At 72.8% G+C, this 112,632-nt stretch carries 102 protein-coding genes, 3 tRNA genes, 3 pseudogenes and 1 riboswitch (1 of these 109 only partly in view); of the genes and pseudogenes, 50 read left to right on the top strand and 58 right to left on the bottom strand.

Annotation, left to right across the window (positions count from 1 at the left end; genetic code table 11):
- Positions 1–343: 343 nt before the first annotated feature.
- Positions 344–417: transfer RNA gene (locus FHS34_RS24260), tRNA-Pro, on the bottom strand.
- A gap of 45 nt (positions 418–462) precedes the next feature.
- On the bottom strand, positions 463–1,893 hold the full coding sequence (locus FHS34_RS24265) for an MFS transporter (RefSeq protein WP_184968955.1): 1,431 nt from the start codon (positions 1,891–1,893) through the stop codon (positions 463–465).
- A 203-nt stretch (positions 1,894–2,096) separates the two neighbouring features.
- Here FHS34_RS24265 and FHS34_RS24270 point away from each other — a divergent pair, with 203 nt between their 5' ends.
- Positions 2,097–2,675, top strand: a complete 579-nt coding sequence (locus tag FHS34_RS24270) for a TetR/AcrR family transcriptional regulator (RefSeq protein WP_184968956.1) — start codon at positions 2,097–2,099, stop codon at positions 2,673–2,675.
- Between the two features lie 243 nt (positions 2,676–2,918).
- Here the strand turns inward: FHS34_RS24270 and FHS34_RS24275 are convergent, their stop codons facing one another.
- Complete coding sequence (locus tag FHS34_RS24275) at positions 2,919–3,431, bottom strand: hypothetical protein (protein WP_184968959.1); 513 nt, start codon at positions 3,429–3,431, stop codon at positions 2,919–2,921.
- A gap of 142 nt (positions 3,432–3,573) precedes the next feature.
- On the opposite strand from FHS34_RS24275, the gene FHS34_RS24280 reads away from it, so the two are divergent.
- The gene (locus tag FHS34_RS24280; protein WP_184968961.1) at positions 3,574–3,918 is read left to right on the top strand and encodes a cupin domain-containing protein; all 345 of its coding nucleotides are present in this window, start codon (positions 3,574–3,576) and stop codon (positions 3,916–3,918) included.
- Positions 3,919–3,942: 24 nt separating this feature from the next.
- Here FHS34_RS24280 and FHS34_RS24285 read toward each other — a convergent pair whose 3' ends face one another.
- Positions 3,943–4,965: a LacI family DNA-binding transcriptional regulator gene (locus FHS34_RS24285; RefSeq protein ID WP_184968964.1), complete on the bottom strand. Its 1,023-nt coding sequence runs from the start codon at positions 4,963–4,965 to the stop codon at positions 3,943–3,945.
- A gap of 111 nt (positions 4,966–5,076) precedes the next feature.
- Here FHS34_RS24285 and FHS34_RS24290 point away from each other — a divergent pair, with 111 nt between their 5' ends.
- The 3 genes from FHS34_RS24290 (at position 5,077) to FHS34_RS24300 (ending at position 8,310) form a co-directional block, all read left to right on the top strand.
- Entirely contained in the window at positions 5,077–6,228 is a 1,152-nt protein-coding gene (locus tag FHS34_RS24290; protein ID WP_184968966.1) for a Gfo/Idh/MocA family protein, read from the top strand.
- Between the two features lie 177 nt (positions 6,229–6,405).
- Entirely contained in the window at positions 6,406–7,182 is a 777-nt protein-coding gene (locus tag FHS34_RS24295; RefSeq protein ID WP_184968967.1) for an SDR family oxidoreductase, read from the top strand.
- A 111-nt stretch (positions 7,183–7,293) separates the two neighbouring features.
- Complete coding sequence (locus FHS34_RS24300) at positions 7,294–8,310, top strand: Gfo/Idh/MocA family protein (RefSeq protein WP_184968969.1); 1,017 nt, start codon at positions 7,294–7,296, stop codon at positions 8,308–8,310.
- A 51-nt stretch (positions 8,311–8,361) separates the two neighbouring features.
- Here the strand turns inward: FHS34_RS24300 and FHS34_RS24305 are convergent, their stop codons facing one another.
- From FHS34_RS24305 to FHS34_RS24325, 5 genes are all read right to left on the bottom strand, one after another.
- Positions 8,362–8,559 (bottom strand): hypothetical protein, encoded by a 198-nt coding sequence (locus FHS34_RS24305; RefSeq protein WP_184968971.1) that lies wholly within the window; start codon positions 8,557–8,559, stop codon positions 8,362–8,364.
- 172 nt (positions 8,560–8,731) lie between these two features.
- A complete protein-coding gene (locus FHS34_RS24310; RefSeq protein WP_184968973.1) occupies positions 8,732–9,640 on the bottom strand; it encodes a sugar phosphate isomerase/epimerase family protein in 909 nt (302 codons plus the stop codon).
- A 1-nt stretch (position 9,641) separates the two neighbouring features.
- Positions 9,642–10,553, bottom strand: coding sequence for an ATP-binding cassette domain-containing protein (locus FHS34_RS24315; RefSeq protein WP_184968976.1), 912 nt, complete (start codon positions 10,551–10,553; stop codon positions 9,642–9,644).
- A 3-nt stretch (positions 10,554–10,556) separates the two neighbouring features.
- Entirely contained in the window at positions 10,557–11,633 is a 1,077-nt protein-coding gene (locus tag FHS34_RS24320; RefSeq protein ID WP_184968978.1) for an ABC transporter permease, read from the bottom strand.
- Entirely contained in the window at positions 11,633–12,652 is a 1,020-nt protein-coding gene (locus FHS34_RS24325; protein WP_184968980.1) for a sugar ABC transporter substrate-binding protein, read from the bottom strand. The genes FHS34_RS24320 and FHS34_RS24325 overlap by 1 nt, the downstream gene beginning before the upstream one ends.
- A 572-nt stretch (positions 12,653–13,224) precedes the next feature.
- On the opposite strand from FHS34_RS24325, the gene FHS34_RS24330 reads away from it, so the two are divergent.
- Genes FHS34_RS24330 through FHS34_RS24340 form a run of 3 tightly spaced genes read left to right on the top strand, consistent with a single transcriptional unit; the run spans position 13,225 to position 16,411 of the window.
- Entirely contained in the window at positions 13,225–14,538 is a 1,314-nt protein-coding gene (locus FHS34_RS24330; protein ID WP_184968982.1) for an ABC transporter substrate-binding protein, read from the top strand.
- Between the two features lie 8 nt (positions 14,539–14,546).
- On the top strand, positions 14,547–15,527 hold the full coding sequence (locus FHS34_RS24335) for a carbohydrate ABC transporter permease (protein ID WP_184968984.1): 981 nt from the start codon (positions 14,547–14,549) through the stop codon (positions 15,525–15,527).
- Entirely contained in the window at positions 15,524–16,411 is an 888-nt protein-coding gene (locus FHS34_RS24340; protein WP_184968986.1) for a carbohydrate ABC transporter permease, read from the top strand. The genes FHS34_RS24335 and FHS34_RS24340 overlap by 4 nt, the downstream gene beginning before the upstream one ends.
- Before the next feature lie 12 nt (positions 16,412–16,423).
- Here the strand turns inward: FHS34_RS24340 and FHS34_RS24345 are convergent.
- Positions 16,424–17,126, bottom strand: a pseudogene (locus FHS34_RS24345) (aldo/keto reductase).
- A gap of 83 nt (positions 17,127–17,209) precedes the next feature.
- On the opposite strand from FHS34_RS24345, the gene FHS34_RS24350 reads away from it, so the two are divergent.
- Together FHS34_RS24350 and FHS34_RS24355 are read left to right on the top strand one after the other, a co-directional pair.
- Positions 17,210–18,595, top strand: coding sequence for a cellulase family glycosylhydrolase (locus FHS34_RS24350; RefSeq protein WP_184968988.1), 1,386 nt, complete (start codon positions 17,210–17,212; stop codon positions 18,593–18,595).
- Between the two features lie 112 nt (positions 18,596–18,707).
- Positions 18,708–19,133, top strand: coding sequence for an SgcJ/EcaC family oxidoreductase (locus FHS34_RS24355; protein WP_184969610.1), 426 nt, complete (start codon positions 18,708–18,710; stop codon positions 19,131–19,133).
- Between the two features lie 108 nt (positions 19,134–19,241).
- On the opposite strand, the gene FHS34_RS24360 is transcribed toward FHS34_RS24355, so the two are convergent.
- A tRNA-Pro gene (locus FHS34_RS24360) sits at positions 19,242–19,318 on the bottom strand.
- 105 nt (positions 19,319–19,423) lie between these two features.
- On the opposite strand from FHS34_RS24360, the gene FHS34_RS24365 reads away from it, so the two are divergent.
- A complete protein-coding gene (locus FHS34_RS24365) occupies positions 19,424–19,930 on the top strand; it encodes a DUF309 domain-containing protein (RefSeq protein WP_184968990.1) in 507 nt (168 codons plus the stop codon).
- A gap of 70 nt (positions 19,931–20,000) precedes the next feature.
- The gene (gene cobF / locus FHS34_RS24370) at positions 20,001–20,774 is read left to right on the top strand and encodes a precorrin-6A synthase (deacetylating) (protein WP_184968992.1); all 774 of its coding nucleotides are present in this window, start codon (positions 20,001–20,003) and stop codon (positions 20,772–20,774) included.
- 118 nt (positions 20,775–20,892) lie between these two features.
- On the opposite strand, the gene FHS34_RS24375 is transcribed toward cobF, so the two are convergent.
- The gene (locus FHS34_RS24375) at positions 20,893–21,639 is read right to left on the bottom strand and encodes a cobalt-precorrin-6A reductase (RefSeq protein WP_184968994.1); all 747 of its coding nucleotides are present in this window, start codon (positions 21,637–21,639) and stop codon (positions 20,893–20,895) included.
- A gap of 339 nt (positions 21,640–21,978) precedes the next feature.
- Here FHS34_RS24375 and FHS34_RS24380 point away from each other — a divergent pair, with 339 nt between their 5' ends.
- Positions 21,979–22,758 (top strand): HAD-IIA family hydrolase, encoded by a 780-nt coding sequence (locus FHS34_RS24380; RefSeq protein WP_184969612.1) that lies wholly within the window; start codon positions 21,979–21,981, stop codon positions 22,756–22,758.
- Here FHS34_RS24380 and FHS34_RS24385 read toward each other — a convergent pair.
- From FHS34_RS24385 to FHS34_RS24395, 3 genes are all read right to left on the bottom strand, one after another.
- A complete protein-coding gene (locus FHS34_RS24385) occupies positions 22,747–23,520 on the bottom strand; it encodes a sulfite exporter TauE/SafE family protein (protein ID WP_184968996.1) in 774 nt (257 codons plus the stop codon). The genes FHS34_RS24380 and FHS34_RS24385 overlap by 12 nt on opposite strands.
- A 72-nt stretch (positions 23,521–23,592) precedes the next feature.
- Complete coding sequence (locus FHS34_RS24390) at positions 23,593–25,107, bottom strand: long-chain-fatty-acid--CoA ligase (protein WP_184968998.1); 1,515 nt, start codon at positions 25,105–25,107, stop codon at positions 23,593–23,595.
- Between the two features lie 88 nt (positions 25,108–25,195).
- Entirely contained in the window at positions 25,196–26,383 is a 1,188-nt protein-coding gene (locus tag FHS34_RS24395) for a thiolase family protein (RefSeq protein ID WP_184968999.1), read from the bottom strand.
- 146 nt (positions 26,384–26,529) lie between these two features.
- Here FHS34_RS24395 and FHS34_RS24400 point away from each other — a divergent pair, with 146 nt between their 5' ends.
- The 5 genes from FHS34_RS24400 (at position 26,530) to FHS34_RS24420 (ending at position 29,804) form a co-directional block, all read left to right on the top strand.
- Positions 26,530–27,339 (top strand): alpha/beta hydrolase, encoded by an 810-nt coding sequence (locus FHS34_RS24400; protein WP_184969001.1) that lies wholly within the window; start codon positions 26,530–26,532, stop codon positions 27,337–27,339.
- Positions 27,340–27,423: 84 nt separating this feature from the next.
- Positions 27,424–27,915: a Dps family protein gene (locus FHS34_RS24405; protein ID WP_184969003.1), complete on the top strand. Its 492-nt coding sequence runs from the start codon at positions 27,424–27,426 to the stop codon at positions 27,913–27,915.
- A gap of 31 nt (positions 27,916–27,946) precedes the next feature.
- Positions 27,947–28,291 (top strand): DUF3140 domain-containing protein, encoded by a 345-nt coding sequence (locus FHS34_RS24410; RefSeq protein WP_184969004.1) that lies wholly within the window; start codon positions 27,947–27,949, stop codon positions 28,289–28,291.
- A 3-nt stretch (positions 28,292–28,294) separates the two neighbouring features.
- Positions 28,295–28,942: an endonuclease gene (locus tag FHS34_RS24415; protein WP_184969006.1), complete on the top strand. Its 648-nt coding sequence runs from the start codon at positions 28,295–28,297 to the stop codon at positions 28,940–28,942.
- 67 nt (positions 28,943–29,009) lie between these two features.
- Positions 29,010–29,804 (top strand): SAM-dependent methyltransferase, encoded by a 795-nt coding sequence (locus tag FHS34_RS24420; RefSeq protein ID WP_184969008.1) that lies wholly within the window; start codon positions 29,010–29,012, stop codon positions 29,802–29,804.
- Between the two features lie 3 nt (positions 29,805–29,807).
- Here FHS34_RS24420 and FHS34_RS24425 read toward each other — a convergent pair whose 3' ends face one another.
- Positions 29,808–30,677, bottom strand: coding sequence for a Cof-type HAD-IIB family hydrolase (locus tag FHS34_RS24425; RefSeq protein ID WP_184969010.1), 870 nt, complete (start codon positions 30,675–30,677; stop codon positions 29,808–29,810).
- Positions 30,678–30,861: 184 nt separating this feature from the next.
- Between FHS34_RS24425 and FHS34_RS24430 the strand changes: the two genes are divergently transcribed.
- From FHS34_RS24430 to FHS34_RS24455, 6 genes are all read left to right on the top strand, one after another.
- Positions 30,862–31,671 carry an SAM-dependent methyltransferase gene (locus FHS34_RS24430; protein ID WP_184969012.1) on the top strand — a complete coding sequence of 270 codons (810 nt, stop codon included), beginning with the start codon at positions 30,862–30,864 and terminating at the stop codon, positions 31,669–31,671.
- Positions 31,672–31,722: 51 nt separating this feature from the next.
- Positions 31,723–33,126, top strand: coding sequence for a type I glutamate--ammonia ligase (locus FHS34_RS24435; RefSeq protein ID WP_184969014.1), 1,404 nt, complete (start codon positions 31,723–31,725; stop codon positions 33,124–33,126).
- Positions 33,127–33,128: 2 nt separating this feature from the next.
- The gene (locus FHS34_RS24440) at positions 33,129–34,304 is read left to right on the top strand and encodes an amidohydrolase family protein (protein WP_184969016.1); all 1,176 of its coding nucleotides are present in this window, start codon (positions 33,129–33,131) and stop codon (positions 34,302–34,304) included.
- A 16-nt stretch (positions 34,305–34,320) separates the two neighbouring features.
- Entirely contained in the window at positions 34,321–34,848 is a 528-nt protein-coding gene (locus FHS34_RS24445) for an NUDIX hydrolase family protein (protein WP_184969614.1), read from the top strand.
- A 181-nt stretch (positions 34,849–35,029) separates the two neighbouring features.
- Positions 35,030–36,361 (top strand): PP2C family protein-serine/threonine phosphatase, encoded by a 1,332-nt coding sequence (locus FHS34_RS24450; RefSeq protein ID WP_184969019.1) that lies wholly within the window; start codon positions 35,030–35,032, stop codon positions 36,359–36,361.
- A 162-nt stretch (positions 36,362–36,523) separates the two neighbouring features.
- Positions 36,524–37,543, top strand: coding sequence for an MASE1 domain-containing protein (locus tag FHS34_RS24455; protein ID WP_184969021.1), 1,020 nt, complete (start codon positions 36,524–36,526; stop codon positions 37,541–37,543).
- A 136-nt stretch (positions 37,544–37,679) separates the two neighbouring features.
- Here the strand turns inward: FHS34_RS24455 and FHS34_RS24460 are convergent, their stop codons facing one another.
- Positions 37,680–40,499: a LuxR C-terminal-related transcriptional regulator gene (locus tag FHS34_RS24460; protein WP_184969023.1), complete on the bottom strand. Its 2,820-nt coding sequence runs from the start codon at positions 40,497–40,499 to the stop codon at positions 37,680–37,682.
- A 283-nt stretch (positions 40,500–40,782) separates the two neighbouring features.
- Between FHS34_RS24460 and FHS34_RS24465 the strand changes: the two genes are divergently transcribed.
- From FHS34_RS24465 to FHS34_RS24475, 3 genes are all read left to right on the top strand, one after another.
- A complete protein-coding gene (locus tag FHS34_RS24465; protein WP_184969616.1) occupies positions 40,783–41,427 on the top strand; it encodes a response regulator transcription factor in 645 nt (214 codons plus the stop codon).
- 140 nt (positions 41,428–41,567) lie between these two features.
- Positions 41,568–42,251, top strand: a complete 684-nt coding sequence (locus tag FHS34_RS24470; RefSeq protein ID WP_184969025.1) for a Pvc16 family protein — start codon at positions 41,568–41,570, stop codon at positions 42,249–42,251.
- Positions 42,252–42,283: 32 nt separating this feature from the next.
- Positions 42,284–44,335, top strand: coding sequence for an ATP-binding protein (locus FHS34_RS24475; protein WP_184969027.1), 2,052 nt, complete (start codon positions 42,284–42,286; stop codon positions 44,333–44,335).
- Between the two features lie 16 nt (positions 44,336–44,351).
- Here the strand turns inward: FHS34_RS24475 and FHS34_RS24480 are convergent, their stop codons facing one another.
- Both FHS34_RS24480 and FHS34_RS42690 read right to left on the bottom strand, forming a co-directional pair.
- Positions 44,352–45,779, bottom strand: coding sequence for a hydrolase (locus tag FHS34_RS24480; RefSeq protein WP_184969029.1), 1,428 nt, complete (start codon positions 45,777–45,779; stop codon positions 44,352–44,354).
- Between the two features lie 114 nt (positions 45,780–45,893).
- On the bottom strand, positions 45,894–47,597 hold the full coding sequence (locus FHS34_RS42690) for an eCIS core domain-containing protein (RefSeq protein WP_225817725.1): 1,704 nt from the start codon (positions 47,595–47,597) through the stop codon (positions 45,894–45,896).
- A gap of 283 nt (positions 47,598–47,880) precedes the next feature.
- Between FHS34_RS42690 and FHS34_RS24490 the strand changes: the two genes are divergently transcribed.
- The 4 genes from FHS34_RS24490 to FHS34_RS24505 all read left to right on the top strand — a co-directional run bounded on the left by FHS34_RS24490 (position 47,881) and on the right by FHS34_RS24505 (position 50,689).
- Positions 47,881–49,494, top strand: coding sequence for a phage tail sheath family protein (locus FHS34_RS24490; protein WP_184969030.1), 1,614 nt, complete (start codon positions 47,881–47,883; stop codon positions 49,492–49,494).
- 72 nt (positions 49,495–49,566) lie between these two features.
- Entirely contained in the window at positions 49,567–50,010 is a 444-nt protein-coding gene (locus FHS34_RS24495; protein ID WP_184969032.1) for a contractile injection system inner tube protein, read from the top strand.
- Positions 50,010–50,534, top strand: coding sequence for a hypothetical protein (locus FHS34_RS24500; protein ID WP_184969034.1), 525 nt, complete (start codon positions 50,010–50,012; stop codon positions 50,532–50,534). Before FHS34_RS24495 ends, FHS34_RS24500 begins: the two co-directional genes overlap by 1 nt.
- On the top strand, positions 50,531–50,689 hold the full coding sequence (locus FHS34_RS24505) for a DUF6760 family protein (protein ID WP_184969035.1): 159 nt from the start codon (positions 50,531–50,533) through the stop codon (positions 50,687–50,689). Before FHS34_RS24500 ends, FHS34_RS24505 begins: the two co-directional genes overlap by 4 nt.
- Positions 50,690–51,966: 1,277 nt before the next feature.
- Here FHS34_RS24505 and FHS34_RS24510 read toward each other — a convergent pair.
- The gene (locus FHS34_RS24510; protein WP_184969038.1) at positions 51,967–52,392 is read right to left on the bottom strand and encodes a hypothetical protein; all 426 of its coding nucleotides are present in this window, start codon (positions 52,390–52,392) and stop codon (positions 51,967–51,969) included.
- A gap of 1,333 nt (positions 52,393–53,725) precedes the next feature.
- Here FHS34_RS24510 and FHS34_RS24515 point away from each other — a divergent pair.
- The 8 genes from FHS34_RS24515 to FHS34_RS24550 are packed head-to-tail and all read left to right on the top strand — an operon-like array spanning position 53,726 to position 62,233.
- Positions 53,726–54,544, top strand: a complete 819-nt coding sequence (locus FHS34_RS24515; RefSeq protein WP_184969040.1) for a hypothetical protein — start codon at positions 53,726–53,728, stop codon at positions 54,542–54,544.
- 37 nt (positions 54,545–54,581) lie between these two features.
- Positions 54,582–55,004, top strand: coding sequence for a phage tail protein (locus FHS34_RS24520; protein WP_184969042.1), 423 nt, complete (start codon positions 54,582–54,584; stop codon positions 55,002–55,004).
- A 14-nt stretch (positions 55,005–55,018) separates the two neighbouring features.
- Positions 55,019–55,744 (top strand): CIS tube protein, encoded by a 726-nt coding sequence (locus FHS34_RS24525; RefSeq protein ID WP_184969044.1) that lies wholly within the window; start codon positions 55,019–55,021, stop codon positions 55,742–55,744.
- Positions 55,744–57,651: a VgrG-related protein gene (locus FHS34_RS24530; protein ID WP_184969046.1), complete on the top strand. Its 1,908-nt coding sequence runs from the start codon at positions 55,744–55,746 to the stop codon at positions 57,649–57,651. Before FHS34_RS24525 ends, FHS34_RS24530 begins: the two co-directional genes overlap by 1 nt.
- A 40-nt stretch (positions 57,652–57,691) precedes the next feature.
- Positions 57,692–58,126, top strand: a complete 435-nt coding sequence (locus FHS34_RS24535) for a gp25 family contractile injection system sheath assembly initiator (protein WP_184969048.1) — start codon at positions 57,692–57,694, stop codon at positions 58,124–58,126.
- Positions 58,126–60,087, top strand: coding sequence for a putative baseplate assembly protein (locus FHS34_RS24540; protein ID WP_184969050.1), 1,962 nt, complete (start codon positions 58,126–58,128; stop codon positions 60,085–60,087). The genes FHS34_RS24535 and FHS34_RS24540 overlap by 1 nt, the downstream gene beginning before the upstream one ends.
- On the top strand, positions 60,087–60,686 hold the full coding sequence (locus FHS34_RS24545; protein ID WP_184969052.1) for a phage tail protein: 600 nt from the start codon (positions 60,087–60,089) through the stop codon (positions 60,684–60,686). Before FHS34_RS24540 ends, FHS34_RS24545 begins: the two co-directional genes overlap by 1 nt.
- Positions 60,683–62,233 (top strand): NADase-type glycan-binding domain-containing protein, encoded by a 1,551-nt coding sequence (locus FHS34_RS24550; RefSeq protein WP_184969054.1) that lies wholly within the window; start codon positions 60,683–60,685, stop codon positions 62,231–62,233. The genes FHS34_RS24545 and FHS34_RS24550 overlap by 4 nt, the downstream gene beginning before the upstream one ends.
- 150 nt (positions 62,234–62,383) lie before the next feature.
- On the opposite strand, the gene FHS34_RS24555 is transcribed toward FHS34_RS24550, so the two are convergent.
- Positions 62,384–62,457, bottom strand: a tRNA-Pro gene (locus tag FHS34_RS24555).
- 125 nt (positions 62,458–62,582) lie between these two features.
- Between FHS34_RS24555 and FHS34_RS24560 the strand changes: the two genes are divergently transcribed.
- Positions 62,583–63,302, top strand: coding sequence for a thiamine pyrophosphate-binding protein (locus FHS34_RS24560; RefSeq protein ID WP_184969056.1), 720 nt, complete (start codon positions 62,583–62,585; stop codon positions 63,300–63,302).
- Positions 63,303–63,334: 32 nt separating this feature from the next.
- Entirely contained in the window at positions 63,335–64,255 is a 921-nt protein-coding gene (locus FHS34_RS24565; RefSeq protein ID WP_184969058.1) for a transketolase family protein, read from the top strand.
- Positions 64,256–64,265: 10 nt separating this feature from the next.
- Here the strand turns inward: FHS34_RS24565 and FHS34_RS24570 are convergent, their stop codons facing one another.
- The 13 genes and pseudogenes from FHS34_RS24570 to FHS34_RS24630 form a co-directional block, all read right to left on the bottom strand.
- Positions 64,266–65,558, bottom strand: coding sequence for an MFS transporter (locus FHS34_RS24570; protein ID WP_184969060.1), 1,293 nt, complete (start codon positions 65,556–65,558; stop codon positions 64,266–64,268).
- Between the two features lie 123 nt (positions 65,559–65,681).
- Positions 65,682–66,041: an MmcQ/YjbR family DNA-binding protein gene (locus FHS34_RS24575; RefSeq protein WP_184969062.1), complete on the bottom strand. Its 360-nt coding sequence runs from the start codon at positions 66,039–66,041 to the stop codon at positions 65,682–65,684.
- A gap of 286 nt (positions 66,042–66,327) precedes the next feature.
- On the bottom strand, positions 66,328–66,891 hold the full coding sequence (locus FHS34_RS24580; protein WP_184969064.1) for a GNAT family N-acetyltransferase: 564 nt from the start codon (positions 66,889–66,891) through the stop codon (positions 66,328–66,330).
- Positions 66,888–67,454 carry a helix-turn-helix domain-containing protein gene (locus FHS34_RS24585; RefSeq protein WP_184969066.1) on the bottom strand — a complete coding sequence of 189 codons (567 nt, stop codon included), beginning with the start codon at positions 67,452–67,454 and terminating at the stop codon, positions 66,888–66,890. Before FHS34_RS24585 ends, FHS34_RS24580 begins: the two co-directional genes overlap by 4 nt.
- A 46-nt stretch (positions 67,455–67,500) precedes the next feature.
- The gene (locus tag FHS34_RS24590) at positions 67,501–68,403 is read right to left on the bottom strand and encodes a LysR family transcriptional regulator (RefSeq protein WP_184969068.1); all 903 of its coding nucleotides are present in this window, start codon (positions 68,401–68,403) and stop codon (positions 67,501–67,503) included.
- A 31-nt stretch (positions 68,404–68,434) separates the two neighbouring features.
- Positions 68,435–69,628 carry a glycine C-acetyltransferase gene (locus FHS34_RS24595; protein ID WP_184969070.1) on the bottom strand — a complete coding sequence of 398 codons (1,194 nt, stop codon included), beginning with the start codon at positions 69,626–69,628 and terminating at the stop codon, positions 68,435–68,437.
- 68 nt (positions 69,629–69,696) lie between these two features.
- Positions 69,697–70,725 (bottom strand): L-threonine 3-dehydrogenase, encoded by a 1,029-nt coding sequence (tdh, locus tag FHS34_RS24600; RefSeq protein ID WP_184969072.1) that lies wholly within the window; start codon positions 70,723–70,725, stop codon positions 69,697–69,699.
- Between the two features lie 224 nt (positions 70,726–70,949).
- On the bottom strand, positions 70,950–71,525 hold the full coding sequence (locus FHS34_RS24605) for a GAF domain-containing protein (protein WP_184969074.1): 576 nt from the start codon (positions 71,523–71,525) through the stop codon (positions 70,950–70,952).
- 61 nt (positions 71,526–71,586) lie between these two features.
- A complete protein-coding gene (locus FHS34_RS24610; protein WP_184969076.1) occupies positions 71,587–72,186 on the bottom strand; it encodes a GTP-binding protein in 600 nt (199 codons plus the stop codon).
- Entirely contained in the window at positions 72,164–72,535 is a 372-nt protein-coding gene (locus FHS34_RS24615) for a DUF742 domain-containing protein (protein ID WP_184969078.1), read from the bottom strand. Before FHS34_RS24615 ends, FHS34_RS24610 begins: the two co-directional genes overlap by 23 nt.
- A 2-nt stretch (positions 72,536–72,537) precedes the next feature.
- The gene (locus tag FHS34_RS24620; protein ID WP_184969080.1) at positions 72,538–72,972 is read right to left on the bottom strand and encodes a roadblock/LC7 domain-containing protein; all 435 of its coding nucleotides are present in this window, start codon (positions 72,970–72,972) and stop codon (positions 72,538–72,540) included.
- Between the two features lie 77 nt (positions 72,973–73,049).
- Positions 73,050–75,617, bottom strand: coding sequence for an ATP-binding protein (locus FHS34_RS24625; protein ID WP_372478614.1), 2,568 nt, complete (start codon positions 75,615–75,617; stop codon positions 73,050–73,052).
- 1,088 nt (positions 75,618–76,705) lie between these two features.
- Positions 76,706–76,912 (bottom strand): annotated as a pseudogene (locus FHS34_RS24630) (transposase family protein); the annotation flags it as partial.
- A gap of 86 nt (positions 76,913–76,998) precedes the next feature.
- On the opposite strand from FHS34_RS24630, the gene FHS34_RS24635 reads away from it, so the two are divergent.
- The 5 genes and pseudogenes from FHS34_RS24635 to FHS34_RS24660 all read left to right on the top strand — a co-directional run bounded on the left by FHS34_RS24635 (position 76,999) and on the right by FHS34_RS24660 (position 81,493).
- Positions 76,999–77,523: a hypothetical protein gene (locus tag FHS34_RS24635; RefSeq protein WP_221509410.1), complete on the top strand. Its 525-nt coding sequence runs from the start codon at positions 76,999–77,001 to the stop codon at positions 77,521–77,523.
- Positions 77,524–77,535: 12 nt separating this feature from the next.
- Positions 77,536–77,802 (top strand): VOC family protein, encoded by a 267-nt coding sequence (locus FHS34_RS24640; protein WP_184969083.1) that lies wholly within the window; start codon positions 77,536–77,538, stop codon positions 77,800–77,802.
- Between the two features lie 140 nt (positions 77,803–77,942).
- Positions 77,943–78,309: pseudogene (locus FHS34_RS24645) on the top strand (helix-turn-helix domain-containing protein); the annotation flags it as partial.
- A 1,666-nt stretch (positions 78,310–79,975) separates the two neighbouring features.
- A complete protein-coding gene (locus tag FHS34_RS24655) occupies positions 79,976–80,533 on the top strand; it encodes a DUF4145 domain-containing protein (protein WP_184969085.1) in 558 nt (185 codons plus the stop codon).
- 240 nt (positions 80,534–80,773) lie between these two features.
- Entirely contained in the window at positions 80,774–81,493 is a 720-nt protein-coding gene (locus tag FHS34_RS24660; RefSeq protein WP_184969087.1) for a hypothetical protein, read from the top strand.
- Positions 81,494–82,170: 677 nt separating this feature from the next.
- Here the strand turns inward: FHS34_RS24660 and FHS34_RS24665 are convergent.
- Complete coding sequence (locus tag FHS34_RS24665) at positions 82,171–83,355, bottom strand: MBL fold metallo-hydrolase (protein ID WP_184969089.1); 1,185 nt, start codon at positions 83,353–83,355, stop codon at positions 82,171–82,173.
- Between the two features lie 187 nt (positions 83,356–83,542).
- Here FHS34_RS24665 and FHS34_RS24670 point away from each other — a divergent pair, with 187 nt between their 5' ends.
- The gene (locus FHS34_RS24670; RefSeq protein WP_184969091.1) at positions 83,543–84,721 is read left to right on the top strand and encodes a Glu/Leu/Phe/Val dehydrogenase dimerization domain-containing protein; all 1,179 of its coding nucleotides are present in this window, start codon (positions 83,543–83,545) and stop codon (positions 84,719–84,721) included.
- Between the two features lie 49 nt (positions 84,722–84,770).
- The gene (locus FHS34_RS24675) at positions 84,771–85,391 is read left to right on the top strand and encodes a TetR/AcrR family transcriptional regulator (protein WP_184969093.1); all 621 of its coding nucleotides are present in this window, start codon (positions 84,771–84,773) and stop codon (positions 85,389–85,391) included.
- A gap of 61 nt (positions 85,392–85,452) precedes the next feature.
- Here FHS34_RS24675 and FHS34_RS24680 read toward each other — a convergent pair whose 3' ends face one another.
- The 3 genes from FHS34_RS24680 to FHS34_RS24690 all read right to left on the bottom strand — a co-directional run bounded on the left by FHS34_RS24680 (position 85,453) and on the right by FHS34_RS24690 (position 89,968).
- Entirely contained in the window at positions 85,453–86,271 is an 819-nt protein-coding gene (locus FHS34_RS24680; protein ID WP_225817724.1) for an SGNH/GDSL hydrolase family protein, read from the bottom strand.
- A 210-nt stretch (positions 86,272–86,481) separates the two neighbouring features.
- Positions 86,482–87,426 carry a M23 family metallopeptidase gene (locus tag FHS34_RS24685; protein ID WP_184969095.1) on the bottom strand — a complete coding sequence of 315 codons (945 nt, stop codon included), beginning with the start codon at positions 87,424–87,426 and terminating at the stop codon, positions 86,482–86,484.
- A gap of 5 nt (positions 87,427–87,431) precedes the next feature.
- Positions 87,432–87,584, bottom strand: a riboswitch (cyclic di-AMP (ydaO/yuaA leader).
- 311 nt (positions 87,585–87,895) lie between these two features.
- The gene (locus tag FHS34_RS24690) at positions 87,896–89,968 is read right to left on the bottom strand and encodes an alpha-galactosidase (protein WP_184969623.1); all 2,073 of its coding nucleotides are present in this window, start codon (positions 89,966–89,968) and stop codon (positions 87,896–87,898) included.
- Between the two features lie 171 nt (positions 89,969–90,139).
- Between FHS34_RS24690 and FHS34_RS24695 the strand changes: the two genes are divergently transcribed.
- Positions 90,140–90,937 (top strand): tyrosine-protein phosphatase, encoded by a 798-nt coding sequence (locus FHS34_RS24695; RefSeq protein WP_184969098.1) that lies wholly within the window; start codon positions 90,140–90,142, stop codon positions 90,935–90,937.
- Positions 90,938–90,967: 30 nt separating this feature from the next.
- On the opposite strand, the gene FHS34_RS24700 is transcribed toward FHS34_RS24695, so the two are convergent.
- The 20 genes from FHS34_RS24700 to FHS34_RS24790 form a co-directional block, all read right to left on the bottom strand.
- Entirely contained in the window at positions 90,968–91,090 is a 123-nt protein-coding gene (locus FHS34_RS24700; protein WP_184969100.1) for a DUF6126 family protein, read from the bottom strand.
- On the bottom strand, positions 91,087–91,710 hold the full coding sequence (locus tag FHS34_RS24705; protein ID WP_184969102.1) for a helix-turn-helix domain-containing protein: 624 nt from the start codon (positions 91,708–91,710) through the stop codon (positions 91,087–91,089). Before FHS34_RS24705 ends, FHS34_RS24700 begins: the two co-directional genes overlap by 4 nt.
- Before the next feature lie 81 nt (positions 91,711–91,791).
- Positions 91,792–93,177: an aspartate aminotransferase family protein gene (locus tag FHS34_RS24710; RefSeq protein ID WP_184969104.1), complete on the bottom strand. Its 1,386-nt coding sequence runs from the start codon at positions 93,175–93,177 to the stop codon at positions 91,792–91,794.
- Positions 93,178–93,231: 54 nt separating this feature from the next.
- Positions 93,232–95,184, bottom strand: coding sequence for a 1-deoxy-D-xylulose-5-phosphate synthase (dxs, locus tag FHS34_RS24715; RefSeq protein ID WP_225817723.1), 1,953 nt, complete (start codon positions 95,182–95,184; stop codon positions 93,232–93,234).
- A gap of 31 nt (positions 95,185–95,215) precedes the next feature.
- The gene (gene ispG, locus FHS34_RS24720; protein WP_184969106.1) at positions 95,216–96,349 is read right to left on the bottom strand and encodes a flavodoxin-dependent (E)-4-hydroxy-3-methylbut-2-enyl-diphosphate synthase; all 1,134 of its coding nucleotides are present in this window, start codon (positions 96,347–96,349) and stop codon (positions 95,216–95,218) included.
- A gap of 4 nt (positions 96,350–96,353) precedes the next feature.
- Positions 96,354–97,376 carry an adenosyl-hopene transferase HpnH gene (gene hpnH / locus FHS34_RS24725; RefSeq protein WP_184969108.1) on the bottom strand — a complete coding sequence of 341 codons (1,023 nt, stop codon included), beginning with the start codon at positions 97,374–97,376 and terminating at the stop codon, positions 96,354–96,356.
- A 5-nt stretch (positions 97,377–97,381) separates the two neighbouring features.
- Positions 97,382–98,023 carry a phosphorylase family protein gene (locus FHS34_RS24730; protein WP_184969110.1) on the bottom strand — a complete coding sequence of 214 codons (642 nt, stop codon included), beginning with the start codon at positions 98,021–98,023 and terminating at the stop codon, positions 97,382–97,384.
- 1 nt (position 98,024) lies between these two features.
- The gene (gene shc / locus FHS34_RS24735; RefSeq protein WP_184969112.1) at positions 98,025–100,055 is read right to left on the bottom strand and encodes a squalene--hopene cyclase; all 2,031 of its coding nucleotides are present in this window, start codon (positions 100,053–100,055) and stop codon (positions 98,025–98,027) included.
- A 116-nt stretch (positions 100,056–100,171) separates the two neighbouring features.
- Positions 100,172–101,308, bottom strand: coding sequence for a polyprenyl synthetase family protein (locus FHS34_RS24740; protein WP_184969114.1), 1,137 nt, complete (start codon positions 101,306–101,308; stop codon positions 100,172–100,174).
- Positions 101,308–102,732: a hydroxysqualene dehydroxylase HpnE gene (gene hpnE, locus FHS34_RS24745; RefSeq protein ID WP_184969116.1), complete on the bottom strand. Its 1,425-nt coding sequence runs from the start codon at positions 102,730–102,732 to the stop codon at positions 101,308–101,310. The genes FHS34_RS24740 and hpnE overlap by 1 nt, the downstream gene beginning before the upstream one ends.
- Positions 102,729–102,857, bottom strand: a complete 129-nt coding sequence (locus FHS34_RS44195; RefSeq protein WP_372478613.1) for a DUF6380 family protein — start codon at positions 102,855–102,857, stop codon at positions 102,729–102,731. Before FHS34_RS44195 ends, hpnE begins: the two co-directional genes overlap by 4 nt.
- Positions 102,857–103,819, bottom strand: a complete 963-nt coding sequence (hpnD, locus tag FHS34_RS24750) for a presqualene diphosphate synthase HpnD (protein ID WP_184969118.1) — start codon at positions 103,817–103,819, stop codon at positions 102,857–102,859. The genes FHS34_RS44195 and hpnD overlap by 1 nt, the downstream gene beginning before the upstream one ends.
- Positions 103,816–104,712, bottom strand: coding sequence for a squalene synthase HpnC (gene hpnC / locus FHS34_RS24755; protein ID WP_184969129.1), 897 nt, complete (start codon positions 104,710–104,712; stop codon positions 103,816–103,818). The genes hpnD and hpnC overlap by 4 nt, the downstream gene beginning before the upstream one ends.
- A gap of 370 nt (positions 104,713–105,082) precedes the next feature.
- Positions 105,083–105,871: an ABC transporter ATP-binding protein gene (locus FHS34_RS24760; RefSeq protein WP_184969132.1), complete on the bottom strand. Its 789-nt coding sequence runs from the start codon at positions 105,869–105,871 to the stop codon at positions 105,083–105,085.
- The gene (locus tag FHS34_RS24765) at positions 105,864–106,793 is read right to left on the bottom strand and encodes an ABC transporter permease (protein ID WP_184969134.1); all 930 of its coding nucleotides are present in this window, start codon (positions 106,791–106,793) and stop codon (positions 105,864–105,866) included. The genes FHS34_RS24760 and FHS34_RS24765 overlap by 8 nt, the downstream gene beginning before the upstream one ends.
- 105 nt (positions 106,794–106,898) lie before the next feature.
- Positions 106,899–107,783: a glycosyltransferase family 2 protein gene (locus FHS34_RS24770; protein ID WP_184969136.1), complete on the bottom strand. Its 885-nt coding sequence runs from the start codon at positions 107,781–107,783 to the stop codon at positions 106,899–106,901.
- A complete protein-coding gene (locus FHS34_RS24775) occupies positions 107,780–108,559 on the bottom strand; it encodes a CDP-alcohol phosphatidyltransferase family protein (RefSeq protein ID WP_184969138.1) in 780 nt (259 codons plus the stop codon). Before FHS34_RS24775 ends, FHS34_RS24770 begins: the two co-directional genes overlap by 4 nt.
- Complete coding sequence (locus tag FHS34_RS24780; RefSeq protein WP_184969140.1) at positions 108,537–109,598, bottom strand: iron-containing alcohol dehydrogenase family protein; 1,062 nt, start codon at positions 109,596–109,598, stop codon at positions 108,537–108,539. Before FHS34_RS24780 ends, FHS34_RS24775 begins: the two co-directional genes overlap by 23 nt.
- A complete protein-coding gene (locus tag FHS34_RS24785; protein WP_184969142.1) occupies positions 109,586–110,338 on the bottom strand; it encodes a phosphocholine cytidylyltransferase family protein in 753 nt (250 codons plus the stop codon). Before FHS34_RS24785 ends, FHS34_RS24780 begins: the two co-directional genes overlap by 13 nt.
- Positions 110,335–112,182 (bottom strand): DUF5941 domain-containing protein, encoded by a 1,848-nt coding sequence (locus FHS34_RS24790; protein ID WP_184969144.1) that lies wholly within the window; start codon positions 112,180–112,182, stop codon positions 110,335–110,337. Before FHS34_RS24790 ends, FHS34_RS24785 begins: the two co-directional genes overlap by 4 nt.
- Before the next feature lie 265 nt (positions 112,183–112,447).
- On the opposite strand from FHS34_RS24790, the gene galE reads away from it, so the two are divergent.
- Positions 112,448–112,632, top strand: partial view of a UDP-glucose 4-epimerase GalE gene (gene galE, locus FHS34_RS24795; protein ID WP_184969146.1) — the beginning only. 787 nt of this gene lie beyond the right edge of the window; the window shows 185 of its 972 coding nt (coding positions 1–185); it begins with the start codon at positions 112,448–112,450; its stop codon lies off the right edge, out of view.

The following is a 112,632-nucleotide window of genomic DNA, read 5'->3' on the forward strand; positions in this document are numbered from 1 at the left end:
GAAGGCGTCGGGGACGCGCGCCAACTCGAACAGCTCGTCGCCCGGGCCGTGGCGAACTGGGCGTTCCGCACCTACCGCCGCCAGCCCCTCATCATCCCGGTCATCATCGACGCCTGAGCCACACCCGGGCAGCACCGTCCCCGTTCCGGCCACGGATCCGCCAACACCGAGGCCGGACGGGGGAGTCGGCACATGGAACGCGCTGTTGCGCGGACGGCGGCACGGCGCGTCCAGGTGCGCATCGGACCGGCACGAGTGGGCGGTCCCCGACCGGTCCCCAGGAATGATCGAAGGGCCGTTCCAGATTCCTCTGAAACGGCCCTTGACCTGCGACTCTCACAAGTCGGGACGACAGGATTTGAACCTGCGACCCCTTGACCCCCAGTCAAGTGCGCTACCAAGCTGCGCCACGTCCCGTTGCGGTCTCACGCGGGACGTTCCGTGTGATCACGCAGGTCAACCCTACCGCACGCGCGCGGGTGCCGGTGTCTGCCCCGGCACGGGCCGTGGCTCGGCCGGGCGGCCGGGGCGGCGGGCCGGGACGAGCAGGGCCGCCCCCGTCGCGGCCAGGCAGAGCAGGGCGAGCAGGGCCCAGCCGTGGGTGTACCCGGAGGCGTACGGCAGGCCCGAGGGCTGGAGCCGGCCGGTGACCAGGACGCTGGTGAGCGCGGCGCCGATGGAGCCGCCGATGGTGCGGATGTTGGCGTTCATCCCGGTCGCGGCGCCGGTCTGTTCCGGCGGCACACTGCCCACGATGAGGTTGGCCATCGAGGCGAAGGCCAGTCCGATGCCGAGCCCGAACAGCCCGGCGACGACGGCGATCTGCCACTGGGCGTCATGCCAGAGGGTGAGGAAGCCACAGGCCAGCGCGCCGAACGCGGCTCCCGTGGTGAGCAGCGCCTTGGCGCCGACGCGTGGCTCCAGGCGGCCCGACAGGACGCCGGAGAGGAACATCGCGACGAGCATCGGCAGCATGAGCAGGCCGGACGCGGTCACGCCGGCACCGAAGCCGTAGCCCGCCACGGTGGGCGTCTGGACGAACCCGGGCAGGAACGACCAGATGGAGTACATGCCGGCGCCGAACAGCAGGGCGGCGGTGTTGGTCGTCCAGACCGCGGGCAGCCGCAGCACCCGCAGATCGATGAGCGGGCTGCGTGAACGGGCCTCGGCCGCCAGCCACACCGCGAACAGCAGGACGGCGAGGGCGAACAGGCCGAGCACCTTCGCCGAGCCCCAGCCCCACCGCCCGGCCTGACTGAGGGGCAGCAGCAGGGCCACCAGCCAGCCGGAGAGCAGCACGGCGCCACCCCAACTGACCCTGCCCTGCGCCCTCTTGGGCGACTCGGGAACATGACGCAGGGCGATCAGGACGGTCAGGGCGACGATCCCCACCGGGATCCAGAACAGCCAGCGGTAGTCGAGCGCGGACACGATCGGCCCCGCGGCCACCATGCCGACACCGCCGCCGGCCGCGATCACGGCGGAGAGGTTGCTGATGCTGCCGCTGACCTCGGCCGGGGCGAACTCGTCCCGGATGATGCCGAAGGAGAGCGGGAACAGGGCGCCGCCGACGCCCTGGACGACCCGGGCGACGATGAGCACGCCGATGCTCGGGGCGAGCGCGGCGATGAGACAGCCCGCGAGGACGGTGACCAGGACGGCGACCAGGGTCCGCTTCTTGCCGGCGAGGTCGCCGATTCGGCCGAGGATCGGGGTGAAGACCGAGGCGGACAGCAGATAGGCCGTCATCACCCAGGTCGCGGTGGACTGGGAGGTGTGCAGGGCGTGCTGGACGGTCGGCAGGGCCGGTGCGATCAGCGACTGCAGCATGGAGAACACGCCGGCACCGGTCGCGAGGACCGCGAAGGTGAGGCGCGTCGACGGGCGGGACATGAGGAAGCCTCTCCGAGGACAGGGATGCGGAGGGTCGAGCGGTCGGGGCACGGCTGTACGGGCCGCGCGAGAGATGCGGAGGCCGGCTCGCGGGCCGCGTCCGGCCACGGCGGAGCCACCCCGCACTGGTAAAGTGGAGGTACCCCTCCACTGTAGCGGAGGTACCCCTCCGGTTCAATCGGCCCTCTTCCCGGGAGGCAGCAGTGACGGCCACGCCGTTCCCCGTCAGCGAGATCGTGGCGACCCGCCGCCCGCACCGTAAGGACGCCGCCCGCAACTACGACGCCCTGCTCGACGCCGCCCGCGAGGCGTTCGCCGAGCACGGGGCCGAGGCCTCCCTGGAGGACATCGCCCGCCGCGCCGGCGTCGGCATCGGCACGCTGTACCGGAACTTCCCCACCCGCCGCGATCTCTTCGAGACCGTCTACGCGGACGAGGTCAACACCCTGTGCCGGGCGGCCGCCGAACTCGCGGACCGGGAGCCCTGGGAGGCCCTGACGGCCTGGCTGGACCGGTTCGCCGGATACATGGTCACCAAGCGGGCGGTGCGCGAGGCCCTCGACGGCGAGTCCGGCATCTTCCAGGCCTGCCGCGAGTCCATGTACGCGGCCGGCGGCCCGCTGCTGGAGCGCGCGCAGCGGACCGGCGCCGCCCGGGCGGACATGGACTTCGGGGACCTGCTGCGGATGGTCGCCGGGATCACGGCGACCGTCTTCGACGACGACGCCCAGCGGAACCGGGTCCTGGCCATCGCCCTGGACGGAGTCCGCGCCGGCCGCTGACACCGCCCCGCCGCCCCACACACCCGGCACCCGGTCTCCGGAAGCTCCGCATCCGGTCCCTCCGCGCCCCGGTGCGGTACGGCCGATGCCCGGCCGCGCTCCGGCCACCGCCCCCACGAGGTCGGCGGCCTCCCGGCGGACGCCCGCCGCCGGCCGCCGGTCCCGGACCGGTGCCCCACGGACGCCCTCCGCTGCCCGCCGTTGCCCGCCGGGCCCGACTCGGGTGCCCACGGTCTCCGGCGGCTACTTGATGAGCGCGTTCGCCGCCACCACGATCAGCCCGAGCATCGCGTCCCCCAGCCCCATGAGGACGGCGACCGGCCAGCGCCGTGCCGACCAGCGGGCCGTGAGGAGGCCGAGCACGAACAGGATCACGATGTTGAGGGCGAAGGCCGTGTACTCGACGCCCTTCGCGGCCCACCACCCCCACCGCGCGCCCGCGAGCAGGAACACCGTCGGCAGCACGGCCGTGACCAGCGGCCACTCGTCGCGCACCGCGAGGAACACGTCCCACCGGCGGTGCGGAGTCCGCTCGGCGATGTAGTGGGCGTAGCCGTGGGCCAGGGCCGAGGCGCACGCGGTCACCAGCACCCACGCGGCGTCATAGCCACGGACCTCGGCGGACGTGTGCCCGTACCGGGTGAGCGCCGCGACCATCGAGCTGGCGAGGACGGCCCCGTACACCCCGCCGAACAGGACCATCTCGCGCATGCTGTGCCGCCCGGGTGGTGGACCGGCCGCCGTGGAGTCAGCCATGTCCCCACGATCACCCGGCCCCGGCGCCCCCGCCAGTGCGCGCCCCACCCGTCCGCGCCCGACGAAGTGTCCTCCGACCAGGCCCGATGCCGCACACTCTGTCCACGCCGCCACGGCTCACCCGGCGGCTAGGGTCGGGCTCATGACGCACAGCTTCGCGCTCCATGTCCCCGACGCCGACCTCGAACCCGAGCCCCTGGACCCGGAACAGATCGTCTCCGGCAGCCCCGAGGTCACCGGAAAGGTGGTCTGGGAGTCGCCGGACGGGCGGCAGGTCCGGGGCGTCTGGCAGATCACCCCCGGGGTGGTCACGGACACGGAGGCGGACGAGCTGTTCGTCGTGATCAGCGGCTCGGCGACGATCGAGGTGGAGGACGGGCCGACGCTTCGGGTGGGGCCCGGCGACATGGCGGTGCTGCGCGCGGGCGACCGTACGACATGGACCGTGCACGAGACGCTGCGCAAGGCGTACGCGATCAGTCTCTGACGCCCGGGGCCGCCCACCGCCCGGCTACGACGCCGGGGTGCCGGCCGCCTCCGGACCGTCCGGCGGTCCCGTCGTCCCCCGTACCTGGAGCGTCGGCGGGGCCAGCTCGACGCCGCCGTCGCCGCCGTGACCGGCCAGGCGGTCCAGCAGGAGGCCGGCGGCGCGCCGGCCGGTCTCGTACGGAGCGGTGTCCACGGTGGTCAGCCAGACGTGCCGCAACCGGGAGATGGCGGTGTTGTCGTACCCCGCCACCGACAGGTCCCGGGGCACGCGCAGCCCCAGCTCCACGGCCGCCGACAGCGCGCCCACCGCGGCCATGTCGTTGACGGCGAAGAGCGCCGTGGGCCGCTCCGGGCGGCCGAGCAGCCGTACGGTCCCGCGGTAGCCGCCCTCCTCGGTCAGGTCGCCCGGTTCGACCAGCGGCTCGGCGCCGTGCGCCCGCATCGCCGTCTCGAAGCCGCGCCGGCGCAGTGCGCCGACGGCACCGTGGCCCGCCAGGTGCGCGATCCGGCGGTGGCCGAGCCCGAGCAGGTGCTCGGTGACGAGCCGGGCGCCCCGCTCGTCGTCCCCGGCCACGACGTCCACGCCCGGCGGCTGCGCCTCGCGGGCACCCGCCACGACCACCGGCATCCGCCGGGCCAGGGTGCCGAGCGCACCCGCGTCCGGGACCGTGCCGACGACCACCAGTCCGTCGACACCCAGATCCAGGAAGGGTTCGGCCAGGTCGTGGCCCATGCGCCGGTTGAGGCGGGCGTCGGCGAGCAGCATGTGCAGGCCGGCCGCGTGCAGCAGGGAGTTGAGTCCGTCGAGCAGCTCCACGAACCAGGGGTTGCGCAGGTCGTCCAGGACGACGCCGACGGTGCGGCTGCGCTGTTCGCTGAGGCTGCGGGCCGCCGCGTTCGGGCGGTAGCCCAGCTCCCGCACGGCCCGCAGCACCGCCTCCCGCTTCTCGGGGCGCACCGGGCCGGAGCCGCGCAGCACCAGGGAGACCAGCGACTTCGACACACCGGCCCGTTCGGCCACGTCGCGGATCGTCGGCGGTCTCATGGCATGGACCGTTCCATGCGGCGTGCCGCCCTGTCAAAGGGTTGACACACTGGCAATGTCGGCTCAAAGGTGGCCTGGACGAAAGATGGACCGGTCCAAAGAGGGGCTGTCATGGTGGAAGCGCTGGGTGTCGCCGTCATCGGATTCGGCTGGATGGGCCGCGTGCACACCCAGGCGTACGCCCGGCTCCCGCACCACTATCCCCGGCTCCCGCTGCGGCCCCGGCTGGTCACGGTCGCCGAGGAGGTGCCGGGGCGGGCCGAGGAGGCCGCCGAGCGCTTCGGGTTCGCCTCCGCGACCCGGGACTGGCGGGAGGTGGCCGCCGACCCACGGGTGCGGGCCGTCAGCGTCACGGCGCCGAACTTCCTGCACCGGGAGATCGGTGTGGCGATGGCCGAGGCCGGCAAGCACCTCTGGATCGAGAAGCCGGTGGGCCTGACCGCCGGGGACGCCCGCGCGGTCGCGGACGCGGTCGCCGAGGCCGGCGTGCAGGGCACGGTCGGCTTCAACTACCGCAACGCGCCCGCCGTGGAGTCCGCCCGCGAGCTGATCGCGTCCGGCGGGATCGGCAGGGTCACCCACGTCCGCATCCGTCTCCTCAGCGACTACGCGGCCCATCCGGACGGCGCCCTGACCTGGCGGTACGAGCGGGAGCGCGGCGGCAGCGGGGTGCTCGGCGACCTGGCCTCGCACGGTGCCGACCTGGCCCGCTTCCTGCTCGGCGACATCGCCTCCCTCACCGCCGACACCGCTGTCTTCGTACCGGAGCGCGCCCGCCCGGCCGGGGCCACGGCCGGGCACACCCTGGCCTCGGGCGGCGAGCCGGGCTTGGTCGAGAACGAGGACTACGCCGGCTGCCTGCTGCGCTTCGCCTCCGGCGCCCGCGGGGTCCTGGAGGCCTGCCGCGTCTCGGTCGGCGAGCAGAACAACTACGGCTTCGAGGTGCACGGCACCCGGGGCGCGGTCTTCTGGGACTTCCGCCGGATGAACGAACTGAGGGTGAGCCGCGGCACCACATACCAGGACCAGCCGGTGAGCACCGTGTACGTCGGGCCGGGCGCCGGCGAGTTCGCCGCGTTCCAGCCGGGCGCGGCCAACGCGATGGGCTACGACGACCTGAAGGTGATCGAGGCGTACCGCTTCGTACGCTCCGTCGCGGAGGGCACGCCCTACGGCGCCACGCTCGCGGACGCGGTGCACAGCGCCACCGTGCTCGACGCCATGGCACGGTCCGCGGAGAGCGGCCGGTGGGTCGGCCTGTAGGCGGCGGCTCAGGCGGGAGGCATGTGGTACGGCGACCACCTGGATCGCCGCCGGCAGCGGCGGTCCCGCGGGCGGCAGCGCGCCGTGGAAGCGCATCACCAGACGCAAGGCCGCGCCGTTCCCGTGAGCGAAAGAGGAACACCGATGTCCGTCGGAACCGGGAGAGCTGAGGCACGCATGGGACTTCTCGACGACAAGGTCGTCCTCGTCAACGGGGGCAGCCAGGGCGTGGGGGCCGCGGTCGCGCGGGCCGCGGTCCGGGAGGGGGCCGTCGTGGCGGTGACCGGGCGGCGCACGGAGCCGGGCGAGGCGCTGGTGGCGGAGCTGTCGGCCGCCGGGGGCCGGGCGCTGTACGTGCGCGCCGACCTGGCGGACGCCGAGCAGGCCAAGGCGTCGGTGGCCGAGGTCGTGGACGCGTACGGCCGGATCGACTGCCTGGTGAACTCGGCCGGTCTGACCTCGCGGGGCACGCTGCTGGACACCACGCCGGAGCTGTTCGACGCGCACATCGCGGTCAACCTCAGGGGGCCGTTCTTCGCGATGCAGGCGGCGGTCGCCGACATGACGGCCCGCGAGGCGCCCGGCACGATCGTCAACATCATCACCTCGTCGGCGCACGGCGGACAGCCGTTCCTCGCGCCGTACGTCGCCGCCAAGGCAGGTCTCATGGGTCTCACCCGGAACGCGGCGCACGCCCACCGCCGGGACCGGATCCGGATCAACGGCCTGAACATCGGCTGGACCGCGACGGAGGGCGAGGACGCCACCCAGCGCGCCTTCCACGGCGCGGGCGACGACTGGCGGGAGCGGGCCGGGGCCCGGCTGCCGATGGGCAGGCTCGGCCGGCCGGACGAGATCGCGGACTTCGTGGTGTTCCTGCTGTCCGAGCGGTCCGGGGTGGTCACGGGGTCGGTGATCGACTGGGACCAGAACGTTCTGGGCGGGCTGGACTGAAGGACCGGGCCCGTCCGGCGGTCGAGGCCGGGCCCGAAGGGCTACCGGGTCCGGGGCGGTGCCCCGGACCCGGCGACGGACAGCAACCACGCACAAGGAGCAGTGGAGCACATGCGCATCGGAATCCTCGGTCTCGGCCGCATCGGCGCCTTCCACGCCGAGACCCTCTCCGCCCTCGACGCCGTCGAGTCGCTCGTCGTCACCGACCCGTTCGCGCAGGCGGCCAAGGCCGCCGCCGAACGGTTCGGGGCCGAGGTCGCGGACTCACCGGAGGCCCTGCTGGCGGCCGGCGTGGACGGCATCGTCGTCGCGGCGGCCACGGACGCCCACCCGGAGCTGATCCGGGCGGGGGTGGCGGCCGGGGTGCCGGTCTTCTGCGAGAAGCCGGTGGCCCGCACCATGGCGGCGGGCGTCGAGGTGCTCGCGGCCGTCCGGGGCCGCGGCGTACCGATCCAGATCGGTTTCAACCGGCGCTTCGACGCGGGCTTCGCCGCCGCGCGGGCCGCCGTGCGGGCCGGTGAGCTGGGCAAGCTGCACACGGTCCGCTCCACGACCCTGGACCCGGCGCCGCCCCCGGCCGCGTACGTGGCCGCGTCCGGCGGGATCTTCCGCGACTGCTCCGTGCACGACTTCGACATCATCCGCTGGGTGACGGGCCGTGAGGTCACCGAGGTGTACGCGGTGGGCGGCAACCGGGGCGCCGACTACATCGCGGCGGCCGGCGACGCCGACACCACCGGCGCGGTCCTGACGCTGGACGACGGCACGATCGCGGTGGTGTCCAACTCCCGGCACAACGGGCGCGGTCACGATGTGCGCATGGAGCTCCACGGCTTCGCCGACTCGATCGCCGTCGGCCTGGACGACCGGCTTCCGCTCCGCTCGGTCGAGCCCGGTGTCACCTTCCCCTCCGGCACCCCGCACGACTTCTTCATGGACCGCTTCGCCGACGCCTACCGCGCCGAACTCACCGCGTTCACCGAGGTGGTGGCCGGCACCCGGCCCTCCCCGTGCACGGTCGAGGACGCCCTGGAGGCCGGCTGGATCGCCGAGGCCTGCACCCGGTCGCTGCACGAGCACCGGCCGGTGACGCTCGCGGAGGCGCGAGGGGAATCGCGAGGGGAATGAGGCACGCCGACGGCGCCCGGGCATCTGCCGGGCGCCGTCGGCGTGCCGGGGTCAGCCGCAGTAGCGGATCAGCCACTCGTCCGGGTTGTACGTGTCCCGCGCCGGGTCGGGCAGGGTCGCCGGCTTCGTCTCCACCGTGTCCTGCGGGCGTATCCGCTCGGGCAGGTGGCCGAAGCGCTCGTGCCGCCGGGCGGCGGCCGCTTCGGCGGCTTCCTGGGGCGTCTCGTGGAGTTCCGTGCGGTGTGCCATCTCGTCCTCCCGTCCGCGCGGGCGTTCCCCCGTCGTCGGTGAGAACGCCCGCGTGCCCCTGGTTGGTTCCCGGCCATCCGCTGGCCGAATCCGTCGTGGTACCGCAGGAACCGCGCGCGGGCGGGGAAACCCCTTCCGGGCCTCTCCGGATCTCTTTTTGGGGGGGGAGCCGTCAGGCTCCGCAGGACCTGAGGAAGCGGCGGGTGCGTACGGCGATCGGCAGCGGTACGTCCGGCTCGCACGGGTACATGTCCTGCTCGACGATGGCGAACAGCTCCACACCCAGCTTCTGCGCCGCCTGCAGCACCGGCCCCAGCTCCGGGACGCCGGAGGGCGGTTCGCACATCACCCCGCGCCGCACGGCCGGCCCGAACGGCACCCCGCCCGCGACCACCCCGGCGAGGATCTCCGGGTCGACCTGCTTCAGGTGCAGGTACCCGATGCGCTCGCCGTAGGTCTCGATCAGCTTGACGCTGTCGCCGCCGCAGTAGGCGTAGTGCCCGGTGTCCAGGCAGAGGCCGACCAGGTCGGCGTCGGTCGAGTCCAGGAAGCGTTCGACGTGTTGCTCGGTGTCGATGTGGGTGTCGGCGTGCGGGTGCACGACGATGTCCAGGCCGTAGGTCTCCCTGACCTCGTGGCCGAGCCGCTCCATGCCCTTCGTCAGGTGGGCCCACTGCTCGGCGGTCAGCTCGGGCGGCTCCAGGATCTCGGCGGTCCTGTCGTCCCGCCAGAAGGAGGGGATCACCACCAGGTGCCGGGCGCCCATGGCCCCGGTGAGCGCGGCGACCTGGCTGACGTGGGCCCAGGTCTCCTCCCAGACGGCGGGGCCGCGGTGCATGCCGGTGAAGACGGTGCCCGCCGAGACCTTCAGGTTCCGCCGGGCCACCTCCTCGGTGAGCCGCGCCGGGTCGGTGGGCAGGTAGCCGTACGGGCCCAGCTCGATCCAGTCGTAGCCGGCCCCGGCGACCTCGTCGAGGAAGCGGTCCCAGGGCACCTGGCGCGGGTCGTCGGGGAACCAGACGCCCCAGGAGTCGGGGGCCGAGCCGACCCGGATGCGGTCGAGCGGGGTGGGGTGCGCCATCTCAGGGTGTTCCTTCCGGGGAGGTCGCCACGGGTGCGGTCAGGTCGCTCTCCTCGGGCAGTTCCTCGACGTCGACGCCCCGGACCTGGGCCAGCTCGTGCTTGAGCGCGGCGAGTTCGGCGCCGCCGGCCATGTGGTTGGTCAGCTCCTCCAGGCCGATCTCGCTGCGGTCGGCGGACAGTTCGAGGGTGCCCAGGCGCAGGACGCTGAAGTGGTCGCCGACCATGTAGGCGTGGTGGGGGTTGTGGGTGATGAAGATGACGCCGAGGCCGCGGTCGCGGGCGGCGGCGATGTACTTGAGCACCACGCCGGACTGCTTCACGCCGAGGGCGGCGGTCGGCTCGTCCAGGATGAGGACGCGGGCGCCGAAGTAGACGGCCCGGGCGATGGCCACGCACTGGCGCTGGCCGCCGGAGAGGGTGCCGATGGGCTGTTCCAGGTCGTCCAGGGCGATGCCCATGTTGCGCAGTTCCCGGTCGGCGGTGGCCTTCATCCGGGCGATGTCGAGGCGGCGGACGGGCCAGGGTCCCCGGGTCATCTCCGAGCCGAGGAAGAAGTTCCGCCACACCGGCATCAGCGGGACGGTGGCGAGGTCCTGGTAGACGGTGGCGATACCGCGGTCGAGGGCCTCGCGCGGGGTGGCGAAACGCACCGGCCGGCCGTCGACGAGGAAGTCGCCCTCGGTGTGCCGGTGCAGCCCTGAGATGATCTTGATGAGAGTGGACTTGCCGGCGCCGTTGTCGCCGAGCACGCAGGTGACCCGGCCGGCGTGGACCTGGAGGTCGACGCCGTGCAGGGCGCGGATGTTGCCGTAGGACTTTCCGGCGCCGCGCAGTTCGACCAGGGGCCCGCCCTCGGCGGGGGCGCTGTCCTTCAGGACGGCGCCGTGGGTTCCGGATGGGTTGTCAGTCATGGGTCACCTCCGGGTCGCCGCGCGGCTGACCCACAGATTGATCAGGACGGCGCCGAGCAGCATCACGCCGAGGAAGGCCTTGAACCAGTCGGGGTTCCAGCCGGCGTAGACGATGCCCTGCTGCACCATGCCGAACATGAACGCGCCGAAGACCGGGCCGATGGCCGAGCCGTAGCCGCCGGTGAGCAGGCAGCCTCCGATGACGGCCGCGGCGATGTAGATCAGCTCCTGCCCGACGCCCTCGCCGGACTGCACGGTGTTGAACGCGAACAGGTTGTGCATGCCGACGAACCAGGCGCCGAACCCGACCAGCATGAACAGCGAGATCTTGGTGAAGGTCACCGGGACGCCGACCGCGCGGGCGCTGTCCTTGTTGCCGCCGACCGCGAAGATCCAGTTGCCGTACTTGGTGCGCAGCAGCACCCAGGTGGCCAGGGCGGCGAAGACCAGCCACCAGACCACGGTGATCTTCACCTGGACCCCGCCCACGTCGAAGGAGGAGGCGAAGATCTTCTTGGCCTGGCCGAAGCCGTCCATGTCGCTGATGTCGTCGGTGGCGACGTTGCTCGTGACGAGCTTGGTGACCGCGAGGTTGGCGCCCTGGAGGATCAGGAAGGTGCCGAGGGTGACCAGGAAGCTGGGCAGCCCGGTCTTCACCACCATCCAGCCGTTGAACGCGCCGATCGCGAGGGACGCGACCAGGGCGACGATCACGCCGGTCCACACGTTCAGGGTCAGCTGGTAGCTGATCATGCTCGCGGTGAGCGCGGAGGAGATCACCGCGACGCCGGAGGACAGGTCGAACTCGCCGCCGATCATCAGCAGGGCCACCGGCAGCGCCATGATCCCGATCGTCGACGACTGGTACAGGATGTTCGCCATCGAGCTGCCGTCCCGCACGGGCGGCGCGGTGATCAGGAAGAACACCAGGACGGCGAGGGCCCCGAGGAAGACGCCCACCTCGGGCCGCGCCAGGAGCCGCAGGGGCAGCGGGCGGCGGGCGGTGCGGCCGTCGGTCCGCTTCGGGCCGGACGCCGGCGGCCTGTCCACCGCCGGCTGAGCCTGCTGGGACATGCTCATCACCGGGTGCCCTTCGCGGCGAACTCGGCGACCTTGTCGACGTTCGACTTGTCGACGAAGGCCGGTCCGGTGAGCACCGGCTGCTCACCGCCGCCGCTGTAGTTGCCGTTGTTCTTGTAGAGCCACAGCGCGTCGACCGCCAGATAGCCCTGCAGCCAGGGCTGCTGGTCGACGGCGAACTCGATGGTGCCGTTCTGGACCGCCTTGACCAGTTCCTTGTTGAGGTCGAAGGTGGCCACCTTGGCCTTGCTGCCGGCGTCGCCCACCGACTGGACCGCGGTCATGGCGAAGGGGGCGCCGAGGGTGACGACGGTGTCGACGGAGCTGTCCTGCTTCAGCTTCGCCGTGATCGTCGACCCCACGGACGGCATGTCGGTGCCGTTCACGTACAGGGTCTCAGCCGTGCCCTTGAACGTCTTCTTCACGCCGTCGCAGCGCTGGGTGAGGCCGACGTTGCCCTGCTCCTGGATGACGCAGATGATCTTCTTGGCGCCGGTGGTGTTGAGCTTGTCGCCGAGCGCCTCGCCCGCCACGCTCTCGTCCTGACCGAAGAACTCCAGCAGGCCGAGCTTCTTCCAGTCGCTCACTCCCGAGTTGAGACCGACCACGGGGATGCCGGCCCGCTCCGCGCCCGCGATCACGCCCTTCATCGCGTCGGGCTTGGCCAGGGTGATCGCGATGCCGTCGACCTTCTGGTCGATCGCGTTCTGCACCAGGTTGGCCTGGTTGCCCGCGTTCGGGTCGGCGGAGTAGACGAGCTTGACGTTGTCCTTGGCCGCCGCGGCCTCCGCCCCCTTGCGGACGGTGTCCCAGAAGGTGTCGCCGGGCGCCTGGTGGGTGACCAGCGCGACGGTCATGCGGGGGGTGTCGGCCTTGCCCGCGGCGGCGTTCGCCGCTTCCTCCTCTGCCTTCTTGCCGCCGTGACTGCTGGAGCAGCCGGCCAGGGTGAGGACTGCCGCGGCGGCCACGGCCACGAGGGGGGCCGGTCCGCGGGAGCGGGGGCGAGAAGAGCGGTCCATCTTTCCTGCACCTCACTGTGCGTGCGACGGGGCAAGGGACGCGGATGCGTTGGGACGGGATACAAGTCTCTGCCGGGCCCGCTGTCAATACTTTGTTAAGACATCATTTCACAAGCAGGTCCGAATGTAAGTACAAATCACGGGCACCCTCACCCTCCCGGCCACGCACCCGGCAGACATGAGCCCAGTACACCGCACCCGGCCGCGAACGGCACCGGGTGATCGCGCGCTCGATCCGGTGGCGACCATGCCCACTGGACACCCCGCCATGCCTTCGCCTTTCTGCCGCTGGTCAGAACCCGAAACGGAACCCCCTGTTTCGCACAGCCCCCTCGGCCGTCCGGGCCGCGCGGGGATTCCTCGCCCGCCGGCCCCAACAACGCAGGTGGCGATGACGATTACGTTTCGGGCAAGAGACCGTCGAGTGCGCCCGGAGCTCTTGACTCATGCGCGGACATGGGACTGTCATTACGCCCACGATGTTCGGTCGAGTTGGTTTCTGATCGGTTTCGACGACCTTTCGGTGACCGACTCATCCCCGTGGCCGAACCCCGGATTCCTCAGGAGCCGCCATGCGCCTCTCCCCTTCCGGCCTTTCCGTCCCCGGCCCGAGCCGACGTTCCCTGCTGCGCGGAGCGAGCGGTGCCGCCCTGCTCGCCGGGGCCGGCACCCCCCTGCTGTCCGCCTGCGGAGGCAGCGCTTCCGGCTCCGACCCGAAGACCGTCACCGTCGGCTCCAACGCCTCGGACGCGGTACCGAAGTCGGCGTTCGAGAGTGTCTACGCCGCCTTCAAGAAGCAGTCCGGCCTCACCGTCGACGTGAACACCAAGGACCACAACACCTTTCAGGAGCAGATCAACTCGTATCTGCAGGGCACTCCCGACGACGTGTTCCACTGGTTCGCCGGTTACCGCATGCAGTTCTTCGCGGCGAAGAAACTGGCCACGCCGATCGACGACGTGTGGGCGAAGATCGGGGACAACTTCCCGGAGGCGATGAAGAAGCTCAGCAAGGGCGAGGACGGCACGTTCTACTTCGTGCCGCTCACCACGTATCCCTGGGCGGTCTTCTACCGCAGAAGCGTTTTCCGGCAGCACGGGTACCGGATACCCGCCACCTGGGACGACTTCGTCGCCCTGCTGAAGCAGATGCAAAAGGACGGCCTGGTGCCGCTCGCCTTCGGCGACAAGGACGCCTGGCCGGCGATGGGCACCTTCGACCAGATCAACTTCCGTCTCAACGGCTACGACTTCCACGTCGAACTGATGGCGGGCAAGGCGTCCTGGACCGACGCCAAGGTGAAGGACGTCTTCGACCACTGGGCCGAGATCCTCCCCTACCACCAGGACGGCTTCATGGGCCGTACCTGGCAGGACGCCGCGCAGACCCTGGTGTCGAAGAAGGCGGGCATGTACCTCCTGGGCTCCTTCGTGGCCCAGCAGTTCACGAACCGGGCCGACCTGGACGACCTGGACTTCTTCCCCTTCCCGGAGATCAACTCCTCGTACGGCCAGGACACGGTCGAGGCACCGACCGACGGCTTCATGGTCAGCAGGTCCCCGAAGAACCACGCCGGTGTGGTCAAGCTGCTGGAGTACCTGGGCAGCCCGGCGGCCGAGGAGCTGTACCTCAAGACCGACCCGAGCGTGGTCGCCGCCTCCCACAAGGCCGACACCTCCTCCTACTCGGCCCTGCAGAAGAAGGCGTTCGAGATGATCGGCGGCGCCAAGAGCCTCACCCAGTTCATGGACCGCGACAGCCGGCCCGACTTCACCTCCACGGTGATGCAGCCGGGACTGCAGAAGTTCCTCCAGAACCCCAAGGACGTGGACGGCCTGCTGTCCTCCGTCGAACGCCAGAAGAAGACGATCTTCGCCTCCTCATGAGCGGCCCGATGACCACCGACACGACGACGAAGACCCCGGCGGCGGCAGCCGTGCCGCCGCCCGGGACCGCCCCCGGGAAGAAGCGGGTCACGCACGGCCACCGGCGCCTGCTGACCCGCCGTGACCGGTTCACGCTCGCCGTGATGGCGGGCGTGCCCACCGTCCTGCACGTGATCCTGGTCTGGGTCACCGCCATCGCCTCGATCTTCCTCGCCTTCACCACCTGGGACGGCATCGGGTTCGACTCGATCAAGTGGGTCGGCCTGGACAACTTCCGCCAGCTGTTCACCGACAACCCGCAGTTCTGGCCGGCCGTCCGGCACAACATCGTCTGGTTCGCCGCGCTGATCCTGGTCCCGACGCCGTTCGGCCTGTTCCTCGCCGTCCAGCTGGACAAGCGGATCCGGTTCACGCGGGTCTACCAGACCGCGTTCTTCCTGCCCGTCGTCATCTCGATGGCATGCATCGGCTTCGTCTGGCAGCTGGTCTACAACCCGGACACGGGCCTGATCAACAGCGTCCTCGGCGCCAACGAGCCCGGCCACTACATCGACTGGATCGGCGACCCCGACCTCAACCTCTGGGCCGTCCTGATCGCCGCGTCCTGGCGGCACACCGGCTACATGATGATCCTGTACCTGGCCGGCCTGAAGAGTGTCGACCCTTCGCTGCGGGAGGCCTCCGCGCTGGACGGCGCGAACGAGTGGCAGACGTTCCGGCACGTCATCTTCCCGACCCTGCGCCCGACCAACACGGTCGTCCTCGTCGTCACCATCATCGAGGCACTGCGCGCGTTCGACCTGGTCTTCGTCTTCAACAAGGGCGCCCAGGGCACCGAGTTGCTGTCGATCCTGGTCACCAACAACATCATCGGCGAGTCCAGCCGCATCGGATACGGATCCGCCATCGCCGTCGTACTGCTGGTGATCTCCCTCGCGGTGATCATCCCGTATCTGATCGCCACCTTCCGGAAGGAGCGGCGCGCATGAGCGGCACCACCGCCCCGCTGAAGCGGCGCGCCCCGGTCCGCCCCGCCCGGGTCCTGCTGCACGTGTTCCTCGCCGGTACGGCGCTGGCCTGGCTGGCCCCGCTGCTCTGGGCGGTCTTCTCGGCCCTGCGCCCGTACAGCGAGACCAGCGACAAGGGCTACGTCTCCTGGCCGGACACGCTGAGTTTCGACAACTTCACGAACGCCTTCCAGCAGTCGGACATGCTGCACTACTTCGGCAACACCCTGGTCATCGCGATCCCGGCCGTGCTGCTGACGCTGTTCCTGTCCTCCTGTGTCGCCTTCTACGTCAGCCGGTTCGACTTCCGCCTCAACCTCGCGCTGCTGCTGGTGTTCACGGCGGGCAACCTGCTCCCCCAGCAGGTCGTCATCACCCCGCTGTACCGGCTGTACCTGCTCACGGACCTGCCGGGGATCACCGCGAGCGGCAAGCTGTACGACTCCGCCCTGGGCCTGGTCCTGATCCATGTGGCGTTCCAGTCCGGGTTCTGCGCGTTCGTGCTGAGCAACTACATGCGCTCGCTGCCGCACGAGCTGACCGAGGCCGCCCTGGTCGACGGCGCCTCGGTGTGGCGGCTGTACTGGCAGATCACGCTGCCCCTGTGCAAGCCGGCGATGGCGGCGCTGGCGACCCTGCTGTCCATCTGGATCTACAACGACTTCTTCTGGGCCCTCGTGCTCATCTCGACCGGCGAGAACATGCCGGTCACCTCGGCCCTGAACAACCTCTCCGGCCAGTACTTCACCGACCCGAACCTGGTCGCGGCCGGCTCCCTGCTGACCGCGATCCCGACCCTGGCCGTCTACTTCGCGCTCCAGCGCCAGTTCGTCAGCGGCCTGACGCTGGGCTCCGGCAAGGGCTGAGGCGCCGCGCGGTCAGTGGGCCGCGTCCAGCAGGGCCCGCTGACCGCCGGTGAGTTCCAGGTCGACGACGGCGAGACTCTCGTCGAGCTGGGCCACCGAGGAGGCACCGACGAGCGGTACGACGGGCAGTTCACCGCCCAGCTGCCAGGCCGGCGTTGACGGCCGCCCCGGTCTCCCGGGCCACCTCGCGCAGCGCCGCGAGCCGGGCCGGGGTGCCGGGGTGGTCGTAGTCCGGCGGCAGCGGCTTGCCGGCACGGCTGTAGGCGCCGGTCAGCAGCGGCGAGTAGGCCACCAGGGTCAGCTCCGGCTCCGCCCGCGGACAGCTGCGGAGCTGGGCGTCGGCGGCACCGAGGCTGCCGTCAGGGAACAGTTCGCTCGGCATGTCGGTGCGCGGACGCAGATGGCTGTGCTGGTACTGCAGGGCCTCGTAGCCGGGCAGCCCCGCGGCCGCCGCGAGGGCACGGGCCCGCTCCACACCGAGCCTCTCCCTGCTGCGGTCGGCCGATTCACGGATGACCTTCGCGGACAGGCCCTCGGCGTCGTCGGTGCAGCCGGTGCCGGGCGCCGGCGGGCGGGCACCGACTGCCTCGGCACAGCGGCCGGGTACGGCGAACGAGGTCCTCGCGTCGGTGCGCGAGCCGAACAGCATCGCGCCGAGCGCGAGCACACTCACCTCCCGGCGGGTGGCGGGGTCGGTGTTCAGCCTGAAGTGCACGCGAAGTGAAGGCACTTGAAGTATGGCCGGGCTGCTGATGGGATGCGCGGCACCACACGTCACCGCCGGCCCGGAGGTCTTCTGTGCTGCGAGCGATTCTGACGGCGAGCGCGGTCGTCGCCGCGCTGCTTGCCCCCGCCACCGCCCACGCCGGGCAGACCGGCCAGGACCTGCCCCGGCTCACCGACCGGCAGGGGCGGGTCCTCACCCTGCACGGCTGGAACATCGAGGACAAGACACACCGCGGCGAGGAGGCCCTCACCGCCATCACCGAAGGCCATCTGCGCGACATGCGGGCCAAGGGCTTCGACTTCACCCGGCTGCTGGTCTTCTGGGACGACCTGGAGCCGGAGCCGGGGCGGTACAGCCAGAGCTACCTGCGCCGGATCGAGCGCGTCCTCGACTGGGCGGAACGCCACGACGTGAAGGTGGTCATCGACGCCCACCAGGACGTCTTCGGGCCCGCCTTCGGCCACCGCGGGATACCGGAGTGGGCGACCAGGACCGACGGGCTCCCCTTCACCGCGCACCCCGACGACTGGTTCGCCGAGTACTTCGAGCCCGCCGTGCAGCGTGCCTTCACCCACCTCTACGAGGACGAGGACCTGCGCCGCGCCCAGGCGGACATGTGGCGTACGCTCGCCACCCGCTTCGCCCACCACCCGGCCGTGCTCGGCTACGACCTCGTCAACGAGCCGATGGGCGAGGCGCGTCCCGGGGAGGACCTGGCGACGGCCGCGCGCAGGATCGAACGCGACCAGCTCACACCGATGTACAACCGCCTGGCCGACGCGGTCCGGCCGGCCGGCCGGGACGCCTGGCTGTTCGTCGAACCGACCCCCGTCGTGGGCGAGGGCGTGCCGACCGGCCTCGGCCGCGTCGACGATCCCCGGGTCGTGTACGCCCCGCACTTCTACAACACGGCCATGGAGGCGGGCGCCGACTACGATCCCGGGGCCGGCTGGGTCGAGGCGTACGAACGGGCCGTCACCGAGTACCCGAGGCGGTACCGGGTCCCGGTCGTGGTCGGCGAGTGGGGTCCGCTGAACAACGGCCTGCCGAACATGAACCGTTTCTACCGTGACGCGATGGCCTCCCTGGGCCGGTACGCCTCGGGCTGGGCGGGCTACGTGTGGTGCTACGGCGGCGGGTACTGCGCGGTCGACGGGACCGGCGCCTTCCGCGCCAACAAGGAGCTGACCGCCGAGCCGTACGCGGAGACGGTGGCGGGCTCGGTCGGCTCCGCGTCGTACGACTCCGGGTCCGGCGTGTACCGGCTGGTCTACCGCGCGGCACCGCACGGATGCCGGGTGAGCGTCCTGTCCCTGCCGCCGGGTTCCTGGCGGATCACGGCCGGCGGCGGCGCCCGCGTCCTGCGCCGGTCCGCCGGCCGGGCCTGGATCCTGGCCGGCCCGGGCAGCCGGGCGTCCGTCACCGTCGAGCGGGACCTCGGGACGAGCCGCGGGTGATCCGGCCGGCCGGTCCACGCCGGCCGCAGGGCGCCGTCGATCGCAAACTGGGGAAGCGTCACATGCGCATGCAAGGGGAGGGGTTGACCTCAAGCGCGGTTGAGGTCACATGATGATCCACATGACGACGACATCGAACGCGGACGCGGTGCAGCTCGCCGACATCGAGGCCATCAAGCAGGTGGTCGCCTCCGTGCAGGCGTCCCAGCAGGCCAAGGACCCGGCCGCCTTCCTCGCCCACTTCCACCCGGAGGCCCTGTGGACCACGGCCCACGGCAAGGTCCTGATCGGCCGGGACGCCATCTCCGAGTTCACCTGGAAGGTGCTCCCGGACGCCTCCTGGGACGGGGACGTCACGTACGAGGTCACCCACGTGCAGTTCCTCCGCCCCGACGTGGCCGCCGTCAAGGTCTCCCAGGTCTACCACCCGGCCGAGGGCGTGGGCGACGAGGGCACCCCGCTGTACGTCATGACGAAGCAGGCGGACGGCCGCTGGCTGCTCACGGCCTGCCAGAACACCGCTGTCCACCGCGACTAGTGTCGTGCGCATCACGGCCTCGGCTGATCACTGATCGTGATCGCCCCCGGACGCACGGAAGGCCGTCCTCCCACTCTTGAGAGAACGGCCTCCGACCTGCGAAAAGCATGGTCGGGACGACAGGATTTGAACCTGCGACCCCTTGACCCCCAGTCAAGTGCGCTACCAAGCTGCGCCACGTCCCGTTGCGCTCACCCGCGGTGTCCCGCGTGATCGTGCGAACAGCACTTTACCCCACGCCCGGGGGTGCAACGAAGAAGGCCCGGACGGCGCGAGGGACAATCGGCGGTATGACGAACGCGGGCGCATCGGATGCCAGGGACCGGGACGAGTCCGGGCGGGCCCGGAGCGCACGGCCCCGGGACGGGCTGGGGCGCCCCCTTCCGTACGGTGCGCAGGGCGTCCCCCGGCAGCCGGAGGGGGTCCTGCGCGCGCCGCGGGAGACGGTGGCGCAGGCGCAGGCGCTGCTGGCGGCGGGGCGGCCGTTCCACGCGCACGAGGTGTTCGAGGACGCCTGGAAGTCGGGGCCCGAGGACGAGCGCGCGCTGTGGCGTGGCCTGGCGCAGCTGGCGGTGGGGCTCACCCACGCGGCCCGGGGGAACGCCGTCGGCGGGGCCCGGCTGCTGCGGCGCGGCGCGGGAGCCGTCGAGGGGTGGGAGAGCGATCGGGGCGAGGACCGGCCCTACGGGCTGGACCTGGCCGGGCTCTGCCGGTGGGCACGGGAGCTGGCGGGGCGCGTGGAACGGACCCCGGCGGCGGTGGACGCCCGCGCCGAGGCACCCCGGCTGGGCCCCTGACGGGACGCACCGTCGCCGGGCGGGCGGAGGCGGTGGGCAGGCCGGCAGGGGCATGCGGCAGACTCGGCGCGTGCGAAAGATTCATGTCATCGGTATCGGCGCGGGCGACCCCGACCAGCTGACCCTGCAGGCGGTCAGGGCCATGCGGGGCACGGACGTGTTCTTCCTGCTCGGCAAGGGCGAGGTGAAGGACGACCTCACCCGGCTCCGCCGGGACATGCTGGACACGCACCTGCCGGCGGGGTCGTACCGGGTGGTGGAGGCCCGGGATCCGGAGCGGGACCGCAAGGCGGGCGGTGCGGCCTATTCGCCGGCCGTCGGCGACTGGCGCAGCGCCCGCGCCGGGATCTACGCGCGGCTGATCGCCGAGGAGCTGGCCGAGGACGGCACCGGCGCCTTCCTCGTGTGGGGCGACCCGGCGCTGTACGACAGCACGCTGGGAATCCTGGAGGAGGTGCTGGAGCGGGGCGCGGTGGAGTTCACGTACGACGTGGTGCCCGGCGTCAGCAGCGTCTCCGCGCTGGTCGCCCGGCACCGCACGGGACTGAACCGGGTCGCCCGGCCGGTGCAGATCACCACCGGGCGGCGGCTGGCCGAAGGCTTCCCGGAGGGGGTGGACGACGTGGTCGTGATGCTCGACGCCCAGCAGACCTTCCGGCGGTACGCCGAGGAGGACATGGACATCTACTGGGGCGCCTACATCGGCACGCCGGACGAGATCCTCGTCTCCGGGCCGATCGCCGAGGCCGGCCCGCGCATCGAGCGGCTGCGGGCCGAGGCACGGGAACGCAAGGGCTGGATCATGGACACGTACCTGCTGCGCAGGAACCCGGGCGACGCCTGACGGGGCACCGCGCGCCCGGCCCCGGCAGGCCGGCCCCCGGCTGACCGCGCGAGTGCGTCGGCCGGCACGCCGCCGGGGCCGGGGGTGACGCCGGCCGCCCGGCTCCGGGCGCCGGTCCTCATGCCGGGCCGAGGCCGAGCCGGTGCAGTACGCCCGCCGCGTCGGGCACGGCCGTCACGCCCCGCGGCAGCGGAGGACGGCGTACGACGACGACGGGCAGGCCGAGGTCCCGCGCCGCGGTCAGTTTCGCGGCCGTGGCCTCGCCTCCGCTGTCCTTGGTCACCAGCACCTCGATGCGGTGGGCGCGGAGCAGCCGCGTCTCGTCGGCGACGGTGAAGGGGCCGCGCGCGAGGACCAGTTCGGTGTCCGGCGGCAGGGGCGGCCCGGGCGGGTCGACCGACCGTACGACGAAGTGCAGGTCCGCCAGGTGGGCGAAGGCGGCGAGGCCCAGGCGTCCGGTGCTGAGGAACACCCGGCGGCCGAGCCCGGGCAGCGCTTCGGCGGCCCCGGCCAGGGAGGGGACGTCGTACCACTGGTCTCCCGGGGCCCGCCGCCAGCCGGGTCGGCGCAGCACCACCGCGGGCACCCCGGTGGCCGCCGCCGCCCGGGCCGCGTTGGCCGTGATGGTCTCGGCGAACGGGTGGGTGGCGTCGACCAGGGCGTCCACGTCGTGCGTGCGCAGCCAGTCGGCCAGCCCCTGCGCCCCGCCGAAGCCGCCGATCCGTACCTCGCCCGCCACCGCTCCCGGCCGCGCGACGCGGCCCGCCAGGGAGGTGGTGACCCGGACCCCGGGCCGGGCGGCGAGATCGTCGGCGAGGCGGCGGGCCTCGGTGGTGCCGCCGAGGATCAGCACGTGCGCGGGCATGGGGGTGAGCCTACGAGGTCGCCCGCGCCCGTCCGGCGTCCGGTCCGGTCCGGCGCCCAGGCCACTGCGGACCGCTCGCCGCACCGTGTCCCGGACACCACGGCCTGCCCTGGACACCGAGGCTCTTCCCGGACGCCCCGATCCGCCCCCGGACACCACGGCCCCTCCCCGTCGCCCCGATCCGCCCCGGGGCACCAAGGCCCCTCCCGGTCGCCGAGACCCGCCCAGGGCGCCAGGGTCCGTCCCGCCGCACTGGTTCCTCCGGAGCGCCGCGGTCCGCCCCCGGTCGCCCCGGTCGCCCCGGTGTCCGCGGATCGCTACGGTCGGGCCATGGAGTCCATGGCGTCCGTGCGTGCCGTCCTGATCGACATCGACGGGGTCCTCACCGTCTCCTGGAAGCCGCTGCCCGGTGCGGTGGAGGCGCTGCGCGCCCTGCGTGCGGGCGGGCTCGGGGTGGCCCTGGTGACCAACACGACCTCCCGGACCCGGGCGTCGATCGCCGAGACGCTGTCGGGGGCGGGTTTCCCGGTGGACGCCGAGGACGTGCTGACCGCGCCCGCCGTCACCGCCGCCCATCTCGCCGAGCACTTCCCCGGCGCCCGCTGCGCGCTGCTCAACTGCGGGGACATCGGGGCGGACCTGGGTGACCTCGTCCTGGTCGAGGAGGGTGCCGACGTGGTCCTGGTCGGCGGGGCCGGCCCGGGGTTCGACTACGCGGCGCTCAACCGTGCCTTCGGCGAGCTGCAGCGCGGTGCGCGGCTGGTCGCCATGCACCGCAACCTGTACTGGCGCACCGACGACGGACTGCAACTGGACTCCGGGGCCTTCCTGGTGGGGCTGGAGCAGGCGGCGCGGGTGGAGGCGGAGGTCACGGGCAAGCCGTCCCGGGCGTTCTTCGAGGCCGCGCTGGCCCGCGTGGGGGTGGGCGCGGAGCGGGCGCTGATGGTCGGTGACGACATCGAGTCGGACGTGCTCGCCGCGCAGCGGGCCGGGCTCACGGGGGTGCTGGTGAAGACGGGCAAGTACCGGCCGGAGACGCAACGGAACGCCGGTGGCACCCCGGACCACGTCGTGGACTCCTTCGCGGACGTCCCGGGGCTGCTGGGGCTAGCGCAGTAGCAGCTGGACGCCGCCCACGATCGTGGCCGCGATCACGAGTTGCTCGAAGAGCCGCTGGTTGATCCTGTTCACAGCCCATTTGCCGAACAACGCGCCGGGCACGACGAACACCACGAGCGCGGCGTCGAGGAGCAGCGAGTTCCCGTCGATCAGGCCGAGTCCCGCGCTGAACGGCACCTTCGAGACGTTCACGATGAGGAAGAAGAACGCGGAGGTGCCAAGGAAGCCGAGCTTCCGGAAGCCCGCGGACAGCAGGTACAGCGACATCACCGGCCCGCCCGCGTTGGCGACCATCGTCGTGAAGCCGCCGAGCACGCCGTACGAGCGGGCCTTCACCCGGCCCGCCCGGGTCGTCACGGCGTCCGGCGCCCCGGGGGTCTCGGCCGTCCGCCGGCGCCACACCGTCACCCCGGCCATCAGCAGCAGGATCGCCCCGATCGAGGTCCGGACGATCCCGTCGTCGGCCCACACCAGGAACAGGGTGCCGGCCACCACACCCACCGCCACCGCCGGGAACAGCCGCCACAGCGTGGGCCAGTGCGCGTGCCGCCGGTAGGTGAGGACGGCGAGCACGTCCCCGGCGATCAGGACGGGCAGCAGTACGCCGGTGGAGGCGCGGGCGGGCAGGACCGCCGCGAAGATCGCGAGGCTGACCGTGTTGGCCCCGCTGACGGCCGTCTTGGAGAAGCCGACCAGCAGGGCCGCGAAGGCGAGCGCGGCGAACTCCCAGCCGGACAGGTGCCAGAGTGTCATCGTGTTCATGCGGGAACCGATGCTATGTCCGGACAAGCCTCCGGCGTAAGGAGCGTCTCGCCAGGTGATCACTGCCGGCCGCTATGCCGGGTCCGCGTACCGTGCCCTGAGTTCCCGCTTCAGCACCTTCATGCTGGGCCCCAGCGGCATCGCGTCCGTGAACTCCACGCGCCGCGGGTACTTGTGCCGGCCGAGGTGTTCCCTGGACCACTCGGTGACGGCGGCGGCGTCGGGGGCGCCGCCCTGCGCCGGGACCACGACGGCGCACACCTCCTCGCCGTGCAGTTCGTCGGGCAGGCCGATGACGGCGACCTGGGCGATACCCGGGTGGCGCATCAGGACCTCCTCGACCTCCCTCGGGTAGACGTTGTAGCCGCCGCGGATGATGACGTCCTTCTTGCGGTCGACGATGCGCAGGAATCCCTCGTCGTCCTTGGTGCCGAGGTCGCCGGTGCGGAACCAGCCGTCCACCAGGGCCTCGGCGGTGGCCTCGGGGCGGCCGAGGTAGCCGGAGAAGACGTTGTGGCCCCGGACGACGACCTCGCCCAGCTCGCCGGGCGGCAGCAGCTCGATCCGGCCCTCCACCTCGGCGCGGGCGATCTCCACGTCGATGCCCCACAGCGGGTGGCCGATGGTGCCGGCCTTCGTGCCGAACACCGGCTGGTTGACGGTCGCGGTCGGCGAGGTCTCCGACAGCCCGTAGCCCTCGTAGATCTGCGCCCCGAACGCGGCCTCGAACCGCTCCAGCACGGCGACCGGGAGCGAGGCGCCGCCGGAGACGCACACACGCAGTCCGGGGAGCCGGGCGGCGTCGGCGGCCGCCGCGGCGAGGGCGACGAACATGGTCGGCACGCCGTGGAAGGTGTTCACGCCCTCCCGCACCATCAGCTCGATCGCACGGGCCGCGTCGAAGCGCGGCAGCAGCACGAGCGTGGCGCCGGCCCGCCAGGTGGAGTTGAGCGACACCGTCTGCCCGAAGGCGTGGAACAGCGGCAGCGCGCCGAGGGCGATGTCGTCGGCGCGGATGTCGTTGGCGTCGAAGGCGTTGACGGTCGCGTTCATCACGAGGTTGAAGTGGCTGAGGACGGCGCCCTTGGGGACACCGGTCGTGCCGCTGGTGTAGAAGATCACCGCCGGGTCGTCGGCGGTGCGGGTGACGTAGGAGGGCAGGGGCTCGGCGTCCGCCGCGAGCTTGTCGAACTCCGCGGCGAGGGTGACGGCCCGGACGCCCAGGGCGTCGGCGGCGGCCCGTCCGGTGCCGGCCTGGGCCGGGTGGACGAGGAGCAGGGTCGCACCGCTGTCCCTGAGCACGTGCTCGACCTCACCGGCCGACAGCAGCAGGTGCACGGGGACGACGACACCGCCCGCCGCGGCGATCGCGTAGTAGGCGAGCGGGAACTCGGCGGTGTTGGGTGCCATGAGGGCGACCCGGTCACCCGGCCGTACGCCGAGGCCGGTGAGCGCGCCCGCCTGGGCCAGCGCTCGCTGCCACGCCTCGGCGAAGGTGAGCCGCAGATCGCCTTCGACGAGGGCGGTCCTGCCGGGACGGCGCCGGGCGTTCTCGGCGAGGATGGCGGCGACGGACAGGGTTGCCATGGAGTGCTGCTCCGTTTCCTTGCTGCGGCTCGTGGTGCCGAATGCCCGCGCGAAGTCTTCCGTGCGGGGAACCCCCGTTGAACAGGCCTCAGTGGCGCTCGACGAGCACGGCCGTCCCCTGCCCCACTCCCACACACATGGTCGCGAGTCCGCGCGCCGCGCCCGTGCGCCGCATCCGGTGCAGCAGGGTGGTGAGGATGCGGGCGCCCGAGCAGCCGAGCGGGTGACCGAGGGCGATGGCGCCGCCGGTGGGGTTCACCAGGTCCGGGTCGATGCCGAGCTGGTCGACGCAGGCCAGTGCCTGGGCGGCGAACGCCTCGTTGAACTCGGCCTCCTGCAGGTCGCCGATCGCCCAGCCGGTCCGGGCCAGCACCTTGCGGGTGGCGGGGACCGGGCCGAGGCCCATCACGTCGGGGTGGACGCCGGCGGAGGCGCCCGCGACGTACCGGCCGAGGGACTCCAGGCCCAGTTCGTTCAGGGCCTCTTCGCTGACGAGCAGCAGGCCGGCCGCCCCGTCGTTCATGGGTGAGGCGTTCCCGGCGGTGACGGTGCCGTCGGCGCGGAAGACCGGCCTCAGCCGGGACAGCTTCTCCAGCGAGGTGTCCTCACGGACGCACTCGTCCTCCTCGACCACGACGCCGTCCGCCCGCTCGACGGGCAGGAGTTCGTCGTCGAAGTGTCCGTTCTTGCGTGCGGCGGCGGCGAGCTGGTGGCTGCGCAGCGCGAACTCGTCCTGGCGGGCGCGGGAGACGCCGTGGCGGGCGGCGACCTCCTCGGCGGTCTCCCCCATGGACAGCAGGCCGTGCAGCTCCTTCATGGCGGGGTTGACCAGCCGCCAGCCGAGCCGGGTGTCGTGGGTCTCGATGCGGTGCGGCAGGGCCTCGTCGGGGCGGGGCAGCACGAAGGGGGCGCGGCTCATCGACTCGGAGCCGCCGGCGATCACGATGTCGGCCTCGCCCGCGGCGATGGTCCGGGCGGCGGCGGTGACCGCTTCGAGCCCGGAGGCGCACAGCCGGTTGACGGTGGCGCCGGGCACGGATTCGGGCAGTCCGGCGAGCAGGGCGGCCATGCGGGCGACGTTGCGGTTGTCCTCGCCGGCCTGGTTGGCGGCGCCCCAGTAGACGTCGTCGATCCGGGCCGGGTCGAGCGCGGGCACGTCGGCCACCAGCCGGCGGATCACGGTCGCGGCCAGGTCGTCGGGGCGGACGGAGGAGAGGGCCCCGCGCAGCTTCCCGATGGGGGTGCGGCGGGCGGTCGCGAAATGAACGGGACGCACGGCTGGGACTCCTGACCTACGACGCTGTGGATCAGCACGGACCTGAGCAGCAATAGTTAATTAGCACTGCTAGTTTTGGACTATAGACCTCGGACCGCCCCGCTGGGAAGATCCTCCGGGACCTTCACCGAGGCAGCGGAGGAGACATGCACCACGTCCGTGAGCACGTCCTCGACGGCACGCACGGAGCCCTCGCGGTACGCGAGTGGCCCAGCCCGGAACCCCGCCTGCTGGCCCTGCTGGTGCACGGGTACGGCGAGCACATCGGCCGGTACGGGGAGCTGGCCGCCGTGCTCACCGGGCACGGGGCGGCCGTGTACGGGCCCGACCACGCCGGCCACGGCCGGTCGGCCGGGGAACGGGTGCTGATCGAGGACTTCGAGGACGTGGTCACGGACGTGCACGCGGTGGCGGAACTGGCCCGGGCCGCGCACCCCGGCCTGCCGCTGGTCCTCGTCGGGCACTCCATGGGCGGACTGATCGCGGCCCGCTACGCCCAGCGGTACGGCGACGAGCTGACCGCGCTGATCCTGTCCGGCCCGGTGATCGGCGACTGGGAGCTGCCCGGGCGGCTGCTGGCCCACGAGGAGATCCCGGACATCCCGGTCAGCCCCGCCGCGCTCTCCCGGGACCCGGCCGTGGGCGCGGCGTACGCCGCCGATCCGCTGGTGTGGCACGGGCCCATGAAACGGCCGACGCTGGAGGCGTTCACGCGGACCCTGGGAACCGTGGCCGAGGGCGGTGACGTCGGCGGGCTGCCGCTGCTGTGGCTGCACGGCGACGACGACCGGCTGGTGCCGCTGCCCGGGAGCCGGACCGGCGTGGAGCGGCTGAGCGGCGGCCGGCTGACCGAGCGGATCTTCCCCGGGGCGCGGCACGAGGTCTTCCACGAGACGGACAGGGCGCGGGCGCACGCGGAGGTGCTCCGCTTCCTGGACCGGGTACTGCCCCGCTGATCTGCCGGTTTGCCCCTCCATGCAGGGGGCACCCGCCCTTGCGGACATGACCGCAGACATCCGACGAAAGGGGACCCGCACACCATGACCGTGGTCAGGAGCACGCTGCCCGAGGAGGCGCTCGGCGTCACCGGGACCGCCCTGCAGGAGACCCTGGTCGACCTGCTGGGCCTGTCACTGGTCGGCAAGCAGGCGCACTGGAACGTCGTGGGTCCGCGGTTCCGGTCGATCCACCTCCAGCTGGACGAGGTGGTCGCCACGGCCCGCGACCACTCCGACACCGTGGCCGAGCGCGCCGCCGCGCTGGGCGTGTCTCCGGACGGCCGGCCGGAGACCATCGCCGCGACCTTCGCGCTGCCCGGCACCAAGGACGGCTGGCTCCGCGACACCGAGGTGGTGGAGCTGATGGTGTCGGCCCTGGGCACGGCCGTCGGCCGGCTGCGCGAGCGGATCGAGGCGACCGAGAAGGCCGACCCGGTCACCCAGGACCTGCTGATCACCATCACGGCCGAGCTGGAGAAGCAGCGCTGGATGTTCCAGGCCGAGAACCACCCCCGCGACGGCGCGTCCAGCTAGCACACCACCCTCGCACGGAAGGGAAGAACCCATGGCCGACGCCCTGGAACTCGACGCGCTCTGGGAGGACTTCCACCGCGTGGTGAACATGACCTCGGCGGAACTCGCGGCCTGGCTGAAGGTCCGGGACGCCGCCGAGGATTCGGAACCGCTGCCGGAGCAGGCGGGCACGCCCACCGGGCAGCACGTCCTCGCGATCCTGCAGAAGCGCCGCACCGACCTCACCGACGACGACGTCCGCGTCATGTACAAGGTCGTCGACACGGTCGGTGACCTGGTCGACATGGAGAACGAGCCCGAGCCGGAGAGCACGCCGGAGGACACCCGCCGCCGGCACCGGCTGATGACCATGGGCCACGACCCGCTCAAGCCGTAGGCCATGAACCGCGACGAACGGGTCGTGCACGAGCTGGTGTCCGAGTACGGGCGGACGTACGCCGAGGAGGCGGGCATCCGCCTGAAGGACACCCCGCAGCCGCTGTACCGGCTCCTGGTGCTGTCCCTGCTGCTGAGCGCCCGGATCCGGGCCTCGGTGGCGGTGGCCGCCGCCCGCGCCCTGCACGAGGACCACCTGGACAGCCCCCGCCGGATGACCGAGGCCGGCTGGCAGCGGCGGGTGGACGCGCTCGGCCGGGGCGGCTACCGCCGTTACGACGAGCGGACCGCCACCCAGCTCGGCGACGGCGCCGAGCTGCTGACCGAGCGCTGGGGCGGCGATCTGCGCCGGCTGCACCGCGAGGCCGAGGGCGACCTCGGCGAGCTCGCCCGGCTGCTGCGGGAGGAGCCGGGCATCGGGCCGGCCGGCGCCGACATCTTCCTGCGCGAGGCACAGCGGGTGTGGCCGGACGTCGCCCCCTACCTCGACGGCAAGGCGCTGTCCGGCGCCGGGCGGCTCGGCCTGCCGAAGGACCCCGAGAAGCTGGCCGCCCTGGCCGGGAGCACCCAACCGGCGGTGCTGGCCGCCGCGTTGGTGCGGGCGGCACTGGACAAGGAGGTGGCCGAGGACTGTCTGCGCCGCGCCGCGTGATCGTGTCAGACTGCTCCCCGCACGTCCCGGGACGACCACCGGGGCCGGAGGTACGGAGGAGCGGCACGTGGCGGGGACCGGGCCGGACACGCGGGACATCGACACCACCCGGCCGCATCCGGCCCGGGTGTACGACTGGTTCCTCGGCGGGAAGGACAACTACCCGGTCGACGAGGAACTGGGCCGGCGGATCGCGGCGATCGACGGGGGCGCCCCGAAGGCCGCCCGCGCCAACCGGGCGTTCATGCGCCGGACCACCCGGGCCCTGGCGGAGACGGGTATCCGGCAGTTCCTCGACATCGGCACCGGCATACCGACCGAGCCCAACCTGCACCAGGTCGCCCAGTCCGTGGCACCCGACGCGCGCGTGGTCTACGTCGACAACGACCCCATCGTGCTGGCCCACGCGAACGCGCTGCTGCGCGGCACCCCCGAGGGCGTGACGGAGTATGTGCAGGCCGACGCCCGCGACCCGCGCTCCATCCTCGAACAGGCCGCCCAAGTGCTGGACCTGGACCGCCCGGTGGCCCTCTCCCTCGTCGCCCTGCTGCACTTCGTCGCCGACGAGGACGGCGCCCACCGCATGGTCACCACGCTGGTCGACGCGCTGGCGCCGGGCAGCGCCCTGGTGCTGTCGACCATGACCGCCGACTTCGAACCGGAGAACGTGCGGAAGGGCATTGCCATGTACGCGGCGGGCGGCGTGACACTGGTGGCCCGCTCGCACGCCGAAGTGGGCGCGTTCTTCCGGGGACTGGACCTGCTGGAGCCGGGCATCGTGCCGGTCGCGGACTGGCGTCCCGAGGAGCGGCCGGCCGACGGGCCGGTCTCGCTGTACGGAGGCGTGGGCCTCGTCGGCTGACGGTCACCGACCCGGGAGAGTGATGCCGAGCACCCGGGCGACGGTCCGCGGCACGCCGTGGTCGTTGTTGGACGGGGCGATGTGACGGGCCCGGCGGAGCACCTCGGGGTGGGCGTTGGACATGGCGAAGGACCACTCGGCCGCGTCCAGCATCTCCAGGTCGTTGAGGTAGTCGCCGAACACCATGGTCTGCGCGGGCGTGATGCCCAGCTCGCGCTGGAGGCCGCGCAGGGCGGCGCCCTTGTCGGCGGTGCGGTTCATGACGTCGACCCAGTGCTCGCCGGAGACCACGACCCGGTGGGTGGCCGTGAACGCCTCCAGGGCCGGGGCGGTGGTGTGCTCGGCGGAGCCGAAGTCGAACAGCGCCACCTTGATCACGTCGTCCTCGACGGCGGTGACGTCCTCGACGATCCGGTGCTCGACGTAGTACTTGCGCACCTCCGCAAGGAACGCCTCGTCGGTCCGCTCGACGTACGCCGACCGCTTGCCGCACACCACGGCGCCCACGTCGGCGCCGTCCGCGACCAGCCGCCGTACCGTCCGGGCGAGGTCCGCGGCGACGGAACGTTCCAGCGGGTCGGAGCTCAGCTCCACACCGTCGCGCACGACGTACGTGCCGTTCTCCGCGATGAACACCATGCCCTCGGCGACCTCGGCGAACTGCCGGGCCAGGGTCGCGTACTGGCGGCCGCTCGCCGGGCTGAACAGCACTCCGCGGCGGCGCAGTTCGGCGAGCATCGGCCACAGGCCGTCGGGTATCCGCTGGGTGTCGTCCAGCAGGGTGCCGTCCATGTCGGTGACGATCAGCCGGATGTCGGCGGAGCCGGCGGGCTGGGCGGGGGTGTCGAGGAGGGGCGCGGGCGTGGCGGGCATGTCCTTCTTCCGGCCGGGGTCGGGATACGGGGGCGGCCCGAGACGGGCCCGGGTGGTCCAGTGTCCCGTACCCGCCACGGGGACCCGACGGGTGCCCGGACCGTCACACCGCGCCGTTCCCGGGACAGGGCGATCAAGCGGCGGCACAATGACGGCGGAGGACCGCACACGGAAGGGCGGCGACGTGAGCGAGGGCGATTCCCCGGCGACCGGCCCGGCGAGGCCGAACACCTCCGTGGCGCACAACGCGCGGGTCTGGAACCACTGGATCGGCGGCAAGGACAACTACGAGGTCGACCGGCGGGTGGGCGACCGGGTCGCCGGGATGTTCCCGGTGATCCGGGCGGTGGCCCGGGCGGACCGGGACTTCCTGGCCAGGGCGGTGCGCTTCCTGGCCGCCGAGCGCGGGATCCGCCAGTTCCTCGACATCGGCAGCGGACTGCCGACGGGCGACAACACCCACGAGATCGCCCAGCGGGTCGCGCCCGGGTCGCGGACCGTGTACGTCGACAACGACCCGATCGTGCTGGTGCACGCCCGTTCGCTGCTCACCGGCTCGCCCGAGGGCGTCACCGACTACATCGACGCCGACGTGCGCGAGCCGGACGAGATCGTCCGGGGCGCCGCCCGGACCCTCGACCTGGACCGGCCGGTCGCGGTGCTGATGCTGGGCATCCTCAACTTCGTGCTGGACACCGGCGAGGCCCGGGACATCGTGCGGCGGCTCATGGCGGCGGTCCCCTCCGGCAGCCATCTGGTGCTCACCCACCCGACCTTCGACGCCGAGGTGGGCGGCGCGGGCAACAGGGCCGCGATGGAGTTCTGGAACGCCAACGCCACCCCGCCGATCACCGCGCGCGGCCGCCCCGAGATCGCCGAGTTCCTCGACGGTCTGGAGCCGGTCGAGCCGGGTCTGGTGCCGTGCTCGCGGTGGCGCGCCGAGCCGGATGCCGACGTCGTACCGCAGTACGCCGCGGTGGCCGTGAAACCCTGACCCCGTCCCGGCCCCCGGCCCGGCCGGGGCCGAGTCCGTCGAGGAGGACGCATGACCACCCTTGCCGACCCCGAGCCCGGCGGACGCCCCGACGACCTGAGGCGGGTCGCGGCCCTCACCGCGGATCTGGCCGCGCAGGGTGTGCACGGCATCGTCCTGGCCTACGTGGACACGTCGGGCGTCGGCCGGGTCAAGGCCGTCCCGACGGCCCGGCTGGAGTCGGCCGTGGCCTGGGGCGTCGGCATGTCGCCGGTGTTCGACACGTTCCTCGCCGACGACTCCGTGGTCACCACCGACGTCCTCGGCTCCCCGGACGGCGACCTCAGGCTCTACCCGGACCTCGACCACCTCGTCCCGCTGGCCGGCCAGCCCGGCTGGGCCTGGGCGCCCGTGGACCGGATCACGCAGGAGGGCGCGCGGCACCCCGGCTGCGCCCGGACCTTCCTGCGCCGGACCGTCGCGGACGCCGCCGAGCGCCACGGCATCGCCTTCAAGGCGGCGGTCGAGATCGAGTGGGCCGCCGGACTCGACTCGGCGCCCGCCGGGGAGTTCGTCCCGGCGGCCTCCGGGCCGGCGTACGGCGCGGTCCGCCAGGTCGAGCTGAGCGACTACACCGCCGATCTGCTGGCCGCGCTCGCGGCCCAGGGCGTGGACGTCGACCAGATCCATCCCGAGTACGCGCCCGGACAGTTCGAGGTCTCGGTGGGCGCGCTGGACCCGGTGGCGGCCGCCGACCGCAGCGTGCTGGTGCGGCAGACGATCCGCGCGGTGGCCCGGCGCCACCGGCTGCGGGTCTCCTTCGCACCCGCCTACCTCCCCGAGGGGGTCGGCAACGGCGGTCATCTGCACCTGTCCTGCTGGCGCGAGGGGGTGAACCTGCACGCGGGCGGCGACGGCCGGTACGGCATGACGGCCGAGGCGGAGTCGTTCGTGGCCGGGCTCCTCGCCCACCTGCCCGGGCTGACGGCGGTGACCGCGCCGAGTCCCGCCAGCTATCTCCGCCTGCAGCCCTCCCAGTGGGCGGGCGTGTTCACCGCCTGGGGCCGGGAGACCCGCGAGGCCGCCGTGCGGATCGTCACCGGCACGACGGGCCGCCACCACGAGGACGCCAACCTGGAGGTCAAACCCGTCGACCTGGCCGCCAACCCGTATCTGGCCCTGGGCTGTGTGATCGCCGCCGGGCTCGACGGCGTCGCGTCGGCCCGCCCGCTGCCCGACGAGATCACCGGCGACCCCGCCCGGTACGGCCCCGGCGAGGCGGCGGCCCTGGGTGTCCGGCGGCTGCCGCGGTCGCTGCCGCAGGCCGTCGAGGAGTTCCGCGCGGACGAGGTGCTGCGGGAGGCGCTGGGCCCGGTCCTCGCCGACGCGGTGACCGCCGTACGGCTCGGCGAGGCGGCGGCCGTCGAGGGGCTCGGGCCCGTGCAGGTGGCGGCGGCCTACCGCTGGGTGTACTGACCATGGCCGCACCGGGAGCGGTCCACGAGGTCCTCGCCGCGCTGCCGCTGGTGGACCACCACTGCCACGGCGCGGTGACGGCGGACCTGGACGCCGGACGGTTCGAGTCCCTGATCACCGAGGGCGCGGCCTGGCCCGGCGTCTCCCCCTTCGACAGTCCCGTCGGCGTCGCCGTGCGCCGGCACTGCGCGCCCCTGCTGGACCTCCCCCGGCACGCCCCGCCCGCCGACTACCTGGCCCGGCGCTCGGCACTCGGCTGGCAGGAGGTCCACCGCCGCTTCCTGACGGCCTCCGGAGCCGAGGTGTTCTGCGTGGACACCGGCTACGCGCCGCACCCGCTCACCACCCCCGCCGAGCTGGCGGCCGCGGCCGGCGCCGCCGCGCGCGAGGTCGTACGGCTGGAGCAGCTCGCCGAGGCGGTGGCGGCGCGGGGCGTGGAGGCGGGCGAGTACGCGGCCGTCCTGCGCACCGCCGCCGAGGAGGCCGTACGCCGCCCGGACGTGGTGGCGGTGAAGTCGGTCGCGGCCTACCGGACCGGCTTCGCCCTCGCCCCGGAGCGCCCCGCGGACGCCGAGGTGACACGGGCGGCCCGGCACTGGCTGGCGCGGGGCGGCCGGCTCACCGACCCGGTGCTGGTACGGCACCTGCTGTGGACCGCCGTCGATCTGGGCCTGCCGCTGCAGCTGCACACCGGCTTCGGCGACGCGGACGTGACGCTGCACCGGGCCGACCCCGCCCTGCTCACCGACTGGCTGCACCGGACCGCCGGCACCATCCCGGTGCTCCTGCTGCACTGCTGGCCGTACCACCGCCAGGCCGCCTATCTGGCCACGGTGTTCGAGCAGGTGTACCTGGACGTCGGTCTCGCCCTGCACTACACCGGCCCGGCCCGCTGCCGGGCGGTGCTGGAGGAGGCCCTGGAGATCACCCCGTTCCGCAAACTGCTGTACAGCTCCGACGCCTACGGTGTGGCCGAGTTCCACCACCTGGGCGCCCTGTGCTTCCGGCAGGGGCTCGCCGACCTCCTGCAGGACCGGGTGGACGCCGACGAGCTGAGCCTGGCCGACGCCCTGCGGATCGCGGCCTGGACGGGCCGCGACAACGCCCGCCGGGTGTACGGACCGCTTGTATCCGAACCGGCCCGCGATCCCAGCGGGCGCCCCGCACGGAAAGTATGATCAAGCAATGTCTGACATGACCGAGACCACGCCCGGCTGGCTGACCACGGATGAACTGGAAATGGCCAGGGCCCGGATGCCGATCCTGTACGTCGAGGCCGTGCCCGTGCGTGTGGACGACAGCGGTGAAGTCACCAGCATCGGACTGCTGCTGCGCATCGGTCCGGAGGGCACGGTGAGCCGGACCCTGGTCTCCGGCCGTGTGCTGCACCACGAGCGCGTCCGCGACGCGCTGCTGCGCCACCTGGAGAAGGACCTCGGCCCGGTGGCGCTGCCCCGGGTGCCCGCCTCCCTCCAGCCGTTCACGGTGGCGGAGTACTTCCCGACGGCGGGCGTCACGCCGTACCACGACCCGCGCCAGCACGCGGTCTCCCTCGCCTACATCGTGCCCGTGACCGGTGACTGCCGGCCCCGGCAGGACGCGCTGGACCTGGTCTGGTTCAGCCCCCAGGAGGCCGCCTCCGCGGCCGTGCAGGGTGAGATGCCGGGCGGACACGGGGTACTGCTGAAGCAGGCCCTCGCGCATGTGGGCCTGGCTCTCTGAGCTGGGACGCGGCGGGCGCCGATGCCACAATCGAAGACGGCACAGTCGACGGGGGGTCGTGTCAGGAGGCCGCCATGCGCGACTCGACCGAGGGCCTCTCCGCGCGGATCCGCCGTGACCTGCGGGCGGACCCGGCCCGGTCCCCGGGGCGTCGGACGCGCGGGATCCCGGGAGCGCGCTGATGTCCGGGGCGAGGGAGGGGAGGCCACCCCGGCAGCCCCTCCCCGACCTGCACGTGCGCCTGCGGTCCGAGCTGGGCCGGATCGACGAGCAGCTGCGTTCCCTGCTGTCCTCCATGGACCGGTTGCAGGGTCTGCTGGACGCGGTGGTGGCCATCAGCCGTGAGGTGGAGCTGCCCGCGGTGCTCCGCCGCATCGTGACCACCGCCATGGACCTGGTCGGCGCCCACTACGGGGCGCTGGGGGTGCTCAATGAGTCGGGCGAGCGCCTGGAGCAGTTCATCTCGGCCGGACTGTCCGAACAGGAGCGCAACGACCTGTCCGGTTCCGGCCTGCCTCGCGGTCTGGGGCTCCTGGGCCATCTGATCCACTACCCCGAACCGCTGCGGGTGGACGACATTCCCGCCCATCCGTCCTCCGCCGGGTTCCCGTCGGGCCATCCGCGGATGCGCACCCTGCTGGGCGTCGCCATCACCGTGCGCGGGGAGATCTACGGCGACCTCTACCTCTCCGAGCGGCTCGACGGCCTGCCCTTCGACCTGCACGACGAGAACGTCGTCGTCGCCCTGGCCAGCGCCGCCGGCATCGCGATCGAGAACGTCCGCCTGTTCGAGCGGGTGCGGGTCGGGGCCGAGCAGTTCCAGCGGCTGCTGCTGCCCACCCTGCCCGACCTGCGGCCGTTCACCGCCGCCGCCATCTACCGGCCCGCCGCCGAGCCCAGCCGGCTCGGCGGGGACTGGTACGACGCGGTCCTGCTGCCCGACCATGTGGTCGCGGTCGTCATCGGTGACGTGGTCGGCCACGATCTGCAGGCCGCGGCCGCCATGGCCGCCACCCGCAACATGCTGCGCGCCCTGCTGCTGGACCAGACCCGGCCGCCCGGGGCGGTCCTCACCCAGCTCGACCGGGCGCTGGAGACCGTCACCGACAATCCCGTCACGACCACCACCCTGGCCCGCATCGAGCCGGAGGGGGCGGGCTGGCGGCTGCTCTGGAGCACGGCGGGGCACGTCCCGCCCCTGGTGATCACCCATGACCGCCGTGCGGCCTACCTGCTCGCCGAGCCCGGTCTGCCGCTCGGCGTCGACACCGCCCAGCCCCGCCCGGACCACTCCCGCCCGCTGCCCCCGGACGCCACCGTGGTCTTCTTCACCGACGGGCTGATCGAGCATCCCGGCCACTCCATCGACGAGAGCCTGAACCAGCTCGCCGAGCTGGCCGCGGCGCACGCCTCCCTGTCCCTGCCGGACTTCGTGCGGACGCTGGCCGACCGGCACCCGAGCGACGGCCACGACGACATGGCCATCCTCGCCCTGCGCACTCCGTCCGTCTGACCTCCCGCGCCCCGGGCCCGCCGGACCGCGCCTCCCGTGGCCGGTGCCGGGACGGCCGGTCCCACCTGCGGGGCAACCGCCCGCGCGCGGCGATCCCGTGGAGGATCCACGGGAACCGGCGGATGATGGGCTACGGGGCGATGTCGAGACGGAGGTCGCCCGATGACTGACGCCCGGCACGAACGGCTGCGGCGGGGCGGCCTGGCCGCCCTCCAGATCTGCGTCCTCGCGGCGCTCTACACCGCCTCCGCCCGGGCCGGGCTGCTCCAGCAGCTGGTGCGCGGGCAGGTCACCCCGCTGTGGCCGCCGAGCGGTATCGCGCTGGCCGGCCTGCTGCTGTGCGGACCGCGGGTCTGGCCAGGTGTCGCGCTCGGCGCGTTCCTGGCCAACGTCGGGCTGGGACCGTCCCTCCCGGGCGTGCTCGCGATCACCGCGGGGAACACCCTGGCACCCGTCTGCTCGTACCTGCTGCTGCGCCGTACCGGGTTCCGTGTCGAACTGGACCGGCTGCGGGACGCGCTCGCCCTGATCTTCCTCGGCGCGTTCACCGGAATGCTGATCAGCGCGACGACGGGCAGCGGGACCCTCCTGCTGGCCGGCGCGCTGAACACGAACGGCTTCTGGCCCACGTGGTCGGTCTGGTGGACCGGCGACGCGATGGGCGTGCTGGTGGTCACGCCGGTGCTGCTCGTCCTCCGCTCGGCGCGGTGGCCGAGGCACGTCCCGCCGTCCCGGTGGCTGGAGGCGCTGCTGCTCATGGCGGCCACCGCCTGCATCGGCCTGGTGGAGACCGGCAGGACGCCCCTGCTGTTCCTCGGCTTCCCGCTGCTGATCTGGGCCTCGTTCCGCTTCCGGCTGGCGGGAGCCGCGCCCTGCGCGCTGGCCGTGTCGACCTTCGCCATCGTCTCCGCCATCCGGGGATCGGGGCCGTTCGCCGGACACGACCTGCTGACCAAGATGATCACGCTGCAGGCGTTCAACGCGTCCGCCGCACTGACCGCGCTGCTTCTCTCGGCGGTCATCAGCGAGCGGAACCGGACCGAGCGGGAGATCGCGCGCGCGTGCCGTCAGCTCGCCGGGATGGCGGCCAGGATCAGCACGGGGGACAGACAGCCGATGCTCCCCGCCCAGGAGAGCGAGGAACAGGAACAGACACGGCAGGGCCCGACTCCCCGCCCCTGAGACACCGGCGCCCTCCGCCCCGCCGCGCATCCGGCCGGGGCCCACGGTCCCGCGCCTCCCCGGCCGGCCCCGCCTCACAGGCCGCCGCCGTTCACACCGAGCCACACCCCATCGGCTGCCGCCGCCGTCTCCCGGGTCAGCACGGCATCCGGTCGTGGCGCGCGGGCAGGCCGGGCGGCATGGCGTCGTCCTTGGTCAGCGCGCGGCGCAGTTCGCCGCGCCGCCGGATGCCCAGCTTCTTGTAGGTGCTGGTGAGGTGGGTCTCCACGGTGCGCCGGGCGAGGTGCAGCAGCTCCGCGATCTCCGTGTTGGTGCGCCCGTCCGCGGCCAGTCGGGCGATCCGCAGTTCGCTGCCGGTCAGGGAACCCGAACCGGTCCGGACGGCGGCCGTCCGCCGGGCGCCGCCGGCCCGCAGGGCCTCCTCGGCGAGGCCGCGCAGGCGCAGCGCCCCCGCGCGCTCTGCCACCGCGGCGGCCTCCCGGAGACGGTCCCGGGCCTGGGCGCGCTCACCGGCCGCGATCAGCGCCCGGCCCTGTGCCAGCAGCGCGTGCGCCAGTTCCGCGCCGGCGCCCTCGGGCGCGTCCCGCAACAGCCGTACGGCCCGTTCGGTGAGTTCCAGGCCGCGGCGGCCCCCGGTGGCGGTGCCGAGCGCCCGCAGCGCCCGGCCGACCGTGCGGGGGGTGTCCCAGACACGGGCGAGGCGCAGTTCCTCCTCGGCCAGGGTGATCGCCTCGCCGGGCGCGCCGAGGGCGAGCCGGCACTCCGCGGCGGCGGACCGCCACGGGGTGACGACCGGGCTGCGGACCTCGCGGGCCAGCTGGCGGCGCCCGCACTCCAGGAAGTCGTGCAGGGCTCCGGCGGTGTCGCCGTCGGCGGCCCGCTGCACTCCTCGCGCGTAGAGGAACCGGTTCAGCTCCCAGGAGTCCGTCGCCGCGTGCAGACTGAAGGCGCCGGCCAGCCGCCGCGCCTCGGCGGTCCGGTTCTGGCCGACCAGCCCGAGCAGCACGTGGGCCTGTATGTTCCCGGGTCCCCCGTCCGGGCGGAGCGGGGGTTCGGCGGGCAGCCAGCCGTGGCTCCCCCGGGCGGCGGCGATGTCGGCGCGGGTGTTGAGGAGCGCGTCGTGCATCGGGTGCAGCAGGTCGGAGCGCTGCCCGGCCAGGCCCCGCTCCACCAGCCGTTCCGCCTCGTCCAGCTCGTCGGCCCACTGCGCGACCGCCGCGGCCGTCCCCAGCAGAAACGGTTCCGTAAGCGGGTCGGAGGGTTCGGCCAGCAGCAGGCGGAGCCGCCGCATGGCCTCCTGGGCCGAGGTGAGCCCGGCGGTCGCCGCGTACCGGACCAGGACGGCCCGGGTGGCCGGACCGAGCAGCTCGGGCGAGCGCTCCGCGGCGGCCGACAGCCGCCGGTACACGTCCCGGCGGACCGCCGGGTCGCGCTCGGCCAGCAGCGCGGAGGCGCTGCGCAGCACCCCGGACAGGTCCGGCCGGTCACCGGCGAGCTGCTCGTCGACGGCGGTCAGCACCTCCACGGCGCCGCCGATCCTGCCGCGTGCGGCCAGCGCGGTGCCGAGGGCGACGGCGGCCCGTACCCGCTCCCGCGGCGCGGCCGGCAGGCCCAGGGCCTCGGTGAGCCTGGGGACGGCGGCCGCGGCACCCCGGTCGGCGGCCTCCAGGGACCCCAGTTCCGTCAGCAGTCGCTGTCTGCGGTGGTCGGGCAGCGGCTCGTCGAGCGCCCTGCGCAGCAGCGGTACGGCCTCGGCCACCCTGCCTTCCCGGACGGCGTGGGAAGCGGCGTCGTGCAGCACGCTCGACGCCCAGGCCGCGCCCACCGGGCCGGAGTTCAGCAGCTGGCCGGCCATCGCCTCGGTGGACGCGCCGCGGCGCAGCATGAGTTCGGCGGCGCCCCGGTGGGCGGCGCGGCGCCGGGACTCGGGCACCCCTGCGAGCACCGCGTCGCGCAGCAGCGGGTGGGCATAGCGGTGGCGGCCGTCCGGGCCGGCCCGGAGCAGGCCGAGGCCGGTCATCGCGGTGAGCCAGCCGGACACCCGGGCCCGGTCGGTCCCGGTGAGCTCGGCGAGCAGGACCGCGAGGTCGACGAGCGGGCCGCCGGGCGGTCCGGCCGGGCCCGCGCCGTGCCGCTCGGCGTCCAGGGCGGCGAGCACCCGGGCGACCTCGGCCGTGCCGGAGCCGGCGCTGTCCAGCCACCAGGCCACGGCCGCCGCGTAGTTGCCGGCATAGAGGGCCGCGACGGTGTGCGGGAGGGCGTCGTGCGGTCCGGGACCGCCGAGGTCGTCCAGGAGGGCACGCAGCAGCAGCGGGCTCCCCGCACCGGCCCGGGCGCAGTCGTCGGCCCAGGTCCCGGGCGCGCCGGGGAAGCGCTCGCGCACCAGGGCGCCGGCGTCGGCGGGGGTGAGCGGTGCCAGGGTGTGCGCGCGGACCAGGGCGGGTGACAGGCCGTGCGCGAATCCCGGGGCGGGCGGATCGATGTCGTACTGGCTGCGTTCGGTGACGGCCAGCAGCACGGGGAGCCGGAGCCGGTCCACGTGCCGGGCCGTCTCCACCAGCCAGCGGTGGGAGGGGGCGTCGGCGAGGTGGACGTCGTCCACGGCGATCAGCAGCGGGGTCCGCTCCGCCTGCCGCAGCAGCGCCCGCCAGAGCAGTCCGGCCTGTTCGCGCTCCGTACCGGCCGCTTCGGTGCCCGTGGCGGGCCCGGTTAACTGCAGCACGGCCGCGAAGGGGGCGCCACCGTCACCGGGTGCGCAGCGGGCCCGCAGGACGCGCGTGCCGTGCTCTGACGCGTCCTGGATGGCCGACTCCAGCACGGTGGTGCGCCCGGTGCCGGTGGCGCCGCGCAACAGCACCAGGCCGCCGGCGTACGAGCGGGCGCGCGCCACGCCGGCGGCCAGCGTCGCGACCGCCTCACGGTGCGTCCCCGGCCATACGTCCTGTGGTCCGGACATGTCCTGCCTCCTCGGTTCGGACGTGGTTGCCGCACCGTCGAGGACGATCGGGGCGGGGTGGAGGTGTCGTGACACATCCCACGTCGGCGAATTTCCGCTTTCAGGGCAACCTTCGCGGCGGTGCGCTCGTGGTTGCCTTACGGGTGTTCTCGTGGTGGTGGCCGTGGTGGTCCACGATTGCGCGGGGCCGGGCCGCGACCGGAGGGTGGGAGCACCCGCCTGCCGGCGGTCGTCGAAGGCGGCAGGCTCGTGGACATGGGGGAGACACGTGCCCAGCTCATCGATGACCACCCGGACCGGCACGGAACCCGTGGCGCGGACCCGGGTGGCCGTGTACGCCTCCGACCCGATCCTGCGCGAGGGCGTGCACGGACAGCTGCGCCGGTTCCCCGAGATCGAGCTGCGCGAGGAGAGCGGTCCGGGCACGGTGGCGCTGATCGTCGACGACGTGCTGGAGGAGGACGCGCTGGCCCGGCTGCGCCGCCTGGTGCGCGGCGAGGGCGCGCGGGCGGTGCTCGTGGTGCGCTCGCTGCGGGAGGCCGAGCTGCTGGACGTGATCGAGTGCGGTGTGGGGGCCATCCTGTGGCGCCACGAGGCGACCGCGCACCGTCTGACGCAGGCCGTCCTGGCGGCGGCCCGCGGGGACGGCGACCTGCCCGCCGATCTGCTGGGCCGGCTCATCAACCAGGTGGGCACGCTGCACCGCAGTGCCTCGGGCCGGGCCGGAGCCGGACCGGCGGGACTGACGCCCCGTGAGGTGGACGTGCTGCGGCTGGTCGCCGAGGGGTTCGACACGGGGGAGATCGCGCGAAAGCTGTCCTATTCCGAACGCACCGTCAAGAACGTCGTGCACGGGCTGACCACCCGGCTGCACCTGCGCAACCGCGCCCATGCGGTGGCGTACGCCTTCCAGGAAGGTTACATCTGACCGGAGGGGCAGTCCGGACCGCCCCTGGGGGCAACAGTTCCTGCCCGCCGGCCGTCCCCCGGCACGCTCGCGGGGACCGGCGGGGGCACGGCAGGATCGGACGGGATCGGCAGCAGGCACGGCGGGGCGGGAGCGCGACGGTGATCCACGAGGTGGACGAGGTCCTCAAGGCCCTTCTCAGCGGCGGCGCCCTGGCCGGCTCCGGCATCGACGTCACCTTCGAGGCCCCCACCCGTGACTGGGCGGCCCGGCGCAACGGGCCCGTCGTGAACGCCTATCTGTACGACATCCGGGAGGACGTGCACCGCCGCCAGCGCGGCCAGCTGCCCGTCGTCGACGAACGGGACGTCGTGGTGAAACGCCGTCAGCCGCCCCGCTGGTTCCGGCTGTCGTACCTGCTGACCGCCTGGACCAAGCAGCCGCAGGACGAACACCGGCTGCTGTCCGCCGTACTGGCGACGCTGATCCCGCGCGAGCTGCTGCCGCCCTCGGAACTGCCGGGCGCGCTCGGCGAGCTGGGCATGGCGGTGCCGTTGTCGGTGGCCGGGATCCAGACGGAGTCGCGTTCGCTCGCGGAGATCTGGTCGGCGCTGGGCGGTGAGCTCAAGCCGTCCCTCGACCTCGTGGTCACCGCCCCGTTCCCGGCCTACCCGGAGTACGACGCCGGTCCCCCGGTCACCGAGGGCGCGGTGGTCCGGGTCCGCGACATGGACGGCTCCGGCCGGGCGGACGGGGAGCGCGCGCACCGGCCGCGGCAGGTGGCGGCGGCCCGGGAGGCCCGGAAGGACGCCCTGCGGCGCCGGAGCACGGGCGGCGGGTCGTGACGGAACCCACCGCGCCGACGGAGCGGACAACCGTGCGGACCACCCCGGCGGACCCGCCGGCCGAGGGCACGCACGCACGGACCAGCCCGGCGGACCCGCCGACCGAGGGGGTGGCGCCTGCGGCCGAGGCGCTCCTGGCGCGGCTCGCCGCCCTGCGGGAGCGGGTCGCCCTGCTGGTCGGGCACCGCGGCGAGGACGACCCCACCGCCGGCGATCCGCTGCGCGGGCTGTATCTGTCACAGGAGGCGGTGCGGCATCTGCTGCGCACGCCCGCGCCGTCGCCCGCCGTGCCGCCGGGACCGCCACAGGCGCCCGCGGACCGGCTGACCGCGCTGGCGGCTCGCCTCGGGCTCGCCGACCTGGACGTCATGCTGCTGCTGATCGCGCTGGCACCCGACCTGGACCGCACCTTCGAGCCGCTGTACGGCTATCTCAACGACGACGTCAGCCGGCGCCGGGCGACCACGGGACTCGCGCTGGACCTGTGCGCGGTGCCGGCCGGTTCGGCTCCGGCCCGGGCGCGGCTGCACCCCGGGGCGCCGCTGCGCGCGCTGGGGCTGCTGGAGGTGGAGGAGCCCGAACGTCCCTTCCTCAGCCGGGTCCTGCGGGTGCCGGACCGGCTGACGGCCCATCTGCTCGGTGACGACACGCCCGACCCGGCACTGTCCGGGCAGCTCCGCGACCTCCCCGGCCCGCCGCCGCCGGACCAGGGCGGGACCGGGTTCGGGCGGTTCACCGAGCGGCTGGCGAAGCGGCTCGCGGCCGGTCCGCCGCCCACCCTGTACCTGCGCGAGACCCGCGAGGGCGACGGCGGCGCCGCGGTCGCCGCGGCACTGCAGGCGGCCGGCCTGTCCGCGCTGTGCTTCTCCGGTCCCCGTGACCTGCTGCCCGCCCTGCTGCGCGAGGCCAGGCTGACCGGGCGTACCGTCGTCGTCACCGGCCTGCCGGACGAACCCGGGCCGCTGGTGGACGAGTTGACGGCGGCCGCGGACGTACCCGTGCTGATCACGGCCCGGGTGCCGTACGACCCGCACTGGTGCGTCCACGACCCGCTCGTCCTCGACGTGCCCGGGCGCCGGGCGGGCGCCGTCGGCGACTGGTCAGCCGCCCTGCACGAGGAGCCCGGCTTCGATCTCGCCGTCACCGTGGCCCCCTACCGCCTGCCCGGCGACCGGGTCGCCCGCGCGGCGCGGTCGGCCGAGGAACTGGCCGGGTTCGAGGGCGTCCGGCTCTCCCCCGCCCATCTGCGCCTGGCGGCCCGGCAGCAGTCCGCCTCCGGTCTGGAACGGCATGCCCGCCGCATCCGGCCGGACGTGGACTGGCGGGACCTCGTGCTGCCCGACCGGCCGCTGGCACAGCTGCGGGAGCTCGCCCTGCGCGCGCGGCATCGCGGCCGGGTCCTCGGCGACTGGCGGCTCAGCGCGGGCGGCGGGCGGGGCCGGGGCGTGCTCGGCCTCTTCGCCGGCGAGTCGGGCACCGGCAAGACCCTCTCGGCCGAGGTGGTCGCCGCCGAACTGGGCCTGGACCTCTATGTGGTGCAGCTGTCGTCCGTGGTGGACAAGTACGTCGGCGAGACCGAGAAGAACCTGGAGCGCATCTTCACCGAGGCCGACCGCACCGACGCCGTCCTCCTCTTCGACGAGGCGGACGCCGTGTTCGGCAAGCGCTCCGAGGTGAAGGACGCGCACGACCGGTACGCCAACATGGAGAGCGCCTATCTGCTGCAGCGGCTGGAGTCCTTCGACGGCATCGCCCTGCTGACCACCAACCTGCGCGCCAACATCGACGAGGCGTTCACCCGCCGCCTGGACCTGGTGGTCGACTTCCCGTTCCCGGACGCGGAGCAGCGCCGGGCCCTGTGGCGGCACAGCCTGGCGCACGTGCCGTGCGTGGACGGCATCGACCACGGGCCGGTGGCCGAGGGGTTCGAGCTGGCCGGCGGGTCCATCCGCAGCGCCGTGGTGACCGCGGCCTATCTGGCGGCGGGCCGCGGCGACACGGTCACGGCGGCCGACCTGCTGGAGGGTGCCCGGCGCGAGTACCGCAAGGCGGGCCGGCTGCTGCCGGGAGAGGGCTCCTGGTAGCGGCCGGCCCGGCCGGTCACACGGTGAGCTTGACGGCTTCCAGGTACCGGTCGTTCTCCAGCGCGCCGCCGAAGACGAACTCGGGGCGCTGCTTCACGCAACCCTGCTGGCCCCAGTCGAAGTTGTGCACGCGGGAGGTCTGGCACACCTCACCGGTGCCGACGTTGATGGCGAAGCCCAGCATGTGGGGATCGTCCGGCTCGGTACTGCCGACGTAGTTGTCCTCGCCGTCGGCGACGACGGCCGTCCAGCTCGGCGACCACTGTCCCTTGCCGTCGGTCGAATCGTCCTTGTGCAGGAAGGCGTTGGCGGCGGAGCCGCCGACCCCGGTGACCGCGATGTTCAGGGCCTTGATCGGGGTGTCGCTGCCGACGGTGCCCGCCATGGTGCCGTCGCACACCGGCTTCTGCCAGCCGTCCCCGGTGACGAAGGCGCGGTAGCACACGTGCCGCCCGCCCGGGTCGTCGTCGGCGAGGCGCCGTACGGCCGTCGCGGCGGTCTCCTCCGGCGCCTCCTCGGTGACGGTGGCGGCCGGACCGCCGCCGTCCCCTCCCCCTCCTCCGCCGTCGCCGCCGTCGTCACCGCTGTCCGGCTCCGCCGGGGGCGTGGTGGCGGCCGCCGTGGGCGGCGGCGGTGGGGTCACCGAGGGGGACGTGCTGGGCGCGAGGGCCGCACCGGCGGCGACCTTCGGCGTCGCGCCGCTGCTCACGCCCGGCTTGTAGGCGATCCACAGCATCACGAACGTGATCGCCAGCGCGGTCAGCACGCCGAAGAAGGTGGCCAGCCAGCGCGGCAGGAACCCCCGCTGGACGTAGGTCCCTTCGACCGGGAGCGGGTCGGCGCCCGAGCGCAGCACCGACAGGGTGAACGGACGCTGCTCCTTCGCGCCGAACCAGATGATCCGCCGTGGCTTCAGCGTGGCCTTCACGAACGCCGCGCGGCCCGGTTCGATCTGCACACTGCCCGGGTGGATGTCGTACGACAGCTGGTCGCCGTTGTCGCTGCCCGCGATCGACGCCGTCAGCCGGGTGTTGCCGATGTTGTCCACGGCCAGTCGGGGGCGCCCTCGGAAGCGCCCCTTCACCGTGGGCGGCACCAGCTCCGCCCGTAACTCCGTGAAGGGGGTGACGGTGAGGTTGCCCTCGGGTACCGTCACCGCCTCCGGGTGTTCCGTCGGCGTGATCCGCACCGCGTACGGGTTGGGTCCCGCCGTGGCGTCCGGGGAGCGCGGCGGCGCGAAGCGCAGTTCCACCGCTCCGGTCGTGCCGGGATACAGGCGCAGCGTCGGGGGCTCGACCGTCGTCCACGGCGCGAGCGGCCCCACCGGCTCGAAGCGGTACTCGTCCACCACGTCACCGGTGTTGCGCACCCGCAACCGCACCGTCGTACTGCTCCCCGCGTCCACGGTCGCCGAGGCGGGTTCGAGAGAAGTCCACAGGCTCACCCGTCGACGCTAAGCCGGAGCACGGCGGCGGGTCAGCGGACCGGGGGGCAGTGTGGGTGTCCGAAGGGGCAGAGTTGCCGCAGGCGCCCCGCCGCGGGGCGCCTGCGGGGCGGCTCACAGGTCGCGGTGGAAGCGGTTCTCCTCGTCCGCGACGAAGTGCCTGAACGCCTGCTCGGCGAAGCCGGTCCACTGGTTGTGGTGCAGGATCGGGACGCGGCGCAGCTCGACCAGGATCTGCTTGCGGTGCGCGGGCGCGTCCGCTCCGCCGTCCTCCCGCGCCGTGGCGGGGATGTCGCGGGGCTGCATGCCCGACGGCCACACCGGGTCCCTGCCCGCGAGGACCTCGGTCACGATCCGCCGCATGTCGTCGTCGGCGTCGGCCGGCGTCTCGTCCAGTCCGATCAGCAGATCCACCACGTCCCGCACCGTCGTCCGGGCACCGACGACCCCGTCGGCGACCAGGCTCTTCCACAGTGCGCCCAGGTCCGTCTTGACGAGGACGGGCTGGTCCTTGTCCAGCTTGGTGTGGAAGTCGGCGGTGTGCAGTACGGCCGACGCGATCGCCTGGAGCAGGCCCTTGGCGCTGCCCAGCGCCGCGGCGGTCGGCTCGGGCATGCGCAGGCTCTCGGCCAGCCGGTCCGCGGGGAGGGCCTCGATCGCCCGGCCGATGGACGCCACTGCCGCGACCTCGTTCCCGGTCCGCCGCGCGTCCCAGTACGGCCCCCCGACGCTGTAGTAGTCCTCGGCGTGCTGCTCGTCGGAGTCGGCCTGCTGGAAGACGCCCGGCAGCGCGTCCAGCGGGATGTCGGGGTTGACCTGCGGCTGGGCGGTGTCGTCCTTCTTCTCCATGGTCACGTACATGTCGCCGATCTCGAACTCCTGCTCGTCCCGGTAACGGAGGAGGTCGGCGGCGACCCTGCTGATCTCCTTGACGGTCGCCGTGAGCCGGGCGAGGTCCGCGAACGGCTCGGTGACGAACTCCAGGTTGCTTCCGTCCTGCTCCAGCTTCCAGGTCCTCCCGTAGAGCGGGGCCCGGATCGGCTGCACCTCCGCCTCCGAGTCCGAGACCGACTCGTCGGACGAACGCACGTAGGCGTCGCTGTACAGCTGCTGGAACTCGAAACCGACCCGCGCACCCGTCTCCACCCGGCGTTGCACCGCCGCTCCGTCGCCCGTCACCGGCGCCGCCGGGGACGTCTCGGCGCCGCTGCGCGCGGGGGCGCCCGGTTCCGCCTCCACCGCGCGCTGCACGGGAGCCGGGCCGGACATCACGCGGGCGGCGTTGGCCTCCGCGGCCCGCTCGAACCGGTCGCCGGGGTCGCTGACGCTGAGCCCGCCACCGGTGTCGGTGCCGGCGACCGGTCCCCGGCGTTGCTGGAGGACGTGGGTGAGTTCGTGCGCCAGCGTGTGCTTGTCCCGGCCGTTCCAGACGACGTGACTGCCCGAGGTGTAGGCCGACGCCCCGATCTCCGCCGCGGACCGCTGGGCCACGACGTCCGTGTGCAGGCGCACCCCGCCGAAGTCGGCGCCGCCGAACCTGCCCTCCATCTCGGAGCGCAGCCCCGTCTCCATCGGCGTGCCGGAGCCGCGCAGCACCTGGTGCACGAGGGAGCGCTGCACGGCGGGACCGTGCCCGCAGTTCGCGTCGTGCTCGTGCCGCCCGGCCTCGACGGCCGCCGTGACGGCGGCGTTGCCGGCCGCGCGCTGGAGCGCGAGAATCCCGGCGGCGCGCCCCGGCGGCAGCGGTGACCGGGCCGTGCGGGCGCCCTCGGCCCGGCCCGCGGCGGCCTGGTCGCTTCCGTTGTGCTGTGCGCGCACACGCGCTCCCCTCGACGGCGGCTTCACCCGCGTCCTGTGACGTCCCGCCGCCACGCTCCCGTCCTCCGGCCGGGAGGCGGGATTTCGGCGGCACCGTTCCGGTCCTACCGGCCGGACGGGCGGGCGGGGAAGGTACGCAAGGGCAGTCCCGGGGGCAACGCGGCCGGTTGCCCTTCGGGGCAACGGGCCTGCCCCCGGTCCGGTCCCGGAGGACGTTCCGCCGGCGGTTCACGCGCGTGAGGCTGAAGGCAGTCCTGTCTCGTACCCCTGAGGAGAGCAGAGCATGCCGTCCTACCTGTCGCCCGGCGTCTACGTCGAGGAGGTGGCCAGCGGTTCGCGCCCGATCGAGGGGGTGGGCACGTCGGTCGCGGCCTTCGTGGGGCTCGCGCCGACCGGCCCGCTGAACGAGCCGACGCTGGTCACCAACTGGAGCCAGTACGTCGCGAGCTTCGGTGAGTTCACCGACGGGTACTACCTCGCGCACTCCGTCTACGGCTTCTTCCAGAACGGCGGCACCGCGGCCTACGTCGTCCGAGTGGGCGGCTCGGCCGAGGGCGTCGCCCCCCAGAACGGCTCGGCCGGCCGGACCCCCGCCGTGCCGGCCGAGTCCGCGGCCCCGGCCGCGCTGCCCGCGGCGGAACCGCGGCAGCTCGGCACGTTCGCCGTGACGGCCCTCGCCTCCGGCGCCCAGGGCCCGCTCAGCGTCGAGGTCGCCGACCCGGAGGGCGAGGGCCCGGCGGAGCGCTTCCGGCTCATCGTCAAGGACGGCGACAAGGCGGTGGAGACCTTCGACGTCACGGCGAAGAAGACCGGCCGCAACTACGTCGTCACGCAGGTCAAGGAGCGCTCCCGGCTGATCGCGGTGACGGAGGCCGCGCCGACCGCGCAGCTCGCCCGGCCGGACAACCAGACGCTCGCCCTCCCCGCCCCGCCGGCCGCCGCGGCCCCGGCTCACGAGGCGCCGCCGGGCGCGTCGCAGGACGCGCACCCGGGCCCGGCCCACTACCTCGGCGACTCCGCCGACCGCACCGGTTTCGGCGGCCTGGAGGCCGTCGACGAGATCTCCATGGTCGCGGTGCCCGACCTGATGGCCGCTTACCAGCGCGGGGCGATCGACCTGGAGTCCGTCAAGGCGGTCCAGCTCGGCCTGATCGCGCACTGCGAGCTGATGGGCGACCGGGTCGCCGTCATCGACCCGCCGCCCGGCATGAACGCCCGTCAGATCCGGGTGTGGCGGCAGGAGACGGCCGGCTACGACTCCAAGTACGCGGCCCTGTACTACCCGTGGATCAAGACGTTCGACCCCGGCAGCGGCCAGAGCCGGCTGGTGCCGCCCAGCGGACACGTGGCCGGCATCTGGGCCCGCAACGACTCCGAGCGCGGCGTGCACAAGGCGCCCGCGAACGAAGTGGTGCGCGGTGCGGTGGACCTGGAGATCCAGATCACCCGGGGCGAGCAGGACCTGCTCAACCCGATCGGCGTGAACTGCATCCGCGCCTTCCCGGGCCGCGGCATCCGGGTGTGGGGCGCCCGCACCCTCTCCTCCGACCCGGCCTGGCGCTACCTGAACATCCGCCGGTACTTCAACTACCTGGAGGAGTCGATCCTGATCGGCACCCAGTGGGTGGTGTTCGAGCCGAACGACCACGCCCTGTGGGCCCGGATCCGGCGCAACATCTCGGCGTTCCTGGTCAACGAGTGGCGCGCCGGCGCGCTGTTCGGGCAGCGGCCGGAAGAGGCGTACTACGTCAAGTGCGACGAGGAGACCAACCCGCCGGAGTCGGTCGACGTCGGCCGGGTGGTGTGCGAGATCGGCATCGCCCCGGTCAAGCCGGCCGAGTTCGTGATCTTCCGGCTGGCCCAGTTCTCCAGCGGTAACGGTGAGCTGGAGGAGTAGGCGCACCGCCGCCCCGTGCTCCGCCCTCTCCCCCGCCCCTTCCACCTCTGATCCCTGAAGGACAGCGAACACATGAGTCTCCAGCAGGGTGACGCCCTCACGTCACACAACTTCGGCCTCCAGATCGACGGTGTGATGGTCGAGTACCTGGCCGAGGTCAGCGGTCTCAGCATCGAGCAGGACGTCATCACCTACCAGCAGAACACCCCCAACGGCCAGAACGTGGTCAAGAACCTGCCGGGTGTGAAGAAGAACGGCTCCTGCACGGTGGTGCGGGGCATGACCCAGTCGGCGTCGTTCACCCAGTGGATCAACGAGTCCATCGCCGGCCACATGACCACGGCCCGGAAGAACGCCTCCATCATCATGATGGACTTCGAGAACAACCCGGTGAAGCGCTACCACCTGCGCAACGCCTGGTGCAACAAGATCGACGCGAGCACGGTCAAGGCCGGTGAGGCCTCCGCCCTCACCGAGACGGTGACCATCGCGTTCGAAGAACTGGTCATCGAGTAATGCGCCGCACGGCCTCCAGGGCGGCCGGCGCGGTCGCCCACTCCGACGGGGACCCCGCGGACCAGGGCGGGACGGGGACGGACGCCACGGCTCCGGTACCGGCCGCGGCCGGGGCGCCGCCTGCCGCGCGGCAGGCCGCGTATCAGCAGGACGAGTTGCGCACCGAGTTCCGGTTCCAGCTGCCGCGCGGCTACGTCGACGAGTCGGGCACCGTCCACCGGGACGGCGTGATGCGGCTGTCGACGGCGCGCGACGAACTCCTACCGCTGCGGGACGTGCGGGTCCAGGAGAACCCGGCGTTCCTCTCGGTCGTCCTGCTCGGCCGGGTCATCACCCGGCTCGGCACGCTCCCGATGGTGCACGACGGCATCGTGGAGAACATGTTCGCCTCCGACCTGGCGTTCCTCCAGGACTTCTACCGCCAGATCAACGCGGAGGGCCACACCCGCGCGGCGGTCGAGTGCCCGCACTGCGCCGAGTCCTTCGAGGTGGAACTCGGCGGGAGCCGCCTGGGGGAATCGTGACGTACGCGACCGACCGGCTGCACGAGGAGATCGCGTACATCGCCTACCACTTCCACTGGAGCATGGAGGACATCCTGGACCTGGAACACCGCGACCGCCGCCGGTGGACGGGCGAGATCGCGTCCCTGGTGACGCGCGCGGCGTCGGAGGGCTGACGGGTGGGGCTCTGGGACCGGCTGCGCGGAGACACGGCGAAACGCCGGCCGGCGGACGCGGCGGTGACGGCGCAGGCGCCGACCTCTACGGCGTCGGCGCGGAGGCATCCGGCCGACGCCCCGGCCGACCCGTCGCCCAAAGACACGGGCGCCGGAGCATCCGGGGTGGGTGTGCCGGGTGCCGGAGGGACCGGGGGTGGCGTGCCGGGCGCCGGGCGGTTCGGTGGCGGGGCGGGGTCGTCCGCGTCGGCTCCGGGCCGGCCGGGGCCGGCACCGATCCGGCGCAGCCTGACCGTGGGCGCGCCCGGTGTGTCGGACGCGGCCTTCGGCAGCCGGCTGCCCACATGGCAGAACCCGTCGTTCACGGCCACGGCCTCGCCCTCGGTGCTGGACGGCCGTTCCAGCGCCGGGCTGACCGGCGGCATGCCCCGGCCGGCCCCGGCGCGTCCGGTGGCGGGCCTGGAACTTCCCGCCGGGGGGCTCCCCCTCGCGGGTCCGGCCCCGGCGGTTCAGCGGGCTCCGGCCGTGCCGCTACGGCTGTTGCCGCCGACGGTGCCGGGTGGCCCCGGTCCGGCCGCACCGACGATGCCGCGCCGCGTCACGACACGCGTGCCACAGGCACGCCCCGCGTCGGTGGCGGGTACGAGTGCGGGGGCCGGCGGGGCTTCCGGCGCGGGCACGGGCACAAGTGCGGACATGGGCACGGGTGCGGGTGCCCCCTCGGAGGGGGGCGCCGGGACGGCACCGGCACCGAGTCCGGCTCGGGTCCCGAGGAAAAGCCTCGGGCCGCACCCGGCCGCCGTGACCACGACTGCCGCCGGGCCCATGGGTTCCGCGCCGGTCCCGGCATCGCAGGGGGCCGCACGCCCGGACCAGACCAGGACCGGAAGCGGAACTGGTGCCGGTGCCGGAAGCGGCCCCGGTGCCGGGAGCGGAACGCGGACTGGTGCCAGCGCCGGTAGCGGAACTGGTGCGGGTGCTGGACTCGGCCTCGGTGCCGGTGCCGGTAGCGGAACTGGTGCGGGTGCCGAATCCAGGACCGGTGCCGGCTCCGGGGCCGGAAGCGCGACCGGTGCCGGTGACAGGGCCGGGAGCCGAACCGGTGCCCGTTCCGGTGCAGTTGCCGGGACACGCGCCGGTTCCGGTCCTGGCCCTGGCGCGTCCGCCGGTCCCGGTCATGGCGCGTCCGCCGGTTCCGGTGCCGCGGCACCCACCGGTTCCCGTCCCGGGACACGCGCCGGTGCCAGGACGGCGGCCGGGCACGGCGTCCCGGTCTCTCACGCCGCCTCCACCAGCGTCCCCTCCTCGGGCCCCGCCACGGCCGGCCCGACGCCCGGCGTGCAGCGGTCGGTGGCCGTGTCCGAGGGGCCGGCAGCGCCTGTCGTGCCGGGCTTCCCGGCCGCGCCGAACGGGCCCGGAACCGCGGACGGCTCGGCCGTCGTACGGCCCCGCCCGTCCGCGTCGTCCGCGATCACGCCGGTGCGCCCCGCGTCCGGCCTGCGGGTACGGACCGCCGGTACGGACCCGGTGCCGTCGTCGCCCTCCTTCACCAGCGCCCGGACCGCGACGCCTCCGGTGCAGCGCCGCACCCTGCCGGTGGCACGTCGGCTGTCGGCGCCCTCGGACTCCGGCGCGAGCCACCCGGTGACGGCCGAGGACACCGGCGGGGCGGCGGAGCGAGGGGGCCACCGGGACGGCGGCACCCTGCCTCCCGGCACCTCGTCCGCCCCGGCTCCCGCTCCCCCTTCAACTCCGGCTCCGGCTCCCGCCCAGACCCATAACCCGGCCCACGCCCCCACCCCGGCCCCGGCCAAGGCCCCCGCCCCCGCCGCACACGCACCCGCTCCCACGCCCGAGCCCGTCCAGCGGTCCGTCGGCAGGTCCGCGGCGAGCACCCCGCTACTGGGCGGCGGAGACAAGACCCCGACTCCTTTGGCGCGGGCCGCTGTCGAGTCGTCCGCCGACACCAGCGGACCCGTGGCGCCCACCTCCGCTACGAGCGGCCGTACGACGCGGACCCCTGCCTCGGCGGCACGACCCGGTGCCCGCCCGAACGGATCCACCGGCGCCCCCTCCGCCTCACCGGGCCCCGGACTCCCGCCCACGGGCGCCCCTTCCGGCCCCGCCGCCCCGGACCGCCCACCGGCCACGGACACCACCGCCGGCTCACCCGGCCTGCGGCGCGGCGCCTCCGCCCAGGGGGCACCCCGCGCGGGTCTCGGCGCCCCGCTCCCGTCCCGCCCGGCCCCGTCGGCCCCGGACGGCCTGCCGACGCCCCCGGCGCCGCGGCCTCCGCACGCCGGCACCGCGTCTCGGCAGCCGGCTCCGGCGGCAACGCCCCCCGCCCAGGCCCCGGTTCAGCGCGCCCCCGGCGGGGTGGCCAAAGACGGCACCACCGCCCCCGGGCCGTCACGGCCCGAACCCTCCGCCCGGCCCCCCGCCGAGCGCCCGCACTCCGACGGCCGCCCGGCGACACGCTCCACCGCTGACGGCGGTGAGCGGGATCGCGAGGGCCAGGGCCGGCCCGGGCACGGTGCGCCGCCGCCCGGACAGCCGCCCGCCCACGGCGCCGAGAGGGACGGCGGACCCCGTCCCGCGACGCCGGTCCAGCGCCGCTCATCGGACCAGCCGAACGAACCGACCCGAGCGACCCGGCCGACGCCGACGTCCCGGACGGCCGGACCGGCCACGTCGGCCGGCACGGACACCGCGCCGACGCGGCCCGCGGGTTCCGCCCCGGACCCGCAGGCCGCCCCGGCCCGGCTCCCGGTTCAGCCGGCCACGCCGGCACCGGGACAGCCGCACGTCCAGCGCCGCACACCCCCCTCCTCCGCGCCGGTGCACGCCGGTACCGGCGCCGTGCCACGAGCCGTGTCCGCCCGCCGGAGCCCGTTGGGCGCGCCGGTGCCGGCCGTCCCCGCCGGTGCCACCCCGTTGGCCGCCCCGGCGGCCCCCGTCCGGCCGGCCGCTCCTCCGGCCGCTCCCTCGGCCCGTCCGGCACCCCCTCTCCCGGCACCCCCTCTCCCGGCACCGCCGGTGTCCCCGTTCGCCGCAGCGCCCCGGGGCGCGCCGGGCACCGGGCAGGTGGCCCCGGTCGCCGCCGCGCGCCCCGGCCGGACCACCGCGGCGCAGCCCCTCGCCCCGGTGCCCGGACAGGTGGGTCCGCCCCCCGTCCAGCGGACCACTCGCGACGCCACACCCGCCCCGGCGCCCACCACGGACGGACCGGCGGCGGCCCCGGACGGACCGGCGGGGACACCGGTTCCGGGAAGCGCCCCGCTCCCCCCGCCTCCGACCGCCGGGGCCGGTATCACGGCCGGCACCGGTGCCGGTGCCGCTCCGCCTCCCCGGCCCCCGGCGAGCGGCGCGTCCGCGCAGGCACTTCCCGTCCAGCGGTTCTGGCGGAAGCAGGCGTCCCCGTCCGGCCGCCGGGGCACCCCCGCGGCCGGTCACTCGGCCGTCGGCGCACTGGCCTCGGCGGCCGCCGCGACCGTCGCCACCGACCTGAGCCGGGGCTCGGGACCGGCCGGCGGCCACCGCGCGGAGGCCCCGCCGCCGTACACCGCCGGGCCCGGGACGCCGCCACCCCCGTACGGGGCACCGCCCGGCGGGCCGGCCTCCCACGGGACGGCGCCGCACGGGCCTCCCCCGGGCCCGCCGCCCCCGTACGCGGACGGCGGCTCGCCTCCCGCGTACACGGGGGTCTCCGCCGGTGCCTTCGACCCGAGGGAGCTGACCGACTTCCAGCTCGACGAACTCGTGCACCGCATCATCGGCCGCGTCACCCGGCTGATCCGTACCGAACTGCGCATGGACCGCGAACGCGTCGGCCGGCTCCGCGATCCCCGCCACTGACAGACCAGTGACACCACTGACAGAAAGGTCCGCCGCGATGTCCCGCCAGGACCCGGGCTCCACCATCTGGTTCACCCTCAGCATCGACGGCGAGAGCCTCGGCTACTTCAACGGCTGCCAGGGACTCTCGTCGCAGGTGGAGGTGGAACAGCGCCAGGAGGGCGGCAACAACGGCTTCGTCTGGCACCTGCCCACCCGGGTCACCTTCTCCACGATCCGGCTGACCCGTCCCCTCACCCCGGACACCGCCAAGGTGGCCAAGTGGATCTCGTCGGTGCAGACCGGGATCAAGCGTCCCACCGCCCAGATCGCGGCGCTGCGCGCGGACGGTTCGGAGGTGGCCCGCTGGGGCCTGATCGACGTGCTGCCGGTGAGCTGGACGGGACCCACTCTGGACCCCGCGAGCCCCGCCGTGGCCACCGAGGTGCTGGAGATCGCCCACCACGGATTCACGGACTGAGGGGACGGCACGACATGGCGAAGGGCAGCAGGGGCGGGGCCGGCAAGAGCCTCGTACGGGCCACGCTCGCGATCCACGAGCCGCCCGTCGGCACGAGCACCACACCCGGCGGGATCATCAGGACCTTCCGGTTCGACTTCAACCCGGCGCAGCTGTCGCTGACCCGCCGCGCGGAGTGGAAGTCCACGCCCACGCAGGTCGAACGGGACGGTTCGCTGCCCGAGTTCATGGGGGCGCTGCCGCGCGAGATGAGTGTCGAGATCTTCCTGGACTCGTCCGACGAGCCGGCCGGCAACACCGTGCTGAAGAAGGTCGAGTCGCTGCTCGACTGCTGTGAGACGACGGCGCGGAGCGTCGACGCCAAGCAGCCGTCCCCGCCCTGGGTGGTGCTCCAGTGGGGTTCGTTCTCCACGGCGCGGTTCGTGGCGTACGTGAGTTCCGTGGAGGCGAGCTACACCCTGTTCGGCACGACGGGCGCTCCGATCCGGGCCACCTGCCGGATGCAGCTGCACGAGATCCCCGGGCAGACCCTCGGGCAGAACCCGACCTCCGGGGCGCTGAAGGCGCAGCGGGTCCACCGGGTGGTGGCGGGCGACTCGCTGCAGTCGCTGGCCTGGCGTGAGTACGGCGACGCGACCGTGTGGCGGGCCATCGCCGACGCCAACGGCATCGACGACCCCTCCCGTCTGCCGACGGGCACGGAACTGGTGCTGCCCGCCGTCGAGGAGGTGCGTTCCTGATGCCGAAGTCCGCTTTCTCCAACGTCGTCGACGTACGGATCGGCGGCGCCAAGCTGCCGCCGGAGTTCGCGCGCGCCCTCGTGGACTGCTACGTCGACCAGGGCGCCGGGGTGCCGGCCGCGTTCCGGCTGACCTTCCGCGACCCCTACCGGCTGCTCCTGGGCAAACTGGGCGTCACCTTCGGCACGAAGGTGGTCATCGCGCCGGTCGCCGACGGGCAGGGGGCCGCCGATCCGCTGCTGACCGGCGAGGTCACCGGTCTGGAGGCGGACTACGACGGCACCGGCACGTTCACCGTGATCCGCGGTTACGACGCCGGTCACCGCCTGCTGCGCCAGCGGCGGGTCGCGGCCTACCGCAACCAGAGCGCCTCCGACATCGCCCGGAAACTGGCCCAGCAGGACGGGCTGCCGATCGGCCGGATCCAGCCGACCCGCACCGTCTACGAGTTCATCAGCCAGTCCAACGTGACCGACTGGGACTTCCTGGCGCGGCTGGCCGACGAGAACGAGATGGTCATGTCCGTCGACGCGGACGGGAGGTTCCAGTTCGTGCGTCCGCGGTCGGCCTCGGGGGCGCCCTCCCCGGACATCGGGGGCGACAAGAGCCCGTTCGTGCTCCAGGCGGGACACGACATCCTGCGGCTGCGGTCCGCGGTGACCGCGGCCGACCAGGTGGGCCGGGTCGAGGCACGCGGCTGGGACGTGACGACCAAGAAGAAGCTGACGGCCTCCTCGCGGGCGAGTCTGAATCCGGGCATCGGGATCGGCACCACGCCGGCCGCCGCCGCGGGCAGCTTCAAGCCGGCCCGGCTGGTCGGCACGGACACGCCCTACGACAAGCAGAGCGAGGTGCGGTTCGCGGCCGACGCCCTCGCCGACGACGTGACCGCCTCCTTCGCCGAACTGGAGGTCGCGGTCCGCGGGAACCCCAAGCTGCGCCCGGGAGTTCCGGTGGCGCTGGCGGACGTGGGCGCCCCGTTCGAGGGCAAGTACACGGCGACGTCGGTACGGCACGTGTTCGGCGACGGCACGCACTACGAGGCGTGGGTGACGGTCAGCGGCCGGCAGTGGCGGTCGCTGTACGGGCTGGCCTCGGGCGGCACCGACACCGGTCCCCGGCTGCCCGGCGTGGCCAACGCCCTCGTCACGGACGTGCAGGACCCGCTGAAGCAGGGACGGGTGAAGCTGCACTTCCCCTGGCTCGACGACGCGTACGTCAGTGACTGGACGCGGACCGTGCAGCTCGGCGGCAAGGGCGGCGGCGGGGTGTTCCCGATGGACGTCGGCGACGAGGTGCTGGTCGCCTTCGACCGGGGCGCGCTGGACCACCCGTTCGTGATCGGCGGGCTCTACAACGGGCGGGACAGGCCGACCACGGTGTCCGACGTGCCGCTGCACGACGGGCTGAAGAAGCAGGCCTCCCGGCACACCGTCGCCGACCGGACCGGCAACCGGCTGGACCTGCTGAGCCAGCGGACCGGGGGCCGCAAGCAGGGCGTCCGGCTCGCCACCGGCAACGACAAGCTGGTGATCAACCTGGACCGGACGAAGACGGAGATCACCGTGGACAGCAAGGGCGCCGTGAGTATCAAGGGCGGCCGGTCGGTGTCCGTGGAGGCGGGCACCGACCTGTCGCTGAGCGCGCGGCGGAACCTGAGCATCAAGAGCGGCGGCATGCTCGACATCGAGGGGCGCGGCCTGGTCAACCTCAAGTCCCTCACCGGCGCGGTCACCGTGGACGCCCTGGGCGCTTTGAGCCTGAAGGCGCTGGGCGCGGCCTCGATCACCGCGGGCGGCAGCGTGCAGATCACCTCGATCGCCAACGTGGGCATCCGGGCCGCCACCGTTCCGATCATGGGCGCGCTGACCTCCAACGGGCTGGTCGTGATGGTGGTGCCGGCATGAGCGGGTGCACGGGCCGCGCGGAGAGGCGGGTGGGTCGCTGATGGCCGAGCAGTTCGTCGGCTCCGGCTGGTCGTTCCCGCTGCGGATCGGCCCGACCGGTGGTATCGCCCTGGTGAGCGGCGAGCGGGAGGTCGAGGAGGCGATCCGGCTGGTGCTGTCGACCGCGCCGGGTGAGCGGCCGATGCGGCCCGACTTCGGCTGCGCGATCCACGACCTGGTGTTCGCGCCGGTCAACGAACAGACCGCGGGCCGTATCCAGCACGAGGTCCACGTCAGCCTGGACCGGTGGGAGCCGCGCATCCAGGTGGAGGAGGTCGAGGTCACGGCGGGTACGGACCGCAGCGTCCTCTACATCGACGTCCGCTACTCGATCCGCGGCACCAACAACCCGCGCAGCCTGGTCTTCCCCTTCTACGTCATTCCGTCCCACGACGAGCCGGGAAACGACTCCCCGGCTCCGGAAAGCGACCGCTGATGGCCCTGCCCTCCCCGAATCTCGACGACCGCCGCTTCCAGCAGTTCGTCGACGACGCCAAGCGCTACATACAGCAGCGCGCCCCGGAGTGGACCGACCACAACGTCTCCGACCCGGGTGTCACCCTCATCGAGACGGTCGCGCACATGGCCGACCAGATCGTGTACCGGCTCAACCGGGTGCCGGAGAAGAACCACCTGGCCTTCCTGGACCTGGTGGGGATCACCCTGTTCCCGCCCACGGCCGCGCGCACGGACGTGACGTTCTGGCTGTCGGCGCCCCAGGAGGAGCCGGTCCGGGTGCCGCCCGGCACCGAGACCGCCACCGTGCGCACCGAGAGCGAGGAGGCGGTCGTCTTCGCCACCGAGCGCGATCTGACGATCGTCCCGTGCGCGCTGCGGCACCTGATGGTGCAGCACCGCGGCGAGGCGGCCGTCGACCGCACGCACGACCTCGCCGACGAGGACAAGGACGTGCTCTGCTTCGCCGAGTCGCCCGGTGTCGGCGACAGCATGCTCCTGGGCCTGACCGCCGCCGTGCCGCACTGCGCGCTCGCCCTCGACCTGGACAGCAGGGTGGACGGCGTCGGCGTCGACCCGCGCCAGCCCCCGCTGGTGTGGGAGGCGTGGACGGCGGACGGCTGGCGGCCCTGCGAGGTCGACCGGGACGGCACCGGCGGCCTGAACCGGCCGGGCGAGGTGGTCCTGCACGTTCCCGGCGGGCACGTGCTGTCCCGCAACGCCGGCCGGGAGGCGGGCTGGCTGCGCTGCCGGGTCACCGAGCCGCTGGCCGGACAGCCCTTCTACACGACGTCTCCGACGGTCCGCTCGGCCGAGGCGTTCACGATCGGCGGCACCACGACCGCCGTGCACGCGGAGACCGTGCGCGACGAGGCGCTCGGCGAGGCGACCGGCCTGCCGGGACAGCGGCTGCGCCTCGCGCACGCGCCGGTGGTCGGCGACGAGCCGCCGGTGCTGCTGCAGACCGCCGAGCACGAGGGTTGGACGGACTGGCTGGTGGTGCGCGACTTCGCGGCCTCGGGACCGTCGGACCGGCACATCACCCTGGACGCCGCGACCGGTGAGATCGCCTTCGGACCCGCGGTGCGCCAACCGGACGGCTCGCTCCGCCAGTTCGGGGCGGTGGCCGGCAAGGGCACGCCGGTCAGGGCCCGCCGCTACCGCACGGGCGGGGGCCGGGCCGGCAACGTCGCCCGGGGCGCCGTGCAGATCCTGCGCACCTCCATCCCGTACGTCTCGGAGGTGGTCAACCGGGAGGCGGCGCAGGGTGGTGTGGACGGCGAGACGGTGGAGGAGGCGAAGGTCCGGGCGCCGATCACCCTGCGCGCCCAGGACCGGGCGGTGACCCTGCGCGACTACGAGGAGCTGGCCCGCCGCGCCGCTCCCGAGACCGCCCGGATCACCTGTCTGGAGGGCGAGGAGAGCGAGCACGGGGCCTACGCGGTCCGGCTGCTGGTGGTGCCGCAGGCGGTGCCCGATCCGGGCGGGCGGCTACGGTTCGAGCAACTGGTGCCCGGAGACGGCCTGCTGGAGCGCATCACCCGGCACCTGGACGAACGGCGGCTGATCGGCACCCGGCTGGCGGTCGGCCCGCCGTACTACCAGGGGGTGACGGTCGTGGCCACGGTGCACGCGTTCCGCGGGGTGGACACCGACCGGGTCCGCCGGGCGGCGTACGACGCCCTGTACCGGCACCTGGACCCGCTCACCGGCGGTGCGGAAGGCACCGGCTGGCCGTTCGGCCGTCCGGTGCAGAGCGGCGAGGTGTTCGCGGTGCTCCAGCGGGTGCCGGGGGTGGAACTGGTCGACGAGGTGCGGCTGCACCCGGCGGATCCGCTGACCGGCAAGCGCGGCGACGCGACCGACCGCATCGACCTGTCGGCGCCGTCCCTGGTGTTCTCCTACGACCACCGTGTCCGGGTGATCGGGGACGGCTCCTGATGAGAGGTTCCATCGACGGCCTGGGCTCGTCCGCGCCGATCGGCATGATGCTGCCCGCCGTGTTCGCCGACGACGACCTCGCGCAGCGGTTCGTCGCCGGACTCGACGACGTGCTGGCCCCCGTGCACAGCGTTCTGGACTGTCTGGACACGTATTTCCGGCCCTCGCTCGCCCCGCTGGACTTCGCCCAGTGGCTGGGCGACTGGGTGGGGGCCGAGACCGAGGGCGTGGAGCGCGAGCCGCTCGTGCGGGCCGCCGTGGCCGCCGCCGCCCACCTCCACCGCATCCGCGGGACGCGGCGCGGCCTGGTGGAGGCGGTGCGTCTCGCCTTCGGGGTGCGTCCGGAGGTCACCGAGAGCGGCGGGGCGTCGTGGGACGCCCGTCCGCTGGGCGGGTTCCCCGGCCAGGCCCGGCCCGCGCTCCACGTGCACCTGCGCCTGCCCGACCCGACCCCCGCGGACCGGCACCGCCTGGACGCCCTGGTGGCCGCCGCCCGTCCCGCCCACATGCCGTACACGGTGCGGGTGACCGCCGTGGACCGCGCCGATACCGACGGTGCCGAGGGCGCCGTACCCACCGAAAGGACCTCCGAGCGATGACGACCCCCCAGAACTGCGCCGAATGCGGCACCCGCGCGGAACCGGGCCAGTCGTTCTGCGACGCCTGCGGGGCGGTGCTCGGCTGGACGGACCGGGCCTCGGCGCGGGCCTCGGCCGGTGCCCCGGCGGCCGGTTCCCCGGCGGCTTCTTCCCCGACGACCGGTTCGCCGAGGACCGGTTCCCCGACGACCGGTGCTCCGGCGGGTGGTCCCCCGGCGACCGGTGTTCCGGTGGCCGGGACGACGGCCCGTGCCGGGGCGGACACCCCCGGCCGGGCGCCCGGGGCCCGGCCGGAGGCGCGCACCGGTGATTCGGGAGAGGCGCCGGCCGACGGCCGGCGGCAGGGCGGGGACGCCCACCACGCGGCGCCCGCCCCGGCCGGGGACGGCCCGCACACCCCAGCCGGCCCGGCCGCCCCGGACGACGCCGGCCGGTACGGCGCCCACGCGGCAGCCTCCCCGGACACCGCACCGGATCCGGCTCCGCACGCGCCGTACGCCGGCCCTCCCGGGGGCCCCGCGTCCGCGCCGGCCGCTCCGCACCGGGCGCACCGGCCGGGGTCCGAGACGGCGCCCACCGAACCACTGCCCTCGGCGGCTTCCCCCGGCCCCGGCTCCGGCGGCCCCGGCTCCGGCGGTGCCGACGACGGCCTCGACCGTGCCCGCCGTCTCCTGGTTCCCCTCAGCGACCCCGAGGCCCGGCCCGACGCTCCCGCCTCCGTCGATCCGGTGCTGCCCGGACGCCCGGAGCACCGGCGCCCACAGACCGTGCGGGCTCCCGGCGAGGAGGCCGGTGCGCACGGGGGCACGCCCTGCCCCTGGTGCTCGACGCCCAACCGCCCCGAACGGCACTTCTGCGCGCGTTGCGCGATGCCCATGGCCGGCGAGCAGCCGGCGGTGGCGCCCGGGAGGCTGCCCTGGTGGCGACGGCTGCGGTGGTCCGGCGACCGGGAGACCCCGTGGGCCGGCGACCGGCCGCGGCTGCGCCGCGCCTTCGACCGCGTCCTGGGCTGGGCGGGTGCCGCGCTGGTGCTGGCCCTGCTCGCCGCACTGGTCGCCGGCATCCCCAAGGGCGTGCAGGCGACCCGTGACCACTTCGCCAAGCGCGCCCCGGTCGCTCCGGACGGCTACCGCGCCTCCCGCTCCTTCCCGGGGCACAAGCCGCAACTGGCGTTCGACAAGCTCAACAACACCTGGTGGGGGCCGGGGGTGGCGGACTCCGGGAAGGGGCAGTGGATCGAGGCCGAGTTCGCCGAGCCGACCCGGCTGCTGGACCTGCTGATCACCCCCGGCGAGTCGACCCGCCCGGACCAGCTCTCCCGGTCCGCGCTCCCGCACCGCGTCGAGGTGCGCATCACCGGCGCGGACGGCAGGACGACGACCCGGACGCTCAACCTGGACCAGGGAGCGGGCGCCCAGCGCGTCGCCTTCCGCGTCGGCGAGGTCACCGCCGTCCGCTTCACCCTGGAATCGGCCTACCAGCCGTCCCCGACCAAGCAGGTGGCCATCGCCGAGATCGAGTTCTTCGGCCCGTCCCACCAGTCCTGACCGTCCCTCCGCGACGGGTCCGGTCGCGGAGGCCGCCTCCGCCGCCCGAGGCCCCCGGCCGAGAGGAAGGGGCTCCGGGAACGGTCGAGGGCCCTGCCTCACCATGGGTGAGGCAGGGCCCTCATCTGCGACGTCGGAGCGAAGCTCCCGTCGGGACGACAGGATTTGAACCTGCGACCCCTTGACCCCCAGTCAAGTGCGCTACCAAGCTGCGCCACGTCCCGATGCGGTGTGACCTGGGGTTTCCCCCGGCCGAACGCGCAGAGAAACAATACCGCACTCGGATCGGTGGTCGCGCATCCCTTTCCCTGTTGACCTCGAGCTTGGTTGAGGTTGCACGATCGTCGGCATGACGATCACAGCGGACCAGGACCGTACGTACGGCTACGACACGTACGGCTACGACGACCTCCCCCGGCTGATGGGGATGATGACCGGCGACGAGAAGCACGGTCCGGCGGCCACCTCCACGCTCGACGTGCTGTGGGTGCTCTACGACCGCGTCCTCCGGGTCGCCCCGGAGCGACGGGACGACCCGGCCCGGGACCGCTTCCTGCTCAGCAAGGGGCACGGACCGATGGCGTACTACGCCGTGCTCGCCGCGAAGGGGTTCGTGCCCGTCGACTGGCTGCCGGGTTTCGGGGCGTACGACTCCCCGCTCGGGCACCACCCGGACCGCGTGCTGGTGCCGGGGGCGGAGATCGGCAGCGGGTCGCTCGGGCACGGGCTGCCGATCGCCGTCGGCACCGCGCTGGGTCTGCGGGCGCAGGGCCGGCCCGACCCGGCGGTGTGGGTGCTGATCGGGGACGCCGAGCTGGACGAGGGCAGCAACCACGAGGCGATCGCCTTCGCCGGGCCGGCCGGCCTGGACCGGCTGCACGCCGTCGTGATCGACAACTCCTCCGCCAGCCACGCGCTGCCCGGCGGCATCGCCGCCCGGTTCGAGGCCGCGGGCTGGTCCGCGGTGACCGTCGACGGACGCGACCACGAGGCGCTGCACGCCGCGTTCACCGCGGCGCATCCGGGCCGGCCGCATGTCGTCGTGGCCCGTGTCGAGCCGAAGAACTGACCTCCCCCGCTCTCCGGAAAGGGCACACCTCCATGGACACCATGCGTGACCGTTTCGCCCCCGTCGTCTCCCGGCTGCTGGACGAGGACCCGCGGGTCGCGGTCGTCCTCGCCGAGATCGGCCGGGACGGGTTCCGCGAGGCCGAGCGCCGGCACCCCGACCGGGTGATCAACGTCGGCATCCGCGAACAGCTGCTGATCGGCACGGCGGCAGGGCTGGCGCTCACCGGGCTGCGGCCCGTGGTGCACACCTTCGCCAGCTTTCTGGTGGAACGGCCGTTCGAGCAGGTCAAGCTGGATCTGGGGCACCAGGACACGGGCGCGGTGCTGGTGAGCGCCGCTGCCTCCTTCGACTGGCCGGCCGGCGGCTTCACCCACATGGCCCCCGGCGACGTGGCCCTCCTGGACACCCTGGACGGCTGGACCGTGCATGTCCCAGGGCATCCGGACGAGGCCGAGACGCTGCTGCACCACGCGGTCGCCGCGGGCGACGACAAGGTGTACGTGCGGCTGTCCGTGCAGTCCAACCGGCAGGGCAGGGTGATCGACGGGCGGCACTTCGTCACGGTCCGCGAGGGCCGCTCGGGTGTCGTCGTCGCCGTCGGACCGGTGCTGGACACGGTCCTCGCCGCCACGGAGGGGCTGGACGTGACCGTGCTCTACGCGACGACCGTGCGCCCCTTCGACGCGGCCGGCCTGCGCCGGGCGACGGACGCGGCCGGTACGGACGTCGTGCTGGTCGAGCCCTACCTGGCCGGGACGTCGACAGCCGCGGTGAGCGAGGCGCTGTCCGACGTGCCGCACCGGGTGCTCGGCCTCGGCGTCGGCCGCCGTGAGCTGCGCCGCTACGGCACGATCGAGGAGCATACGGCCGCGCACGGCCTGGACGCGGCGAGCCTGCGCGCGCGGATCGGCGGCTTCGTCGGCGCCGGGCGGGTGCCGGCGGGCCGGTGAACCCCGGGGCTCAGGCGGCGGGGGTGCGCGGCTCGGCCCGGACCAGGTCGCGTATCGCCGGTGTCGCGAGCAGGGTCGCCGCCACGACGAGGCTCACGGCGCCGGCGGTCAGCAGCACATGGCCGGCGCCCAGCGCTCCGGCCGCCGGGCCGGCGAGGGCCTGGCCCACCGGCATCATGGCGAGGGACCCGGCCACGTCGTAGGCGTGGATGCGGTTGAGGACGTCGGCCGGGACCTGTGTCTGCACGGTGGTCGCCCACATCACGCCCCAGAACGACATGCCGGCCCCGGCGAGCGCGGCCCCGGCCGCCATGGCCGGTACGCCGAGGCCCGCCCCGACGGCCGCCGGGAAACCGAAGAAGGCGAAGAGGGCGAGCGCGCCCGCGCGGAGCATACGGCGGGGGCGCAGCCGGAGGGCGAGCAGGCCGCCGACCACCGTGCCCGCGCCCAGGGCCGAGTTGAGCAGGCCGTAGGCGCGCGGGCCGTGGTGCCGGACGACTTCGGTCGCCACGAGGGGGACGGTCGGGCCCCAGACCGCGATCATGTAGAGACACCAGACGGCGATCACGCCCCACAGCCAGGTGCGGGAGCGGAACTCCCGCCAGCCGTCGACGAGATCGTCAGGGAAGGCGCGCGGGGCGGAACCGGTGGTGGCCCGGGCGCCCGCGGGCAGCGGGGGCAGCCGGAGCAGGAGCAGGCACAGGGCGCTGAGCGCGTAGGTGGCGGCGTGCACGGCGAAGAGACCGCCGGGCGAGGCGACACCGACCAGGACGCCGGCGACGGCCGGGCCCGCGAGCTGGGCCGCGGACTCGGCGACGCGGATCGCGCCGTTCGCCCCCTGGACGTCCGCCGCGAGGCGGGGCACGGTGCTGGCGACGCCCGGCTGGAAGACCGCGCCGGCCACGCCGTTGACGACGCCGATGGCGCAGATCTGCCAGAGCACCACGTGCCCGGTGAAGAACAGACCCGCGGCGAGGGACTGGGTGCCGACCCTGACGAGGTCGGCGCCGATCATCAGTCTGCGGGTGCTGAACCGGTCGGCGACGACCCCGCCGAAGACCACCAGCCCGGCGAACGCGGCGACCGTGGAGGCCATGGCGAGGCCGACCGCGCCCGCGCCGTACCCGTGCTCCAGCAGGCCCGCGGCGAGGGCGACGGGCAGCATGGTGTCGCCGAGGCGGGCGACGGCCCGGGCCACGAAGAACAGCGCGAAGTCCCGCGACCACACGGCCGGGGCGCCGCCGGCCGCGGCCCTCCGCACCCCCTGGGCGGCGATGCCGCGCCCCGCGTCCGTTCCGGTCATCCCGAGTGCTCCCCTCCCGGCCGTCCGGCTCTCCGCCGGCGGAGCCGTCCCCGCCGTGCCCTGCCCGGTGCCGCTTCCGCCGCGCGGGATCCTGCCATCACCCGGCCGCGCCCGCCGGGAATTTCAGTCGCCGGACGGGCGCCCCAACTCGGGGTGGGCGTCAAGGAGTCCGGGCGGGGCCGCCTGGCGCCAGGAGTCGGCCAGGATGTCCCGCAGCTCGGTGTCGTCCTCCAGGGCGGCGAGTCTCGCTCTCACCCAGGCGAACTGGGCCTCGTGGTCGGCGATCCAGAACTTCTCCGGTTCGGCCAGCACCAGTTCGTCGCGCTCCTCCTTGGGGCAGCGCACGGCGATGGACGTCTCGTCCTCGGGAAGGGTGGCGAACATCTTCCCGGTCACCCGGAACGTGGGCATGTTCCAGGCGACCTTCTCCGTGGTGTCCGGCAGGGACAGGGCGATTCGGCGTACGTCTTCTGCATCCGGCATGCCACGCACGGTAGCTCCCGCCACTGACAGTCATCCTCCGGGGAGCGTCCAGCCGGCCGTCGTCGGCCCCGGTCTCCCATGAACGCTGTACCGATGTGGGTGGCTCCCCCTTTCCCGTCACGGCCGGCGACCGGCGTAGGTGTCGCCGGGAGCGCCTCGACCACAAGGCACTCCCGAAGGGCAACCCCTGTGATCAGCGGGACCTGGACGACCACCTCTCCCGCTGGTTCGGCGAGCCCGCCGGCTGACGGCACGGGCGTTGCCGGCGCGGGCGCGGGTGCGTCCGTCAGCGGTCGGTCCCGGCGCCGGCCCTCGAAACCGGTGCCGGCCGGGTCGAGAGGTTGCGGTAGTAGAGGGTCGTGGGACGCAGCTCGCCCAGCGGGTTCGCCGCGTAGTCGGGGATGGTGCCGGCCCGGGTCCAGCCGGCCGTGCGGTACAGGTGCTCGGCGGGGCTGCCGGTCTCGGTGTCGAGGTGGAGCAGGGTGCGGCCGTCGGCGGCGGCCGCCCGCTCGGCGGTGGCCAGGAGCCGGCGGCCGAGGCCCTGTCCCCGCGCGGCACGGTGCACCATCAGCTTGACCACCTCGGCGCGGTGCCGGCTGTTCGTCCTGCCGGGGAAGGCCAGGCCGACCGTGCCGGTCACCGTGCCGGCGCGGTCCACGGCGGCCCAGACGGCAAGGTGTCCCGCCGTCACGGCATCGGCCCGCTCCCGCCACCAGGCGACCGCCTCCGCATGACCGAGCGGCGCGAGGAAGCCGACCGAGGCGCCCGAGGCGACGGTGTCGGTCAGCAGCGCCGCCAGGCCGTCGGCCCGGTCGCGTACGCGGGCGCCGGTCCAGCGCTCCACCCTCATGGCCGCACCACCGCCAGCACGTACCGCGCCTCACCGGGCCCGGAACAGCGGAACCGGGTCGCGCCGGACACCCGCATGCGCAGGCAGTCGCCCGCGCCGAGCCGGTGGGCCCGCTCCCCCACGGTCACTTCGAGCGCTCCCTCCAGCAGCCACAGGTGCTGTTCCAGTCCGGGCACGGGCGGCCGGTCGTAGGCGAGGTCCGCGCCCGGGGTGAGCCGGCCCTCGACCAGTTCGCCGCGCAGCCCGGTGTGCGGCGGGGACACGGAGCGGCGGACGAAGCCGGACCCGCGGTCCTCCCACACCTGCTGGTCGGCGGCCCGGACCAGCGGCGCCGGTGCCGCCTCGACCTCGCTGAGCAGCTGGGACATGGTGCGGCCGTAGACATGGCAGAGCCGGTTCAGGACGGCGGCGGTGGGGCTGGTCTCCGCGCGTTCGGCACGGGACAGGGTGGACCGGCTGATTCCGCTGCGCTCGGCCAATTCGCCCAGGGACCAGCCGTGCTGGGCGCGCAACTCGGCCAGCCGGGCACCGAGGAGGAGATCGACAGAATTCTCGCTTCTCATATCCGGGACGCTATCCCGAATGTGAGACGGCCCTGTTACGGAAGCCTCACGCCCGGGCCGCCTCGCCGAGCGCCTCCAGCACAGGGCGGATCAGCGGATGTCCCTCGGCTCCCCGGCGGACGGCCGCGAAGACCCTCCGGGTCGGGGCGATGCCGTCGACGGGGCGTACGACCACACCGGCCAGGTCCATGCCGCGCAGCGCGGAGCGCGGTACGAGGGCCACGCCGGCGTCGGCCGAGGCGAGGGCGACGACGGCACGGAAGTCGTCGGAGGAGTGTTCGAGCCGCGGCTGGAAGCCCGCGCTCTCACAGGCGAGGACCACCACGTCGTGGCAGGGGTTGCCGGGGTACGGGCCGATCCAGGCATCCTTGGCCAGCTCGGCGAGGGGAACCTCGGGGGCGTCCGCCAGGCGGTGGTCCAGCGGTACGACCGCGTCGAACGGCTCGGCGTAGAGCGGTACGTGGGTCAGCCGGGGGTCGTCGGCCGAGGGGGCGCCCCGGTACTCGACGGCGACCGCGACATCGACCTGCCGGTCCAGCACCATGGGCAGGCTGGCGTCGCCCTCCGCGTCCTGGACCCGGATCCGTATGCCGGGCGCCGCGGCGGCGAGCCGGGCCACGGCCGGGGCCACGACCTGGGCGATGCCGGTCGCGAAGGCCGCCACCGTGACCGTGCCCGCCTCACCCGAGCCGTAGGCGGCCAGCTCGGCCTCGGCGCGCTCCAGCTGGGCGAGGACGACGTTGGTGTGGCTGAGCAGGATCTCGCCGGCCGGGGTGAGCCGTACCCCCTTGGCACCGCGGTCGACCAGGCGGTGGCCGGTCTCCTGCTCCAGCGCCGTCAGCTGCTGGGAGACGGCGGAGGGGGTGAGATACAGCGCGGCGGCCGCCGCGGTGACCGTGCGGTGGTCGGCCACCGCACGGAGGATGTGGAGCCGCCGCGCTTCGATCATGCCCTCCATTATCCCAGGGCGTCCGCCCTGGTCAGGCCTCCAGTTCGGCGCGCGCCGCGACGAACGCGTCGACCGCGCGGTTCACGTCGTCCGTGGAGTGCGCGGCGGACAGCTGGACGCGGATGCGGGCCTGGCCCTGCGGGACGACCGGGTAGGAGAAGCCGATCACGTAGACCCCGCGCTCCAGGAGCAGTTCGGCCATCCGGCCCGCCTTCGACGCGTCGCCGATCATGACCGGGGCGATGGCGTGGTCGCCGGGGAGGATGTCGAAGTCCTCCTCGGTCATCCGGCGGCGGAACAGCGCGGTGTTCTCGGTGAGCCGGACGCGCAGGTCGTCGGCGGACTCCAGCAGGTCGAGGACCTTGAGGGAGGCGGCGGCGATCACCGGGGCGAGGGTGTTGGAGAACAGGTACGGGCGGGAGCGCTGGCGCAGCAGGGCGACGATCTCGGCGCGGGCGGCGACGTAGCCGCCGGAGGCACCGCCGAGGGCCTTGCCGAGGGTGCCGGTGATGATGTCGACGCGGTCCATGACGCCGTGCAGCTCGGGGGTGCCGCGGCCGGAGGGGCCGACGAAGCCGACGGCGTGCGAGTCGTCAACCATGACCATGGCGTCGTAGCGGTCGGCGAGGTCGCAGATCTCGCGCAGCGGCGCCACGTAGCCGTCCATGGAGAAGACGCCGTCGGTGACGATCAGCCGGCGCCGGGCGTCGGACGCCTCCTTGAGCTTGGCCTCCAGGTCCGCGAGGTCGCGGTTGGCGTAGCGGAAGCGGCGGGCCTTGGACAGGCGGATGCCGTCGATGATGGAGGCGTGGTTGAGGGCGTCGGAGATGACCGCGTCCTCCTCGCCGAGCAGGGTCTCGAAGACACCGCCGTTGGCGTCGAAGCAGGAGGAGTACAGGATCGTGTCCTCCTGGCCGAGGAACGCCGACAGCCGGGCCTCCAGCTCCTTGTGCACCTCCTGGGTGCCGCAGATGAAGCGCACGGACGCCATGCCGTAGCCCCAGCGGTCCAGGGCCTCGTGGGCGGCGGCGATCACCTCGGGGTGGTCGGCGAGGCCGAGGTAGTTGTTGGCGCAGAAGTTGAGGACCTCGCCGGGGCGGCCGCCGGCGCTGACGTTCACGGTCGCGGACTGCGGGGTGTCGATGACCCGCTCGGGCTTGTGCAGGCCGGCGGCGCGGATCTCGTCCAGGGTGGCGCGCAGGTCGTCTCGGACGGACTTGAACATGGGGGCTCTCCTGAAAGTGCTGACGGGGTGAGGGAGTGGGCGTGCTGCGGTGTCCGCGCTGTCGCCGCTCACGCGGTCCAGTCGAGGATGACCTTGCCGCCCTTTCCGCTCGCGGCGTCGGCGAAGGCGGCCTCGAAGTCGCGGTAGTCGTACCGGCCGGTGATCACGGGGGCGAGGTCGAGGCCGCCCTCCAGCAGCACCGACATCGCGTACCAGGTCTCGAACATCTCACGGCCGTAGATGCCCTTGATGGTGATCATCGAGGTGACGATCCGGGCCCAGTCGACGGGGAACTCCTGCGCGGGCAGGCCGAGCATGGCGATGCGGCCGCCGTGCGTCATGTTGGCGATCATGTCCCGCATGGCCTCGCCGCGGCCGGACATCTCCAGGCCGATGTCGAAGCCCTCGCGCAGGCCCAGCTCGCGCTGGCCGTCGGCGATGGTGGACTCGGCGACGTTCAGGGCGAGGCTCACCCCTATCTTGCGGGCGATCTCCAGGCGCTCTTCGCTGACGTCGGTGACGACGACGTTGCGGGCGCCCGCGTGCCGGGCCACCGCGGCGGCCATCAGACCGATCGGGCCGGCACCGGTGATCAGGACGTCCTCGCCGACCAGCGGGAAGGACAGCGCGGTGTGCACGGCGTTGCCGAACGGGTCGAAGATCGCGGCGACGTCGAGGTCGACGGGGATCCGGTGCACCCAGACGTTGGACGCGGGCAGGGCCACGTACTCGGCGAACGCGCCGTCGCGGCCGACGCCGAGGCCGACGGTGGCCCGGCACAGGTGGCGGCGGCCGGCCAGGCAGTTGCGGCACTTGCCGCACACCAGGTGGCCCTCGCCGCTGACCCGGTCGCCGATGCGGATGTCGGTCACGTCCCGGCCGACCTCGACCACCTGTCCGACGAACTCGTGGCCGACCACGAGCGGGGTGCGGATCGCCTGCTGGGCCCAGCCGTCCCAGGAACGGATGTGCAGGTCGGTGCCGCAGATACCGGTCCGCATGACCTTGATCAGTACGTCAGTGGGGCCGATGGCGGGCTCCGGGACGTCCGTCAGCCACAGTCCTGGCTCTGCCTTGTCCTTGACCAGCGCCTTCAACGCTACGGCTCCTGTGGGATGAGGCCCGGCCCGCGGGTACGCCGAAGGGGCCCGCACCGGGTCAGAGGGGTGGAATCACCCTGCAATCTGCCGTATGCGCGAGCCGCGGTCCATCGAGCTTTTCTTAACCGGCGCCTCAGCTTTCCTACAGGCCCCCGTGACCACCGGCCCGGCGCGCCCCTCCGCGGTGCTCAGCGTCGCCGCTGCCGGTACCGCCGTTCGTGTCACAGGGGCAGGCCGTCCTCGGCGCTCCGCTCCATGCGTGCGACGAGGTCGGCGGCGAGCGCCTTGATGGTCTCCAGTCCCGGCCGCCCCCAGGCGCGGGGCGCTGTGTCGGCGGCGCACACGGTGCCGAGCGCCATACCGGAGCTGTCGATGAGCGGGGCGCCGAGATAGGAGCGGATGCCGAACTCGTCGACGACCGGGTTGCCGGCGAACCGCGGATAGTCGCGGACGTCCTCCAGCACCAGTGCCTTGCGGCGCACCACCACATGGGGGCAGAACCCGTGATCGCGCGGCAGCGTCCGGCCGATCTCGGCCCGGCTGCCGTCCTCGCGCACCACCGGCGCGGGGGCGGAGGCGCTCAGGCCCGCGAAGAACTGGTGGTCCTCGCCGATGAAGTTGACCATGGCGTAGTGCGCGCCGGTGACCTGGGCGAGGTGGCCGGCGAAGGCGTCGAGCACGGGGTCGGGGCGGTCCGCCAGTCCGAGTCGGCGCAGCCGGCGGACGCGGGCGGGGGCCTCCTTGTCCTCGGGGGTGAGCAGCAGACCCCGGACCGGCCGGGGCGGCTCGTAGCTCATGGCCTGGCTCCGTCGCTGTGGGCATACCTCATACAGGGGCTCCGTGGGCGGTAGGTCGGGATCACATGTGGGCGCCATGGCTGGGCGTGGGCGCCGGGGAATGGGCGAGGAGGTGGCGTACGAGGGTGAGCAGGGTCTGCACGCCGGAGCTGGAGATCCGGGCGTCGCAGCGCACCACCGGGACCTCCGGGTCGAGGTCGATGGCGGAGCGCACCTCCTCGGCGTCGTAGCGGTGGGAGCCGTCGAACTCGTTGACGGCGACGATGAAGGCGAGTCCGCGCTCCTCGAAGAAGTCCACGGCGGCGAAGCAGTCCTGCAGCCGGCGGGTGTCGGCGAGGATCACGGCGCCGAGCGCGCCCTCGGACAGCTCGTCCCACATGAACCAGAACCGCTCCTGCCCCGGCGTGCCGAACAGGTACAGCACATGTTCCGGATCGAGGGTGATCCGGCCGAAGTCCATGGCGACCGTGGTCTCCATCTTGTTCTCGACGCCGTCGAGACTGTCCGTGCCGACGCTGACCGTGGTGAGCAGCTCCTCCGTGCTGAGCGGCGCGATCTCGCTCACCGCGCCCACGAAGGTCGTCTTGCCGACCCCGAACCCGCCCGCGACCAGGATCTTGAGCGCGGTGGGGAACGGGTCACAGCTGTCGTCGTAGTCCATCGAGCACTGCCTCCAGCAGAGACCGGTCAGTGGGCGTGTGGTGGTAGGCGGGCGGCTTGGTGGTCAGCGCCCCGCAGTCGACCAGGTCGGAGAGCAGCACCTTGGTGACCACCGCGGGGAGTTTCAGCTGGGCGGCGGCCTCGGCGACCGAGACGGGCGCGCGGCACAGGTCGAGTGCCTGCGCGTGCTCCGGGCCGAGGTAGCCCAGGGGGGTGACGCCGGTGGCCATCACCTGCGACATCAGGTCGAGGGCGATGCTGGGCTTGGTGCGGCCGTTGCTGACCGTGAAGGGGCGCACCAGCCGCCCGGCCGCGTCGTCCAGCCAGGGCCCGTCGCCGGCTGTGGCCACGCTCAAGTCCTCGTCGCCGCGGAGTCGACGGCATGCTGCCGTGGGGCGGTCACCAGGTAGGGGCGCACGCTCTTGACCAGCATGGCCATCTCGTAGCCGAGCACCGCCGCGTCGGCCTCGCGGCCGGCCAGCACGGCGAGGCAGGTGCCGGAGCCGGCGGTGGTGACGAAGAGCAGGGTCGCGTCGAGTTCGACGACGACCTGGCGGACGTCCCCGCCGTCACCGAACCGGACGCCCGCACTGCGGCCGAGGGAGTACAGGCCGGACGCCAGGGCCGCCATGTGGTCGGCGCTGTCGATGTCGAGGCCGTGCACGGACTTCACCAGTCCGTCGCAGGACAGGAGCACCGCGCTGGTGGTGTGGGGTACGCGCTGCACGAGGCCGCTCAGCAGCCAGTCGAGGTCGGATGCGTGGACGGTCGGCGCGTCGCTCGCCATGGTGGATCGACTCCTTGGGGTACGAAGATCTGGGGGAGCGCTGGGGGTGGGGGTACGACGTGCGGGTGCGGTCGTGGTCATCCGGCCGGGGCGCTCCCCTCGGTCCGGCCGGTGCCGCGGATGCCGTCGGATGCGGGCACGTGAGCGTGCGCCTTTGGTATGGGGGTGGTCGAGGCGATGGGTTCGGGGGCCGTGTGGTCGGGGACCATGTGGGCCGGACCTGCAGGGGCCGCAACGGTGTGTCCCGAGGCCGTATGGTCCGAGACCGTGCGGCCCGACACTGTGTAGCCCGAGCCTGTGTGGCCCGAGCCTGTGTGGTCGGGGCCCATGGCAGGCGGGACCGTGTGGTCGGGGCCCATGGGCTGAGAGCCCATGGCGGGGCTGCCCATGGGGCGGGAGGCCGTGGAGTCCGGGCCCAGGGAGTGCGAACCGCTGTACTGGGCCCCGTCGTGAGCGGTGCCGAAGTGGTCCGGTCCGCCGTGCTCGGGGCGGGTGCGCGCCGGCTCGGTGGATCCCGGTCCGGGAGATCCCGACCGATACGCGCCCGCCATGTGGCCGGCGTCGGTGTGGGTGGAACCCATGTGCTCGTAGGACGAAGCGGGGTACGTGGGGGTGCCGTGCGCGGGGGTGCCGTGCGCGGGGGTGCCGTGCGCGGGGGTGCCGTGCGCGGGCGTGCCGTACTCCGGGGTGCCGTGCGCGGGCGTGCCGTACTCCGGTTCTTCGTGTTCCGGATCCAGGTTCTGCTGGGCTTCGGCGAGTCCGATTCCGCGCTGGAAGGCGGCCATCAGGCCGGGGTCGTGGCCGGCGACGGTGTCGGTGCCCTGACGGGGTGCCGGGCCGCCGCGCAGCTGGGGCACGATGTGCTCCTGGGCGCGCCGACGGGGCAGTCGGGGCTTGTCCATGGTGCCGCGGACGGGTCCGACCCGTGGCGTGGGCAGGGTGCCGGCATGCGCCTCCACCACCGCCCGGTCCTGGGTGCCGACACCGGGCACGGCGTCGGCCGGAGTGGGCCGCGACTCGTCGGCGCCGCGCACGGGAAGCGGGGCCGGGGCACCTCCATGCCGGCCGCGCACGCCGTTCTCGGTCCCGCGCCGCCCGCTCCCGCGCTGCGCGTGCCGCCGCCGCCCGGTACCCGGTGCCTCTCCGGCGCCCGACCCGGGCTCGGTACCGCCCGTGGCCCCGGAGCCGGTCCCGCCCGTGGCCCCGTTCCCGGTTCCGGCCGAAGTCCCGCTTCCGGTCGCGTGATTGACGCCGGCCCCGCCATGGGCTGCCGCCCCGCTCCCCGCCCGGGGAGGCGTTTCCCGCGCGGGAGCCGGCACGGGCGCCCGGACCTGCCGCACCGGACCGGTGTCCACCGGATGCGGCGGTGGCGTCTGGGGCTGCGGTGGCCTCTGGGGCTGAGGTACGGCGGCACCGGACTCCGTCGCCGGCACGCCCGGGGCGTTGCCCAACAACGCCTGGGGCACGACGAGTACGGCCTGCACACCGCCGTAGATGTTGCTCTGCAGCCGTACGTGGATGCCGTGCCGGCGGGCGAGCTGGGAGACGACGTAGAGACCGATGCGGCCGTCGGCCAGCAGGCTGGCGACGTTGACCTGGTCGGGATCGGCGAGCAGGGCGTTCATCCGGTTCTGTTCGCCGACGGGCATGCCCAGTCCGCGGTCCTCCACCTCCACGGCGAGCCCGGAGGTGACGAGGGTGGCACGCAGCAGCACCTGGGTGTGCGGGGCGGAGAACACCGTGGCGTTCTCGATGAGTTCGGCGAGCAGATGGATGACGTCGGCGACGGAGTGGCCACGCAGTTCGCCGTCGATGGGCGGCACCAGCTTGACCCTGGAGTACTGCTCGACCTCGGCGATGGCGGAGCGCAGCACCTCGGTCATGCTGACGGGGTTGCTCCACTGCCGGCGGGAGACGGCGCCGCCGAGCACGGCGAGGTTCTCGGCGTGCCGCCGGATCCGGGTGGCCAGGTGGTCCACGTGGAACAGGCCCTTGAGCAGGTCGGGGTCCTCGATCTCGTTCTCGAGGTCGTCGAGGATCGAGATCTCCCGGTGCACGAGGGACTGCAGCCGGCGCGCGAGGTTGACGAACACCTCCAGCTTCTGTTCGCTGCCCGTCTGGCTGGAGAGCTGGGCGGCCCGCACGACGGCGGTGACGGCGCCGTCGTGCGCGCGGGCCAGGTCGGCGGCGAGCAGCTCGAAGTCGTCGGCGTCCGCGGGGGGCCGGCGGCGCGGGCCGCGCTGCGGCGGGGACTCGCCCTGCCGGAGCGCGTCGACCAGTGCGTGCAGGTCGGCCTCGCCGCGCGCGGCGGTGCGGCGGAGGTCGTCGACGCGGTCGGCGACCAGGCGGGCGGCGCGTTCGGCGGCCACGGCGGCGATCAGGATGCCGGCGACGGCCACGGTGACCGCCCCGGCGAGCACGGCCCACAGGACGGGACCGGTGCGTGCGCCGGTGGAGCGGAGGCTGAACAGCACCGCGGCGGTGGCGCTGAGCGCGACCGCGAGGGGCGGCAGCACGGCGAGCCGCATGAGCTGGGGCCGTATGTGTGTCTCGGGCAGTGCGGGAGCGGGTCGGGTCACCGGACGCCCGTGTCGGCCGCCCTCGCGACGGTCGGCGCGGGCGGCCGGTGCTCGGAGGTGAGACATCTGCGTCCTCGTACTGGTCCGTCGGGCCTGGTGTCCTCGTGCGGTGCGCGGTGCGGGCATGCGTCGATGCGGGCGCGCGCCATCGCGGCGTCGGCCGGCGGGACCGGATCCGGTCGCGTGTCGCCCGACGGACACTCACAGTAGTTGCCTGCGCATCACGTGCGGTGGGCAGTTGACAAACTCTCCCGGCGAGCGTCCCGCTCTGGTATGAGGCGTCGTACGAAAGTCCGATGACCCGCACTCGACACGCGACCGAACCCTGACAGGGTCGATCTTCCCTGATCAAAGCTAGTCACAAACGGAACGTCGGGGGGCGGCCGCGGCGTGCCTCACTCCCCCCGCCGAGCGACCGCGTACGCGACGCCGATCACTTCCGGCCCGCCGTCACAGCGACCCGAGAGGCCGTCACCGGCACCGCCACACCACGACGTTCATCACAGAGCGTGCCTGCTCTGGCCTTGACCGACCGCGGGATGCGCAACAGACTCACGGAGCCGCTGTCAGGCACCGGTTCCACGAACGGGGGTCCCGGTCGCATCGACGATCCGCCGGACGGCGTCGCCCGGACAGGCACGGGGCAGCGCGAACACGACGTGCCGAATCCCGGCGGGGGCGAGTGCAGGAACGTGGGCACGGCCGACGGTGGGTCTACGCGGTCTACGATGATCCCTCAGAGGAACTCGGGAGCGAGAGGCCGTAGGCGGCGTACTCGCGCCCAGTCGGCCAGCACGCCCGCCATCGTGGCTGACTGTCGTCACCACAACCGTGCCAGACACAGCGGTCATCCCCGGTCGATGCGGGTGTCGCGCAGTCCAGTTTGCAGCAGCCTCACCAGGTATCGAAGCCCTAGGGCACTGACACGGACTACTAGCCTCTCTCCTTGACGCCGTGATCGCGCCACCTACCCCGCAGCGTGCTCGAAGGCAGCCGCAGCATTCGGAACGGCCCTGACACCGGGTTGCAGTGTCACCACGGCGTTGGTGGCCGTCACACGCTGATCAACGGTCTCCAGCCCGCCGGAGCCCCCTCATCGGTCGCCTCCACCGACCTCGGCAAGCAGATTCGCCCGCGACTGACTGAGCTTTTCTGCGTTGCCGCTCCAGGGTGAGGATGGCGGCGGCGATTGACGTCATTCGATTCGGGCTGCACCGGGATCGGCGGAAGATGCGCCAGGACTTCAGCCGGGCGACGCCGCGTTCGACTGGTGCCCGTGCCGCGGGAAACGCACGGTTGACGGTTTGCTGGGTCGGGGTGAGCTCGCGGCCTGGCAGGCGCCTGGGGGTGTCGCACTTGGGCGGATTGTCGTAGAGGTCACGGGGCCCAAAACCGGACGAACAAGGAAAAGATCGCGCCACAGATCTTGTCCGGCTCCAGCGAACCCTTGAGGATCGACGGCGGGCACGACACACGTTCGATTTTCCTTAGGGGAAAAGTGAAGGCACGTTTTGTCGTCCCGATTCTCGCGGCGGGGGCCCTGCTGCTGTCGGCCACCACGGCGTCGGCTGCGCCGGCTCCGGTCGGGAGCACGGGCAAGGTCACCGTAAAGGATGCTGGTCTGTACGCGTGGTGCACGTTCCAGGGCGAGAAGCCGTTCCAGCTCACTCACAACGGGGGACTGATCGCCCAGGGGCACTACACGGGTTGCTCGACTCCGGCGCCCGACAAGTGCCGGGCCCAAGTCGATCTTCAGCGGCTCGAAGCCTATGACGGGCACTGGCACGCGGTGAAGCACAAGAACAGCGGGTGGACGAAGTGCAGCGGCCGTGTGACGACGAAGCCGCTCAAGTGCGTGCATGATGGCCACAAGGAGACGTACAACACGCAGGTGACGCTTCAGGTCGAGTACCACGGACGCTTCAGCGAACCTGGTATCGCGGACTCGCACAACACCTACGTGGACTGCTGACGAAGGAGCCCCATGGAGTTCGCGTTCGAGGCCGTCGATCTGGAACACATCCGTCGTTTCTGGAGTCTCGTTCCCGGAATGGACGGCCTGACGATCTCCCAGGGACCGGTGTCGTCCATGCGGCCGGTCACCAGTCCACTCGTCGGAACAGTCCAGGAACTGGCCGAGACGCTGACCGCTATGGGGGGCCGGGTGCTGGAGTGGGACGAAGGGGGATGGGCTCTGATGGCTGATCCCGAGGGGAACGAGTTCTACGTCCGGCCGCCGGAGGATTCGTAGGCGCCGATCCTGGAACGTCTCACTGAGGTCTTTCAGCGTGCCTACTGATCGGGTGACGACGCAGTTGTCTGCAACGGACAAGGCTCCCGTGCCGGTGAGGGAGGCGTTCGACGTCTCAACTCGCCAGCGTGGGAGCCTTATTGGTTTCCTACCCTGCCGCACCCGACCTGCCCCATGCCCTGGTCGAGTGGGTCACCATGCTCATCGTCACCCGCGAGGGTGACCGCCGCTGCAAGCTCCCGCCGCACCAGCGCTCTGATCGGACTGGTGTACCTGCGCCGGCATGACACTCTCGCGCAGTTTGCCGCCGGCTTCGGTATCTCCGTCGGGACCGCCCACGCCTACACGGCCGCGGTGATCGGCCTGCTTGCCGATCGCGCGCCCGGCCTGCTGCGTGCGCTGCGCGAAGCCGACCCCGACTACGTGCTGGTGGACGGCACCCTCGCCGAGTGCGACAGGGCCGGCGACAGCCGGGCCGACTACTCCCACAAGCACCGCCGGCACGGAGATCAGCGGCCCACCGGCCTCGCCGATCAACGGGCCGGTTGACCATGGCGAGGTGTCCTCCTCGTCCTCGGTGAGGTCGCACCACCGCTCAAGCAGCGCGGCCACGTAGGCCGCGATGCGCTCGGACGGAGGCTCTTCCACCTCGCTGTCGATGTAACGGTCGTACAGGTCGCTGAAGACCCGGCCGGCGGTCTTGTCATCCGCGGGCCTATCGCCTTCCCGGACAGCAAGGTCGTAGCTCATGCCGGGAAGCTCTCATGCTGCTCTGACAGCCATAAGAAACGAGGTCTAAAGCGGTGGCTTCCTGGCGTCCAGCGGCAGCGGCCAGTCGGCGCAGGCCACTAGTGAGCTGCTGTCCGCGGTGAGGAAGAGCAGGGTGGTCCATGTCCGATCGGCGGCATCGATCAGTCCTGTGCGAACGGGCTGGCCCTCCTCTCCGCAGCGGCGCACCTACTGGGTGGCAGACCGGGAGCAACCCACGGGCGTGCATGCGGAGCCAGAGCTATCACGGTCGCCTCGTCATCACCGGCCAACAGTGATTCCAGCACGTGCCATTTTATGGTCACCCCCGTCTGGATCCTGCGGGACAGCCAGGCACCGCAACCCCAACAACCACCCCCCGCACGGTGACGTCCCTCCGGGGCCGCCCAGCGGCCCGAATGACCGTCACTGACCGATCCGGCTAGAGCTTCGGACTTGAAGGTCACCCCCGCCCCCGAGATGGCCCGGCCATACACCGAGCCGTCTCAGTTCCCGTCTCGTTCAGCCCTGTCACGGTCGTTCAGGCGAGACCCGCAGCCGTCCTGGCACTGGCGGCCAGCCACCCATGTGCAGGTGAACGCCCGTGCACTCAGCCCAGCACCTCACCAACACAGTTGAAAAGCGTGCGTCTGCTTTCGCAGCGCGCTGCTCGGTGCGCGGCCGGCGCTGGCAGGTCTCTCCTTAGCCATCGACGAAGCCCGGCCGTTGGTTAGGTCCCGGGTCGTACCCGGGCCGCCCCCAGACAGAACCGGGGATGCAACTGCTCTACGGAGCTGGACACCTCGGAAGCCGGCCGCGCGTCTGAGACCTTAGCCATGCCCACTGACAACGCATCCTTGAGCATGATCTCGACGCCGTGCGGCCTGCACCACAGGCGCATCAGATCAAGCGGGGAACAGCGGGGAATCACGGTAGAAAGCCAGTGGGCCCGACGAGGCTTCGGTCCGAACGTTCGGCCAGTTCCGCAACTTAACCGCCCCAAACGCTGGCAGCTTCCCAAGCTGAGTACTTCGCAGCGCGATCGACGCTGCGCGTCTCCCCTTGGCCCGGCCATCGCGAGTCGCTCTGGTCGACGACCGTTAGCGTGGCTGAGGCTGGTCGGGGTGCAGCGAGGCATACGCGCGCCTGATCGGTCAGCGCACTCGCCATCGCGGCTCGCTTTCGACGGCTGAGGCACAAACGACCTCCGAGAGGAGGTGCCGCCCTCTCCGGTGGTGGGCAACCCGTGACCTTGACCCGGTTCTTGAAACTCCACCCGAAGCCGCTCCGCCGTCCTTGGAGCCCTGGCGTCAACTTGGCAAGCAGGCATGCGAGTTAGCCTGGGATCATGGTTAGTGACGGCCGGATTGGGTCTGAGTGCTCTGTCTTCTGCGGGCACTGTCAGTCGCAAGCGAAGGGCAGTGTCGTGGGTGCTCTGGCGGACAACGATCCGCCCGTTTCTCAGGGGCTGTACCTAGTCCAGTGCGGCAAGTGCAGACGTGGGGTGCTCGTTGAGGGCGACTTTGTTGTGCTTCCGTTCGGGAGGGACGAAAATGACTATGCGTACCAGTTGAGCACCCTGTGGCCAAAGGCGCATTTCACACTCAGCCACCTCATTCCCGGCGCCCTACAACGGGCCTACGAAGAGGCCAGAACCTGCTACTCCGCCGGGGCCTACACAGCTGCAGCAGCCATGGTTCGCCGGACACTTGAGGGCGTCTGCGCTGATCAGGGCGTAACAGCGAAGGTACTCATGAGAGCCCTGCAAGAACTCCGCGACGCCGGAAAGATCGAGGGCCGCCTCTTTGACTGGGCACAAGCGTTGAGGGTCCTGGGCAATCAGGGTGCCCACTTCACCGGGCAAGACGTTGACCGCGAGGACGCTGCCGATGCTCTCGCTCTCTGCGAGGCCCTGCTCGACTACATATACGTGCTGACGATTCGCTACGACGAGTTCGTACAGCGCCGAAAGCCCTCGCCCTAGAGTTGAATCAAGCATCCCCGGGTTGCTTGAGCCTCTGACTGCGGACAACGCCGACGTACAGCGACGGACATCAGTAGATGCCTGCTAACCATCACACCAGGTAAGAGGGCGCCGGCCCAGGTCGAGGCCACACCCAAGCCGGAGCAAGGGCCCCGAACCGATCATGGTTCGGGCCGCCGGGTCACTGGATTGCCGGGCCGCCCTTCCCATGTCCGTCACACGCTCCGGCAGAATGCGAGGGTGTCACTTGACGCCATCGACGCCGTGAACTGGTCGGCCATACCCAACCCGACGCGGAATCAGTGGGACGATCCGGAGGGCGTCGCTCACGCCCTCCGGCTGCTGACAGTGTCCACCACCGCCAATGAGACAGGTGACGCGGCAGCCGGCCTCGCCGGTCGCGGCTTCGTCTGCGGCCACGCTGCCATGGTGTTTCCGGCGGCCTACGCTGCCACCCCCATCCTGCTGGACCTCGTCGAGCACGGCCGGCGGCCGCGCATCAAGGAGGCAGCCCTGGGGCTCCTGGCAGACGCTCTGGGCTACTTCCCGATCGCCGGCTACAACCGGGTGGACACTTCCTACGGCACCGACGTCCCGCTCTGCTGCGCCATCGCACGCCACATCCGCGGCCGTCGCAGCGCCCTTCTCGCCCACGGGAAGTACGGCAGGCAGATCCTGGCAGAGGCAGAGCTTCACTGGTGGATGACCATCGAGGAAACGGAGCTCCACTCGGGCGGCACACTGACCGCCCTCGCCACTCTCGAAGGCACACCCTTCGGAGCACCCGTCGAGGCCGAGCTGCACAGCCCCCTTCCCGAGCGACCTGCAACCGCCGTGTGGATCGACGCGTTGACCGCCGACGCCTCGGGCGCCGCGTGCATCCGACTTGGGCAGACGCCGTCCGAGCCCCTGCCGAGCTCTACCCTCTGCCCAGCCGAGTGCGGCCGTCGCGAGCACTGACCTCGTCGCCATGTCTCAACGGCCGCACCCCAACCACACCGGATCGAGCGGGGAACGAACTGGCCGCAGCATCCCAGGCTGAGAACCTCGACTGCTGGAGCGCGTACGACGATCTCTGCGAAGCTCTCCGAGGTCTGTAGCCAGGTGAACCGGCTGCGGCCGAAACCTGTCGATTCCGAGTCGAGGTAAGCGGTGTCTGATCCCGATCTTGGGAGCCGTTCGGGAGCCAACTTCGGAATCCGCCGCGCTGGAACGAATCTCGCTGCGCCGCGCGCTCGACGGCTTCCCGGTGACTCGTCTGGCACCGCCTCGGAGCGAGAGGAGCGGAAGCCATCCAGGAGCCGGCGCGACCTGATGATCACCAACCGGCGGCCAAGGGGCCGGGCCCTGTCCTCCACCCCCTGGCCGAGGAGGAATGCGAGCTGGTCGCGGCGCCACACGGACTCAACACCCTCTTCCTCGTCCAGCGGCCCGGCGCCAACGCCGACCCCGACGTCGTCCGCTTCCCTGCCAGACCCGGCAGAGCCGCTGCCGGGCCCGGCAGGGCCCGGACTCGGCACGGCCGATGACGAATTCGGCACGGCCGAGGACGAGATCCGGCGGAGGCCGGGGCCGGTACGCCCCCCCCGCGGCCACCGCGGGGGGGGCGTGGTTCAAGGAGCTGACCGCGCCGGGAATCAGTGCGTGCGGTCGCCGGCGCCGCGTGCGGGCGGCTCGGCCACGAACGCTCCGACCGAGCGCCAGGTGCGCCGCACGTCGCCCGACACGCCACGCCACCACGCCTCGGCCGGCAGCTTGCCCGCCGGCTCGAAGGGCTCGCCGGGCCGGGGCAGGGCGACCGCCTGGCCGGCCTCCTCGGCGGCCTCCTTGGTCCAGTCCCCCGGCTCGGCCCAGGGATGCGGGGCGAGGTTGAAGGTGCCCCAGTGGATCGGCAGCAGCGCGCCGTGCGGCGCTCCGCCCTGGAGGTCGAGGTGGGCGCGCAGGCCCTCCTCGGGGGTCATGTGGATGTCGGTCCAGAACTCGCTGTACGCACCGATCTGGATCATCGTCGCGTCGAACGGGCCGTGGGCGGCGCCGATCTCCTCGAAGCCGCCGAAGTAGCCGGTGTCGCCGCTGTGGTAGATGCGGTGCTCCTCGCCGGCGACGACCCAGGACGCCCACAGGGTGTGCTGGGTGTTGCGCAGGCCCCGGCCGCAGAAGTGGCGGGCCGGAGTGGCGGTGAGGGTGAGTCCGCCGACCTTGGCGGACTCGTGCCAGTCCAGCTCGCGCAGCCGGTCCGCCGATACACCCCAGTGTTCGAGGTGCGCGCCGACGCCGAGCGGCACGGCGAACAGGGTGTCGGTGCCGGCCAGCGCCCTGATGGTGGGCAGGTCCAGGTGGTCGTAGTGGTCGTGGGAGATGACGACCACGTCGACCGGGCCGAGCGCGGCCAGCGGCAGCGGCACCGGATGCAGCCGCTTGGGCCCGGCGAAGGGGAACGGGGAGCAGCGCTCGCCCCAGACGGGGTCGAACAGCACCCGGTGACCGTCGATCTCGGCGAGCACGCTGGAGTGGCCCATCCAGGTGAGCCGCAGTCCGGTGGCGGGCGGCTCGGCCAGGTCGGCGAAGGTCGTGGGGTGCACCGGGACGGTGCCCCTGGGAGCGCGCAGCGGCCGGGTGTCCTTGTCGAGGAACACCTTGGCGAGATCGAGCGTGGAGCCGGACGGCCGGGTGCGTGCCGGGCCGCCGGGGTTCTGGAAGACACCGTCCTTGAAGTGCGGCGAGCGGCGGATACGTGCCAGGCGCTCACCGCCCGGGTCCGCGCCGAACGCGGCGGGCCGCAGCGCGCGCAGCCCGGAGCTCGGAGAACGCAAACCGGTCACGGTACCTCCTGGTGGAGTGGGCGAGGCCCTCCATTATGGTCGGCCCCTCCGGAAGTCCCGGCACGGCGGGGTCCGCTCCCGGTCACCGGAGATCCGTTCAGCGCGTTGACAGGGTCCGGACCACCTCCGGATACTGACTCGCTATTCAGTAAGCCCCCCTCGTCGCCCCCGCTCCCCCGGAGACCCCATGACCACCCCCCTGATGTCGCTCGTCTGGACCGACCACGTCACCGGCCGCCGGGGCTTCCTGGTCGTGGACCGGCTGGTGCGCGGCGTGGCCAGCGGCGGGCTACGGATGCGGCCGGGCTGCACGCTGGAGGAGGTGGCGGGGCTCGCCCGCGGCATGACGATGAAGGAGGCCCTGCACTACGACCCCGAGGGCCGCTATCTCCCCCTCGGCGGCGCCAAGGGCGGCATCGACTGCGATCCGCGGGACCCGGAGTCGTACGGGCTCCTGGTCCGCTATCTGCGGGCCATGCGGCCCTACGTCGAGAGCTGCTGGGCCACCGGTGAGGATCTGGGCCTCAGCCAGGACCTGGTGGACCGCGCGGCGGCGGAGGCGGGTCTGGTCTCGTCCATCCAGGCGGTGTATCCGCTGCTGGACGACGAGTCGGCGGCCCGGAAGCGGCTCGCGGACGCCTTCGCGGTGGAGGTGGACGGCATCGGCCTGGGTGAACTGGCCGGCGGCTGCGGGGTGGCCGAGTCGGTGCTGGCGGTCCTGGACCGGGCGGCGGTGCCGTACCCGGGCACCCGGGTCGCCGTGCAGGGTCTCGGCACGATGGGCGGGGCCACCGCGCGCTTCCTCGCCCGGGCGGGCCTGACGGTGGTGGCCGTCGCCGACCTCAAGGGCACGATCGCCAACCCGGCGGGGCTGGACGTGGAGGCGCTGCTGAGGGCCCGGGACGGTCACGGCACCGTCGACCGCGGCGCGCTGCGCCCCGAGGACCGGGAACTGCCCGGCGACGCGTGGCTGGCCACGGAGGCGGAGGTGCTGGTGCCGGCCGCCGTGTCGTACGCGGTCGACGGCGCCGGCCAGGAACTGGTCCGGGCGCGCTGGATCGTGGAGGCCGCCAACATGCCCGTCGTACCGGAGGCGGAGGCGCTGCTGGCCGCCCGCGGGGTGACGGTGCTGCCGGACGTGGTGGTCAATTCCGGGACGAACGCGTGGTGGTGGTGGACCCTGTTCGGCGACATCGGGGCGGACGCCGACGAGGCGTTCGCGCGTGTCCGCCGTTCGATGCGCGACCTGGTCGGCCTGATGCTCGACCGTGCGGAGACCGACGGGACGACCCCGCGCGCGGCGGCGCACGCCCTCGTGAGCGACCGGCTGCCGGTGATCGCGGAGCGCTTCGGCTGGTATCGCTGACGGATCCGGCGGCTTCGGCGGCAGCGGGATCAGCGACTAGTGTGACCGCGTGGCGAGAGTGCGGTTGAGCGTGGCGGAGCGGCGGGAGGAACTGCTGCGGGCTGCCATCGGGCAGATCGAGGAGCGGGGCGTGGCGGCGGTCAGGATCGCCGACGTGGCCGCGGCGCTCGGTGTGAGCAACGCGCTGGTGCTGTACCACTTCTCCACGAAGGAGAGGCTGGTCGCCGCAGCGTTCACGTATGCGGCCGAGGGTGACCTCGCGCACCTGCGCAAGCTGCTGGGCCGGCGGACCACCGCGCTGCGCCGGCTGCGGGCCGCGGTGCGCTGGTACGCGCCGACCGGCCAGGCGAAGGGCTGGCGGCTGTGGATCGAGGGCTGGGCCGTGGCCCTGCGCGAGCCGGCCCTGCGGGAGGTCAGCCGGGACCTGGACAGGCAGTGGAAGGCGGCGATCACCGAGGTCATCGCCGAGGGCGTGACGGCCGGCGAGTTCGTGTGCCCGGACCCGGCCGGTACGGCGCTGCGGCTGACGGCGCTGCTGGACGGGCTGGCGGTGCAGCTGACGTCGTACCCGGGCGCGGTGGCGCGGTCCCGGGCGCAGGAGTGGGTGGACGACGCCCTCGCCCGGGAACTGGGCCTGGAACGGCAGGCGTTGACCGACCGAGAGCGGTGAGCATGCGCGCCGGGCCGCCCCGCACCAGGGGTGCGGGGCGGCCCGGCGCGTCCCCGCGGTGTCAGGCCACGGAGGCGATGCGCATCTTGATGTCGTCCGGCGACAGCGCGCCCTTGGCGGTCACGTGGTCGCCGGAGGACTCGCCGCGCAGCCGCCGCCCGATCCAGGGGACGAGGAATTCGCGCGCCCACTGGACGTCGTCACGGCGGACCTCCAGGGTGCCCCGGGGCGGCAGCGGCGGCCACGGCTGCTCCGGGTCGGCCGGGACGTCCAGGCCGAGGGCCTGTCCGGCCCGCAGCGCCACGCGCGTGTGCCCCTCGGGCGAGAGGTGCAGCCGGTCGCTGTCCCAGGCCCTGCGGTCCTGCACGGACTTCAGGGACCACAGGTCGAGCACGGGGCAGCCGTACCGGTCGGCGATGGCCCGGACGTGCCCGTTGTAGGTGGCGATCTTGCCGCGCAGGTGCTTGAGCACGGGGACGCCACGGGTGTCGAAGCCGGTCGTCACCAGCACGGTGCCGGCGACCTCGGTCAGCTGGGCCACGGCGCGCTCGAAGCGCTCGGCCACCTCGTCGGGGTCGGTGCCCGGGCGGATGATGTCGTTGCCGCCCGCGCAGAAGGAGACCAGGTCCGGGGCCAGGTCGACGGCCTGCGGGAGCTGGTCGGCCATGATCTGGTCCAGCAGTTTCCCGCGTACCGCGAGGTTGGTGTACTGGAAGTCGCCCTCGGGGCGCCGGTCGGCGAGCAGCACCGCGAACCGGTCGGCCCAGCCCACGAACGCCCCGTCGGGCCCAAGGTCGCCGACGCCCTCGGTGAAGCTGTCCCCCACCGCCACGTACGACCCGATCTCTGATCTGATGTCACTCTTCGAATCGTCTGCCACGTCGGACCATGATTCACCTTCGGATGTGACCTACGCGACCGTAGGCAGGGGTTGACGAACGGTGAGATGAGACACCCTTAAAGAGTTTGCGATATCAGGAATAGGGGTGCTCACGGGGCTGTTGGGGCCAGGCGCGACGAAGGCCGGACCCGGGGATCGGGGGTCCGGCCTTCGGCGGCGTGTCAGGCGGGTGGTGCGGGGAGCCGGCCGTCAGCCGACGGCGACGCCGTGGCCGCGGAGGTAGCCGACGGGGTCGAGGTCGGAGCCGTAGTCCGGGGTGGTGCGGATCTCGAAGTGCAGGTGCGGGCCCGTCACGTTGCCGGTGGCGCCGGACAGGCCGACCTGCTGACCCGCGGTCACGGTCTGGCCGGCCGAGACGGAGAGCTGCGACAGGTGGGCGTACTGGGCGAAGTGGCCGTCCTCGAGCTTGAGGACGACCTGGTTGCCGTACGCGCCGCCCCAGCCCGCGGAGACGACCGTGCCGGCGGCGACGGCCTTGAGGGGCGTGCCGGTCGGTACGACGAAGTCGACGCCGGTGTGGTAGCCGCTGGACCACATGCTGCCGGCCACGTGGTAGCCGGTACCGATGGTGGCGCCGGCCACCGGGAGGGTGTACCCGGCGGCGCTCCGCGCGGTGCCGGACGCGGCCGGTTCGGAGGTCCGGGCGGGGGCCGGGGCGGAGGTCCGGGCCGGGGCGGGGGTCTCGGCGGGCTTCGGGGCGGCCGGCCGGGAGGGGGCGGCCGGGGCGGACTGCGGGGCGGTGGACTCGGCTCGGGCCGGCGCGGCCTTCCCGCCGAGGGTGAGCTCCAGGCCGGGGTGGATGAGCGACGGGTCGGCGCCGACGGCCTGGCGGTTGTCGTCGTAGAGCCGCTGCCAGCCGCCGCCGACATGCTGCGACTCGGCGATCGTGGCGAGGCAGTCGCCGCTGCGCACGGTGTAGTGGCGCGCACCCGGGTCCGGCTGCGCGGCGGTCCTCACCGTTTCCGGAAGGGTTCGCACGGCCGTTCCGGACGGGGACTGGGCGGGGGTGGCGGCGTGTGCTCCGGTGGCCCCGAGGAGCGGGAGGGCCAGGGCGGCGCCACCGGTTCCGGCGACGGCGATGGAGCGGGAAAGACGCGGGGGCTTGGGACGTCGGTGCTTACCCTTGGCGGGCATGGCGCGATTCCTCTCCGGCGCCTGCGAGGTCAGCTGTCGGGTTCGGGCTGGAGCTGCCCGGCCGTGCGCGCACGGCTGCACCCCTGGCCTGTCGCGGAGACCGGGACAGGCAGTCGTGCCTGGTGGGTCCCCCGCTCCTGCCGACGCGGGTCATGTGTGTGGGACTCCGGGCGGCGGCAGGATTCGGCGTTCCGTCCGGATCGGTGGCGAAAGTAAGCGAGCGGGACGCGTGGAAACAAGCGAGTGGTTCCCGTTGTGCGGGTTTCGGATGATCGGTTACGGGAGTTCACCGTCACCCAGAGTGCGTTCCCGCACGCGACACTCTTTCAATTCCCCTGGTCCGTGCGGTCATTACGTGGACATGACGCGCGACGCACGGTCACGGATATGACACTGCTCACGCGTCCGCTCCCCACCCTCCCCTGCTCCACCACGAGTTGGAATGAAGGTGCCGATCCGGACATACAGCTCAGATGCGACGCAACCGGAGAACCGTCGCATCCAGGTCACCCTTGAGTTGCGGATGGAGTCCGTGGTGCAGGAGTACCGCACCCCGGTGCACTTCACCCGTTTCGCGGCATTCGTACGATGCTGTGGGGTCGAGTCCGCGCAGCCGCACCGCCGGCACCGGCTCGCCGTAGCGCTGCGCCTGGAGCCAGGCGAGGACGACGGACTCCTCCCCCCGGACGTACTGCACGGCGCTCAGGCCGCCCGCCGGGGGCCTGAGCCGGTACAGGTCGCCGTGCTGGACCACCGGGCGGATCTCCTTGTACAGCTCCACCCAGTGCCGCGCCTCGGCCAGCTCCCGTGCGCTCCACTCCGTCAGGTCGCCCCCGACCCCGAGTACGCCCGCCATGGCACTGACGAACCGGAACCGCAGCGAGCTGACCCGCCCGTTGAGCTGGGTGTTGGGGCTGTCGGTGACCCAGGCGGCCATCACGCGCGCGGGGTGGATCTGCGTGAAGCCGTGCTGGATGGCGAGCCGGTCCAGGGGGTCGGTGTTGTCGGAGGTCCACACCTGGTCGGTGCGGGCGAGCACGCCGAGGTCGATCCGGCCGCCGCCGCCCGAGCAGGACTCGAAGGCGACCCCGGGGTGCGCCGCCCGCAGCCGGTCCAGCAGGGCGTACAGGGCGCGGACGTGGTCCACCCACAGGCGCTGCGGGTACGCCTCCCCGGGCCAGCCCGCGTCGGTGAAGCAGCGGTTGAAGTCCCACTTCACGTAGTCGATCGGGGCACTGGAGAGCAGGGCGTCCAGCCGCTCCCACAGGTACTCCCGGACGTCCTCACGCGCGAGGTTGAGTACAAGCTGATTGCGCAGCTCTGTCCGCTTACGTCCCGTTTGGTACTGCACCCAGTCGGGGTGGGCGCGGTACAGCTCACTGTCCGGGTTGACCATCTCGGGCTCGACCCAGATGCCGAACCGCATGCCCAGGCCGTGCACGTGGTCGGCGAGGGGCTTGACGCCGTGCGGGAACCGGCCGGGGTTGGGCGTCCAGTCGCCGAGGCCGGCGCGGTCGCTGGTGCGGGCACCGAACCAGCCGTCGTCCACCACGAACAGCTCGACGCCGATCTCCGCGGCCCGCCGGGCGAGGGCGGCCTGCTGTTCCTCGGAGATGTCGAAGCCGGTCGCCTCCCAGGAGTTGAAGAGCACGGGCCGGTCCCGCCCGGCGTCCGGGATGACGTGGGCGCGCTGGTAGGCGTGCCAGGCCCGGCTCGCGCCGCCGAAACCGCCGTCGCTCCACAGGCCCGCGAAGACCGGGGTGGTGTACGACTCCCCGGGCTCGAGGCGGAGCAGGCCCGAGTCGTCGTACCCGGCGCCGCCGGTGATCTGCACGCGCGCGTCGGGGAGCTGGGCCACCGCGATGCGCCAGGAGCCGGACCAGCCGAGCGCGCAGCCGTAGACCTCGCCGTGTTCCTCGGTGGCGTCGGTGTCCAGGGCCACCCAGGGCAGGTGCTGGTGGCCCGTGTGGCCGCGGCGGCTGCCGATGACCTTCTCGCCGTAGCCGAGGGGGGCGGTGGTGAGCCGGGACTCGGCGGCCCAGCGGCCGTGCAGCTGGGACAGCCGCCAGCCCTCGCGGTCGGGCAGCGTCCAGGTGGCCGCGTCGGCCCGCAGCAGCTCCACGCGCGTGCGGCCGCCGTTCTCGACGGTCACCCAGCGCTCGACGACGTCGCCGCGCATCCGGTGGTGCAGCGTGATGCCCACGCCGTCGTCGTCGAAGCGCAGCCGCAGCCCGTCGCCCTCCGTGGCGTACGACACGAAGCGCCACTCGGTGCCGCGCCGCTCCTCGGTGCGTACGGACAGGGCGGGCCGGACGAACCGGGGACCGCCCTCGACGGGGTACTCCTCGCGGCCGTCGAGCGGCGACTCGAAGGGCCGGTAGGCGGGCAGCGGGCGCACCGCGAGCGCCTCGGCGTCGGCGAGGGCGATGCGCGGCCCCCAGTGCAGGTGGAGCAGTTCGTCCGCGTCGGTGAGATGCAGGGCGTAGCTGCTGCCGGGGCCCGACAGGAGCCAGGTACGACCGTCTTCGGCGATGTCCACCATCGAGACCTCACAGGTGCCCACAGATACGCTCAAGTACCAACATCATCGTGGGCCGCGCACCTGCCTGACAATGCCTGTGGACAACTCATTGCCCGAGGTAATCGATGTCGTATCGTCGACGGAGCGCCCGTCGACGAGCCGCGTCGGCGGGGCCGACCGGGAGGAGCCCCCGTGACGCAGCAGGTCCCGTCGACCGAGCCGGAGCTGGCCGGAGTCCGCAACTTCCGGGACGTGGGCGGACTGCCCACCGTGGACGGGCGGCGGGTGCGCCACGGAGTGCTGTTCCGCAGCGGCCATCTCGCGCACGCGACCGAGGAGGACGCGGCCTTTCTCGCCTCCCTGGAGCTGCACACCGTCTTCGACTTCCGCAACGCGGCCGACCAGAAGCTGGAGGGCCCCGATGTCGAGCTCCCCGGCGTGCGCAATGTGAACCTGCCGCTGAGCGACCCGGCCGACGGCGCCGAGTTCTGGAAGATGGTCCGCGACGGCGACCTCGACCAGCTGCGCGCGATCCTCGACGACGGCAAGGCGGCGGCCCGGATGACCGCCTCCTACCGGAAGATCGTCAAGGAGCGCACCGCCGAGCACTCCCGGGTGCTGCACGCGCTCGCCGACGACAGCGTCCCCGCCCTGATGCACTGCGCGGCCGGCAAGGACCGCGCGGGCATCTCCATCGCCGTCACCCTGCTCGCCCTGGGGGTCGAGCGCGAGGCGATCGTCGCCGACTACCTGGAGTCCAACGCCAAGCACCGCCGCTACAGGGTCCGCCGCAGCGGCAGCGCGGACACCGCGTACACCCCCGAGGTGATGGACCTGCTCAGCCCGCTGTTCGACGCCCGCGCCGAGTATCTGGAGGCGGCCTTCGCGAGCATCGAGGAGACGTGGGGCGGCGTCGAGGCCTATCTGGCGCAGGGCCTCGCCCTCGCCCCCGAGTCGCGCGAGCGGCTGCGCGAACGTCTGCTGGACTGACGACGGACGGCCTCGGCCCGCGGGCCGGGGTCAGCCCTTGGCGCCCACCGCGAACAGCAGGTAGAGGAACGCCGCCAGGACATGCCCGAGGGCGATGTAGATGAGCAGTCGGATCCACAGGGCACGGGGGAATTTCTCTTCGAAGTTGCTCATGGCAGCTCTCCGGTCAGCGGGCCCAGGCACAGCGTGGCCGTGGGACTCTGCAGCAGGGTGTGGACGAACAGCAGCTCCACGCCGTCGTGGTCCTCGGCGGCGAGGCGGTGCGGGGTGAGGGAGTCGAAGTGCGCGCTGTCACCGGGCCCGAGCAGATGCACGGTGTCCCCGAGCCGCAGCCGCAGGCGTCCCCCGAGGACGTGGAGCCACTCCTCACCGGGGTGGACCCGCACGATGTCGCCCTGTGAGCCGTACGGCACCCGTACCCGCAGGGCCTGCATCCCGCGGCCGGGCGCCCCGGCCTGGACGTACGTCCACCCGCCCGCCCGGGTCGGTTCCATGTCGGCGGCCCGCACGATCGCGTGCTGATCGCCGACCGACTCGCCGAGCAGTTCGGAGACCGTCGTACCGTAGATACGGGCGAGCGCGAGCAGCATCGGCAGCGACGGCTGCCGGTGCCCGGTCTCCAGGCGGGAGAGGTGGGCCGGTGAGAGGCCGGCGGCACGGGCCGCGGCCTCCAGCGTGAGGCCCGCGCGCCGGCGCAGAGCGCGCAGCTGCGGTGCGACGGCGGGGAGGCCGTCGTCCGGAGCCGGCGGCGGCGCGGTGTCTGAGGCGTTCATGCCTCCATTGAGCCCGATTTTTGCCTCACCGGCAATTTTCTTGCCTCTCAGGCAAAACCGCCCGGCCGCGCCGCTTCGGGGTCAGCGGTTGGCCACCGCCTGTTTGATCAGTGTCTTGCCGAAGTCCCACATCAGGCCGCCGCCGCTGTGCGCGTCCTCCATCACCGCGGTGAAGGCGGCCACGAACCGCTCCACGTCGGCCTCGTCGGCGACCAGCGGCGGAATGAGCTTGATCACCTCCAGGTGGTCACCGGAGACCTGGGTGAGGATCCGGTGCTTCTGCAGCAGCGGAACGACGACCATCTGCGCGAACAGACCCTTGCGGGCCGCCTGCAGCATGGTCCACCGGCCGCGCAGCTTCAGCGAGGACGGCTTGCCGAACTCGATGCCGATCATCAGACCCCGGCCGCGGACGTCGGCAAGCAGCTCGTAGGTGTCGATCAGCGCGGTGAGCCGGGACTTGAGCAGCTCGCCCGTCCTGCGTACACCGGCGACGATCTGCTCGTTCTCCATGACCGACAGCACGGCGAGCCCGCAGGCCATGGCCTGGGCGTTGGCGCCGAAGCTGGCCGAGTGCACCAGCACGCGGTCCATGGACGAGTAGACCTTCTTGAAGATCCACTCCTTGCCGAGCGTGGCACCGACCGGCACATAGCCGCCGGACAGCGCCTTGGCCACACACACCAGGTCCGGTTCGACGCCGTCCTCGTGCTGGTAGGCGTAGAAGTCACCGGTGCGGCCGAGGCCGGTCTGCACCTCGTCGGCGATCAGCAGGGCCTTGTGCTTGTGCAGCAGTTCCTGCGCGGCCCGCAGATAGCCGGGCGGGGCCTCGTGGACGCCCTTGCCCTGGATCGGCTCCACGATCAGGGCGGCCACGTCGCCCTTCTTCAGCTCCCGGGCGAGCGCGTCCAGATCGCCGAGCGGTACGGCGGTGTCGGGCAGCAGCGGAGCGAACCCGTCGCGGAAGCCGCTCTCGCCGTTGACCGACAGGGAGCCGGTGGTCAGACCGTGGAAGGCGTGGTCGCAGTACAGGACACGGGGCCTGCCGGTGGCGTACCGGGCGAACTTCAGGGCCGTCTCGACCGCCTCGGTGCCGCTGTTGCCGAAGAACACCCGGTCCAGGTGCGGGCTGTGCGTGAGGAGCCGTTCCGCCAGCAGGCCGGGCAGCGGCTGGCAGTCGAAGCGGGTGAGGTCGGCGAGGTCCAGGTCCAGGACGTCGTGCAGCGCCTTGCGGACGACCGGGTGGTGACGGCCCAGGCCCATCACCCCGAACCCGGCGAGCATGTCCAGGTAGTCGTTGCCGTCCGCGTCGAAGAAGTGCGCTCCCTCGGCGCGCTCGTAGACCTTGTCGAAGCCGATGGTGTGCAGCATGCGCGGGAGCTGCGGGTTGAGGTGCCTGGCGTGCAGCTCGTAGCGTTCGGCTCCGCGCTCGGCGAGCAGAGCGCCCAGGTCGAACTCGGTGCTCATTCAACCTCCTCGTCAGCGCCCCGAAGGGGCGCCGGGCCATGGTGATGCATGCGGCTACCGCCGCGTGGGCGCGACCGGCCCGGACGGCGCCGGGGCCCCGGTACCGCCATTCTCGGCGCTCGCGGCCGCACCGGTGACGCCCCGCGCCGCGAGGCTCGCGCCGATCCGCCCGGCGATCTCGACGGGCGTCAGGCCGATGTCGGCGAGTACCTCGCCGCGCTTGGCATGCGCCAGGAACTGCTCCGGAATGCCGAACCGCCGCACCGGCACGTCCACGTCGGCATCGCCGAGGGCCAGCGCCACGGCCGAACCGACGCCCCCGGCACGGCTGTTGTCCTCGACCACGGCCACCAGCCGGTGCCCGGCCGCGAGCGCGGGCAGCGCGGGGTCGACGGGCTTGACCCAGCGCGGGTCCACCACGGTGCAGCCGATGCCGCGGGACTCCAGCAGTTCGGCGGCCTGGAGGCACACCGACGCCATCACGCCGACGGCCACCAGCAGCACCTCGGGACGTTCGGCGCGGTGCAGGACGTCCATGTCTCCGACTCGGCCGACCGCGGGGATGTCCGGGCCCACGGACTCCTTCGGGAAGCGGACCAGGGTGGGCGCGTCGTCCACGGCGACCGCCTCGCGCAGCTGTGCCCGCAGCCGGCCCGCGTCGCGCGGCGCGGCGATCCGCAGGCCGGGGACGACCTGCAGCACGGACATGTCCCACATGCCGTTGTGGGAGGCTCCGTCGGTGCCGGTGACACCGGCCCGGTCCAGCACGAAGGTCACCCCGCACCGGTGCAGGGCGACGTCCATGAGCAGCTGGTCGAAGGCCCGGTTGAGGAAGGTGGCGTAGACGGCGACGACCGGGTGCAGCCCTCCGGTCGCGAGGCCGGCCGCGGAGACGGTCGCGTGCTGCTCGGCGATGCCCACGTCCCACACCCGGTCCGGGAAGCGTTCGGCGAACTTCCCCAGGCCGACCGGGTGCAGCATGGCGGCCGTGATGGCGACGACGTCGTCCCGCTCCTCGCCGATCCGCACCATCTCCTCACCGAACACGGAGGTCCAGGAGGGCCCCGTGGACGGTGTCAGCGGTGCGCAGGTCAGCGGGTCCATCACGCCGACGCTGTGGAAGTGGTCCTCCTCGTGCGCGAGGGCGGGCTCGTAGCCGCGGCCCTTGACGGTGAGGCAGTGGACCAGGACGGGACCGTGGAAGCGCTTCGCCCGCCGCAGCGCCGACTCGACGGCCTTGATGTCGTGGCCGTCGATCGGACCGAGGTACTTCAGGCCCAGGTCCTCGAACATGCCCTGCGGGGCGAAGGCGTCCTTGAAGCCCTTCTTGGCGCCGTGCAGGGACTCGTAGAGGGTGCCGCCGACGACCGGGGTGCGCTGGAGCACCTCCTTGCCCCAGGCGAGAACCTTCTCGTAGCCGTCGGTGGTGCGCAGGGTGGCCAGATGGCTGGCGAGGCCGCCGATGGTGGGGGCGTACGAGCGTTCGTTGTCGTTGACGACGATGATCAGCGGCCGGTCCTTGGCCGCGGCGATGTTGTTGAGCGCCTCCCAGGCCATGCCGCCGGTCAGCGCGCCGTCGCCGATGACCGCGACCACATGGCCCTTCTCCCCCTGCACCTGGTTGGCCTTGGCGAGGCCGTCCGCCCAGCCGAGCGCGGTGGAGGCGTGGCTGTTCTCGATGACGTCGTGCTCGGACTCCTCGCGCGAGGGGTAGCCGGACAGGCCGCCCTTGCCGCGCAGCTTCGAGAAGTCCTGCCGTCCCGTCAGCAGCTTGTGCACATAGCTCTGGTGGCCGGTGTCCCACAGGATGCGGTCGACCGGTGACTCGAATACCCGGTGGAGCGCGACGGTGAGTTCCACCACGCCCAGATTCGGCCCGAGGTGACCGCCGGTCCTCGACACCGCGTTCACCAGGAACTCACGTATTTCTTCGGACAGTTCGCCGAGTTCCGCCTCGGACAGCGCCTTCACGTCGCGTGGTCCCCGGATGTTCTCCAGAATGGTCACGCTCGGGCCCCCTCTCGATCTGTGCGTTTCCTCAACTCACCTGTTCCGCGGGGCTCGTCCGCTCGGCGAGCTTCATGGCCTCCTCGATGAGCGTCTCCACGATCTTCGATTCGGGGACGGTCTTGATGACCTCGCCCTTGACGAAGATCTGCCCCTTGCCATTGCCCGAGGCGACGCCGAGGTCGGCCTCCCGGGCCTCGCCCGGACCGTTGACCACGCACCCCATCACCGCGACCCTGAGCGGCACCTCCATGCCGTCCAGGCCCGCCGTGACCTCCTCGGCCAGCTTGTACACGTCCACCTGGGCCCGGCCGCAGGACGGACAGGAGACGATCTCCAGGCGCCGTTGGCGCAGACCCAGGGATTCCAGGATCTGGATGCCGACCTTGACCTCCTCGGCCGGCGGGGCGCTCAGCGACACCCGGATCGTGTCCCCGATGCCCCGGGAGAGCAGCGCGCCGAAGGCGACCGCCGACTTGATCGTGCCCTGGAAGGCCGGGCCGGCCTCGGTCACACCGAGGTGCAGCGGGTAGTCGCACCGCTCGGCGAGCTGCCGGTAGGCCTCGATCATCACGACCGGGTCGTTGTGCTTGACGGAGATCTTGATGTCGCGGAAGCCGTGCTCCTCGAAGAGCGAGGCCTCCCACAGGGCGGACTCGACCAGCGCCTCGGGGGTGGCCTTGCCGTACTTCTGGAGCAGCCGCCGGTCGAGGGAGCCGGCGTTGACGCCGATCCGGATCGGGGTGCCGTGGTCCCCCGCGGCGCGCGCGATCTCCTTCACCTGGTCGTCGAACTTCTTGATGTTGCCCGGGTTCACACGGACCGCGGCACAGCCCGCCTCGATGGCGGCGAAGACGTACTTCGGCTGGAAGTGGATGTCCGCGATCACCGGGATCTGCGACTTGCGGGCGATGGTCGCGAGGACGTCCGCGTCGTCCTGCGTGGGGCAGGCGACGCGGACGATCTGGCAGCCGGACGCGGTGAGTTCCGCGATCTGCTGGAGGGTGGCGCCCACGTCCGACGTACGGGTCGTCGTCATCGACTGCACCGACACCGGGGCGCCGCCCCCGACCGCCACCGGCCCGACCTGGATCTGCCGCGACACGCGCCGCGGCGCCACCGGACGGGCCGGCACCTCCGGAACGCCCAAGGGAACAGCGGTCATCGCGTCACTCCCGGTTTCCGGAGACGGTCTCGCGCATCGCCCGCAGCGACTCCTTCAGGGAGCCCATGGTGGCGAGCACGGCGGTCGGCTCGTAACCGCAGTGCGCCATGCAGTTGTCGCACCGCGGGTCCTTTCCACGGCCGTACTTGTCCCAGTCGGTCTCCTCGACGAGTTCCCGGTACGTCGGCACGTACCCGTCGCTCATCAGGTAGCAGGGACGCTGCCAGCCGAAGAGCGAATAGTTCGGGATCGCCCACGCGGTGCACGGGAAGTCGACCTTGCCCTCCAGGAAGTCCAGGAAGAGCGGGGAGTGGTTGAGCCGCCACTTCTGGCGGTTGCCGCCCGCGAAGGCCTTCCTGAACAGCTCCCGGGTCTGCTCGACGCCGAGGAAGTGCTCCTGGTCGGGCGCCTTCTCGTAGGCGTAGGCGGGCGAGATCATCATCTCGTCGACCTTGAGGTCGTCGTTGAGGAAGTTGAGCACCTCGACGATGGTCTGCGGGGTGTCGGTGTTGAAGAAGGTGGAGTTGGTGGTCACCCGGAAGCCGCGCCGCTTGGCCTCCTTGATGGCCTCCACCGCCTCGTCGAACACACCCTCCTTCGCGACGGACTCGTCGTGCCGCTCCCGCAGACCGTCGATGTGCACGGCGAAGGCGAAGTAGGGGGAGGGCTTGAACTTGTCGATCTTCTTGCGCAGCAGCATCGCGTTGGTGCACAGGAAGACGTATTTCCGCCTCGCCACCAACTGGCGGACGATCTCGTCGATATGGGGGTGCATCAGGGGCTCACCGCCCGCGATGGACACCATCGGCGCACCGGACTCCAGCACCGCGCCCACGGCCTGGGCCACCGGCATGCGCTGCTTGAGCACACCGGCCGGGTGCTGGATCTTGCCGCAGCCCTCGCACTTCAGATTGCAGGCGAAGAGCGGTTCCAGCTCGACGATGAGCGGGAACTTGTCCCGCTTGCGGAGCTTCTGTTCGGCCAGGTATGTAGCGACCTTGATGGACTGACGCAACGGCATGGCCATCTGGCTCACCTCCGGGGGAGCAGCAAAGAACGGTGCCATTCGAAAAATGCGGGAAGGATGGAACGGAGAACACGGAAGGCTGATATCCCCCCGCGCACCGTGCCGATCCGGACGAGTTCGTGTTCGGGAGCGTCCACGACCACCCGGACGGCCGCGACCGGGCGCTCGCCCGTGCGCACGGCCGCCAGCAGCGTGGCCGCCGACTCCATGTCGACCGCGATCGCGCCGGTGGCGAGCAGGTCGGACCGCTCGGGTCCCCTGACCACGTGGTCGGAGCCGGTGAGCGGTCCGGTGTGGACGGTGCGTCCGGGCAGCAGGCGCACGAGTTCCTTGACCAGTAGTTCGGTGCCCACGCACGGGACGGTCCCGCGCGGGTCCCGGGTCTCCTCGGCGACGACCAGGTCGCCGGGGTGCATCCCGGGGGCCAGCCCGGCACAGAAGCCGGTGGCCAGCACGGCCGTGTCGGCCGGTGCCGGGCCGGCCAGGAGCCGGGTGACGGAGCGTTCCGCCGCACGAGGCCCCATGCCCGTGCGGACGAAGGTCACCGGCCCGCCGGCACCGCCGCGGTCGCCGGTGCGCAGGGCGAGGTGCTCGATGCCGAGCGCGCAGGCGATCAGCAGCGGGGCCGGGGCGGGCTGGTCGTTCAATTCAGTCCCCCTCGGCCTGCGGGGAGGTCTTCCTCGGGCGGGCGAGCAGCTTGCGCTCGAAGGGGTCGCCGTGCAGGTACCGGCCGAGCGCGGTGAGCGGGAAGACCTGCCGGTAGAGGTGGTAGTTGATGGAGAAGTCCCAGGGGAAGCCGGTGCCGGTGAAGTACGGCTCGTCCCAGCTGCCGTCCTCCCGCTGGGTCCCGGCCAGCCACTGGACGCCGCGCTCGACGGCCTTGGAGTCCTTCTCCCCCGCCGCGAGCAGGGCCATCAACGCCCACGCGGTCTGCGAGGCGGTGGAGGCGCCGCGGCCGCTCCACTCCTTGACGTGCTTGTAGGAGCGCAGGTCCTCGCCCCAGCCGCCGTCGTCGTTCTGGACGCTCTCCAGCCAGACCACGGCCCGCCGGATCGCGGGGTGCGAGCCGGGCAGTCCCGCCGCGGTGAGTGCGGGGACGACCGACCCGGTGCCGTAGATGTAGTTGACGCCCCAGCGGCCGAACCACGAGCCGTCGGGCTCCTGTTCGGCGAGCAGCCAGTCGATTCCGCGCCGGGTGCGCGGGTCGTGGGCCAGGCCCTCGGCGGCGAGCATCTCCACGACGTGCGCGGTGACGTCCGCGGACGGCGGGTCGATGACCTCGCCGAAGTCGCAGAACGGCAGCCGGTTCGGGAACGGGCTGGTGTTGTCGACGTCGAAGGCGCCCCAGCCGCCGTTCCTGGACTGCATCCCGAGGTTCCAGCGGACGGCCCGCGCGATCGCGTGGTCCACGCGCTCGGGGTCGTGGTGGCGGACCCTGCGCAGCGCGAGGGCGACCTCGGCGGTGTCGTCGATGTCCGGGTAGTTGTCGTTGTGGAACTCGAAGGCCCATCCGCCCGGGGGAAGCTGGGGCCGCCGCACGGCCCAGTCGCCGGGCCGGACGATCTCCTCGCCGAGCATCCAGTCGGCCGCCCTGACCAGCTGCGGGTGGTCCACCGGCAGTCCGGCGTCCACGAGGGCGATGGTGGCCAGGCAGGTGTCCCACACCGGGGACTGGCAGGCCTCGATCATCCGGGCGCCGTCCTCGCGCCAGACGGCGAATCGATCCAGCGAGGCGAGGCCCTCGCGCAGCACCGGGTGCTCCAGGTCGTAACCGAGCAGGTGCAGGGCGATGACCGAGTACACGGCCGGGGGCTGGATGCCGCCCCAGCAGCCGTCGTTCTCCTGCCGCTCGATGATCCAGCGGGCCGCCGAGTTCATCGCGGCCCTGCGCAGCCGGCGCACCGCGACCTTGCGGTAGCCGCGGACAACCTTGTCGAGCCGCTGGAAGAGGCCGTCCCAGCTCGCCACCGGGGCGAGCGGCTGCGGCGGGTTCGGGTTGGCCGGGTCGGTGTGCAGCTCGTCCAGCGCGAACGGCGCCGGGCGCACCGGGCGCTTGGCGGAGACGATGGTGAGCGGCACGATGGTCTGCCGCGCCCAGCACCCGAAGTTGTAGATGTTGAGCGGGAACCACGTGGGGAAGTAGATGAGCTCCGGCGGGAGTTCGGGCAGGTCCTCCCACTTCCACCAGCCGAACAGGGCGAGCCAGATCCGGGTGAAGACCCGGGCGGCGGCGATGCCGCCGCGCTCGCGGATCCAGGCGGAGGCCTTCGCCATGTGCGGGGCGTCGGGCGCGTCGCCGGCCAGGCGCAGGGCGACGTACGCCTCGACGGTGGCCGACAGTTCGCCGGGGCCGCCGTGGAAGGTGGCCCAGGTGCCGTCCGGGCGCTGCTCACCGCGGATGAACGTGGCGGCGGCCTGCGCGGTGTGCTCGTCCAGGATGCCCAGGAACTGACGGAGCAGCAGGTCCTCGGCGTCCATGGTGACGTTGGTCTCCAGGTCGCCCTTCCACCAGCCCTCGGTGTCCTGCGTGGCGAGCAGGAAGTCGGTGGCGCGTCGTGCGGCGCGTGCGGCGGCTTCTTGTACCCCGGCCGCCTCGGGGGTGATGAGTGTGGTGTCGCTGGCCGCGGCAGCGCGGGGCGGCAGGGTCGCCCCGGTGCTTCCGTCGGTCGTCGCTGTCATGGCTTCCCCTTCGTGCAGTCGTGCGAGTCGTGCTGCTGTGGGTCCGCCGTCGGCCGGTGTCCGCATCCCTGCGGCACCGGCCGGCGACTAAGCGAGGCAAGTCCGGCCGATAGTGATCATCTCTTCCGTACGACGACGAAGTCGGCGAGCGCCGTGAAGGAGTCCCGCACCCGGCCCGGCATGTCGACGGCGTCGAGGGCCTCGACGGCGACGGTGTGCTGGCGGCGCGCCTCCTCGGCCGTCCACTCGCGGCCGCCGGCCTCCTCGATGAGGGCGGCGCGGGCGGCGAACTCCTCCTCGGAGAAGTTCTCGAAGTCGCTGCTCTTGGCGTCGGCGGCGAGGATCTCACCGAGCTGCTCGGAGGCGGGGCCGCCGGCCGCGAGGGCGGCGACGACCGGCAGGGACTTCTTGCGCTGGCGCAGGTCGCTCCAGGTCTGCTTGCCGGTGGCCTCCGGGTCGCCCCAGATGCCGAGCAGGTCGTCCACGGCCTGGAAGGCGAGGCCGAGGTGATAGCCGTACCGTTCCAGCGCGTCGGCGGTGGCGTCGTCCGCGCCGCCGAGCACCGCGCCGATGGAGGAGGCGCAGGCGAGCAGGGCACCGGTCTTGTTGCCCTCCATCTCCAGGCACTCCTCGACGCTGACGCGGTCGCGGTGCTCGTAGGAGATGTCCTGGGCCTGACCGTCGATCAGGGCGCGGGTGGCGGTGGTCAGCCGGCGGGTGGCGCGGCCGGCCTCGACGGTCCCGAGCTCCAGCAGGACCTCGTTGGCGAGGGCGAACAGGGCGTCGCCGACCAGGATGGCCTGGGCGGGACCGTGCACCTTCCATACGGTGTCGCGGTGCCGGCGCTGCTCGTCGCCGTCCATCAGGTCGTCGTGCAGCAGCGAGAAGTTGTGCACGAGTTCGACGGCGACCGCGCCCGGGACGCCTGCCTCGGGTGCGGCGCCGGTGACTTCGGCGGAGAGCACGGCGAGCGCCGGGCGGACGGCCTTGCCGCCGTCCCCCTCGGCGGGGTTGCCGGCGGCGTCGATCCAGCCGAAGTGGTAGGCGGCGACGGTGTCCATGGGCGGCGCCAGGCGGTCGACGGCCTCGCGGAGCACCGGCGTGGCCAGGGTCCGGCCGCGCTCCAGCAGCGCGGTCACGTCCACCGCGGGCCTCCGAGCGGGCGTCGCGGCCGGGGGCACAGTGGGCACAGTCTCTCCTCTTGTTGCGGTACCGGGGGTGCGGGGGCCTGCCGCATGCTCCAGACCGGGCATCAGGCCGCCTCCTCGAACTCGAAGAGGTGGCGGGGGCGGGGCCGGCCCAGGGTGCTGAGGGCGGCGTCGGCCGCGCTCACTCCACTGCGGACCGCGCTCTCCATGGTCGCGGGCCACCCGGTGGCGGTCCACGCTCCGGCCAGGTACAGGCCGGGGGCCTTGGTGCGGGCGCCGGGCCGCAGCCGCCCGACGCCGGGGGCGGGGGCGAACGTCGCCGTGCGCTCCCGGGTCACGAAGAAGTCCAGCACCTCGGCCGTGCGCGTGCCCGGGATGAGCCGCTCCAGTTCGGGCAGATAGCGCTCGCGGAGGCCGGCGACCGGCATGTCGATCTCGTCCTGCGCGGCCGACTGGGACAGCGCGAGGTACTGTCCCGCCTTCAGTCCCGAGGCGTGGCTGCGGTCGAACACCCACTGCACGGGGGTGCCGACGGCCGCGAAGAAGGGGCGCGCGAGGACCTTGCGGTCGTAGACGACGTGGACGTTCAGGATCGGTGCGGTGCCGATCTCCAGCAGCCGCCCGGGGTCGTCGAGGGCGCCGGCCGGCAGCAGTTCGTGGGCCTCGCGCTGGGGTACGGCGAGGACGACGGCGTCCGCGGAAATCGTCTCGCCGGGAACCTGAACGCTCCAGGCCCCGTTCTCGTTGTTGAGGACGGAGGTGACGCGTGTACGGACCTCGGTACGCACGCCCGCGGAGTCGAGCGCCTTGCGGGCGAGCCGGTCGTGCAGTTCGCCCAGCGGGACATGGGCCCAGCCGATGTCGGCCGCGCCCGGGTCGGACAGCAGACCGGTCTTGAACACCATCGCGGCGAGCCCCAGCGAGGCGTCGCCCGCGACCGCGTTGAGCGTGGCGACCCCGACCAGGTCCCACAGGGCCTCGACGGCACGCGCGGACTGGCCGTGCGCGGCCAGCCAGCTGCCGAAGTCCTGGGTGTCCAGAGCTGGATCGGTGAGGTCGAGCCCCTTCAGCGCGAGCGCGGCCCGCCCGACGGCCGCGCGCTCGGCGAGCGAGAGATGCGGATAGGCGGCCAGGCTGCGCCCCAGGTGGAGGGGGACGGGCAGCGGGTCGCGCCGCAGCCTGCCGAGCCGCCGCCCCTCGGGCTTGGCGACGTCGACGACGGGCACGTCCAGGCGGTCCTGCAGCGGTGCCAGCGCCGCGCCCTCGATGCGGTCGAGGAACCAGCGGTAGGCGGTGCAGCAGCGCAGGTACACGTGCTGTCCGTTGTCGACGGTCAGTTCGCCGCGCTGGAAGGAGAAGGCGAGGCCGCCCAGCCTTGGCCTGCCTTCGAGCAGGGTGACCCGGACGCCGGCGTCGGCGAGGGCGAGCGCCGCGGTGATCCCGGCGAGCCCGCCGCCGACCACGACGGCGCTGCGGCCTGTCCGCGGGCCGTCGGCCGGTGCCGGTGCGGGGGGTGAGCCGTCGCTCATCGTGCGTCCTTCCGTGCGTGCCGAGCGTGCTGGTTGAACGGTGCACGCCCGGCCGTCGCAGTCAGGGACGCCACGCCGCAACGGAGGGTTGCCTGCCGCTTGCCGTCCGGTTCGGTGCGCTCCATCAGGCGCGCCTCCGCACGGAGCGCCGGGAGACATGGCGGGTCACGTGCCGGGTGTCGAGTCCGGACAGGCCGCGCACGGCGACGTAGGCCTTCTCGTGGCCGGGCAGCGAGACCCGGCCGCGCAGCACGGCCTCCGGGTCGCGCTCGATGCGGTCCAGCAGCCGGCGGTAGATGCCGGCCATCGCGGCCACACAGGCGCCGCTGCGCCGGTCGAGCATGGGCAGCAGCCGGTAGCCCTCGGCGAACAGAGCCCGGGCGCGCCGCACTTCGAAGTGGACGAGGCCGGCGAAGTCGGAGCCCTCCGGCGGGGTCGGCGCGTGGAACCCGGCCGAGCAGCCGAACTTGGCGAGGTCGTCGGCGGGCAGATAGGTCCGGCCGCCCGTGGCGTCCTCGCGGACGTCGCGCAGGATGTTGGTGAGCTGCAGCGCGAGGCCCAGCGTGTCGGCGTACTCGGCCGCCCGTTCGGCGCCGCGCGCGCCCGGCTCGGTGCCGAACACGCCGAGCGAGAGGCGGCCGATGGCACCGGCGACGCACCGGCAGTACACCTTGAGGTCGTCCCAGGTCTCGTAGGTCTCCCCGCGCACGTCCATCTGGACGCCGTCGATCAGCTCGTCGAGACCGCCGAGCGGGATCGGGAAGGCCCGCGCGGCGTGGCTGAGGGCGACGGCCACCGGGTCGGTGTCGTCCTCCCCGACCTTGTCCTCGCGGACCCGGACGAGCAGCGTCCGGGTGTCCTCCAGACGTGCCAGCTTGGTCTCGCCGGGCAGGTCGCCGTCGCCGATGTCGTCCACGCGCCGGGAGAACGCGTACAGCGCCGACATGGCGCGTCGCTTGGCCGTCGGCAGCAGCCGGATACCGTACGCGAAGTTACGGGCCTGCTGCCCGGTGACGGCCTCGCAGTAGCTGTAGGCGGCGAGTACCGGTGCGGACACGTGCGGCGGAGAATCCACGGTCCGGATCACCCCTCTCCTCGCAGGATCACGCCCGCCTCACGCAGCAACTGGACCTTGCCGGGTCTGGGCGGGCCGGAAAGTACGTCGTATTCGGCGGCGGCGATCGCCCTGATCGCCGCCTTCCCCCCTGCCACGAACCCCGCGAGCAGCAACTTCAGCCTGCCGTGGACGCTACCCACGAGGGGGGCGCCTTCATTCAGCAGATCGCGGGCGCGTTGTGCTTCGTATGCAACCAGGGTGCGCACCGATGCGCCTGTGGTTTTCGCGGAGAGGTCCGCTTCCTCGACGTGGAAGCGCTTCATGTCCTCGGCGGGGAGGTAGATCCGGTCGCGGCCGAGGTCCTCGGCGACGTCCTGGAGGTGCTCGACGATCTGGAGTGCGGTGCAGATCGCGTCGGACAGCCGGATCCGTTCGGGGGTCGAGGTGCCGGTGACGGCGAGGACGAGGCGGCCGACGGGGTTGGCCGACAGTTCGCAGTAGGCGAGGAGGTCGTCGTAGGTCTCGTACCGGGTGACGAGCTGGTCCTGGCGGTTGGCGGCGATCAGGCCGAGGAACGGCTCGGGAGTCAGCGCGCGGCGGCGGACAGTGGGCTGCAGGCGCCGCAGCAGCGGGTGGCGCGGGGTGCCGTCGAAGACGCGGCGCAGGTCGGCCTCGAAGGCGTCGAGGAGGACCAGCCGGTCCGCCGCCCCGGCCGGCGACACGCCGAGCGCCCGGGCGTCGGCTCCGCCGGGGGCGAGGTCGCCGTCGCCGATGTCGTCGACGAGGCGGGCGAAGCCGTAGACGGCCATGAGGTCGTCGCGCCAGGCTCTGGGGAGGAAGAAGGGGGCCACGGGGAAGTTCTCGCTCGCGGCCTTGTCCAGCGTGGCGCGTTCCAGGTCGGGCGCCGGGGCGGTGCCCGTCATCGGGGGCAGCCCTGGGCGGGGACGGCACATGCTGCGCTGAGCTGGGGAGTTTCCGTAGCCATTGCCGTCACATCTCCCGTTCTACACTGCCGACCCAATACACACTATTTCGGACACGCCGCCCCGCAATGCGCAGGGACACCCCCAGGAAGGGCGGCGCGCATTTTCGCCCCACTTGCCGGTTTCCGGCACCGGTACAGCTTACGTTGTACAACGCAGTACGGACCGTCGGGGTGTCCTGCGCATCACAACAACACACCGATTGGCTCCAAGATTCCTTGCAGCAGTGCGAGTTGACGTTTCCTTTGCGGACGGAGGGCCCCGCCGGACGAATTCCGGCGGGGCCCTGTCCGTACTGCGCCGAAACGGGTCACTTCCCCGTGAACTTCTCGTACTCCTTCAGGACCTCGTCGGTCGGTCCGTCCATCCGCAGTTCACCGCGCTCCAGCCACAGCACGCGGTTGCAGGTGTCACGGATGGACTTGTTGTTGTGACTGACCAGAAAGACCGTTCCGGCCTCTTTGCGCAGTTCCCGGATCCGTTCTTCGGAACGCTTCTGGAACTTGCGGTCACCGGTCGCCAGCGCCTCGTCGATCATGAGGACGTCATGGTCCTTGGCGGCGGCGATGGAGAAACGCAGCCGGGCCGCCATGCCGGAGGAGTACGTGCGCATCGGCAGGGTGATGAAATCGCCCTTTTCGTTGATGCCGGAGAAGTCGACGATGTCCTGGTAGCGCTCCTTGATCTGCTCCCGGGACATGCCCATGGCGAGACCGCCGAGAATGACGTTCCGCTCGCCCGTGAGGTCGTTCATCAGGGCCGCGTTCACGCCCAGCAGGGACGGCTGGCCGTCGGTGTAGACCTTGCCCTTCTCCGCCGGCAGCAGGCCGGCGATGGCACGCAGCAAGGTGGACTTGCCGGAGCCGTTGGAGCCGATCAGGCCGACGGCCTCGCCGCGGTAGGCGGTGAACGACACACCGCGCACGGCGTGCACCTTGCGCACGCCCCGCGCCGCGTCGTCGGAGCCCCGCCTGAGGATGCGGCTCAGGGCCGCCGTAGCGCTGCCCTTGCCGGTCTTGGCGCCGTTGACCCGGTAGACGATGTGCAGCTCGTCCGCGATGACCGTCGGGCGCGGGTCCCTGGTGTTCTGCTCAGCCACGGCCGTACCGCTCCTCCGCCTTCCAGAAGTACACGAAACCGCCGGCGAAGACGGCCACGGCCCAGAACAGGGCGATGGCCCACACGTGCGGCGGCAGGTTCGAGGCGCTGTAGCCGTCGATCAGCGCGAAGCGCATCAGGTCCATGTAGACGGCGGCCGGGTTCACCTGGAGCAGGCGGACCACCCACTCGGGACGGCCCTCCATCATCGTGCTGATGGAGAACATGACGCCGGAGGCGTACATCCACGTGCGCAGCAGGAACGGCATCAGCTGGGCGAGGTCCGGCGTCTTGGCGCCCATCCGGGCCACGATCATCGCGAGCCCGGTGTTGAACAGGAACTGCAGCACCAGCACCGGGACGATCAGGAGCCAGGACGGGCCCGGGTAGCTGCCGAAGCCGATCGCCACGATGAACATCACGATCATCGAGAAGAGCAGCTGCTGGAGCTGCTGCAGCGAGAAGGAGACGGGCAGCGAGGCGCGCGGGAAGTGCAGGGCGCGCACGAGGCCGAGGTTGCCGGAGATCGCGCGGACGCCCGACATGACCGAGCTCTGCGTGAAGGTGAACACGAACACGCCCGTGACCAGGAACGGGATGTACACGTCCCGGGACAGGCCCCGGCTGGCGTGCAGGATGACGCCGAAGATGAAGTAGTACACGGCCGCGTTCAGCAGCGGCGTGGCCACCTGCCAGAGCTGGCCGAGCTTGGCCTGGCTGTACTGGGCGGTCAGCTTCGCCTGGGAGAAGGCGAGGATGAAGTGGCGGCGCCCCCACAGCTGCCGGATGTACTCCCCGAGCGAGGGCCGGGCGCCGCTCACGGAGAGCCCGTACTTCGCGGCCAGCTCGGCCGCCGTCAGTCCCGCGTCGGGCGACGGGGCCGCGGTGACCGCGACCGTGCCGTCGTGCGTGGTCTCACTCACAGGGGGAAACTTTCGTCTTCGGGTTCGTCTGCTGCGCGCCGCCTCGTCGGCGGATGCGTGTCCATGAGGTGTCCGACAGTCGCGGCCCTCTCGGGGTCGAGCTTGTCAGATGACCGGGGGACGGCCCAGTCGGGTGAGTCGCCACACCGTACGCCACCGCATCGGGCGGCGGGGACCGCACGGGGTGGTCCAGCCTTCCCGGAAGCCGCCGAACCAGGCCCTCAGGGCCGGCCGCGAGGGGCGGCGGAGCAGGGTGAGCAGCAGCCAGACCCCGAGGTAGACCGGGACCAGGGGGGCCGGGAGGTTGCGGCGGGCGAGCCAGACGCGGTTGCGGGCGACCATGCGGTGGTAGACCGCGTGCCGCGAGGGCGCGGTGGTCGGGTGGTACAGCACCATGTCGGACCGGTAGTCGATCATCCAGCCGGCGTCGAGGGCCCGCCATGCCAGGTCGGTTTCCTCGTGCGCGTAGAAGAACGCGTCCGGCAGCCCGCCGACCTCCGCGAAGACGCGGGTGCGGACGGCATTGGCGCCACCGAGGAAGGTGGTGACCCGGGAGGAGCGCATCGGGTCGGAGGCACGCAGCCGGGGCACGTGCCGGCGCTGGGTCTCGCCGGTCTCGGGGTCGGCGATGCGGAAGCTGATGATGCCGAGCTCGGGGTCCGCCGCGAACGCCTCGCGGCACAGCTCGGCGGTGTCGTGGCGGGCGAGCAGGCCGTCGTCGTCCAGGAAGAGCAATATGTCGACATCACGGCCGCCCGGCCCGAAGGCCTCTATACCGACGTTGCGCCCGCCGGGGATGCCCAGGTTCTCGGGCAGCTCCAGGGTCCGTACGGCGTCGGGCACGTCCGGGACGGGCGAGCCGTTGCCGACCACGACCACCTCGGCCCGGTCGCCGTCCTGCTTGGCGACCGAGTCGAGCAGGGCCCGCAGCTCGTCGGGCCGGTTGCCCATGGTGATGACGACGACGCCGACCTTCATGGGCGCGCTCACTTCAGCCTGCTGGAGGCGAGGATGGACACCAGGTGCAGCAGGGTCTGGAGCATCGCGATGCCGGCGAGGACGGCCGTGCCGAGACGGGTGAAGAACAGGTCGCCGCGGGCCTGGTCCACGATCGCCAGGAGCAGGATGAGCAGCGAGGCCTCGATGCCGAGGATCAGCCGGTGGAACTTGAACGCGGCGGCGGCACGGCGGGCCAGCGCCATGCCGGAGCTGCGCATCTCGGCGGCGGCCTCCTTGACCGGCGGCTTGCCGGCCTGGTGCCGGGCGACGCCGACCAGGTCGGTCTCGGCCTTGATGAGGATCGCGCCGAGCGCGGCGAGGGTGCCCAGGAAGGCCCACAGCCAGTCGATACGGCCGCTGCCCCACAGGTCGGCGGCGCGCAGGCCGAGGCCGACCAGCACGGCCGCGTCGGTCAGATAGGCGCCGACGCGGTCCAGGTAGACCCCGTTCAGCGAGTACTGCTTCTTCCAGCGCGCGATCTCGCCGTCGACGCAGTCCAGCAGCAGGTACATCTGGACGCACACCACGCCGAGCACGGCGCCCCAGATCCCCGGCACCAGGAGCGCCGGGGCCGCGAGCACGCCGAAGACGGTCATCAGGTACGTGAGCTGGTTGGGCGTGACCCTGGTGTTCACCAGGTAGCGGTCGACCCGCAGGGACACCTCACGCATGTAGAGGCGTCCCATCCAGTGCTCACCGCTGCGCCGGTCCTTCACCCCCGCGGGGTGGACGACCGGACGGAGTTCAGCTACCGATGGCCTTGACATAGTCGGCGTAGATGTCCTTGATCTGGTTCGTCTTGAGGTCGAGGTGTTCGATGATCGTGTAGCGGCCGGGCCGGGTCTCCGGAGCGAACTCCACCGCGCGGACGAACTCGTCCACCGTGAAGCCGATCTCCTCCGGCAGCACCGGCAGCCCGTGCCGGCGCAGCACCTGGGCCATGTACGCCGACTCCTCGTGGGCACCGCGCAGGTACATCGCGAAGGCCGCGCCGAGGCCGCACTGCTCGCCGTGGGCGGCGGCGCGCTTGGGGTAGAGCAGGTCGAAGGCGTGATTGATCTCGTGGCAGGCGCCGGAGGAGGGGCGGGAGTCGCCCGACACGGACATGGCGATGCCCGTGAGGACCAGCGACTCGGCCAGCACCTGGAGGAAGCCGTCGTCGCCGACGCCGCCCGGGTGCCGGAGCACCGCCTCGCCGGCCTGCCGGGCCATGGCGGCGGCCAGGCCGTCGATCTTCTCGCCGTTGACCTGGTTGGCCAGCTCCCAGTCCGCGACCGCGGAGATGTTGGAGACGGCGTCGCCGATGCCGGAGCGCACGAACCGGGCGGGTGCCTCGCGGATCACGTTGAGGTCGATGACCACCGCGATCGGGTTCGGCACGCCGTACGAGCCGCGGCCCGCGTCGTTGTCGAGGGTGGCGACCGGCGAGCACAGGCCGTCGTGGGCGAGGTTGGTGGCGACGGCGACGAGCGGCAGGCCGACCCGGGCCGCCGCGAACTTCGCGCAGTCGATGATCTTCCCGCCGCCGAGGCCCACGACCGCGTCGTAACGGCCGGCCTTTATGTCGCCCGCCAGCCGGACCGCGTCGTCGATGGTGCCGCCGCCGACCTCGTACCAGCTCGCGCCGGGCAGGGTCGGCGCGATCCGCTCGCGCAGCCGGGCGCCCGAACCGCCGCTGACGGCGATGGCGAGCCGGCCGGACTGCGAGATGCGCTCGTCGGCGAGCACGCACGCCAGGTCGTCCAGGGCACCCGGGCGGATGTCCACGACGACCGGCGAGGGGATGAGCCTCGTCAGTACTGGCACGCGATCTCCCGTCCGCGGGCGAGATCGTCGTGGTTGTCGATCTCGACCCACTTGACGTCGCCGATCGGCGCCACGTCGATCCGGAAGCCGCGGTCGACCAGCTCCTGGTAGCCGTGCTCGTAGAACTGCTGCGGGTCGGTCTCCCAGACCGTCTTCAGCGCGTCGGCGAGCTCGGGGGCGGCGTCGCCCTCGATCAGGGTGACGCCGATGTACTCGCCGGTGGCCTCGGCCGGGTCCATCAGCTTGGTGATCTTCGTCATGCCCTTCCCGGGGTCGACGACGACCTTCATCTCCTCGTCGGCCAGGCTCTTCACCGTGTCCAGGGCGAGGATGATCCTCTTGCCCTCGCCGCGGGCGGCGAGCAGGGTCTTCTCGACGGAGACCGGGTGGACGGTGTCGCCGTTGGCGAGGATCACGCCGTCCTTGAGGGCGTCACGGCCGCACCACAGGGAGTAGGCGTTGTTCCACTCCTCGGCCTTGTCGTTGTCGATCAGGGTGAGCTTGAGGCCGTACTTCTGCTCCAGGGCCGCCTTGCGCTCGTAGACGGCCTCCTTGCGGTAGCCGACGATGATCGCGACCTCGGTCAGCCCGATCTCGGCGAAGTTGCCGAGGGTCAGGTCGAGGACGGTGATCGAGTCCTCTATGCCCGCGGGCCCCACCGGCACCAGCGCCTTGGGCAGGCTGTCGGTGTAGGGGCGCAGACGCCGTCCGGCGCCGGCCGCCAGCACGAGGCCGATCATGCGGGTTCTCCTTCGTCGTGTACGGCGGGTGCCCCAGCGGACACCCAGAAGCGGATGCTCTCGACGAGCACCACGAGGGCGACGGCCACGGCGAGGACCGTGAGCGCGACCGTGAACTGCGCGGCGGTGAGCACCACGGCCAGGACGGTGACGAGCAGCGTCCGTCCCTCGTGCCCCCCGATGGCGCGCACCAGCCAGGCCGGGGGCGCTCCGGCGTCACCGCGGATGCGGTACACCGTGTCGTAGTGATGGTAGGCGACTGCGGCCACCAGGCCGAAAGCCGCTGGAAGGGCTCCGTTCACCTCCGCCCGGGCGGCGAGGATCAGAACGGTGCAGTACTCGGCGGCGCGGAACACGGGCGGGACCAGCCAGTCGAGCGGACCCTTGAGGGAGCGGGCGACGGCACGGCCCGAGGTGGCGACATAGACGAGTGCGCCGACCACCGTCTGCCAGTTCCCGAAGGACCGCAGGGAGACGTCGATCAGGAGCACCACGGCGCCGACCGCCGCCCACAGCGGCGCGGCGAAGGCATGCCGGGCGGAACGGCGGCCCAGCCTCTCGGCCCCGGTGGCGGCGAGCGGCCCGGTGTCCGTCAGGTCCGCCAGCGCCCGCGCGGCCCGGTCCGTGCGCTCGGCCTTCCGCGTCAGCGACCGCAGCACCCGCCCCGCCGTGGTGTACGTCGCGGCGAAGGCGCAGCCGGCGAGCAGGACGTAGAAGGTGATCCGCGGGGTCGTGACCGCCGTGAGGACCGCGATCATCGCCCAGCGCTCGCCGATCGGCAGGACGATCATCCGCCGCACCCAGACCGTCCAGCCGACGCTGTCGAGCTTGTCGGAGAGGGCGGCGGTGGGGCTGGTGTTGGCGGTGGCGTCGTGATTGGCCTCGTTGAAGGAGAAGTCGACCACGTGCCGGCAGGTCTGCAGGATCATCGCGCCGAGGGCGAGGGCCCAGACGTCGTCGCCGCCGCGGGCCGCGCCGAGGGCGAGGCCGGCGTAGTAGGCGTACTCCTTGGCCCGGTCGAAGGTGGCGTCCAGCCAGGCGCCGAGCGTGGAGTACTTCAGGGCGTAACGGGCGAGCTGGCCGTCGGTGCAGTCCAGGACGAAGGAGGCGATGAGCAGCACGCCGGCCGCGACGAAGCCGCCGCGGGTGCCGGTCGCCGCGCAGCCGGCCGCGATGAGCGCGGTGAGCAGCGAGGCGGTGGTGACCTGGTTCGGGGTGAGGCCGCGGCGGGCGCACCAGCGCGCGATGTAGCGCGAGTAGGGGCTGATGAAGAACGTGGTGAAGAAGCCGTCGCGGGACTTCACGGCCGACTTCAGGCGTACGGCCTCGTCGTCGACGGCGGCGACGGCCTGCCGGACCTCGTTGCGGGCCTGCGGGTCGGCCGGCACGGCGGCGACCAGGCTGCCCAGCTCGGGCCGGTGCACCGCGCCGCCGTCGGCGTCGAGGGCGGCGACGACGCGGTCGGGGAGGCTGTCCACCGCGAGCACCGGGGCGCCGCCCGGGCCGAGCGGGGCCGGGTCCTCGACGGGGGTGGCGCCGTCCGCGGAGGTCTCGCGGGCCATGGCCCGGGTGAGCTGCTGCCGGGCGGCCGGCTGGGCGGTGACGGCGCCCGGGACGGCGGCGAGCGGGAAGCGCGGGTCGGTCAGGCCGAGGCGCAGCGCGTGCGGGTGGCCGACGAAGCGGGCGTCGACCAGGGCCACGCGCCGGTCGGCCGGCACGGCCGCGAGCAGGCTCTCCGCCTCGGCGGCGTCGGCGGCCACGCGCACGTCGAAGCCGAGGGACCCCAGATCGTTCTCCAGTGTCGATCCGGGGACCGGCTGACCGGTGACGATGGCCGTCGACAACCGAACTCACTCCCTGGGTGCCGACGCGCGGGCGCCGGTCTTCTGCGTGATGGGGCGCCCTGCCTGCGGCACCCGGGCGGCATGTCGGCAGAGGCTATCGGATGGGCCGGAGTCCGTGTTCACCGGCCGTTCACGGCCCGGCCCACGAGGGCTGACCGGACCTTTGCCGCGATCATCATCGGGGATCCCGGGCCCGGCTCACAAACCCGAGGGCGCAGACCCGGGCATCCGGGACACGGGGCGGCTCGGCATAGGGTGGACGACCATGACGTGGCTGATCACCGGCGGAGCCGGATACATCGGGGCGCATGTGGCACGGGTCATGGCGGGCGCCGGGGAGAGTGTCGTCGCGCTGGACGACCTGTCGGCCGCGGTGCCCGCGCGGCTGCCGGCGGACGTGCCGCTGGTCCGGGGTTCGACGCTGGACGGGCCGCTGCTGAAGCGCGTCTT

This window comes from Streptomyces echinatus, assembly GCF_014203595.1.
GTDB classification, from domain to species: Bacteria; Actinomycetota; Actinomycetes; order Streptomycetales; family Streptomycetaceae; genus Streptomyces; species Streptomyces echinatus.

Excerpts from the sequence above, each read along its gene's own strand:
- FHS34_RS24265 (WP_184968955.1), bottom strand. The coding sequence starts at position 1,893 with ATGTCCCGCCCGTCGACGCGCCTCACCTTCGCGGTCCTCGCGACCGGT.
- FHS34_RS24275 (WP_184968959.1), bottom strand. The coding sequence starts at position 3,431 with ATGGCTGACTCCACGGCGGCCGGTCCACCACCCGGGCGGCACAGCATG.
- FHS34_RS24280 (WP_184968961.1), top strand. The coding sequence starts at position 3,574 with ATGACGCACAGCTTCGCGCTCCATGTCCCCGACGCCGACCTCGAACCC.
- FHS34_RS24285 (WP_184968964.1), bottom strand. The coding sequence starts at position 4,965 with ATGAGACCGCCGACGATCCGCGACGTGGCCGAACGGGCCGGTGTGTCG.
- FHS34_RS24290 (WP_184968966.1), top strand. The coding sequence starts at position 5,077 with ATGGTGGAAGCGCTGGGTGTCGCCGTCATCGGATTCGGCTGGATGGGC.
- FHS34_RS24295 (WP_184968967.1), top strand. The coding sequence starts at position 6,406 with ATGGGACTTCTCGACGACAAGGTCGTCCTCGTCAACGGGGGCAGCCAG.
- FHS34_RS24300 (WP_184968969.1), top strand. The coding sequence starts at position 7,294 with ATGCGCATCGGAATCCTCGGTCTCGGCCGCATCGGCGCCTTCCACGCC.
- FHS34_RS24305 (WP_184968971.1), bottom strand. The coding sequence starts at position 8,559 with ATGGCACACCGCACGGAACTCCACGAGACGCCCCAGGAAGCCGCCGAA.
- FHS34_RS24310 (WP_184968973.1), bottom strand. The coding sequence starts at position 9,640 with ATGGCGCACCCCACCCCGCTCGACCGCATCCGGGTCGGCTCGGCCCCC.
- FHS34_RS24315 (WP_184968976.1), bottom strand. The coding sequence starts at position 10,553 with ATGACTGACAACCCATCCGGAACCCACGGCGCCGTCCTGAAGGACAGC.
- FHS34_RS24320 (WP_184968978.1), bottom strand. The coding sequence starts at position 11,633 with ATGAGCATGTCCCAGCAGGCTCAGCCGGCGGTGGACAGGCCGCCGGCG.
- FHS34_RS24325 (WP_184968980.1), bottom strand. The coding sequence starts at position 12,652 with ATGGACCGCTCTTCTCGCCCCCGCTCCCGCGGACCGGCCCCCCTCGTG.
- FHS34_RS24330 (WP_184968982.1), top strand. The coding sequence starts at position 13,225 with ATGCGCCTCTCCCCTTCCGGCCTTTCCGTCCCCGGCCCGAGCCGACGT.
- FHS34_RS24335 (WP_184968984.1), top strand. The coding sequence starts at position 14,547 with ATGACCACCGACACGACGACGAAGACCCCGGCGGCGGCAGCCGTGCCG.
- FHS34_RS24340 (WP_184968986.1), top strand. The coding sequence starts at position 15,524 with ATGAGCGGCACCACCGCCCCGCTGAAGCGGCGCGCCCCGGTCCGCCCC.
- FHS34_RS24355 (WP_184969610.1), top strand. The coding sequence starts at position 18,708 with ATGATCCACATGACGACGACATCGAACGCGGACGCGGTGCAGCTCGCC.
- FHS34_RS24365 (WP_184968990.1), top strand. The coding sequence starts at position 19,424 with ATGACGAACGCGGGCGCATCGGATGCCAGGGACCGGGACGAGTCCGGG.
- FHS34_RS24375 (WP_184968994.1), bottom strand. The coding sequence starts at position 21,639 with ATGCCCGCGCACGTGCTGATCCTCGGCGGCACCACCGAGGCCCGCCGC.
- FHS34_RS24380 (WP_184969612.1), top strand. The coding sequence starts at position 21,979 with ATGGCGTCCGTGCGTGCCGTCCTGATCGACATCGACGGGGTCCTCACC.
- FHS34_RS24385 (WP_184968996.1), bottom strand. The coding sequence starts at position 23,520 with ATGAACACGATGACACTCTGGCACCTGTCCGGCTGGGAGTTCGCCGCG.
- FHS34_RS24390 (WP_184968998.1), bottom strand. The coding sequence starts at position 25,107 with ATGGCAACCCTGTCCGTCGCCGCCATCCTCGCCGAGAACGCCCGGCGC.
- FHS34_RS24400 (WP_184969001.1), top strand. The coding sequence starts at position 26,530 with ATGCACCACGTCCGTGAGCACGTCCTCGACGGCACGCACGGAGCCCTC.
- FHS34_RS24405 (WP_184969003.1), top strand. The coding sequence starts at position 27,424 with ATGACCGTGGTCAGGAGCACGCTGCCCGAGGAGGCGCTCGGCGTCACC.
- FHS34_RS24410 (WP_184969004.1), top strand. The coding sequence starts at position 27,947 with ATGGCCGACGCCCTGGAACTCGACGCGCTCTGGGAGGACTTCCACCGC.
- FHS34_RS24415 (WP_184969006.1), top strand. The coding sequence starts at position 28,295 with ATGAACCGCGACGAACGGGTCGTGCACGAGCTGGTGTCCGAGTACGGG.
- FHS34_RS24425 (WP_184969010.1), bottom strand. The coding sequence starts at position 30,677 with ATGCCCGCCACGCCCGCGCCCCTCCTCGACACCCCCGCCCAGCCCGCC.
- FHS34_RS24435 (WP_184969014.1), top strand. The coding sequence starts at position 31,723 with ATGACCACCCTTGCCGACCCCGAGCCCGGCGGACGCCCCGACGACCTG.
- FHS34_RS24440 (WP_184969016.1), top strand. The coding sequence starts at position 33,129 with ATGGCCGCACCGGGAGCGGTCCACGAGGTCCTCGCCGCGCTGCCGCTG.
- FHS34_RS24445 (WP_184969614.1), top strand. The coding sequence starts at position 34,321 with ATGACCGAGACCACGCCCGGCTGGCTGACCACGGATGAACTGGAAATG.
- FHS34_RS24450 (WP_184969019.1), top strand. The coding sequence starts at position 35,030 with ATGTCCGGGGCGAGGGAGGGGAGGCCACCCCGGCAGCCCCTCCCCGAC.
- FHS34_RS24455 (WP_184969021.1), top strand. The coding sequence starts at position 36,524 with ATGACTGACGCCCGGCACGAACGGCTGCGGCGGGGCGGCCTGGCCGCC.
- FHS34_RS24460 (WP_184969023.1), bottom strand. The coding sequence starts at position 40,499 with ATGTCCGGACCACAGGACGTATGGCCGGGGACGCACCGTGAGGCGGTC.
- FHS34_RS24465 (WP_184969616.1), top strand. The coding sequence starts at position 40,783 with ATGACCACCCGGACCGGCACGGAACCCGTGGCGCGGACCCGGGTGGCC.
- FHS34_RS24490 (WP_184969030.1), top strand. The coding sequence starts at position 47,881 with ATGCCGTCCTACCTGTCGCCCGGCGTCTACGTCGAGGAGGTGGCCAGC.
- FHS34_RS24495 (WP_184969032.1), top strand. The coding sequence starts at position 49,567 with ATGAGTCTCCAGCAGGGTGACGCCCTCACGTCACACAACTTCGGCCTC.
- FHS34_RS24500 (WP_184969034.1), top strand. The coding sequence starts at position 50,010 with ATGCGCCGCACGGCCTCCAGGGCGGCCGGCGCGGTCGCCCACTCCGAC.
- FHS34_RS24520 (WP_184969042.1), top strand. The coding sequence starts at position 54,582 with ATGTCCCGCCAGGACCCGGGCTCCACCATCTGGTTCACCCTCAGCATC.
- FHS34_RS24525 (WP_184969044.1), top strand. The coding sequence starts at position 55,019 with ATGGCGAAGGGCAGCAGGGGCGGGGCCGGCAAGAGCCTCGTACGGGCC.
- FHS34_RS24530 (WP_184969046.1), top strand. The coding sequence starts at position 55,744 with ATGCCGAAGTCCGCTTTCTCCAACGTCGTCGACGTACGGATCGGCGGC.
- FHS34_RS24535 (WP_184969048.1), top strand. The coding sequence starts at position 57,692 with ATGGCCGAGCAGTTCGTCGGCTCCGGCTGGTCGTTCCCGCTGCGGATC.
- FHS34_RS24540 (WP_184969050.1), top strand. The coding sequence starts at position 58,126 with ATGGCCCTGCCCTCCCCGAATCTCGACGACCGCCGCTTCCAGCAGTTC.
- FHS34_RS24545 (WP_184969052.1), top strand. The coding sequence starts at position 60,087 with ATGAGAGGTTCCATCGACGGCCTGGGCTCGTCCGCGCCGATCGGCATG.
- FHS34_RS24550 (WP_184969054.1), top strand. The coding sequence starts at position 60,683 with ATGACGACCCCCCAGAACTGCGCCGAATGCGGCACCCGCGCGGAACCG.
- FHS34_RS24560 (WP_184969056.1), top strand. The coding sequence starts at position 62,583 with ATGACGATCACAGCGGACCAGGACCGTACGTACGGCTACGACACGTAC.
- FHS34_RS24565 (WP_184969058.1), top strand. The coding sequence starts at position 63,335 with ATGGACACCATGCGTGACCGTTTCGCCCCCGTCGTCTCCCGGCTGCTG.
- FHS34_RS24570 (WP_184969060.1), bottom strand. The coding sequence starts at position 65,558 with ATGACCGGAACGGACGCGGGGCGCGGCATCGCCGCCCAGGGGGTGCGG.
- FHS34_RS24575 (WP_184969062.1), bottom strand. The coding sequence starts at position 66,041 with ATGCCGGATGCAGAAGACGTACGCCGAATCGCCCTGTCCCTGCCGGAC.
- FHS34_RS24580 (WP_184969064.1), bottom strand. The coding sequence starts at position 66,891 with ATGAGGGTGGAGCGCTGGACCGGCGCCCGCGTACGCGACCGGGCCGAC.
- FHS34_RS24585 (WP_184969066.1), bottom strand. The coding sequence starts at position 67,454 with ATGAGAAGCGAGAATTCTGTCGATCTCCTCCTCGGTGCCCGGCTGGCC.
- FHS34_RS24590 (WP_184969068.1), bottom strand. The coding sequence starts at position 68,403 with ATGATCGAAGCGCGGCGGCTCCACATCCTCCGTGCGGTGGCCGACCAC.
- FHS34_RS24595 (WP_184969070.1), bottom strand. The coding sequence starts at position 69,628 with ATGTTCAAGTCCGTCCGAGACGACCTGCGCGCCACCCTGGACGAGATC.
- FHS34_RS24605 (WP_184969074.1), bottom strand. The coding sequence starts at position 71,525 with ATGAGCTACGAGCCGCCCCGGCCGGTCCGGGGTCTGCTGCTCACCCCC.
- FHS34_RS24610 (WP_184969076.1), bottom strand. The coding sequence starts at position 72,186 with ATGGACTACGACGACAGCTGTGACCCGTTCCCCACCGCGCTCAAGATC.
- FHS34_RS24620 (WP_184969080.1), bottom strand. The coding sequence starts at position 72,972 with ATGGCGAGCGACGCGCCGACCGTCCACGCATCCGACCTCGACTGGCTG.
- FHS34_RS24625 (WP_372478614.1), bottom strand. The coding sequence starts at position 75,617 with ATGTCTCACCTCCGAGCACCGGCCGCCCGCGCCGACCGTCGCGAGGGC.
- FHS34_RS24640 (WP_184969083.1), top strand. The coding sequence starts at position 77,536 with ATGGAGTTCGCGTTCGAGGCCGTCGATCTGGAACACATCCGTCGTTTC.
- FHS34_RS24670 (WP_184969091.1), top strand. The coding sequence starts at position 83,543 with ATGACCACCCCCCTGATGTCGCTCGTCTGGACCGACCACGTCACCGGC.
- FHS34_RS24685 (WP_184969095.1), bottom strand. The coding sequence starts at position 87,426 with ATGCCCGCCAAGGGTAAGCACCGACGTCCCAAGCCCCCGCGTCTTTCC.
- FHS34_RS24690 (WP_184969623.1), bottom strand. The coding sequence starts at position 89,968 with ATGGTGGACATCGCCGAAGACGGTCGTACCTGGCTCCTGTCGGGCCCC.
- FHS34_RS24700 (WP_184969100.1), bottom strand. The coding sequence starts at position 91,090 with ATGAGCAACTTCGAAGAGAAATTCCCCCGTGCCCTGTGGATCCGACTG.
- FHS34_RS24705 (WP_184969102.1), bottom strand. The coding sequence starts at position 91,710 with ATGAACGCCTCAGACACCGCGCCGCCGCCGGCTCCGGACGACGGCCTC.
- FHS34_RS24710 (WP_184969104.1), bottom strand. The coding sequence starts at position 93,177 with ATGAGCACCGAGTTCGACCTGGGCGCTCTGCTCGCCGAGCGCGGAGCC.
- ispG (WP_184969106.1), bottom strand. The coding sequence starts at position 96,349 with ATGACCGCTGTTCCCTTGGGCGTTCCGGAGGTGCCGGCCCGTCCGGTG.
- hpnH (WP_184969108.1), bottom strand. The coding sequence starts at position 97,376 with ATGGCCATGCCGTTGCGTCAGTCCATCAAGGTCGCTACATACCTGGCC.
- shc (WP_184969112.1), bottom strand. The coding sequence starts at position 100,055 with ATGACAGCGACGACCGACGGAAGCACCGGGGCGACCCTGCCGCCCCGC.
- FHS34_RS24740 (WP_184969114.1), bottom strand. The coding sequence starts at position 101,308 with ATGCCCGGTCTGGAGCATGCGGCAGGCCCCCGCACCCCCGGTACCGCA.
- hpnE (WP_184969116.1), bottom strand. The coding sequence starts at position 102,732 with ATGAGCGACGGCTCACCCCCCGCACCGGCACCGGCCGACGGCCCGCGG.
- FHS34_RS44195 (WP_372478613.1), bottom strand. The coding sequence starts at position 102,857 with ATGGAGCGCACCGAACCGGACGGCAAGCGGCAGGCAACCCTCCGTTGC.
- hpnC (WP_184969129.1), bottom strand. The coding sequence starts at position 104,712 with ATGACGGGCACCGCCCCGGCGCCCGACCTGGAACGCGCCACGCTGGAC.
- FHS34_RS24775 (WP_184969138.1), bottom strand. The coding sequence starts at position 108,559 with ATGTCAAGGCCATCGGTAGCTGAACTCCGTCCGGTCGTCCACCCCGCG.
- FHS34_RS24785 (WP_184969142.1), bottom strand. The coding sequence starts at position 110,338 with ATGATCGGCCTCGTGCTGGCGGCCGGCGCCGGACGGCGTCTGCGCCCC.